74 protein-coding genes, 5 tRNA genes and 1 pseudogene are annotated in these 91,710 nt (G+C 64.8%); 53 read left to right on the forward strand and 27 right to left on the reverse strand.

Annotation, left to right across the window (positions count from 1 at the left end; translation table 11 throughout):
- Positions 1–235: 235 nt before the first annotated feature.
- The 3 genes and pseudogenes from EVC45_RS25890 to EVC45_RS25900 form a co-directional block, all read right to left on the reverse strand.
- Complete coding sequence (locus EVC45_RS25890; protein WP_129961081.1) at positions 236–1,420, reverse strand: porin; 1,185 nt, start codon at positions 1,418–1,420, stop codon at positions 236–238.
- 110 nt (positions 1,421–1,530) lie between these two features.
- Positions 1,531–3,966: a glycoside hydrolase family 31 protein gene (locus EVC45_RS25895; protein ID WP_129961082.1), complete on the reverse strand. Its 2,436-nt coding sequence runs from the start codon at positions 3,964–3,966 to the stop codon at positions 1,531–1,533.
- A gap of 19 nt (positions 3,967–3,985) precedes the next feature.
- Positions 3,986–5,273, reverse strand: a pseudogene (locus tag EVC45_RS25900) (MFS transporter).
- A 463-nt stretch (positions 5,274–5,736) separates the two neighbouring features.
- On the opposite strand from EVC45_RS25900, the gene EVC45_RS25905 reads away from it, so the two are divergent.
- The 6 genes from EVC45_RS25905 (at position 5,737) to EVC45_RS25930 (ending at position 12,817) form a co-directional block, all read left to right on the forward strand.
- A complete protein-coding gene (locus EVC45_RS25905; RefSeq protein ID WP_129961083.1) occupies positions 5,737–6,084 on the forward strand; it encodes a hypothetical protein in 348 nt (115 codons plus the stop codon).
- A 193-nt stretch (positions 6,085–6,277) separates the two neighbouring features.
- The gene (locus EVC45_RS25910; protein ID WP_129961084.1) at positions 6,278–8,194 is read left to right on the forward strand and encodes an extracellular solute-binding protein; all 1,917 of its coding nucleotides are present in this window, start codon (positions 6,278–6,280) and stop codon (positions 8,192–8,194) included.
- Between the two features lie 49 nt (positions 8,195–8,243).
- Positions 8,244–9,281, forward strand: a complete 1,038-nt coding sequence (locus tag EVC45_RS25915) for a microcin C ABC transporter permease YejB (protein WP_129961085.1) — start codon at positions 8,244–8,246, stop codon at positions 9,279–9,281.
- Positions 9,281–10,387 carry an ABC transporter permease gene (locus EVC45_RS25920; RefSeq protein ID WP_129961086.1) on the forward strand — a complete coding sequence of 369 codons (1,107 nt, stop codon included), beginning with the start codon at positions 9,281–9,283 and terminating at the stop codon, positions 10,385–10,387. Before EVC45_RS25915 ends, EVC45_RS25920 begins: the two co-directional genes overlap by 1 nt.
- Positions 10,384–12,015 carry an ABC transporter ATP-binding protein gene (locus EVC45_RS25925; RefSeq protein ID WP_129961087.1) on the forward strand — a complete coding sequence of 544 codons (1,632 nt, stop codon included), beginning with the start codon at positions 10,384–10,386 and terminating at the stop codon, positions 12,013–12,015. The genes EVC45_RS25920 and EVC45_RS25925 overlap by 4 nt, the downstream gene beginning before the upstream one ends.
- Before the next feature lie 136 nt (positions 12,016–12,151).
- A complete protein-coding gene (locus EVC45_RS25930; protein WP_129961088.1) occupies positions 12,152–12,817 on the forward strand; it encodes a C40 family peptidase in 666 nt (221 codons plus the stop codon).
- Positions 12,818–12,933: 116 nt separating this feature from the next.
- Here the strand turns inward: EVC45_RS25930 and EVC45_RS25935 are convergent, their stop codons facing one another.
- Complete coding sequence (locus EVC45_RS25935; RefSeq protein ID WP_129961089.1) at positions 12,934–13,878, reverse strand: patatin-like phospholipase family protein; 945 nt, start codon at positions 13,876–13,878, stop codon at positions 12,934–12,936.
- A 486-nt stretch (positions 13,879–14,364) separates the two neighbouring features.
- On the opposite strand from EVC45_RS25935, the gene gltX reads away from it, so the two are divergent.
- The 7 genes from gltX to EVC45_RS25970 all read left to right on the forward strand — a co-directional run bounded on the left by gltX (position 14,365) and on the right by EVC45_RS25970 (position 17,308).
- Positions 14,365–15,774 (forward strand): glutamate--tRNA ligase, encoded by a 1,410-nt coding sequence (gene gltX, locus EVC45_RS25940; RefSeq protein ID WP_129961090.1) that lies wholly within the window; start codon positions 14,365–14,367, stop codon positions 15,772–15,774.
- Between the two features lie 119 nt (positions 15,775–15,893).
- Positions 15,894–15,969 (forward strand) — tRNA-Ala (locus EVC45_RS25945).
- Between the two features lie 187 nt (positions 15,970–16,156).
- Positions 16,157–16,232: transfer RNA gene (locus EVC45_RS25950), tRNA-Glu, on the forward strand.
- A 90-nt stretch (positions 16,233–16,322) separates the two neighbouring features.
- Positions 16,323–16,399: transfer RNA gene (locus EVC45_RS25955), tRNA-Asp, on the forward strand.
- Positions 16,400–16,460: 61 nt separating this feature from the next.
- Positions 16,461–16,536, forward strand: a tRNA-Glu gene (locus tag EVC45_RS25960).
- A gap of 80 nt (positions 16,537–16,616) precedes the next feature.
- Positions 16,617–16,693 (forward strand) — tRNA-Asp (locus tag EVC45_RS25965).
- A gap of 150 nt (positions 16,694–16,843) precedes the next feature.
- Complete coding sequence (locus tag EVC45_RS25970) at positions 16,844–17,308, forward strand: GNAT family N-acetyltransferase (protein WP_129961091.1); 465 nt, start codon at positions 16,844–16,846, stop codon at positions 17,306–17,308.
- Positions 17,309–17,363: 55 nt separating this feature from the next.
- Here EVC45_RS25970 and EVC45_RS25975 read toward each other — a convergent pair whose 3' ends face one another.
- Entirely contained in the window at positions 17,364–18,263 is a 900-nt protein-coding gene (locus tag EVC45_RS25975; RefSeq protein WP_129961092.1) for a helix-turn-helix domain-containing protein, read from the reverse strand.
- A gap of 181 nt (positions 18,264–18,444) precedes the next feature.
- On the opposite strand from EVC45_RS25975, the gene EVC45_RS25980 reads away from it, so the two are divergent.
- The gene (locus EVC45_RS25980) at positions 18,445–18,846 is read left to right on the forward strand and encodes a gamma-glutamylcyclotransferase (RefSeq protein ID WP_129961093.1); all 402 of its coding nucleotides are present in this window, start codon (positions 18,445–18,447) and stop codon (positions 18,844–18,846) included.
- Between the two features lie 132 nt (positions 18,847–18,978).
- Here the strand turns inward: EVC45_RS25980 and aceB are convergent, their stop codons facing one another.
- Positions 18,979–20,571 (reverse strand): malate synthase A, encoded by a 1,593-nt coding sequence (aceB, locus tag EVC45_RS25985; protein WP_129961094.1) that lies wholly within the window; start codon positions 20,569–20,571, stop codon positions 18,979–18,981.
- Between the two features lie 80 nt (positions 20,572–20,651).
- The gene (locus tag EVC45_RS25990) at positions 20,652–21,458 is read right to left on the reverse strand and encodes a haloacid dehalogenase type II (protein ID WP_129961095.1); all 807 of its coding nucleotides are present in this window, start codon (positions 21,456–21,458) and stop codon (positions 20,652–20,654) included.
- Between the two features lie 140 nt (positions 21,459–21,598).
- Here EVC45_RS25990 and EVC45_RS25995 point away from each other — a divergent pair, with 140 nt between their 5' ends.
- Entirely contained in the window at positions 21,599–22,501 is a 903-nt protein-coding gene (locus EVC45_RS25995; protein ID WP_129961096.1) for a LysR family transcriptional regulator, read from the forward strand.
- Between the two features lie 127 nt (positions 22,502–22,628).
- Positions 22,629–23,063: a universal stress protein gene (locus EVC45_RS26000; RefSeq protein ID WP_129961097.1), complete on the forward strand. Its 435-nt coding sequence runs from the start codon at positions 22,629–22,631 to the stop codon at positions 23,061–23,063.
- Positions 23,064–23,335: 272 nt separating this feature from the next.
- Here EVC45_RS26000 and aceA read toward each other — a convergent pair whose 3' ends face one another.
- From aceA to EVC45_RS26015, 3 genes are all read right to left on the reverse strand, one after another.
- Entirely contained in the window at positions 23,336–24,640 is a 1,305-nt protein-coding gene (aceA, locus tag EVC45_RS26005; RefSeq protein WP_129961144.1) for an isocitrate lyase, read from the reverse strand.
- A gap of 401 nt (positions 24,641–25,041) precedes the next feature.
- The gene (locus tag EVC45_RS26010) at positions 25,042–26,685 is read right to left on the reverse strand and encodes a DEAD/DEAH box helicase (RefSeq protein WP_129961098.1); all 1,644 of its coding nucleotides are present in this window, start codon (positions 26,683–26,685) and stop codon (positions 25,042–25,044) included.
- Positions 26,686–27,187: 502 nt separating this feature from the next.
- Complete coding sequence (locus tag EVC45_RS26015) at positions 27,188–27,457, reverse strand: acyl-CoA-binding protein (RefSeq protein ID WP_129961099.1); 270 nt, start codon at positions 27,455–27,457, stop codon at positions 27,188–27,190.
- A 165-nt stretch (positions 27,458–27,622) separates the two neighbouring features.
- On the opposite strand from EVC45_RS26015, the gene tsaB reads away from it, so the two are divergent.
- The 4 genes from tsaB to EVC45_RS26035 are packed head-to-tail and all read left to right on the forward strand — an operon-like array spanning position 27,623 to position 31,068.
- On the forward strand, positions 27,623–28,459 hold the full coding sequence (gene tsaB, locus EVC45_RS26020) for a tRNA (adenosine(37)-N6)-threonylcarbamoyltransferase complex dimerization subunit type 1 TsaB (protein ID WP_129961100.1): 837 nt from the start codon (positions 27,623–27,625) through the stop codon (positions 28,457–28,459).
- On the forward strand, positions 28,456–28,950 hold the full coding sequence (gene rimI / locus EVC45_RS26025) for a ribosomal protein S18-alanine N-acetyltransferase (protein WP_129961101.1): 495 nt from the start codon (positions 28,456–28,458) through the stop codon (positions 28,948–28,950). The genes tsaB and rimI overlap by 4 nt, the downstream gene beginning before the upstream one ends.
- Entirely contained in the window at positions 28,937–30,040 is a 1,104-nt protein-coding gene (locus tag EVC45_RS26030; RefSeq protein ID WP_129961102.1) for a uracil-DNA glycosylase family protein, read from the forward strand. Before rimI ends, EVC45_RS26030 begins: the two co-directional genes overlap by 14 nt.
- Positions 30,037–31,068, forward strand: a complete 1,032-nt coding sequence (locus EVC45_RS26035; protein WP_373683065.1) for a DUF1853 family protein — start codon at positions 30,037–30,039, stop codon at positions 31,066–31,068. Before EVC45_RS26030 ends, EVC45_RS26035 begins: the two co-directional genes overlap by 4 nt.
- 6 nt (positions 31,069–31,074) lie before the next feature.
- Here EVC45_RS26035 and thiD read toward each other — a convergent pair whose 3' ends face one another.
- Together thiD and lplT are read right to left on the reverse strand one after the other, a co-directional pair.
- Positions 31,075–31,881, reverse strand: a complete 807-nt coding sequence (gene thiD / locus EVC45_RS26040; protein WP_129961103.1) for a bifunctional hydroxymethylpyrimidine kinase/phosphomethylpyrimidine kinase — start codon at positions 31,879–31,881, stop codon at positions 31,075–31,077.
- 61 nt (positions 31,882–31,942) lie between these two features.
- A complete protein-coding gene (lplT, locus tag EVC45_RS26045; protein WP_129961104.1) occupies positions 31,943–33,250 on the reverse strand; it encodes a lysophospholipid transporter LplT in 1,308 nt (435 codons plus the stop codon).
- A gap of 218 nt (positions 33,251–33,468) precedes the next feature.
- Between lplT and alr the strand changes: the two genes are divergently transcribed.
- The 3 genes from alr to EVC45_RS26060 all read left to right on the forward strand — a co-directional run bounded on the left by alr (position 33,469) and on the right by EVC45_RS26060 (position 36,351).
- On the forward strand, positions 33,469–34,539 hold the full coding sequence (gene alr, locus EVC45_RS26050; RefSeq protein ID WP_129961105.1) for an alanine racemase: 1,071 nt from the start codon (positions 33,469–33,471) through the stop codon (positions 34,537–34,539).
- Positions 34,540–34,542: 3 nt separating this feature from the next.
- On the forward strand, positions 34,543–35,919 hold the full coding sequence (radA, locus tag EVC45_RS26055; protein WP_129961106.1) for a DNA repair protein RadA: 1,377 nt from the start codon (positions 34,543–34,545) through the stop codon (positions 35,917–35,919).
- 153 nt (positions 35,920–36,072) lie between these two features.
- Positions 36,073–36,351 carry a DUF2866 domain-containing protein gene (locus EVC45_RS26060; protein ID WP_129961107.1) on the forward strand — a complete coding sequence of 93 codons (279 nt, stop codon included), beginning with the start codon at positions 36,073–36,075 and terminating at the stop codon, positions 36,349–36,351.
- Between the two features lie 67 nt (positions 36,352–36,418).
- Here the strand turns inward: EVC45_RS26060 and EVC45_RS26065 are convergent, their stop codons facing one another.
- Entirely contained in the window at positions 36,419–37,474 is a 1,056-nt protein-coding gene (locus EVC45_RS26065; RefSeq protein ID WP_129961146.1) for a CaiB/BaiF CoA-transferase family protein, read from the reverse strand.
- 136 nt (positions 37,475–37,610) lie between these two features.
- Positions 37,611–39,566, reverse strand: a complete 1,956-nt coding sequence (locus EVC45_RS26070; RefSeq protein ID WP_129961108.1) for an ATP-binding cassette domain-containing protein — start codon at positions 39,564–39,566, stop codon at positions 37,611–37,613.
- A 177-nt stretch (positions 39,567–39,743) separates the two neighbouring features.
- Between EVC45_RS26070 and EVC45_RS26075 the strand changes: the two genes are divergently transcribed.
- Positions 39,744–40,223: a glutathione peroxidase gene (locus EVC45_RS26075; protein ID WP_129961109.1), complete on the forward strand. Its 480-nt coding sequence runs from the start codon at positions 39,744–39,746 to the stop codon at positions 40,221–40,223.
- 33 nt (positions 40,224–40,256) lie between these two features.
- Here the strand turns inward: EVC45_RS26075 and cls are convergent, their stop codons facing one another.
- The 7 genes from cls to EVC45_RS26110 all read right to left on the reverse strand — a co-directional run bounded on the left by cls (position 40,257) and on the right by EVC45_RS26110 (position 47,096).
- The gene (cls, locus tag EVC45_RS26080; protein WP_129961110.1) at positions 40,257–41,732 is read right to left on the reverse strand and encodes a cardiolipin synthase; all 1,476 of its coding nucleotides are present in this window, start codon (positions 41,730–41,732) and stop codon (positions 40,257–40,259) included.
- A gap of 371 nt (positions 41,733–42,103) precedes the next feature.
- Positions 42,104–42,988, reverse strand: a complete 885-nt coding sequence (prmB, locus tag EVC45_RS26085) for a 50S ribosomal protein L3 N(5)-glutamine methyltransferase (RefSeq protein WP_129961111.1) — start codon at positions 42,986–42,988, stop codon at positions 42,104–42,106.
- Between the two features lie 14 nt (positions 42,989–43,002).
- Positions 43,003–44,142: a succinyl-diaminopimelate desuccinylase gene (dapE, locus tag EVC45_RS26090; protein ID WP_129961112.1), complete on the reverse strand. Its 1,140-nt coding sequence runs from the start codon at positions 44,140–44,142 to the stop codon at positions 43,003–43,005.
- 125 nt (positions 44,143–44,267) lie between these two features.
- Positions 44,268–44,633 (reverse strand): ArsC family reductase, encoded by a 366-nt coding sequence (locus EVC45_RS26095; protein WP_018435509.1) that lies wholly within the window; start codon positions 44,631–44,633, stop codon positions 44,268–44,270.
- A complete protein-coding gene (gene dapD, locus EVC45_RS26100) occupies positions 44,633–45,460 on the reverse strand; it encodes a 2,3,4,5-tetrahydropyridine-2,6-dicarboxylate N-succinyltransferase (protein ID WP_129961113.1) in 828 nt (275 codons plus the stop codon). The genes EVC45_RS26095 and dapD overlap by 1 nt, the downstream gene beginning before the upstream one ends.
- Positions 45,461–45,522: 62 nt before the next feature.
- Complete coding sequence (gene dapC, locus EVC45_RS26105; RefSeq protein WP_129961114.1) at positions 45,523–46,755, reverse strand: succinyldiaminopimelate transaminase; 1,233 nt, start codon at positions 46,753–46,755, stop codon at positions 45,523–45,525.
- Positions 46,752–47,096 carry a hypothetical protein gene (locus tag EVC45_RS26110; protein ID WP_129961115.1) on the reverse strand — a complete coding sequence of 115 codons (345 nt, stop codon included), beginning with the start codon at positions 47,094–47,096 and terminating at the stop codon, positions 46,752–46,754. The genes dapC and EVC45_RS26110 overlap by 4 nt, the downstream gene beginning before the upstream one ends.
- Before the next feature lie 157 nt (positions 47,097–47,253).
- Between EVC45_RS26110 and EVC45_RS26115 the strand changes: the two genes are divergently transcribed.
- The 5 genes from EVC45_RS26115 (at position 47,254) to def (ending at position 56,210) form a co-directional block, all read left to right on the forward strand.
- Positions 47,254–48,291, forward strand: a complete 1,038-nt coding sequence (locus EVC45_RS26115; protein WP_129961116.1) for a DMT family transporter — start codon at positions 47,254–47,256, stop codon at positions 48,289–48,291.
- Between the two features lie 195 nt (positions 48,292–48,486).
- The gene (gene smc, locus EVC45_RS26120; protein ID WP_129961117.1) at positions 48,487–52,005 is read left to right on the forward strand and encodes a chromosome segregation protein SMC; all 3,519 of its coding nucleotides are present in this window, start codon (positions 48,487–48,489) and stop codon (positions 52,003–52,005) included.
- Positions 52,006–52,118: 113 nt separating this feature from the next.
- A complete protein-coding gene (locus EVC45_RS26125; protein WP_129961118.1) occupies positions 52,119–53,447 on the forward strand; it encodes a cell division protein ZipA C-terminal FtsZ-binding domain-containing protein in 1,329 nt (442 codons plus the stop codon).
- Between the two features lie 166 nt (positions 53,448–53,613).
- Positions 53,614–55,677, forward strand: coding sequence for an NAD-dependent DNA ligase LigA (gene ligA / locus EVC45_RS26130; RefSeq protein ID WP_129961119.1), 2,064 nt, complete (start codon positions 53,614–53,616; stop codon positions 55,675–55,677).
- Positions 55,677–56,210: a peptide deformylase gene (gene def / locus EVC45_RS26135; protein WP_129961120.1), complete on the forward strand. Its 534-nt coding sequence runs from the start codon at positions 55,677–55,679 to the stop codon at positions 56,208–56,210. The genes ligA and def overlap by 1 nt, the downstream gene beginning before the upstream one ends.
- 104 nt (positions 56,211–56,314) lie before the next feature.
- Here def and EVC45_RS26140 read toward each other — a convergent pair whose 3' ends face one another.
- Genes EVC45_RS26140 through map form a run of 3 tightly spaced genes read right to left on the reverse strand, consistent with a single transcriptional unit; the run spans position 56,315 to position 62,052 of the window.
- The gene (locus EVC45_RS26140; protein ID WP_129961121.1) at positions 56,315–58,534 is read right to left on the reverse strand and encodes a pseudouridine synthase; all 2,220 of its coding nucleotides are present in this window, start codon (positions 58,532–58,534) and stop codon (positions 56,315–56,317) included.
- A gap of 6 nt (positions 58,535–58,540) precedes the next feature.
- Positions 58,541–61,120: a [protein-PII] uridylyltransferase gene (locus tag EVC45_RS26145; protein ID WP_129961122.1), complete on the reverse strand. Its 2,580-nt coding sequence runs from the start codon at positions 61,118–61,120 to the stop codon at positions 58,541–58,543.
- A gap of 29 nt (positions 61,121–61,149) precedes the next feature.
- Positions 61,150–62,052 carry a type I methionyl aminopeptidase gene (gene map / locus EVC45_RS26150; protein ID WP_168991536.1) on the reverse strand — a complete coding sequence of 301 codons (903 nt, stop codon included), beginning with the start codon at positions 62,050–62,052 and terminating at the stop codon, positions 61,150–61,152.
- 472 nt (positions 62,053–62,524) lie between these two features.
- On the opposite strand from map, the gene rpsB reads away from it, so the two are divergent.
- The 16 genes from rpsB (at position 62,525) to EVC45_RS26230 (ending at position 78,798) form a co-directional block, all read left to right on the forward strand.
- Complete coding sequence (gene rpsB, locus EVC45_RS26155) at positions 62,525–63,277, forward strand: 30S ribosomal protein S2 (protein WP_008920792.1); 753 nt, start codon at positions 62,525–62,527, stop codon at positions 63,275–63,277.
- A gap of 218 nt (positions 63,278–63,495) precedes the next feature.
- Positions 63,496–64,377, forward strand: coding sequence for a translation elongation factor Ts (gene tsf, locus EVC45_RS26160; protein WP_013089704.1), 882 nt, complete (start codon positions 63,496–63,498; stop codon positions 64,375–64,377).
- Between the two features lie 222 nt (positions 64,378–64,599).
- Positions 64,600–65,313, forward strand: coding sequence for a UMP kinase (gene pyrH, locus EVC45_RS26165; RefSeq protein WP_013089703.1), 714 nt, complete (start codon positions 64,600–64,602; stop codon positions 65,311–65,313).
- 97 nt (positions 65,314–65,410) lie between these two features.
- The gene (gene frr / locus EVC45_RS26170) at positions 65,411–65,971 is read left to right on the forward strand and encodes a ribosome recycling factor (protein ID WP_013089702.1); all 561 of its coding nucleotides are present in this window, start codon (positions 65,411–65,413) and stop codon (positions 65,969–65,971) included.
- A 62-nt stretch (positions 65,972–66,033) separates the two neighbouring features.
- Positions 66,034–66,816, forward strand: coding sequence for a polyprenyl diphosphate synthase (gene uppS, locus EVC45_RS26175; protein WP_129961124.1), 783 nt, complete (start codon positions 66,034–66,036; stop codon positions 66,814–66,816).
- Positions 66,810–67,631, forward strand: coding sequence for a phosphatidate cytidylyltransferase (locus tag EVC45_RS26180; RefSeq protein WP_129961125.1), 822 nt, complete (start codon positions 66,810–66,812; stop codon positions 67,629–67,631). The genes uppS and EVC45_RS26180 overlap by 7 nt, the downstream gene beginning before the upstream one ends.
- A 10-nt stretch (positions 67,632–67,641) precedes the next feature.
- On the forward strand, positions 67,642–68,847 hold the full coding sequence (locus EVC45_RS26185; protein ID WP_129961126.1) for a 1-deoxy-D-xylulose-5-phosphate reductoisomerase: 1,206 nt from the start codon (positions 67,642–67,644) through the stop codon (positions 68,845–68,847).
- 7 nt (positions 68,848–68,854) lie between these two features.
- Entirely contained in the window at positions 68,855–70,249 is a 1,395-nt protein-coding gene (rseP, locus tag EVC45_RS26190; RefSeq protein WP_129961127.1) for an RIP metalloprotease RseP, read from the forward strand.
- 67 nt (positions 70,250–70,316) lie between these two features.
- Positions 70,317–72,629 carry an outer membrane protein assembly factor BamA gene (gene bamA / locus EVC45_RS26195; RefSeq protein WP_129961128.1) on the forward strand — a complete coding sequence of 771 codons (2,313 nt, stop codon included), beginning with the start codon at positions 70,317–70,319 and terminating at the stop codon, positions 72,627–72,629.
- Positions 72,630–72,702: 73 nt separating this feature from the next.
- Positions 72,703–73,224, forward strand: a complete 522-nt coding sequence (locus EVC45_RS26200) for an OmpH family outer membrane protein (protein WP_026225318.1) — start codon at positions 72,703–72,705, stop codon at positions 73,222–73,224.
- A 123-nt stretch (positions 73,225–73,347) separates the two neighbouring features.
- The gene (lpxD, locus tag EVC45_RS26205) at positions 73,348–74,460 is read left to right on the forward strand and encodes a UDP-3-O-(3-hydroxymyristoyl)glucosamine N-acyltransferase (protein ID WP_129961129.1); all 1,113 of its coding nucleotides are present in this window, start codon (positions 73,348–73,350) and stop codon (positions 74,458–74,460) included.
- Positions 74,461–74,645: 185 nt separating this feature from the next.
- Positions 74,646–75,110 (forward strand): 3-hydroxyacyl-ACP dehydratase FabZ, encoded by a 465-nt coding sequence (gene fabZ, locus EVC45_RS26210; RefSeq protein WP_129961130.1) that lies wholly within the window; start codon positions 74,646–74,648, stop codon positions 75,108–75,110.
- 97 nt (positions 75,111–75,207) lie between these two features.
- Positions 75,208–75,996, forward strand: coding sequence for an acyl-ACP--UDP-N-acetylglucosamine O-acyltransferase (gene lpxA, locus EVC45_RS26215; protein ID WP_129961131.1), 789 nt, complete (start codon positions 75,208–75,210; stop codon positions 75,994–75,996).
- 3 nt (positions 75,997–75,999) lie between these two features.
- On the forward strand, positions 76,000–77,169 hold the full coding sequence (lpxB, locus tag EVC45_RS26220) for a lipid-A-disaccharide synthase (protein ID WP_129961132.1): 1,170 nt from the start codon (positions 76,000–76,002) through the stop codon (positions 77,167–77,169).
- Positions 77,166–77,915: a ribonuclease HII gene (gene rnhB / locus EVC45_RS26225; RefSeq protein WP_129961133.1), complete on the forward strand. Its 750-nt coding sequence runs from the start codon at positions 77,166–77,168 to the stop codon at positions 77,913–77,915. The genes lpxB and rnhB overlap by 4 nt, the downstream gene beginning before the upstream one ends.
- 94 nt (positions 77,916–78,009) lie before the next feature.
- Complete coding sequence (locus tag EVC45_RS26230; RefSeq protein ID WP_129961134.1) at positions 78,010–78,798, forward strand: RNA methyltransferase; 789 nt, start codon at positions 78,010–78,012, stop codon at positions 78,796–78,798.
- 58 nt (positions 78,799–78,856) lie between these two features.
- Here EVC45_RS26230 and EVC45_RS26235 read toward each other — a convergent pair whose 3' ends face one another.
- Positions 78,857–79,672, reverse strand: coding sequence for a pyruvate, water dikinase regulatory protein (locus EVC45_RS26235; protein ID WP_013089690.1), 816 nt, complete (start codon positions 79,670–79,672; stop codon positions 78,857–78,859).
- 531 nt (positions 79,673–80,203) lie between these two features.
- Here EVC45_RS26235 and ppsA point away from each other — a divergent pair.
- From ppsA to EVC45_RS26250, 3 genes are all read left to right on the forward strand, one after another.
- Positions 80,204–82,606: a phosphoenolpyruvate synthase gene (ppsA, locus tag EVC45_RS26240; protein ID WP_129961135.1), complete on the forward strand. Its 2,403-nt coding sequence runs from the start codon at positions 80,204–80,206 to the stop codon at positions 82,604–82,606.
- 115 nt (positions 82,607–82,721) lie between these two features.
- Positions 82,722–83,177: an NfeD family protein gene (locus EVC45_RS26245; RefSeq protein ID WP_129961136.1), complete on the forward strand. Its 456-nt coding sequence runs from the start codon at positions 82,722–82,724 to the stop codon at positions 83,175–83,177.
- A 147-nt stretch (positions 83,178–83,324) separates the two neighbouring features.
- Complete coding sequence (locus tag EVC45_RS26250) at positions 83,325–84,272, forward strand: SPFH domain-containing protein (RefSeq protein ID WP_129961137.1); 948 nt, start codon at positions 83,325–83,327, stop codon at positions 84,270–84,272.
- Positions 84,273–84,407: 135 nt separating this feature from the next.
- Here the strand turns inward: EVC45_RS26250 and smpB are convergent, their stop codons facing one another.
- Positions 84,408–84,854: an SsrA-binding protein SmpB gene (gene smpB / locus EVC45_RS26255; RefSeq protein ID WP_013089686.1), complete on the reverse strand. Its 447-nt coding sequence runs from the start codon at positions 84,852–84,854 to the stop codon at positions 84,408–84,410.
- 100 nt (positions 84,855–84,954) lie between these two features.
- Between smpB and EVC45_RS26265 the strand changes: the two genes are divergently transcribed.
- Complete coding sequence (locus EVC45_RS26265; RefSeq protein WP_129961138.1) at positions 84,955–85,392, forward strand: type II toxin-antitoxin system RatA family toxin; 438 nt, start codon at positions 84,955–84,957, stop codon at positions 85,390–85,392.
- Complete coding sequence (locus EVC45_RS26270) at positions 85,389–85,721, forward strand: RnfH family protein (protein WP_129961139.1); 333 nt, start codon at positions 85,389–85,391, stop codon at positions 85,719–85,721. The genes EVC45_RS26265 and EVC45_RS26270 overlap by 4 nt, the downstream gene beginning before the upstream one ends.
- 69 nt (positions 85,722–85,790) lie before the next feature.
- Here the strand turns inward: EVC45_RS26270 and EVC45_RS26275 are convergent, their stop codons facing one another.
- On the reverse strand, positions 85,791–86,777 hold the full coding sequence (locus EVC45_RS26275; RefSeq protein WP_129961140.1) for a DMT family transporter: 987 nt from the start codon (positions 86,775–86,777) through the stop codon (positions 85,791–85,793).
- Positions 86,778–87,096: 319 nt separating this feature from the next.
- Here EVC45_RS26275 and guaB point away from each other — a divergent pair, with 319 nt between their 5' ends.
- The 3 genes from guaB to guaA all read left to right on the forward strand — a co-directional run bounded on the left by guaB (position 87,097) and on the right by guaA (position 91,106).
- Positions 87,097–88,557 carry an IMP dehydrogenase gene (guaB, locus tag EVC45_RS26280; protein WP_129961141.1) on the forward strand — a complete coding sequence of 487 codons (1,461 nt, stop codon included), beginning with the start codon at positions 87,097–87,099 and terminating at the stop codon, positions 88,555–88,557.
- Positions 88,558–88,563: 6 nt separating this feature from the next.
- Positions 88,564–89,307 (forward strand): hypothetical protein, encoded by a 744-nt coding sequence (locus tag EVC45_RS26285; protein WP_129961142.1) that lies wholly within the window; start codon positions 88,564–88,566, stop codon positions 89,305–89,307.
- 215 nt (positions 89,308–89,522) lie between these two features.
- Positions 89,523–91,106 (forward strand): glutamine-hydrolyzing GMP synthase, encoded by a 1,584-nt coding sequence (gene guaA, locus EVC45_RS26290; RefSeq protein WP_129961143.1) that lies wholly within the window; start codon positions 89,523–89,525, stop codon positions 91,104–91,106.
- The last annotated feature ends 604 nt before the right edge of the window (positions 91,107–91,710 follow it).

The raw sequence follows: 91,710 nt of genomic DNA on the forward strand, positions 1-91,710 counted from the left end.
CGAAGCCCGTCAGGAAAGGCTGATGAAGCTGGCCGCCTGAGCTGCAAAAGCTTGTCCAGACAACCGGAGCCGATACAGGCGACATTCACCATGTCATATCAGTAAACACGTGCCACGTCGGCGAAGCGGCAGCGGCCAATGCGCGGCCATCGGTCGGGGGCACGCCAGGTGCAGCGCGACGGGCAAAGACTCCGCCTGATTGAACCGGTCGTGCCGCCGACCAAAACCGCATCGCCTAGAACGCGTGCCGCAACCCCACCATGCCGACGAACTGCGACGGACCCGACGACGGCGTCGTGTTCTGCGAGTCGCCGACCACCGCAACCGCGTCGGCGATGGTCACGCCGCTGCCCGATGCGATCAGCGACTTGCCGCTTGCATGCTGATAGGCCTCGAGTGCGTACAGCGTGGTGCGCGTCGACAGGTTGTAGGTTTGTTCCAGCGAGATCTGGTGATAGTGGGCCGGATCGGTGATGCCGTTCGCCTGGCTCGCCTGCGTGAAGCTATAGCCGCCGCCGACGGTCACGCTCGGCGTGATCCGGTACGTCGCGATCGCGCCGTACGTGTTGAACACGGCCTTGTCGAAGAACAGCGAGCCGTGGCCCGGCGCGTACTGCACATTCGAGTAATTGAGGCCGAGCATCAGATCGTGCCACGTATAGCGGCCCGCTGCGGCGATCATCTGCGTGCTGCGCGCGCTCGCGTAGCCGTTATTGACCGGCGAGTTGATCGCGAAGCTGCCGAGGGCCGGGCTCGTCGCGATGTCCTTCAGCTTCACGTAGCCTGCCGCGAGCGAGATCGGCTGGAAGTCGTAGCGCAACGCCGCGCTGAACAGGCCACCGTTCGCGACGCTGCCGGGCACGCCGCCGAGACCGTACTGCGCGCTTGCCTGCAGACCCGCGATCGTCGGCGATAGATAGGTGATCGAATTATTGAAGCGCAGCGTCGTGTCGAGGGCGTCGAGATCGCCGGGGTGCGCGCCGGTCGCGCCGGTCAGCACGCCGGTCGGTCCGAGAGCGCCGACCATATTGAAGTAGGGCGTGTACTGGCGGCCGAGCGTGACGGTGCCGTAGTGGTCGTTCGCGAGGCCGACATAAGCCTGGCGGTTGAACAGGTAGCCGGCGGTGCTTTGAGCGCCGGTCAGCGAATTGAAGCCGCTTTCCAGCCGGAAGATCGCCTTCGTGCCGCCGCCGAGGTCTTCGGCGCCGAGGAAGCCGAACTTGCTCGCCTGCAAGTTGCCTTGGCTCATGTAGAAGTTCGAATGTCCCTTCTGGTTGCTTGAGTAGGCGAATGCGTTGTCGACGACGCCGTACAGCGTGACGCTGCTTTGCGCCGACGCGCTGATCGACCATGCGGCGCCCGCAAACGGCAGGCAGCAGAGGACGAACGCGCGGGTGCGCGCGCGCTGGTTTATTTTCATGATTGGGATGTCTCCAGACTGGATGGACGGCCTGATCCCTCAGGCCGGTGCGGTTTGTTGTTCAGTGCCTGGTAGTGCGAGTCAGTACTCTTTTGTCTTGATGCGGTGACTCAGTGCGGCAGCGCAATCGTCAGGCAGCGCCAGCCGTCCGCGATGTGATCGGCCGCGAGCGTGCCGTTCGTGCAGACGATCGCGCGTGCTTCATGCATCGGCACAAACACGCGCACTTGCGGCTGCGCATGATGCGTCCATCGCGGACGCTCGAGCGTCACGCGCAACGTATTCGCGTCGCCGGTCAGCGTGACGTTCCAGCGGCCCTGCTCGCCATTGCGCCAGGCCTCGGTCTCGCCGTCGTCCTCGATCGAGCCGCCTTGCGCGGTGCCCGCGCCGGCGTACGGCACCGCGAGGAATGCGCGTTCGTCGGCAGGACGGCCGAAATGCTGCTCGGCGATGTTGAGCGGAATCACGCTGCCTTCGCGCAGCAGGAACACCGGCCGCTCGAACGGTGCGGGCAGCGTGACGGTCTGGCCGCCTTCGAACGCTTCGCCGCTCCAGTACGACACCCAGCGCGAACCGGCCGGCAGGTACACGTCGCGCGTGCTCTGGCCCGGATCGACCACCGGCGCGACCAGCATCGACGCGCCGAGCATCATGTCGTCGCCATCGACGAGGCAGCGCGGATCGTGCGGAAACTCCGCGAACAGCGGCCGCAGCACCGGCTCGTACGCGCTGTGCGATTGCCACAGCAACTCGTACAGGTAGGGAATCAGGCGATAGCGCAGCTTGATCAGATCAGCCACGTGCCGCGTGACTTCGGGATGCATCCACGGCTCGTTGACGGTGCCGTCGTCGTTCCACGAGTGAATCGAAAAGCGCGGCAGGAAGATGCCGAACGCGACCCAGCGCGCGAACAGTTCCGGCTCCGGCGCGGGACCCGAGAAGCCGCCGATGTCGTGGCCGCTGTTCGACACGCCCGACATCGCGAGCCCGAGCCCCATCTTCAGATTGAAGCGCAGCGTTTCCCACGACGTGTAGTTGTCGCCCGACCACGTTTGCACGTATCGATGCATGCCGACGCCGCCCGAGCGCGACACGAGGAACGGGCGCTTGTCGGGCGCGTGCTCGCGCTGCGCGTCGTGCGACGCGCGCATCATCAGCTGCGTTTGCAGCACCTTCGCCTGGTGTGCCGGATACGGCTTGCCGAAGCCGCGTGCGATCGCATGCGGCGACCAGATCTCGAACTCGTTGTTGTCGTTCCAGGTGGATGCGATGCCGTACTGGAGCAACGCGTCTTTCACGCGAGCCTTCCACCAGTCGATCGTCGCGGGATTCGTGAAGTCGAGATATGCGCCGACTTCGTCCCAGAACTGCACCCATGCGGGCTCGCCATCGGGCGCTTCGATCAGCAGGCCAGCCTGGGCGACGTCGTCGAACGCCGGGTGGTCCTGCAGCAGACACGGCTTGATGTTCGCGCACAGACGCACGCCGTGATCGAGATAGCTCTGCACGAAGCCGCGGATGTCGGGAAACTTCTCGTGATTCCAGTTGAACACGTAACGCTTCGGCCCGATCGACGTATAGCCCGACGACAGATGGAACGAATCGCACAGCACGTCGTGCTCGCGGCAGCGCTCGATGAATTCGCCCATCTGCTGCTGCGCGTCCGGCGCGTCGGTGTAGCTCATCGTCGAGCCCGAGTAGCCGAGGCCCCACTTCGGCATCCACGCGGGACGTCCGGTGAGCCACGTAAAGCGGCGCACCGCGTCGAGCGGCGAGCCCGGCGACGCAATGAAGTAGTAGTCGAGATCGCCATGCTCTGCGATGAAATGCCGATAGTGACCGTGATAGTTGTCGAGCTCGCGACCCATGTCGAAACGGCAATCGGCGAGCGTGTCGTAGAACAGGCCGAAGCCCGTCGACGTCTGCGGCTGCCACGTCACGTAGAACGGAATGTGTTTGTAGAGCGGGTCCGTGGTGCGCGCGCTGTAGCCCATCGCGTCGATATTGCGCATCTCGTAGCTTTGCTGCGCGCGATCGAGCGAGCCGGCACGCTCGCCAAGGCCCACATACATTTCGTCGCGACGCCGCTCGACGTAGTGATAGACGCGCGAGTCCCACCAGCCGAAGTTGTACGCCTGGGTCTTGCGATCGCTCATCACGCGATGCCACGTGCCTTCGTGCAGGATGTCCCACGCGCAGGCGCCGCCTTCGAGCGCGACGCTCACGCGCACACGCGCGGTTTCGATCACGAGGTGGCCGGCCTGTTCGCTCACCGTGAACGGCGGCGGTGTGAAGCCGCTCAGGTCGCGGCGCTCGCGGCCTTCGAGCGGCACGTCGTCGGCGCCGGGCGCGATCGCCCACGTGCGCGGACCGTGCGTTTCGCCGTCCGGCAGCACGAGCACGCGGATGATGTCTTCGGCGAGCACGAACAGCTCGATGCGGCAATTCGATTGCGCGCTCAGTACGACCGGGTTGCCCGCGGCGTTGCCGGCGTTGGGAGCGAGCGCGAAGCGCGGCGGATGTTTGAGATTGATCTGTGAATGCATGATGAGTCTTCGAGGGAGGTCAGGCGGCAGTGTTGACGCTCAGGTCGGCGCGGCGCGCGCGGCCGTGGCGCGGCACACCGCGCATCAGGATGATCAGCAGCGTGGCGCCGATGATGTCGAACGCGCCGAGCGCACCGAACAGCGGCGTGTAGCCGATCGAATCGGCGAGCGCGCCGACCATCAGCGAGAAGCCGAGGCCGCCGATCCCATGCGGCCATGCCCGCGAAGCCCGCAACGGTGCCGACTTCGCCCGGATCGAAGACGTCGGCGGCGAGCGTGTTGACGAGCGCCGAGATCATCTGGTGCGCGAAGCCGCCGACGCAGAAGAGGGCGATGGCCTGGTACGGCGAGGCGACGAGACCGATCGACGCCGGTCCGAGCATCATCAGCGCGCCGAGCACGACGCCCGAGATGCGCGACCAGATCAGCGGCACGCGAAAATGCTTCATCAGGAACGGCGACAGATAGCCGCCGAACAGGCCGCCCAGGTCCGCGGCGAGAAACGGCAGCCACGCGAACATCGCGATCTGCTTCAGATCCATATGTCGCTGGGTGGCGAGATAAAGCGGAATCCAGAAGCTGAACGTTTGCCACGCGGGCTCGGCGAAAAAGCGCGCCTGCGCGATGGCCCAGAAGCGGCGCGTGCGCAGCACTTCACGCACGCTCGCGCGGCGCCCCGCCGGCGGTGCCTGACCTTCGACGATCGCGGTGCGCTCGGCGTCGCTCACGCGCTTGTGCTCGGCGGGCGAGCGGTACAGCACGAACCATGCGGCGGCCCAGAAGAAGCCGAGTGCGCCGGTCACCGCGAAGGCGCTCTGCCAGCCGTAGCGCAGCGACAGGAACACGACGAGCGGCGGCGCGAGCAGCGAGCCGAGCGACGTACCCGCATTGAAGTAGCCGACCGCAACGGACTTCTCACGATCGGGAAACCATTCTGCGACGACCTTCATGCCGGCCGGAATCGCGACCGCTTCGGACAGGCCCATGAAGCCGCGCAATGCCGCGAGCGAAAACCAGCTGCCCGCGAAACCGTGGAACACGCCGGTCAACGACCACAGGCACGCAAACAGCGCGAAGCCGAGGCGCAGCCCGCTCAGATCGATGATCAGGCCGCAGACCGGCTGCATCACCGTATAGCCGACCTGGAACGCGCCGACCACGTAGGAGTACTGCCGCGTGCTCATGTGCAGCAGCTTCATCAGCTCGGGCGCCATCACGCCGAGCGCGTTACGCGACAGATAGTTGACGATCGTCCCAACGCAAACGAGGGCGATGATCCACCAGCGCAATCCCTTGATCGTTTTCAACATCAGTCTCCATGGCGCATTGAGCGGTTGCCTTCTGAAGCAAAGCTCAGGAATGCGCGAATTCGAACATTTATTGATTTTCAATAGCAGTCATCCTACCACTTGGAAGCGACCTCGATATCCGGGAAAACCATAGTTGTTGGCGCATGTTTGCTTGATTTATCGGGATAATTTAATAATTTTTGCCAGAATGGGCGGAAGTGATCAGATGACTTGAGCGAAAAATATCGAACGTGCATGTTCTTTCGAACATTTGAATGTTCGTTTTCGGAAGATCGATGAGGCGGGGAAGCGTTGGCCGCGCGGGCGGCGTTTTTTCACGGCCGGCTGGCGGATGTAACCAGACGTTACGCCGCCGTCGGCGAGGCGATTTTCAGCATCAGTTATTACAAAGTTGAAATACGCGGCTTGCCGCCTTGCGCTATATTTCCGCCAACAAAACATGTTCGTACAAAGGTGATCAATGAAGTCCGCTCGTCTTGTTCCGCTAATGCTCGGGGTGTTGACGTTGGCTACATCGGGTGCCGCGATGGCCGCGGGGCTCAACATCGGGGTCAATATCGGCATTCCCGCGCCGGTCTACGTCGCACCGGCTCCGGTCTATGCGCCGCCGCCGCCGCCTCCGCCGCCCGTCATATATCAGCCGGCTCCCGTGTACTACGGCGGTCCGCAAATCGTGGTGGGCTGGCATGGCGACCGTTACTGGGACGGCCGTCGCTACTGGGCGCGTGACGACTGGTATCGCCACCATCCGCCGGGCCACGGCGACTATGCGCACGGTCATTACGACGAGCATCGCGGCTGGCATTGAGTCGGCGCCGCCTGAGCCTCGAAGCGCGCCGACCGGCCGCATCGACAACAGAACCGCCCTTCGAGGGCGGTTTTTGTTTTTACGCTGAAAACATTCGATAGCTGACGCATTTCGCCGCAGGCGCCCGCCGGATCGCGCAAGCTAATTGGGTAGAATCCCCGCATCGCCACTGCCAACTTCCCAGCACGACTCCATGACAACCGGCTCGCGACGGGTTCAAACGCCTGAGGGACTTCGGCACAGCGTGATCCACGGACCCTTGCGCGCCGCGTTCGCCGTCGCGCTGCTGTGCGCGAGCCTGTTCGTCGCACCGCACGCGCATGCCGCGCATGCGATCGCGCAATACGGTGAGCCGAAATATCCGGCCGGCTTCAAGCACTTCGATTACGTCAATCCCGATGCGCCGAAAGGCGGCACGCTCGTGCTCGCGAATCCGAGCCGTCTGACGAGCTTCGACAAGTTCAATCCGTTCACGCTGCGCGGCAACGCGGCGCCCGGCCTCGAGTTGATGTTCGAGAGCCTGACGATCGGCAGCAGCGACGAAGTCGCGTCGGCCTATGGGCTGCTCGCCGACGACATCGTCGTCGCGCGCGACGGCCTCTCGGTCACGTTCCACATCAATCCGCGCGCGCGCTTTTCGAACGGCGACCCGGTCACCGCCGACGACGTCAAGTTCTCGCTCGACACGCTGAAGAGCCCGCAAGCCGCGCCGCAGTTCGCATCGCTTTTCGGCGAGATCAAGGGTGCGGTCGTCGTCGATCCGGCCACGGTGCGTTTCGAGTTTCGCGAGCGCAATCGCGAGTTGCCGCTGCTCGCGGGCAGCATGCCGGTGTTCTCGCGCAAGTGGGGGATGAAGCCGGACGGCAGCCGCATTCCGTTCGATCAGCTTGCGTTCGAGAAGCCGATCGGCAGCGGGCCGTACCTGATCGACAGCTACGACAACGGCCGCACGATCACGTTCAAACGCGACCCGCACTACTGGGGCGCCGATCTGCCGGTGCGCGTCGGCATGAACAACTTCGATCGCATCGTCTACAAGCTGTATGCCGATCCCACCGCGCGCCTCGAAGCGTTCAAGGCCGGCGAATACGATGCGCTCGTCGAATACATCGCGCGCAACTGGGTGCGCCGCGACGTCGGCAAGAAGTTCGACAGCGGCGAGCTGATCAAGCGCGAGTTCCCACAGCACAACGGCACCGGCATGCAGGGCTTTTTCCTCAACACGCGCCGGCCGCTGTTCCAGGACGTGCGGGTGCGCAAGGCGCTCGATCTCGCACTCGACTTTCAATGGCTGAACCGTCAGCTCTTTTTCAGCCAGTACACGCGCATCGACAGCTATTTCGCCAACACCGAATGGCAGGCGAAGGGGCTGCCGTCGCCGGGCGAACTCGCGCTGCTCGAACCGTTTCGCGCGCAGCTCGACCCGGCGGTATTCGGGCCGCTGCCGAAGCAGCCCGATACCGATCCGCCCGGCTCGTTGCGTGCGAATCTGCTCGAGGCGCGCGATCTGTTGCAGCAGGCCGGCTGGACCTACCGCGACGGCGCGCTGCGCAACGCGAAGGGCGAGCCGTTCCAGTTCGAGATACTCGACGACTCGGGGTCGGCCTCATCGATGGAGCCGATCATCGCGACCTTCACGCGCAATCTGCAGAAGCTCGGCATCACGGCGAACTTCCGCACGGCCGACTTCGCGGTGTATCAGAAGCGGCTCGATGCCTTCGATTTCGACGTGACGACGCTGCGCATGCCCGACGTGCAGGTGCCCGGCGCCGAGCAGGTCACCCGCTTCGGCAGCAAGTCGGCCGATACGCCCGGCTCGGACAACGCGATCGGCCTGAAGTCGGCCGCCGTCGACGCGGTGCTGGACGCGCTCGTGCATGCGCAAACGCGTGAGCAACTGACCGACGCCGCACATGCGCTCGACCGTCTACTCACGCATGGCTACTATGTGGTACCGCAGTGGTACAGCGCCACGCATCGCGTCGCATTCAAGCGCGGGCTCGCGTGGCCGAAGACTTTGCCGCTGTACTATGGCGCGGAGGGCTGGATCACGTCGATGTGGTGGTACGAGGATCCGCAGGCGCGCACGCACACCGGCGCCGCCGACTGATCCGCAGACCTATCGTCTCAACCAACGCGTTCGCTCTGGAACACCGCCTATGTGGAGCTACATCCTCAAACGCCTGCTGCTGATGATCCCGACGCTGCTCGGCGTGCTGACGCTGACCTTCGTGGTGATCCAGTTCGTGCCGGGCGGTCCCGTCGAGCAGATGACGCACGAGTTGCGCAAGGGCGCGGAGGGCGCTTCGCCGTTCGGGCTGCGCTCGCATAGCGGCGTCGACGCGCAGCAGATCGCGCAACTCAAGCAGCTATACGGCTTCGACAAGCCGCCGCTCGAACGCTACGTGCTGATGCTCAAGCGCTTCGCGACCTTCGATCTCGGCCAGAGCTATTTCCGTCATCAGAGCGTGTGGTCGCTGATCGTGTCGAAGCTGCCGGTGTCGATCAGCATCGGGCTGTGGACGTTCTTTCTCACTTATCTGATATCGGTGCCACTCGGCATCGCGAAGGCGGTGCGCAACGGCTCGCACTTCGATCTCGCGACGAGCCTCGTCGTGCTGGTCGGCTACGCGATTCCCGGTTTCGTGCTCGGCGTGCTGCTGCTCGTGCTGTTCGGCGGCGGCACGTTCCTGCAGCTGTTTCCGCTGCGCAACCTCACTTCCGACAACTGGGACCAGCTGAGCCTCTTCGGCAAGATTCTTGACTATCTGTGGCATATCACGTTGCCGATCACCGCGTCGGTGGTGGGCAGCTTCGCGGTCGTCACGATGCTGACGAAAAACGCGTTCCTCGACGAAATCCGCAAGCAGTACGTGCTGACCGCGCGCGCCAAAGGTTTGTCCGAGCGGCGCGTACTGTGGAAGCACGTATTTCGCAATGCGCTCTTGCCGCTGATCGTCAATTTCCCGGGTGCGTTCATCGGCGCGTTCTTCACCGGCAGCCTGCTGATCGAAACGCTGTTCTCGCTCGACGGGCTCGGCTTGCTGTCGTACGAATCGGTGATGCGGCGCGACTATCCGGTCGTGCTCGGCACGCTGTACCTGTTCACGCTGATCGGCCTCGTCACGCGGCTGATCTCCGACCTTTGCTACGTGTGGGTCGATCCCCGCATCCAATTCGAACAACTGGAGCGCTGATGAATCGAGCCCGCCTTTCCGCCGATGCGGCGGCGCGCACCGAACCCGCGCGCGCACTGATGTCGCCGTCGCCGGCGCGTCGCGTGTGGCGGCGTTTTCGCCAGCAGCGGCTCGGCTACTGGAGCCTGATCATCTTCGTCGTCGCGTTCGCGGCAAGCCTCGTGGGGCCGCTGTGGTCGAACGACAAGCCGGTCGTCGTGCGCTACGACGGGCATCTGTATTTCCCGCTCGTCAAGACCTACGCCGAGACCACCTTCGGTGGCGACTTCCCGACGCCGACCGACTATCTCGATCCGTACATCCGTCACCGCTTCGATACGCCGGGCAACTTCGCGCTGTATCCGCCGAATCATTACTACTACGACACGCTCAATTACTTTTCGAAGGCGCCCAACCCGGCGCCGCCGTCGCGCGAGAACTGGCTCGGCACCGACGACCGCGGCCGCGATCTGTTCGCGCGGCTGCTGTACGGCTTCGGCGTGTCGGTCGCGTTCGGCCTCGTGCTGACCGTGATCAGCACGATCGTCGGTATCGTCGCGGGGGCGGTGCAGGGTTACTTCGGAGGTCGAACCGATATCGTCGGGCAGCGTCTGATCGAGATCTGGAACGCGATGCCGCAGCTGTATCTGCTGATCATCTTTTCGTCGATCTTCGAGCGCAGCTTCGCGCTGCTGATCGTGCTGCTGTCGCTGTTCAACTGGATCGGCCTGTCCGATTACGTGCGCGCCGAGTTCCTGCGCAATCGCCAGCAGGACTATGTGCGCGCCGCGCGCGCGATGGGTCTGTCGCACTGGCAGATCATGTGGCGCCACGTGTTGCCGAACAGCCTGACGCCGGTCATCACGTTCCTGCCGTTCAGCATGAGCAGCGCGATTCTCGCGCTGACGAGTCTCGACTTCCTCGGCCTCGGCGTGCCGCCGCCGACACCGAGCCTGGGCGAGCTGCTCGCGCAGGGCAAGGCGAATCTCGACGCGTGGTGGATCTCGATGTCGACCTTCGGCGTGCTGGTGGCGATGCTGCTGCTGTTGACCTTCATGGGCGACGCGCTGCGCAACGCGCTCGACACGCGCATCTCCGATGCCATGCACGCCGGAGGTGGTCAATGAGCGCGCTGCCGCAAAGCGATCCGCGCTCGACGGATACGCCGCTGCTCGAACTCGACCATCTGCGCGTCGCGTTCGGCGACACGCTGGCCGTCGACGACGTCACGCTCGCGATCGCGCGAGGTGAACGCGTCGCGCTGGTCGGCGAGTCGGGCTCGGGCAAGAGCGTGACCGCGCTGTCGGTGCTGCGCCTGCTGAACGACGCGCAGGTGAGCGGCGCGATCCGCTTCGATGGCGAAGACCTGCTCGCGAAGAGCGAGCGCGCGATGCGCGGCCTGCGCGGCTCGGACATCGCGATGATCTTCCAGGAGCCGATGACCGCGCTCAATCCTCTGTATACGATCGGCGACCAGATTGCCGAGACGATCGTCGTGCACGATGGCGTCAGCGCGAACGAGGCGGCGAAGCGCGCGGTCGCATTGCTTGCGCGCACCGGCATCGCCGAGCCGCAGAAGCGCGTGAACAGCTACCCGCATCAGCTGTCGGGCGGCCAGCGGCAGCGCGCGATGATCGCGATGGCGCTCGCCTGCCGGCCGCGCCTGTTGCTAGCCGACGAGCCGACCACCGCGCTCGACGTGACGATCCGCGCCCAGATCGTCGAGCTGCTGCTGGAACTGCAACGCGACGAAGCGCAAAAGCGTGGCATGGCCGTGCTGTTGATCACGCACGACCTGAACCTCGTGCGCCACTTCGCGCAGCGCGTCGCAGTGATGGAGCGGGGCGTGCTGGTCGAAACCGGCACGGTCGAGCAGGTGTTCGAGGCGCCGCGCCATCCCTATACGCAGCGGCTGCTCGCGAGCCGGCCGCAGCGGGAGGTCGTGCCCGTGCTGCCGATCTCGCCGGTGCTGCTCGAAGCGCGCGGCGTGTCGGTCGACTTCAAAACGAAGCTGCCGGGCCTGCGTGGCTGGGTGGGGTCGGGGCGGTTTCGCGCGGTCAACGACGCGAACGTGTCGGTGCGCCAGGGCGAGACGCTCGGGATCGTCGGCGAGTCGGGTTCGGGCAAGTCGACGCTCGCGATGGCACTGCTCGGTCTGCAGCGCACCGCGCACGGCGAGATCGAGTTTCAGGGCAGGGCGCTCGCGAGCTATCGCGGCGCCGAAAAGACCGCATTGCGCTCGAACATGCAGGTCGTCTTTCAGGATCCTTTTAGTTCGCTTTCGCCGCGACAGACGATCGAGCGGATCGTCGGCGAGGGGCTCGCGCTGCATCGGCCGCAGATGACCCCGCAGGCGCGGCGCGACAAGGTGCTCGCGGTGCTGCGCGAAGTCGGCATCGACCGTACGGCGCTGTATCGCTATCCGCACGAATTTTCGGGCGGCCAGCGGCAGCGCATCGCGATCGCGCGCGCGCTGGTGCTGGAGCCGCGCGTGCTGATCCTGGACGAACCGACCAGCGCGCTGGACGTCTCGATCCAGCAGCAGGTGCTCAAGCTGCTCACCGGCTTGCAGCACAAATACAATTTGGGCTTCGTGTTTATCAGCCACGACCTGGAAGTGATCGGCGCAATGGCGCACCGCGTGGTGGTAATGCAAAACGGATCGATCGTCGAGACGGGCGAAGTCGAGAAGATTTTTGCGGCGCCCGCGCATCCTTACACTCGAAAGCTGCTGAAAGCGGCGCTTGATCGTTGATTTTTCACCCTTCCCCAATTGAGTGCGTATGTCGATTGATTTTTCCTATTCCTTTTGACACGCAAATACTTACTGGCTAGTATCGAGCAAACTTTTTTTCGTAGACCCCTGATTTTTTGGCAAAAACTACCGACCAATGCAGCACAGAAACTTCACCCAGGCTTGCACGCGCGTCGTCGCCGGGATGTTCATTGGCGTCTTGATGGCAGCAGCTCCCGGCGCGTTCGCCGACGAAGTCAGCAGTTTTAATCAGAATGCCTCGTATCCGACCACCAACGGCTCGGATCCTCTCTCCCTCCTCACTCCGCAACCCAAGGCTGCCGACAGCAATAGCGGCGGCGCCAAATCATTCCTTTCCGGCATGGCCGGCAAAGCGGGCGACGTGGTGGTCGGCGCGCTGAACATGATCGGCGTTCGCTACCGTTGGGGTGGCAATACGCCCGATTCGGGGCTCGATTGCAGCGGTTTCGTGCGCTACGTGTTCCAGGACACGCTCGGTCTCGCGCTGCCGCGTCGTGCCGAGGAAATGAGCCGCATGGGCGAGAAGGTGCGCGTAAGCGACCTGAAGCCGGGCGATCTGGTGTTTTTCAATACGATGCGCCGCACGTTCTCGCACGTCGGCATCTATATCGGCGACAACAAGTTCGTGCACTCGCCGTCCACCGGCAGCACGATCCGGGTCGACGACATGGATGACGGCTACTGGGAAAAACGCTTCACGGGTGCGCGTCGGATCGAGACCTCGTATGAGGCGGACGATCTGCGCAAGCGCGTGACCGCGACGATCGGCGGAAATAACTGATTCGGCGCTGAGCCTGGCGACAAAAAAGCCTGCTTCGTTCGAAGCAGGCTTTTTGCATTCGGTGCGCGTTTTTTTGCTGGGGGGCGCACAGCCACCGTGCGCCACTCATACCGCTTTCAGGCTCCCATGCGCCGCGCGGCGAGCTTGCGCTGCAGCTCCGGCATCATCTTCGCGACCGCTTCTTCCCCGGCGAGAATTGCCGCGTTGCGCTGTGAGAAATCGCTGCCGCTCATTGCCGCGAGATTCGGCCGGATCACCACGTCGGCGTACTTGTCGAGTTCGTAGGCCTTGATCGTCTGGCCCATGATCGTGAAGGTCTGCATCAGCACATCGAACGAGCTTGCGGTGACGCCGGTCTCCGGTCGCTGCGAGATATCGACGGCGATCACGAAATCCGCGCCCATCTTGCGCGCGAACGACGCCGGTACCGGGCTTACGAGACCGCCATCGACATACTCGTGACCGCCGATCTTCACCGGCTCGAAAATCGACGGCACGCTGCACGACGCGCGCACCGCGATGCCGGTGTTGCCGCGCTGGAACAGGATCGGCTGGCCGGTTTGCAGATCGGTCGCGACCACGCCGAGCGGCCTCGCCATCTTCTCGATCGGGCGGTTGTTCAGCGTCGTGTTCAGGTAGTTCTGCAGCGCGACGCCCTGCAGGAAGCCGCGCGTACGAAACGGCATCGCCCAGTCGCTGATCGACGCTTCGTCCATGGAGAGCGCGAGCTTGTTCAGCGCGAAGCCGTTCATGCCCGACGCGTACAGCGCACCGACCACGGAGCCGGCGCTCGTGCCGACGACCAGATCGATCTGGATATTGCGCGCCTCGAGCGCCTTGATGACGCCGATGTGCGCAAAGCCGCGCGCGGCGCCGCCGCCGAGAGCGAGTGCGACACGCACCGGTTTCTGTTGCGCTTTCTCCGGCGTCGGAGCGGTCGGCGTCGCGGTGATCGGCGTGCCATCGAGTTTGCCGGCGGTCGTGGTGCAGGCGGCAAGCACCGCGGATGCAGCCGCCAGCGAAAAGCTGCGGCGGCTCAAACTGGGGGATGAGGGTTTCAACGAGTTCTCCAGCAACGGCGCGGGCGACGCAGGCGGCGTCGCGCGTACCGCGATCAGGCTGAGGTCAGACCAGGCGGATCACCGACGGCGATTCCGCGCGCTGTGGAGGTGTTCACTCCGTATTAGAGCGATGTGCATTAAGCCCCCATCGCAGCGCGCGCACATCTTAATGCAAACGATCGGTTCGCGCGGTCCGCTGTAATGAAACGTTGCAGAGGAAGTATTCGGAACTGGCGCCGTGTCCTTTCAAGGCGGGTTCGGCGAGCGCAGGTAGGGCAGGCGCTGGTGTCCCGACGCCGCTCGCGCAACCGTCTTACGCCGTTCTGACGAGGGCGGCATCCCGCGTGTGGACGGTATAATTCGACTCTTGCACTTATTTCCGTCGTGGCCGTGCGCGACATCGCGCTCAGCATGGGCACGCTTCGCTGCCGCGCTTCGCAATCATGTCCGCCTGAGCGCCGGCGCCCGTTTTCCGAGTAACCGCTAATGACCACCTCCGTTCGCACCCGTTTCGCACCGAGTCCCACTGGCTTCATCCACCTGGGCAACATCCGCTCCGCGCTGTATCCGTGGGCATTCGCGCGCAAGATGAAAGGGGCCTTCGTGCTGCGGGTCGAGGACACCGACCTCGAGCGTTCCACGAGCGAATCCGTCGACGCGATTCTCGAAGGCATGGCATGGCTCGGCCTCGATTACGACGAAGGCCCGTTCTACCAGATGCAGCGCATGGACCGCTACCGCGAAGTGCTGAAGCAGATGCAGGAGGCGGAGCTCGTCTACCCGTGCTACATGTCCACCGAAGAGCTCGACGCGCTGCGCGAGCGCCAGCGCGAAGCGGGCGAAAAACCGCGCTACGACGGCACCTGGCGCCCTGAGCCGGGCAAGGTGCTGCCGCAGCCGCCCGCGGGCGTGCAGCCCGTGATGCGTTTTCGCAATCCGCTGAGCGGCGTGGTCGCGTGGGACGACGCGGTGAAAGGCCGCATCGAAATCTCGAACGAGGAACTCGACGACCTCGTGATCGCCCGTCCTGACGGCACGCCGACGTATAACTTCTGCGTCGTCGTCGACGATCTCGACATGCGCATCACGCACGTGATCCGCGGCGACGATCACGTCAACAACACGCCGCGTCAGATCAACATTCTGCGCGCGCTTGGCGGCGAGCCGCCGGTGTATGCGCACCTGCCGACCGTTCTGAACGAGCAGGGCGAGAAGATGAGCAAGCGCCACGGCGCGATGAGCGTCATGGGTTATCGCGATGCGGGGTATCTGCCGGAAGCGGTCGTCAACTATCTGGCGCGCCTCGGCTGGTCGCATGGTGACGCGGAGATTTTTACGCGCGAGCAGTTCGTCGAGTGGTTCGATCTCGAGCATCTCGGCAAGTCGCCGGCGCAGTATGACCATGACAAGCTGAACTGGCTCAATGCTCACTACATCAAGGAAGCCGACAACGCACGCCTCGCCGAACTGGCAAAACCGTTCTTCGCGGAGCTCGGCATCGACGAAGCCACTCTCGCGCAAGGTCCGGATTTGACAGGAGTGGTGGGCCTGATGAAGGATCGTGCGTCGACCGTGAAGGAGATCGCGCAAAACGCCGCGATGTTCTATCGCTCGCCGGCACCCGATGCCGAATCGCTCGCACAGCACGTGACCGACGCGGTTCGTCCTGCACTCGCTGATCTGGCTGCGGCGTTGAAGACGGTGGAGTGGACCAAGGAGGCGATCGCCGCCGCGCTGAAGGCCACGCTTGGCGCGCACAAGCTGAAGATGCCGCTGCTCGCGATGCCGGTGCGTCTGCTGGTGGCGGGGACGACGCATACGCCGTCGATCGATAGCGTGCTGATGCTGTTCGGTCGCGAGGTCGTCGTTAGTCGTATTGAAAAAGCGCTCGTCTGATCCGCTGCCGGCGCGCATGAGAAGACTTGCATGCAGCCGGAAAAAATCGCATGTAATTGCTCAAAGGGTATTTACAAAGCGCAAATCGCCCTCTAGAATCTCGTTTCTCTGATGTGCGCGGGGGTATAGCTCAGCTGGGAGAGCGCTTGCATGGCATGCAAGAGGTCAGCGGTTCGATCCCGCTTACCTCCACCAACAGAGCAGAGAAGTTAAAGTAGTTAAGAAGTCTGAAGGTTGTAGAAAAAAGACTTCACAAATCGCAGAAATGTAGTTAAAATAGCGGTCTTCGCAGTTGACGAGAAAACAGCTTCGCGAATTAACTGAAAAGTTAGCGAGAGTTGATCAAGTCGAAAGCGAATTAAGACGGATCTGAAAAGATTTTGTCCCCTTCGTCTAGAGGCCTAGGACATCACCCTTTCACGGTGAGTACAGGGGTTCGAATCCCCTAGGGGACGCCAAACATCAGCGTCGCTTTAGTATTCGAGTAGTAGTAAAGCGGCGCAGCTTGCAGAGAACTAACCGACGCTCGCAAGCAAGGTGTAAAGACTGGAGTGGTAGTTCAGTCGGTTAGAATACCGGCCTGTCACGCCGGGGGTCGCGGGTTCGAGTCCCGTCCACTCCGCCAGACAAAGCCCGTTCACACATACCTGAACGGGCTTTTTCATTAAAGGTGTAAGCAGTACGTTGTCCCCTTCGTCTAGAGGCCTAGGACATCACCCTTTCACGGTGAGTACAGGGGTTCGAATCCCCTAGGGGACGCCAGAACATCGGCGTCGTTCGGTTGGAAGTTTGAACGGTGCAGCAGGCTGGGAGCATAGCTCGCAGGCTGCGATGCAAAATCCGGAGCGGTAGTTCAGTTGGTTAGAATACCGGCCTGTCACGCCGGGGGTCGCGGGTTCGAGCCCCGTCCGCTCCGCCAGATTTGAGAAAGCCCACTTCGCAAGAAGTGGGCTTTTTTTATTTCTACTGCCCATTGCCGGCCGCCACCCGGAAAGCTCGGGACAAACAGCCATTGCCAGCACGCGTGGCCTGTTTTAACGTTGATCCGACTCATCCTCGCGGTCCTGCCATGTTCGATCCCACCGAAGCCCCGTCACCGTTTCATCTGCGTACGGCCAGCATGGATGATTTCGAGTTTGCCGAGGCGCTGACCCGCAACAACATGGGCGGCTACTATCGCCGGCATCATCTGATGTGGCGCAGCGATCTGTTTCTTGGCAGCTGGCGCGAATCGGAGAATTTCATTCTCGAAGTGGATGGCGTGCCGATGGGCGTGCTGCGCATCACCGAGGAAGGTGATTCGCTGCATATTCGCGACGTGCAGATTGCCGAAGGATATCGGCGGCTCGGCGCCGGCACGTTTCTGCTCGACATCTCACATCAATGGGCGCGCGAGCGTGGGCTGCGCGAGTTGCAGTTGCGCGTATTCGTCGACAATCCGGCGGCGCGGCTCTATCAGCGCAAGGGCTACAAGCTCGCCGGCCCGCGGCTCGCGCAGCTAGGCGCGATCCGTCATCTGGCGCGGCGGGTTTGAGGCGGGCCGGCGCGGCCTCCATCGACCGCCAACGCGCACCGCCATGCATCGCCGTTCACCGCTCGGCAACGTCTGCCGAGCCAGCTCGATCCTGTGCCGTTTCATCATCCGCTTGCGCATCGTCATGCTCGCCGTTGCTCGCGCGATGCTCGGCACCTCGTTCGATAAACGCGCGTGGGCTCGCACCGAACGCGCGCCGGAACATCGCCGAGAACGCGCTCTGGCTCTGATAGCCCAATTCCTGCGCGACGTGCGACAACGGCCGTCCCTGGCTCAACAACGGAATGGCGCGCGCGAGAATCGCTTGCTGACGCCACTGCGAAAAACTCACTCCCAGCTCCTGGCGGAACAGCCGCGCGATCGTGCGCGTGCTCGCGCCCACCGTCGATGCCCATTGTTCGAGCGACTCGCCATGCATCGGGTCGGCGATCACGGCCTCGCACAGCGCCCGCAGGCGCTTTTCGCTGGGCATCGGCACGGACAGCGGCAACGGTTCGGAGCGCGTCAGTTCATCGAGCGCGAGCGCGCCGAGCAGTTGCTCGCGCGCGGCGGACAGACCCGGCGTATCGAGCGCGGCAATCACCTCGCGCAACAGGTTCGATACTTCGACGACGCGCGGCGTATCGAGCCCAGCCGGCACCGTACTCTCGGTGATGTACAGCGTGCGCAGGAACGCATCCTCGACGGCGACCACTTCGTGCGTCACATGCGGCGGCAACCAGATCGCGCGCGATGGCGGCACCATCCATGTCGTGCCCGTCGTCGCGACCCGCAGGACGCCGCGCGACGCATATGCAACCTGCGCCCACGCATGCGTATGACGCGCGATATGCCAGCCCGCCGGCATCGGCCGCGAGCGCACGCGGATCGGGTGCATGTCGTTCGGCGCGAACTCGGGCGGTATGTCGGCGAAACGCACGCGGCTCAACAGGTCGGAGTCGGCGGACGAGGTCATGGCAAGGTCGGTTCGGAGATCGGAGCCGGCGAAGGCGAGGCGCGATCGAGGCCAATCACCGTCGCGGGCTTCAAGCATTGTAGAGCGTCCCCAGTTGCTGTTGCCGACCGGCTGCCGTTGCATAATGTCCCGATGGCCCCGAGCCACCCACCTCACCTCTGACCACGGAGACTCAACGACGATGCAGACCGTCTTTGTCTATGGCACGCTGCGTGCCGGCGAAACGAACGATATCAGCGAAGCCGCCGCGCGCAACGACCTCCCCGCGCCGAGCCTGCTCGGCAGCGCCACCGTGCGCGGCCATCTGTTCGATTTTGGCAACTATCCGGGTCTCGTCGTCGACGAGGCGGGCGTCGACGTGATCGGCGACGTCTATGAAATCGACGATGAACTCGTCGCGGTGCTCGACGAAATCGAAGCCGTCTATCCGGGCGTCGAGGATCGTTTTCTGGCGCGCGAGGTGATGGTCAAAGTGGACGGCAACGTGGTGAATTGCCGCTTCTATCCGGTCGCGCCGAACGCGGTAAAGGGGCTGCCCGAAATCCGTTCAGGAGATTGGGTCGAACATCGGCGCACCCGCTGAGCCGGTCCGCGCAAGCGGGCAAAAAAAAACGGCGCGCCACGATCTTCGTGGCGCGCCGTCATTCAGGCTGATGCGCTCACCTGGCTCGAGCAGGCCCAAGGCCCAAGGCTCGAGCCAGCATCATCGACACCATCAAATCTCTTCGTAAAGCGGCAGCGTCAGAAAATCGGTGAACTGCTCCGCGGTCGACATCTGCTCGAAGATCTGCGCGGCGCGCTCATACGGCTGCGTATCTCCCCCCACCGACTGTTTGACCTTGTCGAGTTCCTCGCCCGCGAGCTCGCGCACCAGTTCGACCGTCACCTTGCGGCCGTCGTCGAGTTTGCCCTTCGGCGAGCGGATCCACTGCCACACCTGCGAGCGCGAAATCTCGGCGGTGGCCGCGTCTTCCATCAGGTTGTGAATCGGCACGCAGCCATTGCCCGCGAGCCACGAGCCCAGGTAGTGAATGCCGACGTTGATGTTGTTGCGCAAGCCTGCTTCGGTGATCGGCGTTTCCGGCCGGAAGTCGAGCAGGTCGGTCGCGGTCACGAGCACGTCGATGCGCTGCTTGCCGATCTGGTTCGGCCGGTCGCCGAGCACCTTGACGAACTCTTCCATCGCGACCGGCACCAGGCCCGGATGCGCGACCCAGCCGCCGTCGTAGCCGTCGCCCGCGTCGCGCGCCTTGTCGGAGCGCACGCCGGCCATCGCCTTGTCGTTCGCGGTCGCATCGTTCTTGATCGGAATCAGCGCGCTCATGCCGCCGATCGCCGGCGCGTTGCGGCGATGGCAGGTCTTCAGCAACAGCAGCGCATACGCGCGCATGAACGGCGCGGTCATCGTGATCTGCGAGCGATCGGCGAGGCAGAAGTCGCGGTCGCTCTTGAACTTCTTGATTGCGGAGAAGATGTAGTCCCAGCGGCCCGCGTTCAGGCCCGAGCTATGTTCGCGCAGTTCGTACAGGATCTCGTCCATTTCAAACGCGGCGACGATCGTTTCGATCAGCACCGTCGCGCGAATCGTGCCGCGCGGCACGCCGACCGCTTCCTGCGCCGCGACGAAGATATCGTTCCACAGGCGCGCTTCGAGATGGCTCTCCATCTTCGGCAGATAGAAGTACGGGCCCGAGCCGCGCGCGATCAGCTCCTTCGCGTTGTGCACCATGTACAGCGCGAAATCGAAGATGCCGCCCGACACGCGCTTGCCGTCGACCTTCACGTGCTTCTCGTCGAGATGCCAGCCGCGCGGACGCACGATCAGCGTCGCGGTCTTGTCGTTGAGGCGGTACGACTTGCCGTTCTGTTCGAGCGAGATCGTGCGGCGCACCGCGTCCTTCAGATTGATATGGCCGGTGATCTGGTTGTCCCAGCTCGGCGCGTTCGAATCCTCGAAGTCGCTCATGTAGGAGTCGGCGCCTGAATTGAGCGCATTGATGATCATCTTGCGCTCGACGGGACCGGTGATCTCGACGCGCCTGCACTGCAGATCCTGCGGCAGCGGAGCGATCTTCCAGTCGCCTTCGCGCACGCTCTTCGTGGCCGCGAGGAAGTCGGGTCGCTCGCCCACGTCGAGCCGCTTCGTGCGCTCGACGCGGGCCTGCAGCAACTGCTGACGGCGCGGCTCGAAAGAACGGTGCAAGGCCGCGACGAGTTCCAGCGCTTCGCGGGTGAGGATCGCTTCAAAGCCGGGCTTGATCTCACCGGTGATTTCCATGCCCTGAGGCAGCGACAGTGAATTAGCCATGTTTTCTCCTTGGTCGGTCAGATTGCAAAAATGCGAAGGTTGAAAAGGGTTGCGTGGATTGCCGAATGAAAGTGGCGCCGTCATTCGCGCGGGCTGGCGCGCTTGCGGTTGCCACTGCCATGAGTTTTCGTTTGACGGCTGCCGGCCGGGCGTGTCGACGTCGCGAGTGTCTGCAGAAAGCCCGGCAGGTCGTTCATGCCAGCGCCGGTGCCATGCGGCGTCACGCCGAGCTCTTCGACGGGCAGGTTCTGCCGGTTCAGCCAGAACGTCGTGAAGCCGAACCATGTCGCGCCCGCCACGTCCCAGCCGTTCGACGACACGAACACGATCTCGCGTGCGGCCACGCCGAACGCGTCGGGGCCGAGTGCGTACGCGGCGGGCGAGGGTTTGTAGGCGCGCACCGCGTCGACCGACAGCACGTGATCGAAGAGGGCGCTCATGCCGGCGCTCTTGACCGCGATGTCGAGCATTTGCGGATTGCCGTTCGACAGAATCGCGAGTCCGGCACGCGGGGCGGCTGCAGGCTCGCGCAACGCGCGCAGCACCGGCACCGCGTCGGGGAACGCGGACAGGCACGCGTATTCGTCCATCAGACGTTTTTCGGCCGTGCGGCCCAGCGTGAGCTGCAGTCGTTTCGCGGCGAAGCGTAGCGCGTCGAGCGTGATGTCCCAGAACGGGCGGTAGTGTTCGCCGGGGGCGTCGCTGCGCGCGGCGAGCGTGCGCAGTTGCGTGTATTCGATCTGCTTCTGGCGCCACAGCTGCGACAGCGCGTCGCCGTGGCCGGGGAACAGTTGCTCCGCGGCGGCGATCACCGAATGCACGTCGAACAACGTGCCGTAGGCGTCGAAAATCACTGCTCGCGGGAAAGGTGTCGTTGTGGCCGACATTGCCATGCGCTCCTGTCAGAGGTCGGGATCGATTGTATTGGTGACCTTAGGTGCTAAAAAATAGGCTAAAGATCACTTGATCTTTTACTTTCATATACCTAATCTCACACGCAACTTCACTTTTGCGGCGCGTATCGTTCATGGACCGTTTCAAACAGATCGAGACTTTCGCTACCGTCGCGACCAAAGGGAGCCTGTCCGCGGCGGCGCTCGCCGAGGGCGTCGCGCCCGCGATCATCGGCCGACGCATCGACGCGCTCGAGGAACGCCTCGGCGTCAAGCTGCTCGTGCGCACGACGCGCAAGATCACGCTGACCTTCGAAGGCTCGGCCTTTCTCGAAGACTGCCAGCGCATTCTTCACGACATGCAGAACGCCGAGGCGAGCGTGTCCGCGGGCGGGGTGAAGGCGAGCGGCCATCTGCGGCTGTCGGCGCCGGCCGGCTTCGGGCGCCGGCATGTGGCGCCACTCGTGCCGGCGTTTACGGTCGCGCATCCGGACGTGTCGATCACACTCGATCTGTCCGATCGTCTCGTCGACCTCGTCAACGAAGGTTTCGATTGCGCGGTGCGGCTCGGCGAATTGCCCGATTCGTCGCTGGTGTCGCTGAAGCTCGCGGAGAACCGGCGCGTGTGCGTCGCTTCGCCCGCGTATCTGAGCCGGCGCGGCGCGCCGCACAGCCTCGCCGATCTCGCGCGCCACAACTGCCTTGCGCTCGGCGCGAGCGCCAACCAGCAGCGCGGCTGGATGTTCCAGCACGACGGCAAGGTCGTGTCGATCAAGGTGTCCGGCACGATGGAATGCTCGGACGGCGCGGTGCTGCACGAATGGTGTCTGGCCGGACACGGGCTCGCGTGGCGATCGTGGTGGGAGATCGGCGCGGAGATTGCGACGGGCCGCCTCGTCACCGTGCTCGACGAATTCGCCGCGCCGCCGATCGGCATCCACGCGGTGTTCCCGCAGCGCCGTCATCTGCCGTTGCGGGTGAGGCTGTTTCTGGACTTTCTCAAGCATACGTACGGCGAACCCGGTTACTGGGACTGATGCGCCGATCTTCAGACAGACGCGATTACCTGCATTCATACGCATTACAATCGTTTCGAGCAGCCTGCACCCTGGGCTTTGTTGGACGCTGACGCCGTGCTTCGCACAGCCGGCGACGGAGGGCATGATGTTCACGCACATCCTGGTTCCGACCGATGGTTCAGACCTGTCACGCAAGGCCATAGCGGGTGCGATCGACCTCGCTCAGGCCGTGGGCGCCCGCGTTACCGCGTATGCATGTCTGCCGCAATATCCGTACTCGCCGTTTTCCGATGTCGCGGTCGAACCGCCCGGCGAGTTCCTGCAACGCAGCGAGCGCGAAGCGCGCGTGCATCTGCGCGAAGTCGAGCATGCGGCGCACCGCGTCGGCGTCAGTGTCGAGAGCCGCACGAGCGTGCATCCCGCGCCTTATCTCGGCATCATCGAAGCGGCCGAGCAGGGCGGCTGCGACGTGATCTTCATGGCCTCGCATGGGCGGCGCGGGCTCGGCAGCCTGCTGATCGGTAGTGAAACGCAGCGTGTGCTCACGCATACGAAGATTCCCGTGATCGTCTATCGCTGAAGCTTCGCGCACGCCCGGCCGCTTGCCGGCGCGCGGCGCCTTCGAAAAAAAACGCGCCGGCGGCACGCTGCCGGCGCGTTCAGCTTCGCCGCACGCTTGCCGCGTGCTGGCTTCTTTCAGACTCTCCGGCCGTCGGTATTCGCGCGCACGCTACTGCCAATCCCGGACGGCACGGCCCTCCCTGTGTCGGCGGCACTCTGGCGGTGCCGCTCGACGTTTGCCGATCGTTGCTGCGCTCAGGCCACGGGACTACATAACCCGGCTGGCCGGTCTCAGGCGACCTTCTTGTCGAAGAACTGCTCGTTTTCCGTCGAACCGTGCAGCGCGGTCGTCGATGCTTCGCGCTCGACCGTCTGCGTGACGGCGTCGAAGTAGCCGGTGCCGACTTCGCGCTGATGCTTGACCGCGGTGAAGCCCTTTTCGGCCGCCGCGAACTCGGCCTGCTGCATTTCGACGAACGCGGTCATCTGGTTGCGCGCATAGCCGTACGCGAGGTTGAACATCGAGTAGTTCAGCGCGTGGAAGCCGGCCAGCGTGATGAACTGGAACTTGTAGCCCATCGCGCCCAGTTCGCGCTGGAACTTCGCGATCGTCGCGTCGTCGAGGTTCTTCTTCCAGTTGAACGACGGCGAGCAGTTGTACGACAGCAGCTGGTCCGGGTACTCCTTGTGGATCGCGTCGGCGAATTTCTTCGCGAACTCGAGGTCCGGCTTGCCGGTTTCGCACCAGATCATGTCGGCGTACGGCGCATACGCGAGACCGCGCGAGATGGCTTGGTCGAGACCCGGCCTGGTGCGGTAGAAGCCTTCGACGGTGCGCTCGCCGGTCAGGAACGGCCGGTCGTTGTCGTCGATATCCGAGGTCACGAGGTCGGCGGCTTCCGCGTCGGTGCGGGCGAGCAGCACGGTCGGCGCGCCCGACACGTCGGCGGCCAGACGCGCGGCGGTCAGCTTCGCGACGGCTTCGCGGGTCGGCACGAGCACCTTGCCGCCCATGTGGCCGCACTTCTTGACCGAGGCGAGCTGGTCTTCGAAGTGCACGCCGGACGCGCCCGCTTCGATCATCGCCTTCATCAGTTCGAACGCGTTGAGCACGCCGCCGAAACCGGCTTCCGCGTCGGCCACGATCGGTGCGAAGTAATCGACGTAGCCTTCATCGCCCGGGTTCTTGCCCTCCGACCACTGGATCTGGTCGGCGCGTGTCAGTGTGTTGTTGATGCGCTTGACGACGAGCGGCACCGAGTTGGCCGGATACAGCGACTGGTCCGGGTACATTTCACCGGCCACATTCGCATCGCCCGCGACCTGCCAGCCCGACAGGTAGATTGCCTTCAGACCCGCCTTCACCTGCTGCATCGCCTGGTTGCCGGTCAGCGCGCCGAGCGAGTTGACGAACGGCTCGTTGTTCACGGCGGCCCACAGCTTTTCCGCGCCGCGCCTGGCGAGCGTGTGCTCGGGTTGCACCGAGCCGCGCAGACGCACCACGTCTTCGGCCGAGTAAGTGCGCTTGACACCCTTCCAACGCGGGTCCGTTTCCCATTGCTGCTTGAGTTGCTGCACTTGCTGTTCGCGCGTCATGGTCATGATGTGCTCCTTCGATGCCAGTTACGGAAGATGGGTGACTCTGTCTTCTCGAAGCGAGGGGCCCGGGAGGCGTTCTGGTTCGTGAAGTCTTATATAAGAGTCTAGGCAAATCGATGGACGCGCAATAGACGCCGCAAAGCGTTTTTCCAATATTTATTTTTCTATTAAATCAATAGGTTGAGTCCTACGTTTCGCAATAGGAAACGATATTTTCCCTGCTGCAATTGCCGTTCTTGTGCCTTGCAGCATCATTTTTTACGACACAAAAAAATTTGTCACATGGTGAAATTTGGGGCGCCGAAGCATAGGCGAAAAAAAACCGGCGCCTGAGCACCGGTTTTCTTCTGTTGTCACGGACGGCGGGAAACCGTCCGTTGCGTCAGGTGGGGTAGCGATTAGCTGCCGCGACGTGCCGTACGGGGACCGTCGTTGCGGCGCGCGCCGTAGCCGTCGCGCGAACCGTAACCGTCACGCGAACCACCGCCGAAGCCTTCGCGCGAACCATAGCCGTCACGCGAACCGCCGTGGCTTTCGCGCGAGCCGTAGCCATCACGCGAACCGCCGGCCGACTTGTTGCCCCAGCTGTTGCCGTTGCTATTGCCATTGCCGCTACCGCTGCGCGAGCCGCCGTAGCCGCCCGGCTTGCCCGAACCGCTGCCGAAGCGACGGCCGTTACCGCCGCCCGGGCGGCCGCGGCCGCCGAAGCCAGGACGGCCATTGCCCGAAGGCGGCGCCTTGCGCGGCTCGAAGCCTTCGACGACGTTGACCGGCAGCGGCGTGCGCACGAAGCGCTCGATGCGCTTCAGCGCGCCCTGTTCGGCGTGATGCACGAGGCTCACCGCGATACCCGAGCGGCCCGCGCGGCCGGTACGGCCGATGCGGTGCACGTAGTCTTCGGCGAACTTCGGCAGGTCGTAGTTGAACACGTGCGTGATGCCCGGGATGTCGATACCGCGAGCGGCGACGTCGGTTGCAACCAGCACGCGCACGCGACGCTCGCGCAGCGCGCGAATCGTGCGGTTACGCGCGCCTTGCGGCAGGTCGCCGTGCAGCGCGGCCGATTCGAAACCGGCGTCGGCCAGACGGCCCGCCAGCTGGTCGGCGTCCATCTTGGTTGCCGTGAAGACGATCGCCTGGTCGAGGCCGTCGGCACGCAGCAGATGGTCGAGCAGACGGTCCTTGTGATCGCGGTCGTCGACGTAGTGGACGGTTTGCGAGATGTTGGTGCGCTGCTCCATGCGCTGGACGATCTCGATACGCTCCGGATCCTTCAACAGACGGCCGGTCAGCGAACCGATCTTGCCGTCGAGCGTGGCCGAGAACAGCATGGTCTGACGCGAAGCCGGCGTTTCGGCGACGATCGTGTCGATGTCGTCGATGAAGCCCATGTCGAGCATGCGGTCGGCTTCGTCGAGCACGAGGATCTGCAGTTGCGACAGATCGATGCGGCCGCGCTCGAGGTGGTCGATCAGACGGCCCGGCGTCGCGACGAGGATTTCGGGGTTCTTCGCGAGCAGCATCAGCTGCTGGCCATAAGCGACGCCACCGAGAATGCTGACGGTGCGCAGGCGCTTCAGATGCTTGCCGTACGTCGCGGCGGCGGTCGTGACCTGCATCGCGAGTTCACGGGTCGGGGTCAGCACCAGCATGGTCGGACGCGCGACCGGCTGCGGACGGCGGCCGCGGCCACCGTCGGCCGGACGCGGTTCGCGCGGCTGGCTCGCCTGGGTTTTTTGCAGCTGCGCGAAACGCTCGATCGCGGGCAGCATGAAGGCTGCCGTCTTGCCCGAACCGGTCGGGCTCGAAACCAGCAGATCGCGGCCGGCGATACCAGCCGGCACCGCGCGTTGCTGCACCGGCGTCGGGTGCTCGTAGCCAGCGGCGGTCAGCGCGGAGACGACTTCCGCGGACAGGCCGAGCGACGCGAAGCTCGGCTTGGCGTCAGCTTGCGCGGCGGCTTCGGGAGCGGCGGGCGCAAGACCAAGTGCTTCGTCGGCGATGGCGTTCAACGGGCTGCTGGGGGTGTTGCTCAAAGTCATGTGAATCCTTGAAAACGATCCTGGGTGGTTCATCGGATGAAAACGTCAACGCCAATCGGCATACCCAAGTCGTCGGATTCAGCGAGCAATAAAGCAGCGAGCAAATCGAAAAACGGGGGCAACTCGCGACAATGAAGGCGAGTTTTTCGTTAGAAGCTGTATCGGATGCGACGTGCCAACATGGCGAGTCGCCAGCCTGGGACTTGAGCCCGTAGGGGGCTAGGCAGAAGGGGACAGGTTCTAAACTGGATTGGAGCAAACGCTATGAGACGCTGCGCCGCGAGGACCGCTGGAAAAAACGGGCAAAGCAGTGAAGCGCAGGCGGCATTATAGCGACATTTGCTGCACTGCGCCACCATTCGGGCAATTCCGACAGAAAAAAGTGCCGGAATGACGTAGGGAAGTGAGTGCGGAGGCTCGGAGCAGCGTGTCCGAAACCGCCGCGCAGCCGTCGAAGCGTTGCCGGACGGTCATTTCCGCAGATGATTGGCGCGCCCGAGGCTCAGGCCGCGGCGCCGCTCTTCAGCGATTCGACGAGTTCGACGTATTGCTGCTTCGCAGCGTCCTGCGCGGTGCCCTTGAGCGCCGCCCACGCATCGTACTTGTATCTGCCGACGACGTCCGTGAAGCCCGGCTTGTCGCCGTGCACGTCGCCTTCGCTCGCCTGCTTGAACAGCGCATAGAGACGCAGCAGCGTCAGATTGCCCGGACGCTCGGGCAGTTGCTTGACGTCTTGCTGGGCTTGCTCGAACTGGGAGTTGATGTCGGTCATGTCGTTTGGCCCGCGTGGCGGGATAGATGAGATCGGCCGAAAATCATAACAATTGCCCGCCGCCGCGGGGCCGAGGGCTTATTCCAAACGGTGGCGGCCGTGAAGCCGGACAGCGCGTCCGCGCAAACCACCATTCGCGCGCAGCGCGCCGATACAATACGGTCCATGACTCAAACAGTGCTCCTTGCTCTCGATACATCGACCGAATTCTGTTCGGCGGCGCTCGTGTCCGCGTCCGTCGATGCCAATGGTCAGCCCAGCGCCGAACCGCGCGTCTGGGTTCGTCACGAACAAACCGGCGCGGTGTCCAGTACCCGCCTGCTGCCGGCGATCCGCGAGCTGTTCGACGAAGCCGGCCTCACGCTGGCGGACTGCGACGCGATCGCGTTCGGCTCGGGTCCGGGTTCGTTCACCGGATTGCGGACGGCGACCGGCGTCGCCCAAGGCCTCGCGTTCGGCCTGAACCTGCCGGTCGTGCCGATCGGCACGCTGCTCGTGTGCGCGGAAAGCGCCCGCCTGCGCGATCCGTCGACGACGCGTGTGCTCGCCGCGCTCGACGCGCGCATGGACGAAATCTACTGGGCCGACTACGCGTGGGACGACGCTCAGCACGAATGGCGCACCGTGCAGACGGCATCGCTCGATGCACCCGGGCGGCTCGTGCTGCCCGACGTGCCGTTCACGCTCGCCGGCAATGCGGCCGCCGCGTTTGGTGAGCGCTTGCCGGCAGTCGCGGCCGCGCGCAGCGTCGATGGCGAAGCGTTGCCGCATGCGTTGCCGCTCGCGTACGCGGCGCTGCGCGCGTTTCATGCGGGCCGCACGGTGCCCGCCGATCAGGCCGCGCCAGAGTACGTGCGCGACAAGGTCGCGCAGACCACCGCCGAGCGCATGGCCGACAAAGCGGCGAAAACAGCCAGGGCGGCACATGCCGCCGAGCAGTCCGCGCAGCGCGCACCCGACGGTCCGTCCGGTCAGCCGTCCCACGACGAGGCGCGCCGATGAGCGGCGTGCTGCTCACGGACCGCTACATGTCGCCGATGACCGAAAGCGACCTGGACGAAGTCGCCGCGATCGAGAAGCTCGCGTATGAGTTTCCGTGGAGCCGCGGCAACTTCGGCGACTCGCTGCGCAATGGTTATTTCGGCATCTGTCTGCGGCACGTGACGGGCACGCTGATCGGCTATTGCGTGCTGATGCCGGTCGTCGATGAAATGCATCTGCTGAATCTGTGCGTCACGCCGCAAGCGCAAGGCGCGGGCGCGGGTCTCGCGCTGCTGCGCGAGGCGGTGCGCATTACGCACGCGGAGAAACTCGAGGGGCTGCTGCTCGAAGTGCGGCCGTCGAATCATCGGGCGATCCGGTTGTACGAGCGCTTCGGCTTCGCGTCGATCGGCCGGCGCAAAAATTATTATCCGGCGCGGCATCGCGCCCGCGAGGACGCGATCGTGATGCGTCTGTCGTTTGCCACGGAGGGCGCAGATGGCGCTGCATGAATCGGTGCTCGAGGAATTCGGACTCGCACCGTTGTGGGTGCGTCGCGGACTCGCGGCGCGGGAGGCGGAGGCCGGGCAGGGTGATGCCGTGGCGCTGCAAACACGCGGCGATCGAAGTGCGCCGTTGCGTGACGACGCGGCGCTAGCGGATCACGCAACGCAGCACTCTGGCGATCGCGCGGCGCTGAAGCAAGCGGACGAGCCGGTGAAATCGCCGCGGGAAGACGCAAACGACGAGCGTCGCGCGCAGCCTCTGCCGCAAACCTCGCGCGAACCGATGCGCGGGTCCGCAAACGTACAGCCACCGCAAGCGCAGCGTGAGTCCGCGCCGCGTTTTGACGAAACTGCGACTTGGCGCGAAACATCACAGACGCAACCCGACGTTTCAGCCCCGCCGACTTTCGACGCCCCACCGGACGACGACTTCGCGTGGTTCGACGACCCAACGGCCTCGGCTTCCGCACCCGCCGAAACGCGCCGCGCCGCGCCCGCACTGCCGGCTATCCACACACTCGACTGGGACGCGCTCGCCGAACGTGTCGCCGGATGCGAGGCGTGCCGGCTGTGCGAGACGCGCACGAACACGGTGTTCGGCGTCGGCGATCGCGAGGCCGACTGGATGCTGATCGGCGAGGCGCCCGGCGAGAACGAGGACCGTCAAGGCGAACCGTTCGTCGGCCAGGCCGGCAAGCTGCTCGACAACATGCTGCATTCGCTCGCGCTCGCGCGCGGCACCAACGTCTATATCGCGAACGTGATCAAGTGCCGGCCGCCCGGCAACCGCAATCCGCAGCCGGATGAAGTTGCGCGTTGCGAACCGTATCTGCAGCGCCAGGTGTCGCTCGTGAAGCCGAAGCTGATCGTCGCGCTCGGTCGTTTCGCCGCGCAAAGTCTGCTCAAGACCGAGGCGAGCATTTCGTCGCTGCGCGGCCGCGTGCATAGCTACGAGGGCGTGCCGGTGATCGTCACCTATCACCCGGCCTATCTGCTGCGTAGCCTGCCCGACAAGGCCAAGGCCTGGGCGGACCTGTGCCTCGCGCGCGAGACGTGGCTCGCCAACGGCGGTGCGCCGTCGAACGAATCAAAGTGACGATGCCCGAGGGACCGGCGCCACACTTGTCCGTCGCGTCCGTCAGCCGCGCGGGGCTACTCGATGCGTTGCTGGGTTGGCGCGACGATACTTCGGTCGAGGCGCTGCGCGATCCCGCCGTGCGCGATCTCGCGTGGCTGCTGCTGAGTCCCGATCTGTTGCGCCCCCAGCCTCCGACAGGCGCACTTGCGGATCCCTTCGACACACCGCAGGAATTGCAGGCCACGCTCACCTGGCTGCGCGCGCTCGACGCCACGCCGGAGCTTCTGCATCAGGACCTCGCGGCAACCCGTATCACGCGTCTCGGCCGCTATGCCGAACGCCTGCTGGGTTTTTTCCTTCGTCATGGGCCAGCGACGCAACTGATCGCAGCGGGTGTGCCGCTACGGCACGCCGGCCTCACGCTCGGCGAATGCGACTTTCTCGTGCGCACGCGCCAGGGCGCGCGACTGCATTGGGAACTCGCGGTGAAGTGCTATCTGCATGCGGGCGATGCGAACGGCGCAGAGGTACCACGTCTCGCCGATTATGTCGGCCCCAATCTGAAGGACCGCTTCGATCTGAAGCTCGCGCATCTGCTTGATCATCAGTTGCCGCTCAGTGCGCGTGAGGAGTTTGCATCGACCGGCTATGCGGGCGCATGGACGCCGCAGATGTTCGTCAAGGGATGGCTGTTTTACCGGCACGGCGAGACGCCTACCGATCCTGCCGAACTCGATCCCGCGCATGGTCGCGGCTGGTGGATCACGCGTCGCGACTGGCTGGCTTTCGCATGCGCGCATGCGCAAAAGTGGCGGGTGCTGCCGCGACTCGAATGGCTCGCGCCGCGATATCGAACGCGAGCCGACGCGGACGACACGAGCTACGTCGACGCCAACACGCTCGCCGCTCACACGTCACTTCAACACGGCCCGACGATGGTCGCGGCATTCATCGACGACAACGCGGGCCATCTGCGTGAACGCTCGCGCGGCTTTATCGTGCCCGACGACTGGCCCGAGCACGCGCGGCGTTACGCGCAGCAATAACGCCGCTCACCACCACCGATGAAAGTGATGCACCGGTCCCACGCCGTGGCCGACGTCGAGCCGCTCGCTCGCCTGCAGCGCACCGGTTAGATAAACCTTCGCATCGGCCACGGCGCTGGCGAGGTCGTCGCGCTGCGCAATCAATGCCGCAATCGCCGACGACAACGTGCAGCCCGTTCCATGCGTGTTCTTCACCGGCACGCGCGGACCGCCGAGACGCAGCGTGCCGCTTTCCTGCACGAGCCAGTCGGGGCTATCGGTCGCGCTCAGATGGCCGCCCTTCATCAGCACCGCACGCGCGCCGAGTGCGCGCAGCGCTTCGCCTTGCTCGACCATGCCGGCTTCGTCGGTGGCGGACTGCGTGCCGAGCAATGCGGCCGCTTCCGGCAGATTCGGCGTCAGCAGATCGGCGAGCGGCAGCAGTTCGTCGCGCACCACCGCGACCGCGTCGGGCAGCAATAGCGCGTGATTGCTCTTCGAGATCATCACCGTGTCGAGCACGATGTTTCTGGGCTGATGACGACGCAGCGCGTCCGCGACTGCGCGCGCGATCGGCGCATTCGCGAGCATGCCGATCTTCACCGCGTCGATGCGGATGTCGTCGAACACCGCGTCGAGTTGCGCGGTGATGAAGCCCGGGTCCGGCGCGTGAATCGCGGTGACGCCGCGGGTGTTCTGCGCGGTCAGCGCGGTGATCACACTCGCGCCGTAGGCGCCGAGCGCGGAGAAGGCCTTCAGGTCGGCCTGGATGCCGGCGCCGCCGCCGGAATCGGAACCGGCGATCGTCAGCACGTTGGGAATCGTTTGAGTCATGGTCGAGCGAGGAAGAAGGAGGGCGCGCTCGTGCGTGTCGCGGCCGGCACGCCGCAGCGGATCAGTGCTTGGCTTCGCCGATCAGCGCGACCGAATCGAACGCGCGCTGGTTCGCCTGGTGGCGCCGCATCACGAGCCACATCATCAGGCAGACGAAGGTGCCGAACAGCACGATCACCGCGGAGACCGGCACGTCGAGCCACACGAGCACCGCGTACAGGCACAGCATCACGAGCACGGACAGGTTCTCGTTGAAGTTCTGCACGGCGATCGAATGACCCGCCGACAGCAGCACGTGCCCGCGATGCTGCAGCAGCGCATTCATCGGCACGACGAAAAAGCCCGACAGGCCGCCCACGAACATCAGGAAGATATACGCGAAAATCAGATAGCCCGACACGTGCATGCGGCCGAAATAAACGCCCCAATGCGGGGGAAACAGATCGCGCGTATAGAACGCCATCAGCATCACGGAGATACCCATCATGATGCCGACCGGCAATACCGACAGCGACTTCTTCAACGGTACGCGCGAGGCCGCGAAAATCGCACCGCCCGCGACGCCGACCGCGACCACCGCCTGCAGGATCGCCGCCTCGGACAACGACATGCCCAGCGACACCTCGGCCCACTTCAGCACGATGAATTGCAGCGTCGCGCCCGCACCCCAGAACAGCGTCGTCACGGCAAGTGAAATCTGTCCGAGCTTGTCACGCCACAGCACGAGAAAACAGTCGGCAAAATCGGTGATCAGGCGGATCGGCCCATGCTCCTGGCGCGGATAGCGCGCACCGGTGTCGGGAATGCGCAGATTGAACAGCGCGGCGATCACGTAGATGCCCATGATCACGAGCATCGCGGCTTCCGCAGGCGTGTTCACGGTGGGGAGGTGCCATTTGAGAATCGGCGCGGCGATATGCGGGCTGATCAGCGCGCCGCCGAGCACGGTGCCGAGAATGATCGAGCCGACCGTGGTGCCTTCGATCCAGCCGTTCGCGGCGACGAGCCGGTCAGGCGGCAACAGTTCGGTGAGAATGCCGTATTTGGCGGGCGAGTAGGCAGCCGCACCGAAGCCGACGATGCCGTACGCAATCAGCGGATGCGCGCCGACCAGCATCGTCACGCAGCCGACCACCTTGATCGTATTGGTGATGAACATCACGCGTCCTTTCGGACGGGAGTCGGCGAAGGCGCCCACGAAGGCGGCAAGAACGACGTACGACAGCACAAAAAACAGCTTGAGCAGCGGCGTCATCCAGTTCGGAGCGTGAAGATCTTTCAGCAGTGCGATAGCAGCGATCAGAAGCGCATTGTCGGCCAGCGACGAAAAAAACTGCGCGGCCATGATGGTGTAAAAACCTTTTTTCATCTGATGCGATGCTGTCCTCGCTGCGGTCTGTCCGCCCCGGCCGTTTGTTATGCGTCCGGGCTTATGCCGATCGAAATGGGTTGTGCGCACGGCTTTATATCATGAAAATAGCTGGATTCGGACTAGCAGAATCCTTGATCGCACCGCCCAGCGGGCCGCCGAGCGCTGAAAACGCCCTGTAAGCCGCTGATTCGCAAGTGTCTTTACGAAAATATCCCATGCCGCGCCCCCTTTCCGCCACGATTCATACCGCCGCTCTCGCCAATAACCTCGCTGTTGCGCGGCGCTATGCGCCGAAATCGAAAATCTGGGCCGTCGTCAAGGCTAATGCTTACGGGCATGGCCTCGCGCGCGTATTTCCCGGCTTGCGCGCCACCGACGGCTTTGGATTGCTGGACCTCGAAGAAGCGGTGAAGTTGCGTGAATTGGGCTGGGCGGGCCCGATTCTTCTTCTGGAAGGCTTTTTCCGGCCGACCGATATCGACGTGATCGACCGCTACAGTTTGACCACGGCGCTGCATTCGGACGAGCAGCTGCGCATGCTCGAAATGGCGCGTCTGTCGAAACCGGTCAATATTCAGTTGAAGATGAACACCGGCATGAACCGGCTCGGCTACACGGTCGAAAAATTCCGTGCCGCATGGGAGCGTGCGCGCGCCTGCCAGGGCGTCGGCCAGATCACGTTGATGACGCATTTTTCCGATGCCGATGCCGAGCGCGGCATCGCGCATCAGATGGAGGCGTTCGAACGCGGCGCGCAGGGCATCGCCGGTGCGCGCAGTCTGTCGAATTCGGCTGCGACGCTGTGGCATCCGCAAGCGCATTTCGACTGGGTGCGCCCGGGCATCATGCTGTATGGCGCGTCGCCGTCGGGCGTGACGGCCGCGATCGACGGCACGGGCCTGCAGCCCGCGATGACGCTCGCGTCGGAACTGATCGCCGTACAAACGATCAGCGAAGGCAGCTCGGTCGGCTACGGTTCGACGTTCACCGCGCGTGCGCCGATGCGCATCGGCGTGGTCGCGTGCGGTTACGCGGACGGCTATCCGCGCGTCGCGCCGGAAGGCACGCCGGTGATCGTTGATGGCGTGCGCACGCGCATCGTCGGACGCGTGTCGATGGACATGCTGACCGTCGACCTGACGCCGGTGCCGACCGCCAACGTCGGCTCGCGCGTGGAACTGTGGGGCAACGCACTGCCCATCGACGACGTCGCGCAGGCCTGCGGCACGATCGGCTACGAGCTGATGTGCGCGGTCGCGCCGCGTGTGCCGGTTCGGGCGGAGTAACGCGTGGCGAAAGCGAAGACGTTGTACATCTGCGGGGAATGCGGCGGACAGTCGCCGAAGTGGTCCGGTCAATGCCCGTCCTGTCAGGCGTGGAACACGCTGGTCGAATCGGTCGCCGAGGCGCCGTCCACGCACCGTTTCCAGTCGCTCGCGAAGAGCACGCCGGTGCGGCGCCTCGCCGACATCGACGCGTCGGACGTACCGCGCTTTTCGACCGGCGTCAGCGATTTCGACCGCGTGCTCGGCGGCGGCCTCGTGCCGGGCGGCGTGGTGCTGATCGGCGGCGATCCGGGCATCGGTAAGTCGACGCTGCTGTTGCAATCGCTCGCGGAAATCGCCGCGGACAAACGCGCGCTCTATATCAGCGGTGAAGAATCGGGCGCGCAGATCGCGTTGCGTGCGCAACGGCTGGCGCTGCTCGAACCCGGCTCGAAGGCGAGCGAGTTGCAATTGCTCGCGGAAATCCAGCTCGAAAAAATTCAGGCGACGATCGCCGAGCAACGGCCCGACGTCGCCGTGATCGATTCGATCCAGACCGTCTATTCGGATGCTTTGACGTCGGCGCCGGGCTCGGTCGCGCAGGTGCGCGAGTGCGCGGCGCAATTGACGCGCATCGCCAAGCAGTCGGGCACGACGATTATCATGGTCGGGCACGTCACGAAAGAGGGCGCGCTCGCGGGTCCGCGCGTGCTCGAACATATCGTCGATACGGTGCTCTATTTCGAGGGCGATACTCACTCGTCGTACCGACTCGTGCGCGCGATCAAGAATCGCTTCGGCGCGGTCAACGAACTCGGTGTGTTCGCGATGACCGAGCGCGGCTTGCGCGGCGTCGCGAATCCCTCGGCATTGTTTTTATCGCAGCATGAGCAGTCGGTGCCGGGTTCGTGCGTGCTGGTCACGCAGGAGGGCACGCGACCGCTGCTCGTCGAAGTGCAGGCGCTCGTCGATGCGGCCAACGCGCCGAATCCGCGCCGCCTCGCGGTCGGCCTCGAACAGAACCGGCTCGCGATGCTGCTCGCGGTGCTGCATCGGCATGCGGGCATCGCCTGTTTCGATCAGGACGTGTTCCTGAACGCGGTGGGCGGCGTGAAGATCTCCGAGCCCGCCGCCGACCTCTCGGTACTGCTCGCGATTCATTCGTCGATGCGCAACAAGCCGCTGCCGAAGGGACTCGTCGTGTTCGGCGAAGTGGGTCTTGCCGGCGAGATCCGGCCGTCGCCACGCGGCCAGGAACGACTGAAGGAAGCGGCCAAGCTCGGCTTTTCGGTCGCGGTGATTCCGAAGGCCAATGCGCCGAAACAGCCGATCGAAGGCTTACAGGTCATTGCGGTCGAACGCATCGAGCAGGCCATCGACCGCGTCCGTACGCTCGAATAGACGGGGCCTGGGACCGCTCGCCAGTACTTTGTACGCTTGCGGTCCCGTAATGCGCGGTAAATATCTCCATATTGGCTGTAACCTGGCCGCCATGCCTTTTTCCTAAGCTGTATCGATATGCATCCCTTCTGATGCCCGAAAAAGGATCGCGCCTTGAAACAGTCACACGAAACCGCTGCCGACCATCACATCCAGGTGCGCGGCTGCCGGGTCTCCGCACCGATTCATCAGCCGTGGGGCGGCGCTTGCCGGATCGTCGAATGGATCGACACCGCGGGGCAGATCTCGCGGCGGGTGGTGGCAGAAGACGTGACGGCCGCCGAAGTGCGTGCCACGATCAGCCGTCATGTGGAAGGCCGCAAACACCTGCTGTACGACGACGAGAAGTCGCCGCGCCAAACGCTGCCGAGGCAGACCGCGACCCGCCGTTGACGGCGGTGAGCTTCGATCACCGGGCCTTGATCTTCAACGCACCCCCGCCGCGGTTGCGCCGCGCGCGTTAGGCCCCGTCGTCGTCTGATCCGGCGGCGCTCGCGGCCACCGCCGCATACGCTTGCGGATTGAACAGCGGATGCCGCACCGCCTCAGCGGGCGTCAGCACCGGCGACACGCAGCAATCGAGCGATTCCAGCAGTTCCACCCATTCGCCGAGCGTGCGCGTCGCGATCACATTGGCAACTTCCTGAATGAGCGCCAGCGCATCGGGACCGCCGATCGCCTGCCCCAGGCTCCAGTGACGCGTCGCCCATTCGGGCCGATCGAGCGCCATGCACAGCGTTTCCCAGAACTTCAATTCGAGCGCGCCGACCGCGAGCCAGCGCTCGTCGCTCGTGCGATACAGGTTGTAGCACGGCACGCCGCCGTTCAACAGACCATCGCCCGCGGCGGGTGCCGCCCCTTCGTTGAGCACGGACACTTGCGCGACGAAGTTGTGCGCATAGCTCGTGTGCGTCATCGATACATCGACGAAGCGGCCCGCGCCGCCACGCCCGACGTGCCAGAGCGCGGCGAGAATCTGCGTGACCGCGCTTAATGCGCCACCGAGCAGATCGGCGATCTGGAAGTTGGGCAGGATCGGCGTACCGTCGCGGCTCGCCAGTTGATCGAGCACACCCGCATAGCCGATGTAGTTCAGGTCGTGACCGGCATGGTCCGCGAACGGACCGCTCGCGCCATATCCGCTGATCGCGCAATAGACGAGCCGCGGATTGGCCGCGCTGAGCGTCCCATAGCCGAGGCCGAGCCGCTCCATCACGCCGGGCCGAAAGCTCTCGATCAGCACGTCGGCTTCGGCCGCGAGCGCGCGCAGCACGTGGCGTCCCGCTTCGGATTTGAGGTCGAGGCGGGTCTCGCGCTTGCCGCGATTGACCATCCGGTAGAACGCGCCGGGCCGGCCCGCGACACGGTCGCTCGACGACTGCATCATCGTGCGCGTCGGATCGCCCGCGCCGGGCGCTTCGATCTTCAGCACGTCGGCGCCGAGCTCGGCGAGGCGCAGCGCGGCTACCGGACCCGGCAGCAGGCGCGTGAGGTCGAGCACGCGCAGTCCCTGCAATGGCGGGGGGATCTCCGTGGCCGGTGCAGCCGCGGATTCTGGAGCCGATTCCGAGGCCGATGAGCCGAACGACGAGTTCGCAAATGACAAAGCCAAGCTCCCGTGGATGCCGGCGCGGCCCGGGTGTTGCGTGCCGCTAGCCGATCTGTTCGAGTTCCTCGTGCGTCTCGAGCCATTCGGCTTCGAGCGTGTCGAGGCGCGCGTTCACGTCTGCCTGACGGCGGATCGCCTCCGTCAGTTTGCTCTTCTGCTCCGGCTCGTAACTCGCGGGATCGACGACGAATGCATCGAGCGTCGCTTTCTCCGCGTTGAGCGCGTCCATTTCCTTTTCGATCTTCGCGATGCGGCTTTGCAGCGGCTTTTTCAGATGCGCGAGCTTCTGCCGTGTTTCCGCTTCGAGGCGGCGCTGTTCCTTGCGATTGACGTTGCCGTCGCCATTGGCCGCGCCGTTCGATGCTGCGTCTGATGTACCGGAAGCATTCCCCTTCAGCGCCGCGCGCTGCTCGGCCGCATGCTGCAGCAGCCAGTCGCGATAGTCGTCGAGATCGCCGTCGAACTCCTGCAGACGGTGCTTGGCGACCAGCATGAACTGATCGGTCGTCGCGCGCAGCAGATGCCGGTCGTGCGACACCAGGATCAGCGTGCCTTCGAATTGCGCGAGCGCCATCGTCAGCGCGTGGCGCGTTTCGAGGTCGAGGTGATTGGTCGGCTCGTCGAGCAGCAGCAGATTCGGCTTCTGCCAGATGATCAGCGCGAGCGCGAGGCGGGCTTTCTCGCCGCCCGAGAATGGCGCGATCTTCGCGGTCGCCATGTCGCCGGAAAAGTTGAAGCTGCCGAGGAAGTCGCGCAGTTCCTGCTCGCGCGTATCGGGCGCAAGGCGTGCGAGGTGCTGCAACGGGGTGTCGTCGGGGCGCAGCGTTTCGAGCTGATGCTGCGCGAAATAGCCGATGCGCAGCCCCTTGCCTTCACGCACGTGGCCGCTCAACGGTTCGAGCGTGCCCGCGAGCGTCTTGATCAGTGTCGACTTGCCCTGGCCGTTCGCGCCGAGCAGGCCGATGCGCTGACCGTTCTGGATCGACAGCATCACGCGCTCGACGATCGGAATCTCGCTGCCGTCTTCCGCGTGGTAGCCGCAGCGCACGTCTTCCATCACCATCATCGGATTCGGCGCGGAGTCGGGGGTACGGAACTCGAACGTGAACGGCGACGCGATATGCGCAGGGGCGATCAGCTCCATCTTCTCGAGCGCCTTCACCCGGCTTTGCGCCTGACGCGCCTTGGTGGCCTGCGCCTTGAAGCGGTTGATGTAGCTCTGCAGATGCGCGACGGTGCGCTGCTGCTTTTCGTACGCGCTCTGTTGCAGCGCAATCTGCTGCGCGCGCAGCACTTCGAATTGAGAGTAGTTGCCGCCGTAACGTTTGATCTGCTGATTCTCGAGATGCAGCGTGACGTTGCAGACGGAATCGAGAAATTCGCGGTCGTGCGAAATGACGATCAGCGTGCCCGCATAGCGATTCAGCCAGTCTTCAAGCCAGACGATCGCGTCGAGGTCGAGGTGGTTGGTCGGTTCGTCGAGCAGCAGCAGGTCGGAGCGGCACATCAGCGCCTGCGCGAGATTCAGCCGCATGCGCCAGCCGCCCGAGAAGCTGCTGACCGGTTCGCGGGTCTGGTCGAGCGTAAAGCCGAGGCCGAGCAGCAACGCTTCGGCGCGCGCCGGCGCGGTGTAGCCGTCGGCGTCGGCGAACGCGGCGTGCGCTTCGGCTTCGGCCGCGCCGTCGTGCGCCGCGGAGGCGGCCGCGATGCGCGCTTCGATGTCGCGCAGCGCGGCGTCGCCGTCGAGCGTGTAGGCGAGCGCGGTTTTGCCGACGGCGGGCGTTTCCTGCGCGACGTGGGCGATGCGCCAGGTCGGCGGGATCGAGAAATCGCCCCCGTCCGCGTGCAACTCGCCGAGCAGCACGGCGAACAGCGTCGACTTGCCCGCGCCGTTCGCCCCGATGAGGCCGGCTTTTTCACCGGGGTTCAACGTGAACGTGGTGTTGTCGAAAAGCGGCTTGGTGCCGCGCGCGAGGCTGAACTGATTGAAGCGGATCACGACGTGGCCGGCTGAAGAAAACCGCTATTTTAGACTGCCCGGCGCGTTGCCGGGCGCGCGGCGCCGATTGCCCCGCTTGTGCCCGCTTGTCACTTCGCGCGCAGCCGCCATCGGCCATCCGGCCGACTGTATCGGCAGCGCTTTTGGCATAGACTGACGGCTTTCACGGGAGGGCACATGACATCGATCTATTCGTTTTCGGCGCGCACGCTCGGCGGCGAGGAAGCGAGTCTCACGAAGTACCAAGGCAAGGTGATGCTGATCGTCAATACCGCGAGCGAATGCGGGTTCACACCGCAATACGCGGGCTTGCAGAAGCTGTATGACGCGTACGCGGCGCGCGGGCTCGCGGTGCTCGGTTTTCCGTGCAACCAGTTCGGCAAGCAGGAGCCGGGCGACGCCGCGCAGATCGGCAGCTTCTGCGAGAAGAACTATGGTGTGACGTTTCCGATGTTCGACAAGATCGACGTGAACGGCCCGAACGCGCACCCGCTGTTCCGCTATCTGACCATCGAGGCGCCGGGGCTGCTCGGCCTCGAGAAGATCAAGTGGAATTTCACGAAGTTTCTGATCGGCCGCGACGGCAACGTCGTCAAGCGCTATGCGCCGCTGACCAAACCCGAGGCGATCACCGCGGATATCGAAGCGCTGCTGTAGCAGGGGCGAGCGCGTGCCACGCGCGAGGCACGCCTACAGGATCGGCGAAAAAAGCCGCGCGACGTGCATCAGCATGCGTCGCAGCGCGTTCGACTTGCGGTACTCGTCGCGGTCGATTTCGCGCGACTCGGCGAAGTCGTCGAGCAGCATCGTTTCGACTTCGAGCGCAAAGCCGCGGTCGACGGTCAGTACCATGATCTCGAAGTTCAGGCGAAACGAGCGGTTGTCGAGATTGGCGCTGCCGATCGCGGCCGCGCTGCTGTCGATCAGCACGACCTTCTGATGCAGGAAACCCGGCTGATAGCGGAAGATGCGAATGCCCGCGCGCAGCGAGTCGTACGCATACAGCTTCGATGCCGCGAACACCACGCGATGATCGCGCCGGCTCGGAATCAGGATGCGCACGTCGACGCCGCGCAGCGCCGCGAGCCGCAGTGCGGCGAACACCGCTTCGTCGGGTACGAGGTAGGGCGTCGTGATCCAGATGCGTTCGCGCGCCGCGTTGATCGCTTCGACGAAAAACAGCGAGCAGGTCTCCTGTTTATCGGCCGGGCCGCTCGGCAGCACGAGGCAGTGCATGTTGTTGGCGGCGCGTTCAACGGTGGGTGTATCCGCGGGTTGGCCAGCTGAATCGGCGGGCGGCACTTCGAAGTCGGGCAGCTGCTGCGTGGCCCAGTACCAGTCTTCGATAAACACGAACTGGATGCTCGCGACCGCCGGGCCGCGCACCTCGATGTGCGTATCCCGCCACGGCGACAGCGGCGGCTTCGCGCCCAGATATTCGACGCCGACATTATGACCGCCAACGAACGCGCGCTCGCCGTCGACCGACACGATCTTGCGGTGATTGCGGAAGTTCAGTTGCAGACGGTTGACGAAGCGGCGGTTCGTCGCGAACGGATGCATGTCGATGCCGGCCGCGCGCAGCGCCGCGACGTAGCGGTGCGGCAGATCGAAGCTGCCGATACTGTCGTACAGGAAGTACACGCGCACGCCTTGTTGCGCCTTCGCGATCAGCGCATCTTTCAGCATGTCGCCGAGCGCGTCGTCGCGCACGATGAAGAACTGCACGATCACATAGCGGCGCGCGTTCTGGATCGCGTCGAAGATCGCCTCGAACGTCGCCGTGCCGTTAACCAGCGTGCGCACGGTATTGCCGGGCAGGAACGGCATGCCGCCCAGGCGCGTCAGCGACTGCACGAGCCGCGAGCCGAGTTGCTGCGTCGGCACCCCGGCCGACGACGCCTGCGTGTCCCACACCTGCGGATGCGCGCGCGTGCGTAGCAGCTCGTTCTCGACGCGACGCGCGTCCGCATAGCCGGCGAATTTGCTGCGGCCGAGGAACAGGTACGGTACGAGCGTCAGATAAGGCATCGCGACCAGCGACACGGCCCATGCAATCGCGCCTTGCGAGGTGCGGGTATGAAGAATCGCGTGAGCGGCCGCGATGATGCCGAGAATATGGGCAAGGAGGACCAGCGGGCCGACGTGAAGCAGGTCGAATGTCATAAGCTCGCGAACGGTTGGCGAAGCGCCGTGTTCAGGAAACGGAGGCGGGCACAGGCTCGCTTCGTGGTCTGCGGCGAACGCGTCGGGCTACGGCTTCAGGCTGCGGCTGCGGACATCACCTTGCGCCGTAGCGGCGATGGTTCGCAACCCTGCCCGAGAACCGCGCTTGAAACCATGGTTTGACGCTGCGCTATGTAAAGCGCCAAAAGCAATCGTGCTTAGAATGCGCGCTAAAAAATAGCGCAAAAACTCGTACTAATAAACTCTGTGTCGGACCGCGCGCGGCGTGCGCGTCACTTGCGAGATCCGCTGCGAGCGGCGGCAAGCCGGCGCCGCGCACGCCGCGCGCTCAAACGGAAAGCACGCCGGACTCAGACCGGCAGGTCGCTGGCCTGGATCAGGAACACGTTGTCGTCGCCGGCGCTGGTCGACAGCCACACGAGGTCGAGACCGCCGAACGCCGCCTCGACGTGCTCGCGTTCGTTGCCGATCTCGATGACGAGCACGCCGCTTTCGGTCAGCCAGTTGCGCGCGTCGGCGATGATCCGGCGCACGATGTCCATGCCGTCCGCGCCACCCGCCAGCGCCATCTCCGGCTCGTGCTTGTATTCGGGCGGCAGTTCCTGCATCGACGTGGCGTTCACGTACGGCGGATTGCTGATAATCACGTCGTAGCGGCGCTCGGCGAGCGGCGCGTACAGATCGCCTTCGAACAGCGCGATGCGGTCGTCGAGGTGGTAGTCCAGCACGTTGCGCGTCGCGACTTCGAGCGCGGGCGCGGAAAGATCGACCGCGTCCACGTCCGCGTTCTGGAACGCGTGCGCGGCGAGGATCGCGAGGCACCCGGAGCCGGTGCACAGTTCGAGCACCGCGCCGACCTGCTCGGGGTCCTCGACGTACGGCTGCAGGCCGTCCTGCAGCAGCTCGCCGATGAACGAGCGCGGCACGATCACGCGCTCGTCGACGTAAAAGCGATAGCCGTGCATCCACGCTTCGTGCGTGATGTACGCGGCCGGCACGCGTTCGGCGGCGCGTCGCTCGATCACGTTCAGCACCGCCTCGATTTCGGCCGTGGTCAGGCGCGCGTCGAGAAACGGCTCGAGCAGGTCGAGCGGCAGATGCAGCGTGTGCAGGATCAGATAGGCGGCTTCGTCGTAGGCATTGGCCGAGCCGTGGCCGAACGACAGTTTGGCCTCGCTGAAACGCGACACTGCATAACGCAGCAGGTCGCGGACGGTGCAGAAAGGAAGCGTCATCGCAAGGTTCCTGGTTACGCGATCAGTTGTTCGAGCACGCGGCGATACACGTTTTTCAGCGGCTCGATATGGGCGACTTCGATATGTTCGTCGATCTTGTGGATGCTCGCGTTCAGCGGGCCGAACTCGATCACCTGCTTGCAGATGCGCGCGATGAAGCGGCCGTCCGAGGTGCCGCCGGTGGTCGACAGCTCGGTGTCCACACCGGTCTCGTCCTTGATCGCCTGCGTGAGCGCGCTCGACAGTTCGCCGCGCGGGGTGAGAAACGGCAGGCCGCTCACGGTCCACTGCAGGTCGTATTCGAGGCCGTGTTTGTCGAGAATCGCGTGCACGCGCTGTTGCAGGCCTTCGACGGTGCTCGCGGTCGAGAAGCGGAAATTGAACATCACGTCCGCATGGCCGGGGATCACGTTGGTCGCGCCGGTGCCGCTGTGGAGGTTCGACACTTGCCAGGTGGTCGGCGGGAAGTATTCGTTGCCGTCGTCCCAGCGCTCGGCGACGAGTTCCGCGAGCGCCGGCGCGAGCAGGTGCACCGGATTCTTCGCCAGATGCGGGTAAGCGATATGGCCTTGCACGCCCTTGACGATCAGCTTGCCCGACATCGAGCCGCGCCGGCCGTTCTTGACCATGTCGCCGAAACGCTCGCTCGAGGTCGGTTCGCCGACGATGCAGTAGTCCATGCGCTCGCCGCGCTGTTGCAGCGCTTCGACGACCTTGACGGTGCCGTCGGTGGCGGGGCCTTCCTCGTCGCTCGTGATCAGGAACGCGATCGAGCCGCGGTGCTTCGGGTTGGCCGCGACGAACTCCTCGCTCGCGACGACGAAGCCGGCGATCGACGCCTTCATGTCCGCCGCGCCGCGGCCGTACAGCTTGCCGTCGCGATGGGTCGGCTCGAACGGCGCCGAGCGCCACTGTTCGAGCGGGCCGGTCGGCACCACGTCGGTGTGGCCGGCGAACGCGAGCAGCTTGCCTTGCGCGCCGTCGACGCCGCGCTTGACGGCCCACAGGTTGGTCACGCCGTTGGATTCGATCGTCTCGTGCTCGAAGCCGAGCGCGGCCAGGCGCTCGATCAGCAGACGCTGGCAATGCTGGTCGTCGGGCGTGACGGACGCGCGCGCGATCAGTTGTTCGGTAAGGGCGAGGGTGCCGGACATGGATTCAGTACAAGCCACTTTGAAATGAAAAAATGCCGGCTCGCGGTGAGCCACCGCAGCCGGCAACAGCCTTTGAACGACGCGGCGCGAGGCCGCGCGCTTTGCTACCTTGGGCTCGGTCAAACTCAGGCGAACAGCGCCGCGTACTCATCCGCGGAAAAGCCGAGCGACTTCACGCGCCCGTTGACGACCAGCACCGGCCGCTTGATCACCGACGGCTTGTGGATCATCAGCGCGATCGCGCCCGGCTGCGTTTCCGCGGCCGCCTTCATGTCGTCGGACAGCGCGCGCCACGTCGTGCCGCGGCGGTTCAAGAGCGCGTCGAGCTTGACGTCCTTGAGCCAGTCCTGCACGAGCGGCTCGGTCACGCCGGCCTTCTTGAAGTCGTGAAACTCGAACTCGACGCCGTGCTCTTCAAGCCACACACGGGCCTTCTTCACGGTGTCGCAGTTCGGAATGCCGTAGACGACGGTTTTGGTGCCGCGCGCCATCAGTCGCCTCGCAGCAACTCGTTCAGGCCGACCTTCGCACGCGTCTTCGCGTCGACCTTCTTGACGATGACCGCGCAGTACAGGCTGTGCGAGCCGTCCTTCGACGGCAGGTTGCCCGCCACCACGACCGAGCCTGCCGGAATGCGGCCGTACGTGACTTCGCCGGTTTCGCGGTCGTAAATCTTGGTGCTCTGGCCGAGGTACACGCCCATCGAGATCACCGAGTTTTCCTCGACGATCACGCCTTCGACGACTTCCGAGCGCGCGCCGATGAAGCAGTTGTCTTCGATGATGACCGGGTTCGCCTGCAGCGGCTCCAGCACGCCGCCGATACCGACGCCGCCCGACAGGTGCACGTTCTTGCCGATCTGCGCGCACGAACCGACGGTGGCCCACGTGTCGACCATCGTGCCTTCGTCGACGTAGGCGCCGATGTTGGTGTACGACGGCATCAGCACGACGTTCTTCGCGATGAACGAGCCGCGGCGCGCGATCGCGGGCGGCACCACGCGGAAGCCGCCGGCGGCGAAGTCTTCAGCGGTGTAGTTGGCGAACTTCGACGGCACCTTGTCGTAGAACTGGCTGTAGCCGCCGGCCGGCATCGGCGCGTTGTCTTCCAGACGGAACGACAGCAGCACGGCCTTCTTCAGCCACTGGTTGACGACCCAGTCGCCATCCTTCTTTTCGGCGACGCGCAGCGCGCCCTTGTCGAGTTGCTCGATCGCGTGGGCGACGGCTTCGCGCACTTCGGCCGGCGCGGCCTTCGGCGACAGCTCGGCGCGGTTGTCCCAGGCGGTATCGATGATGCTCTGAAGTTGTTGCGACATATGCGTGATTTTCTGAAGGGTTGAAGTCTGAAGAAGGGGATGCCGGGTGGTTCAGGCGAGGCTTAGGCTGCCCTCGGTTTGCCACCGAGCGAGCGGCAGAATTCGACGATCCGCTGCGCGCCTTGCGTGCATTCGTCGACGTCGGCGACGAGCGCGAGGCGCACGAAATTGCGGCCGGGGTTCACGCCGTGCGCGGTGCGCGCGAGGAACGAGCCCGGCAGAACCGTCACATTATAGTCGGCGTAGAGGCGCTGGGCGAACTCGGTGTCCGTGAGTCCGGCGCGCTCGACGTTGGCCCACAGGTAGAACGCGGCGTCGGGCAGGCGCACGTCGAGCACGTCGGCGAGCATCGGCGTGACGGTCGTGAATTTCTGCAGGTACTTCGCGCGGTTCTCGCGCACGTGCGTCTCGTCGCTCCACGCGACCACGCTCGCGCTCTGGAACACGGTGGAAAGCGCCGTGCCGTGATACGTGCGGTACAGCAGGAACGCCTTGAGAATCGCGGCGTCGCCGGCGACGAAGCCCGAGCGCATGCCCGGCACGTTCGAGCGCTTCGACAGGCTCGACAGCATCACGAGGCGCTCGAAGCCGCGCCCGAGCTTGTGCGCCGCCTCGAGACCGCCGAGCGGCGGCTTCGACTCGTCGAAATAGATTTCCGAGTAGCACTCGTCCGACGCGATCACGAAGCCGTAGCGGTCCGATAGCGCGAACAGCTCGCGCCAGTCGTCGAGCGTGAGCACGGCGCCGGTCGGGTTGCCCGGCGAGCACACGTACAGCAGTTGCGTGCGGGCCCAGACGTCGGCGGGCACCGCCGAGTAGTCGCACGCGAAGTTGCGCGCCGGGTCGCTGTTGACGAAGTACGGCTGGGCACCGCCGAGCAGCGCCGCGCCTTCGTAGATTTGGTAGAACGGGTTCGGACAGAGTACGATCGCAGGCTCGTTGTCAGCATCGCGGCGCGGGTTCAGCACCGTTTGCGCGAGCGCGAACAGCGCCTCACGCGAGCCCGCCACCGGCAGCACTTCGGTCAGCGGATCGAGCGGCGGCAGGTTGTAGCGTTGCGTAACCCATTTCGCGATCGACTCGCGCAGCGGCGCCGAGCCGAGCGTGGCCGGATACGCGGCGAGGCCGCCGAGCGAATCGATCACCGCGTCGCGGATCAGCGGCGGGGTAGGATGTTTCGGCTCGCCGATGCCGAAGCTGATATGCGCGAGGCCGGCCGGCGGCGTAACGTCCTTGAAAAGCAGGCGCAGCTTTTCGAACGGATAGGGCTGAAGGGAGTCGAGTAGCGGATTCACGGACGAAATGGCCTGATCGGAATGGACGCGAATGAAAGGCGGGACAACCGGGCACGCGCGCCGGCGGGCGGCGGTGCATCAAACATGAATGAATCGGCATCCCTGCGCGCGATGAACTGGCCGGCGACGAGCCGGCCGCCAGCGGCGGCGAACGGACGATTATAGCGTGGCGCGCTTGAGGCGCGGCGGCCCGCGGACAATACCGGAGCTTGACGCGCGGCGCCGGCGCAACCCGCGAGGCGGAGCACATGTGCGTAGTAGCGGGAACGGCGCGATCCCTCCACGGGGCGCGCAAAAAGAATACGCAGGAGCAGCAATGAACGCAGCAGTTCAGGAGACAAGCGTCCTCGCCGGTGCGAACGCGGCCGACGGCATCACGAGGCAGGCGGCCATCGGGGCGGGCGACGGATTGGCCGCGACAACCGCCCACGAAACGCACGGCCAACATGGCCGGGTCCTCGCGCGAACCACCCACGACGCCCCTCGGAGCCCAGCCCCATGACCAACTGGCTTCGCAACGGCTGGCCGACGCTCGCGATCATGCTGGGCGCATCGGTCTGGGGGATGGTCTGGTATCCGCTGCGCATGCTCGCGGCACTCGGCGTGACCGGCACGGCTGCGAGCGCGCTCACGAGCGGCACCGGCTGCCTGTTCGTGCTGGTCGTGCGGCATCGCGCGCTGAAGACCGTGCGGTGGCACTGGCTGCTGCCGGCGCTCGCGCTCGCCGCGGGCGTCACCAATCTCGGCTTCGTGTGGGGCGCGATCCACGGTCAGGTGATGCGCGTGCTGCTGCTGTTCTATCTGACGCCCGCGTGGACCGCGCTGTTCGCGCATTTCATCCTGCACGAGCGGCTCACCTGGTCGGGCGCGGCGCTGGCCGCGCTGTCGCTCGCGGGCGCGATGACGATGCTGTGGTCGCCGCAGTTGGGCATACCGGTGCCCGGCAATCCGGCCGAGTGGGCCGGTCTCGCCGGCGGCATGGGCTTCGCGATGAGCAATGTGCTGATTCTGAAGACGAGCCGCGTGCTGCCTGACATGAAGCCCGAAATGCGCACCGGCGTGATCTTCGGCGGCGCGGCGCTGTTCGGTGCGCTCGCGTCGCTGTTCGAGCCGATGCCCGCGCCGCCCGTCGGCGCGCACCTGGGTACCGCGGCGCTGCTGGTGCTGGGTCTCGGTCTGCTGCTCGCGTCCAACAACATGCTGGTGCAGTACGGGCTGTCGCGGGTGCCGGCCAATCGCGCGTCGATCATCATGCTGTTCGAGCTCGTCGTGACGGCGTTGTCGGCGTGGCTGTTCGCCGGCGAAGTACCCGGGCCGCGTGAATGGGCCGGCGGCGCGTGCATCGTACTTGCATCGGCATTGTCGAGCTGGGTGCATCGCACGAAGACGGCGCCGCCCGATCCCGCCATCGGCGAGACGGACCCGCCCGGCGAGCACGACGGCGACGACGGCGAACAAGGCAGCGGACACGGCCGCGACGGCGACGGTGACGACCACCGAAAGGGCGGTAAGAATCGTCCACGCGCGATGGTATGATTCCCCCTCATTAGCCGGCGCGTGCGCACCTGCGGGTGCGTCAGATGTGCACGAGGTGTGCATGAGCGCATGCAGCCGGCGACCAAAATGCGAAGGCTCGCGAGGTTGCGTGGGGCCGTCCCGCCGAGGCGGAGAACGACCGGCGCAACCTCGCGAGCCACCTATCACACTCTCTTTTCAAACAGCGAAATCGCCGTGCGGCTCACCTCGATCAAACTCGCTGGCTTCAAATCCTTCGTCGATCCCACGCATTTCCAGGTCCCAGGCCAGTTAGTCGGCGTGGTCGGACCGAACGGGTGCGGCAAATCCAACATCATCGACGCGGTGCGCTGGGTGCTCGGCGAATCGCGCGCCTCTGAATTGCGCGGCGAGTCGATGCAGGACGTGATCTTCAACGGCTCGACCGCCCGCAAGCCCGGCAGCCGCGCCAGTGTCGAACTCGTGTTCGACAACGCGGACGGCCGCGCCGCCGGTCAGTGGGGGCAGTATGCGGAGATCGCCGTGAAGCGCGTGCTGACGCGCGACGGCACCTCGAGCTACTACATCAACAATCTGCCGGCGCGGCGCCGCGACATCCAGGACATCTTCCTCGGCACCGGCCTCGGCCCGCGCGCGTACGCGATCATCGGGCAGGGCATGATCGCGCGGCTGATCGAGGCGAAGCCCGAAGAGCTGCGCGTGTTCCTCGAAGAAGCCGCCGGCGTGTCGAAGTACAAGGAGCGCCGGCGCGAGACCGAGAACCGTTTGCACGACACGCGCGAGAACCTGACGCGCGTCGAGGACATCGTCCGCGAGCTCGGCGCGAATCTCGAGAAGCTGGAGGGGCAGGCGGTCGTCGCGACACGCTATCGCGAGCTGCAAGGCGACGGCGAGGAAAAGCAGCGTCTGTTGTGGCTGCTGCGCAAGAACGAGGCGGCCGGCGAGCAGCAGCGCCAGCAACGCGCGATCGAGCAGGCGCAGATCGACCTCGAGGCGCAAACCGCGAAGCTGCGCGAAGTCGAGTTGGAACTCGAAACGCTGCGCGTCGCGCATTACTCGGCGAGCGACGCGATGCAGGGCGCGCAGGGCGCGCTGTACGAAGCGAACGCGGAAGTGAGCCGGCTGGAAGCCGAGATCCGCTTCATCGTCGAATCGCGCAACCGCGTGCAGGCGCAGATCGCCGCGCTCACGGCGCAGCGTGAGCAGTGGCAGTCGCAGGCCGACAAGGCGCAGGACGATATCGCCGACGCCGAAGAGCAACTGGCCGTCGCCGAGGAAAAAGCCGTGCTCGCCGAAGAGGACGCCGCCGCGAAGCACGACGCGCTGCCCGCGCTCGAAGCGCGCTGGCGCGACGCCCAGGCCGAGCTGAACACCGAGCGCGGCGGTATCGCGCAGACCGAGCAGGCGCTCAAGCTCGAAGCTGCGCATCAGCGCAATGCCGATCAGCAGTTGCAGCAGCTGCAGCAACGCCACGAGCGGCTGAAATCGGAGGAAGGCGGCCTCGACGCGCCCGACGAAGCACAGCTCGAAGAGTTGCGCATGCAGCTCGCCGAGCACGAAGAAATCCTTCACGACGCGCAGGGACGCCTCGCCGACGCGCAGGAAACACTGCCGCGGCTCGACGGCGAACGCCGCGCCGCGCAGGAGCGCGTGCAGGCCGAAAGCGCGCAGATCCATCAGCTCGACGCGCGCCTCGCCGCGCTCAAGCAGTTGCAGGAAAACGTGCAGACCGAAGGCAAGATCCAGCCGTGGCTCGACAAGCACGAGCTCGGCAGCCTGCCGCGTCTGTGGAAGAAGCTGCATGTCGAGGCCGGTTGGGAAACCGCGCTCGAAGCGGTGCTGCGCGAGCGGCTCGCCGCGCTGGAAGTGTCGAATCTCGATTGGGTCAAGGCGTTCGCCACCGACGCGCCACCGGCCAAGCTCGCGTTCTACGCGCCGCCGGCGGCCGGTCAGCCGGCTCCGGCGGCGGGCGCGCTGCGCTCGCTGCTGTCGCTCGTGCGCATCGAGGACGCGGGCATCCGCGCGGTGCTGAACGACTGGCTCGGCCTCGCGTTCGTCGCCGACGATCTGCAGCAGGCGCTGTCGATGCGCGCGCAGTTGCCCGAGGGCGGCGCGTTCGTCGTGAAGGCGGGGCACGTGGTCACGCGCGTCGGCGTGCAGCTGTACGCGGCCGATTCCGAGCAGGCGGGCATGCTCGCGCGTCAGCAGGAAATCGAAAACCTCGGCCGCCAGGTACGCGCGCAGGCCTTGCTCGCCGACGAGGCGAAGGCCGCCGCGATCCGCGCCGAAGCCGCGCATACGCAAGCCGCGCAGGCGCTCGCCGAGATGCGCCAGCAGGCCGAACGCGCGACGCAGCGGGTGCACGCGTTGCAGATGGACGTGCTCAAGCTCACCCAGGCGCACGAGCGCTACACGCAGCGCAGCACGCAGATTCGCGAGGAACTCGAAGAGATCGCCGCGCAGATCGACGAGCAGCGTGCGCTGCGCGCGGAATCGGAGGCGAACTTCGAGCGTCACGACGGCGAGCTCGCCGAGCTGCAGGCGCGCTTCGAAGACCACCAGCTCGCGTTCGAAGCGCTCGACGAAGAACTGACGAGCGCCCGCGGTGAAGTGCGCGATCTGGACCGCGCCGCCACCGACGCGCGCTTCGCCGCGCGCAACATGGCGAATCGGATCGACGAGTTGAAGCGCAGCATCCAGGTCGCGCACGAGCAGAGCGAGCGCGTCGCCGGCGCACTCGAAGACGCGCGCGCCGAGCTCGAAACGATCAACGAGCAGACCGCGCACACCGGTCTGCAGGACGCGCTCGACATCCGCGCGGTCAAGGAAGAGGCGCTGCGCGCCGCGCGCGTCGAACTCGACGACCTGACCGCGAAGCTGCGCGCGGCCGACGAAACGCGCCTCACCGCCGAGCGCGCGCTGCAGCCGCTGCGCGACCGCATCAACGAGTTGCAGCTGAAGGAGCAGGCCGCGCGCATCAACGGCGAGCAGTTCGTCGAGCAGCTGGCCGCGGCCGGGGTCGATGAAACCGAGCTGCAAGCCAAGCTGACGCCGGACATGAAGCCGTCGTACCTGCAGGGCGAAGTCACGCGCATCAACAACGCGATCATCGCGCTCGGGCCGGTCAACATGGCCGCGCTCGACGAGCTGAAGGCCGCGACCGAGCGCAAGAGCTTCCTCGATTCGCAGTCGGCCGACCTGACGAGCGCGATCGAAACGCTCGAAGACGCGATCCGCAAGATCGACGGCGAAACGCGCACGCTGTTGCAAAGCACGTTCGACGAAGTGAACCGTCATTTCGGCGAGCTGTTCCCGCGTCTGTTCGGTGGCGGCCAGGCGAAGCTGATCATGACCGGCGACGAAATTCTCGACGCCGGCGTGCAGGTGATGGCGCAGCCGCCGGGCAAGAAGAATTCGACGATTCACCTGCTGTCGGGCGGCGAGAAGGCGCTGACCGCGACCGCGCTGGTGTTCGCGATGTTCCAGCTGAATCCGGCGCCGTTCTGTCTGCTCGACGAAGTGGACGCGCCGCTCGACGACGCCAACACCGAGCGCTTCGCGAATCTGGTACGGGCGATGTCGGACAAAACGCAGTTCCTGTTCATCTCGCACAACAAGATCGCGATGGAAATGGCACAGCAACTGATCGGCGTGACGATGCAGGAGCAGGGCGTCTCGCGGATCGTCGCGGTCGACATGGAAACGGCGGCGGGTTTCGCCCAGAATATCGTTTGAGTTAACGCCTTCGCGGGCATCCGCATCCAGCGCAGCGGCTTCGATGAGTGCCGCGCGGTACGTGGAGCGGATCAGAGGCCCGCGCGGATAAAAGAATTGCTGATGGAGCATGCATGGACGAGTTGACACTCGGTTTGATCGGCGCGGGTGCCGTGGTGGTCGGGGGCGTGGTCGTGTACAACGCGTGGCAGGGCGCGAAGGTGCGCCGCAAGATGCCGCGGCCGATGCCGGCCGACACCGCCGAGAGCTTTGCGCGGGACGAGCATGAGGAGCAGAGCCCGTTCATCGAGCCGGCCCGGCCGACCACGCGGCGCGAGCCGAGCGTGAGCGCCGAGGCGGCCGCGGACCCGACCGCCGCGCGCGTCGAGCCGACCTTCGGCGCGGGCGCCGCCATGGGTGCCGCGCCGCTCGATACACCGGCCGATATCCAGGCCGAGATGACGTCGCCGAACGGCTATCCGCCGGCAGATGCCGACACCGTCGGCGCAGGCGAGCATGCAGCAGCGCCGGGCGCGAACGCAGAGCGCTCCGCGGCCGAAGCGCCCGCGGCCCAGCCGGCGTCCGCCGAGCACGAGCGCGTCGAACCCATCTTGCCGGCCGCCACGACGATTTCGTCGGCGCCGCCCGCGATCGTCGATCGGCGCATCGACTGTATCGTGCCGATCCGGCTGAACGGCCCCGTGGCCGGCGACAAGGTGCTGCCGCTCGCGCAGCGCCTGCGTCGCGCGGGCAGCAAGCCGGTGCATATCGAAGGCAAGCCCGAAGGCGGCGGCGCATGGGAGCTGCTGCAGAACGGCACCCGCTACGAAGAACTGCGCGCGGCCGCGCAGCTCGCGAACCGCAGCGGCGCACTCAACGAGCTCGAATTTTCCGAGTTTGTGACCGGCGTGCAGCAGTTCGCCGACGCGCTCGACGCGGCGCCGGAATTCCCCGACATGCTCGAAACCGTCGCGATGGCGCGCGAGCTCGACGGCTTCGCCGCGCAGTGCGACGCGCAGTTGTCGATCAACGTGCTGTCGGACGGCGCGCCGTGGTCGGCCAACTACGTGCAGGCGGTCGCGTCGCAGGACGGGCTGCTGCTGTCGCGCGACGGTACGCGCTTCGTCAAGCTCGACTCGCGGCAAAGCCCGGTGTTCATGCTGCAGTTCGGCGACACCAACTTCCTGCGCGACGACCTCACGTACAAGGGCGGCGAGATGATCACGCTGGTGCTCGACGTGCCGGTCGCCGACGAAGACATCCTGCCGTTTCGTCTGATGTGCGATTACGCGAAGTCGCTGGCCGAGCGCATCGGCGGACGCGTGGTTGACGACGGTCGCCGGCCGCTGCCGGAAAGCGCGCTGCTCGCGATCGAAAAACAGTTGATGACGCTGTACGCGAAGCTCGAACAGGCGGGTATTCCGGCGGGTTCGCCGGCGACGCGACGCCTGTTTAGCCAGTAAGCGTTTTTCAGCGCTCTACGTGTTTTGACGACGGCCGCACGATGTGCGGCCGTCGTCGTTTCCGGCTTGTATTGCGGCGTGGGGCGCCCCGATTCAGCGATGTAAAGGGGCACGCTTCCTGCGATAATCCGATGTCCGACTTTCACCTCGAGAAGCCTCCGACAGCATGGCCCGATCCTCCGTCTCTCCTTCTGCAACCAGCGCTCCGGCCGAGCGGGCCGCGTGGCTGCGCGCGGAACTCGAACGCGCGAACTACGCGTACTACGTGCTCGACCAACCGGACCTGCCGGATGCCGAGTACGACAAGCTGTTCAAGGAACTGGAGCGCATCGAGGCCGAGCATCCGGAGCTGATCGTGCCGGACTCGCCGACGCAGCGCGTCGGCGGCGAGGCCTCGAGCGGTTTCGAGCAGGTCGTGCACGATCAGCCGATGCTGTCGCTGAACAACGGTTTCGCCGATGAGGACATCGTCGCGTTCGACAAGCGCATCGGCGACGCGCTCGGCAAGAATGCGAACGAGCCGCCGGTGCCGGTCGACTACGCGGCCGAACTGAAATTCGACGGTCTCGCGATCTCGCTGCGTTACGTCGACGGCGTGTTCGTGCAGGCGTCCACGCGCGGCGACGGCACGACCGGCGAGAACGTCACCGAAAACGTCCGCACCATCCGCTCGATTCCGCTGAAGCTGAAGGGCAAGCGCGTGCCGCACATGCTCGACGTGCGCGGCGAAGTGCTGATGTTCAAGCGCGATTTCGAGCGCCTGAACGAACGTCAGCGCGCCGCCGAGCAGCGCGAATTCGCGAACCCGCGCAACGCGGCGGCGGGTAGTTTGCGGCAGCTCGATTCGAAGATCACTGCGCAGCGGCCGCTGTCGTTCTTCGCGTATGGCATCGGCGTGCTCGAAGGCATCGAGATGCCGGCCACGCACAGCGAACTGCTCGACTGGTACAAGGAGATGGGCTTGCCGGTCAATGGCGAGCGCGCGGTCGTGCAGGGTGCCGAAGGCCTGCTCGGCTTCTTCCACGCGGTCGGCGAAAAGCGTGAGGGGCTGCCGTACGACATCGACGGCGTGGTCTACAAGGTCAACCGGCTCGACGAGCAGGAGAGGCTCGGCTTCGTGTCGCGCGCACCGCGCTTCGCGCTCGCGCATAAATTCCCCGCGCAGGAAGCGCTGACGAAGCTCGTCGCGATCGACGTGCAGGTCGGCCGCACCGGCGCGATCACGCCGGTCGCGCGGCTGGAGCCGGTGTTCGTCGGCGGCGCGACGGTCACGAATGCGACCTTGCACAACGAAGATGAGGTGCGCCGCAAGGACATCCGCATCGGCGACACGGTGATCGTGCGGCGCGCCGGCGACGTGATTCCCGAGGTGGTCAGCGCGCTGCTCGACCGTCGTCCGGCCGATGCGCGTGAGTTCGTGATGCCGACGCAATGCCCGGTGTGCGGCTCGGCGATCGAGCGGCTGCCCGACGAGGCGATCGCGCGCTGCACCGGTGGCCTGTTCTGTCCGGCGCAGCGCAAGCAGGCGCTGTGGCACTTCGCACAGCGGCGCGCGCTCGATATCGACGGCCTCGGCGAGAAGATCATCGATCAACTGGTCGAACAGAATCTCGTGCGCACGCCGGCCGATCTGTTCAACCTCGGCTTTGCGACGCTCGCGGAGCTCGACCGCTTTGCCGAGAAGTCCGCGCAAAACCTGCTCGACTCGCTCGAAAAAGCCAAGCATACGACGCTTGCGCGCTTCATCTATGCGCTGGGGATTCGCCATGTCGGCGAATCGACCGCGAAGGATCTCGCCAAGCACTTCGGCTCGCTCGATCCGATCATGGATGCGTCGCTGGAAGAACTGCTCGAAGTCAACGACGTGGGGCCGGTCGTCGCCGAATCGATTCACCAGTTCTTTGCCGAAGACCACAACCGCACGGTGATCGAACAGCTGCGCGCGCCGGGCCGGGTCACGTGGTCCGAGGGTCCGCCCGCGCCGAAGGCGCCGCAGGGCGTGCTGGCCGGTCAGACGGTCGTGCTGACCGGCACGCTGCCGAACCTGTCGCGCGAGGACGCGAAGGAAATGCTCGAGGCGGCCGGCGCGAAGGTGGCGGGGTCGGTATCGAAGAAAACCAGTTACGTGGTGGCGGGCGCCGACGCGGGCAGCAAACTCGCGAAGGCCGAGGAACTCGGCATCCCCGTACTCGACGAAGATGGTATGCGCAACCTCCTGGAGGGGCACTGATGATTCACGACATTCTGAAGATGGGCGATCCGCGTCTGCTGCGAATCGCGGAGCCCGTCGACCGCTTCGACACGCCCGAGCTGCACCGCCTCGTGGAAGACATGTTCGAGACCATGCACGCGGCGAACGGCGCGGGTCTTGCCGCGCCGCAGATCGGCGTCGATCTGCAGGTGGTGATCTTCGGCTTCGGTTCGAACGAGCGCTATCCGGACGCGCCGCCGGTGCCGGAAACGGTGCTGATCAACCCCACCGTCACGCCGGTGTCGCAGGATATGGAGGAGAGCTGGGAGGGCTGCCTGTCGGTGCCGGGGCTGCGCGGCGTGGTGAGCCGGTTTTCGATGATCCGCTATCACGGCTTCGATCAATTCGGCAATCCGATCGATCGGGTCGCCGAGGGCTTTCACGCGCGGGTCGTGCAGCACGAATGCGATCATCTGATCGGCAAGCTGTATCCGATGCGGATTACCGATTTCTCGAAGTTCGGCTTTACCGAGGTGCTGTTTCCCGATCTCGATCCGAATAGCGACGACTAAACGTGGCTGCCGCCAATAAAAAACCCACGCCTTAGGTGCGTGGGTTTTTTGTTGCCCCGAAGGATGCGCCTGCTTACAGCAAGCAGGCGCGCGGCGGACCGACCTCAGAACGACTCGTCTTCCGACAGATAGCGCCACTGTCCCGGCGGCAGCGCGCCGAGCATCACCTGGCCCATGCGCACGCGCTTCAGGCCCACCACTTCGAGACCGACCAGTTCGCACATGCGGCGAATCTGACGCTTCTTGCCTTCGCGCAGCACGAAACGCAACTGCTCGCCGTTCTGCCAACTGACCTCGGCGGGCTTCAGCGCGACCTCGTCGAGCGACAGGCCGTGGCGCAGCAGCGCGAGTTTTTCGGCCGGGAAATGGCTTTCGACGTCGACGGTGTGCTCACCGTAGGCGACCCGCACCAGATACTCCTTGTCCACGTCCGAGTGACCGCCGATCAGTTGCTTCGCGATGCGGCCGTCCTGCGTCAGCACGAGCAGGCCCGTCGAATCGATGTCGAGACGACCGGCCGGCGCGAGCTGGCGCAGATGCGACACCGAGAAACGGATGCCCGAGCGGTCGCCCTCCCAGCGATTCTCAGGCGTGACGAGCGTGATGGCCGGCTGGTAGCCGTCTTCCGCCTGGCCCGACACGAGGCCGACCGGCTTGTGCACGATCACTGTCACCTGGCTCGACTGGAAGGCTTCGGCGGCCGGGTCGATGTCGATGCGCTGATCCGGGAACACCTTGGTGCCGAGCGTATCGACGCGCTCGCCGTCGACCATCACCCAGCCTTTCTCGATCCATTCGTCGGCCTCGCGGCGCGAGCACAGGCCAAGCTTGGACATCAGCTTGGACAGACGCAGCATGCCCGGCGCGTCTTCGCGATCGCGGCGGGGCGGGTGTGCAGTGTCGACGGTGGTGTCGACGGATTGGGCCGGTGCGGATGCCGAGGTGCGCGGCTTGGCGGCGCGGGCAGGGCGCTCGTCGTCGAAACTGCGCGCAGGGCGCTCGCGACGTTCGCTGCGTTCAGCGCCGCGTGCGGAGTGTTCGCCGGACTCGCGGCGGGAGGACGTCCAGTCGCCGCGCTCGCCGCGGTCCTCACGCGTTGTGCGGGGTGCACGCTCGGTACGTTCGCCAAAGCCGCCCTTTACCGGCTTCGCGAAGCTGCGCTCGCCGCGCTCGCTACCGAAGCGCGGGCGGTCGCCGGCATCGCGCTCGCGGCGCACCGGACGGTCGCCACGCGCGCCGCTTTCCGAAGAGCCTGCGCCTGCGCGCGGACCGCTGAACGGACGGCGTTCGCCGTCGTCGCGGCGCGGTGCGCGCTCGCCGCGCTCCGCATTGCCCTCGAAACGACGCGGTGCGCGTTCTGCACGGTCGCCGAATTCGCGTCGCGGTGCGCGTTCGCCACGTTCAGCGTTGCCTTCGAAGCGACGTGGTGCGCGTTCTGCACGGTCGCCGAATTCGCGTCGCGGTGCACGTTCGCCACGCTCAGCGTTGCCTTCGAAGCGACGTGGTGCGCGTTCAGTACGACGGTCGCCGACTTCACGTCGCGGTGCACGTTCGCCACGCTCAGCGCTGCCTTCGAAGCGACGCGGCGCGCGTTCAGCACGGTCGCTGAATTCGCGTCGCGGTGCACGTTCGCCACGCTCAGCATTGCCTTCGAAGCGACGGGGTGCGCGTTCAGCGCGCTCACCGAATTCACGCCGCGGTGCACGTTCGCCACGCTCGGCGCTGCCTTCGAAGCGACGCGGCGCGCGTTCAGCGCGCTCGCCGACTTCACGTCGCGGTGCACGTTCGCCACGTTCAGCGCTGCCTTCGAAGCGACGCGGCGCGCGTTCAGCGCGCTCACCGACTTCACGTCGCGGTGCGCGTTCGCCACGCTCAGCGCTGCCTTCGAAGCGACGCGGCGCGCGTTCCGCCCGCTCACCGAATTCACGCCGGGGTGCACGTTCGCCACGCTCAGTGCTGCCTTCGAAGCGACGCGGCGCGCGTTCAGCCCGCTCGCCGAATTCGCGTCGCGGTGCACGTTCGCCACGCTCGGCGCTGCCCTCGAAGCGACGCGGTGCGCCCGTGGCAGCCGCGCCCCGTTCGCGCGCGGCCGACCCTTCGGCACGCGGCGTGCGCGCACCGGCGCCCGCCGGCTTCGCACCGACCGGCCGCTTCGCGCCGCCACCCGCCGATGCCGCGCCTCCACGCTTCGCGCCGGCTTCGGCCTCAAAGGGCTTCGGCCGCGCTGGACGGGTCGGCTTTCGCGCCGACGCACTGCCGGAGCGGACAGGGGCGCGTTCGGACGAGGTCGGCCGCGGATGTTTCGCTGTTAATTTGATTCGCATGAAATCTCACACTGCGATCGCGCGCAGCAGTTCGGTCTCGACCTGAATTTGCAGGCGGTTGTCCGACAGGCTGTGTCCTTCGAGCAGGAACACGTCCTCGACGCGTTCGCCGAGCGTGTTGATCCGCGCCGACGCGACGCCGACCCGGTGCTCGGCCAGCACGCGCGCGATCGAATAAAGAAGGCCCGGCCGGTCGTTCGCCGACACGGACAGGATGTAGTATTGGCCGCGCTCGTCGGCCCGCAGGTCGACGCGCGGCGTAATCGGAAAGGTGCGCGACAGCCGCGACAGCCGGCCCTTCGACGGTCCCGGCAGCAAGGTGCCGTGGCCCGCGAGCCGCGCGGTCAGCTCCTGCTCGACCAGATTGGCGATGTCGCGATAGTGCACGTCCTCTTCGGTGTGCGCGACGAGGAAGTTGTCGAGCGCATAGCCGTGGCGCGTCGTGCTGACGCGCGCATCGAGCACCGACAGACCGTTGCGGTCGAAATACGCGCAGATGCCCGCGAACAGATCGGGCTGGTCCTTCACGTAGACGAGCACCTGCAGCGCCTCGCCGATCGGCGACGGCCGCGCCCGCACGAGCGGCGTCGGGGTTTCGACGTGGCGGTACAGCACGCGCGTCTGCCACGCGATGTCCGCCGCGTCGTGGCGCAGGAAATAGCCGACGTCGAGCTTGTCCCACAGCGCCCGTTGCGCGCCTTCCGGCACGGTTTCGAGACGCAGCAGCGCGAGCGCCTCTTCCTTGCGCGACTTCAGCTCCGAATGCTCGTCCGGCTGTGCACCGCCCAGCACGGCGAGCGTGGTGCGGTAGAGATCTTCGAGCAGCTTGCCTTTCCACGTGTTCCAGACCTTCGGGCTGGTGCCGCGGATGTCGGCGACGGTCAGCAGATAGAGCGCGGTCAGGCGGCGCTCGGTACCGACCAGCTCGGCGAAGCGCTTGATCACTTCAGGGTCGCTCGTGTCCTGCTTTTGCGCGACCTGGCTCATCGTCAGATGCTGCTGCACGAGCCACACGACCAGCTCGCCATCCTCGCCCTCGATGCCGTGCTGCCGACAGAAGCGCCGCGCGTCGGCCATGCCGAGCGTGGAGTGATCGCCGCCGCGGCCCTTCGCGATGTCATGAAACAGCGCGGCCGCGTACAGCACCCACGGCCGGTCGAAGTTGGCGATCAACTGGCTGCAGAACGGGTATTCGTGCGCATGCTCGGCGATCGCGAAGCGGCGCAGATTGCGCAGCACCATCAGGATGTGCTGATCGACCGTGTACACGTGATACAGATCGTGCTGCATCTGCCCGACGATGCGCCGGAAATTCAGCAGATAACGCCCGAGCACGCTGGTCTGGTTCATCAGCCGGAACGCATGCGTGATGCCGGCCGGCTGCTTCAGGATTGCCATGAAGAGCCGGCGGTTTTCCGGATCGCGCCGCCAATGCTGGTCCATCACGTCGCGGGCGTTGTAGATCGCGCGCAGCGTGCGCGCCGACAGGCCCTTCACGCCGGGGGTGCGCTCGTACAGCAGGAACGCTTCGAGGATCGCGTTCGGTTCGCGCTGGAACACGTCGTCGGACGCGATTTCGAGCATGCCCTGCTTTTCGACGAAGCGATCCGACAGCACGCGCGTGATGCCGCTCGTGCTCGGAAAGAGCTGCGCCTCGATGTTCTGGATCAGGATCGTCGCGAGCTGCGTGACCGCTTTCGCGGCCCAGTAGTAGCGGCGCATCAGCTGCTCGCTCGCGCGCTTGGTCGCGGTCGGCTTGAAGCCGAAGCTCTCCGCGACCGGCGTCTGCAGGTCGAACACCAGGATGTCCTGACGGCGCCCGGCGATCACGTGCAGCCGCGCACGCAGCGACTTGAGGAAGCCTTCGTTGTGACGCAGCTCGCGCGCCTCGCGCTCGGTGATGAGGCCGCGCGCTTCGAGTTCGCGCCAGCTGCTGCCGAACTCGGCCGCCTGCGTGATCCACAGGATCAGCTGCAGGTCGCGCAGCCCGCCCGGGCTTTCCTTGATGTTCGGTTCGAGCGCGTACGGCGTGTCCTGAAACTTCGCGTGACGCTGGCGCATTTCCAGCACCTTCGCCTGGAAAAACGCCTTCGGGTCGAGCGCCGCGCGGTAGCGCTGCGCGAAATCGTCGAACAGCGCGGTGCTGCCGGTGATACGGCGTGCTTCCAGCAGCGAGGTACGCACCGTGACGTCGTTGGCCGCTTCTTCCAGGCATTGCGACACGCTGCGCACGCTGCTGCCGAGTTCCAGCCCGAGATCCCACGCGAGGCTGATAAAGCGCTCGATGCGCGCCTCGAGATGCTCGAGCCGCGCGTCGGGCAACAGCACCAGGATGTCGATATCGGAGTGCGGCGCGAGTTCGCCGCGCCCATAGCCGCCGACCGCGACGAGCGCGAGGTCGTCGGGCAGCTCGCAGGTGTCCCAGGCGGCGCGCAACGAATGGTCCGTCGCGCGCGCGAGGGCAGCCATCAATACGTCGACGTTGGTGGCCGTTCGAAAGCGTTCCAGCAATTGGGCTTTGGCCACTTTATAGTCCGCCTTGAGCGACGAGGCATGGGAGGGGGCGACGGCTGGAACGCTACTCATTGGCAGGCGGGCGGTGAGGTCGGAGTCGGTCAGGCGGTGGCCGCAACCACGGACGGACGCGCGGGCGTACCGGCCGATACGGTCAGCACGTCGTAGCCTGTCTCCGTGACGAGCACCGTGTGCTCCCACTGCGCGGACAGGCTGCGGTCCTTGGTTTTGACGGTCCACTGGTCGGGCATCGTGCGGATGTCGCGGCGGCCGGCGTTGATCATCGGCTCGATCGTGAAGATCATGCCGGTCTGCAATTCGAGCCCGGTGCCGGGGCGGCCATAGTGCAGGATCTGCGGATCTTCGTGGAATACGGTGCCGATGCCGTGGCCGCAATATTCGCGCACCACGCTGTAGCCGAGGCCTTCGGCGTGCTTCTGGATCGCATAGCCGATGTCGCCGAGATGCGCGCCGGGGCGCACCTGATCGATGCCGAGCCACATGCATTCAAAGGTGGCCTGCACGAGGCGCTTCGCCATGATCGACCCTTCGCCGACGATGAACATGCGGCTCGTGTCGCCGAAGTAGCCTTCCTTGATGACGGTGACGTCGATGTTGAGTGCGTCGCCGTTTTTCAGGGCCTTGTCGCCCGGGATGCCGTGGCAGATCACGTCGTTGACGGAAATGCAGGTTGCCTTCGGATAGGGCGGGTAGCCCGGCGGCTGGTAATTCAGCGGCGCGGGGACCGTGCCCTGGTCTTTCAGCATGTATTCGTGGCACAGACGGTCGAGCTCGCCCGTGGTGACGCCAGCCTTGACGAACGGCGTGATGTAGTCGAGCACTTCGCTCGCGAGCCGGCAGGCGACGCGCATCTTCGCGATATCGTCCTGGTTTTTGATGGTGATAGCCATGGTTTCCTCGGAAGCCTTGCTGGATAAGGCTTGCTGGGTGTTGCGGTGGCCTGGCGGAGGGCGTCTTGCCGGCACGAAATGCCGGTTGATCATTCACGATCCCTCGCGCGAGGCGGAATCGAGCCATTTTACAGCAGTGGGGGCCGGGTCGTTGCGCCGGATCGGGCGGCAATGTGCCAAAAGCGACCAGAATCGGTTAGTTGGCGGCCCAACGGACGCGAGGCAGGGCTTTGGGCCTGGCTGCCCGGTCCCATGCGCAGGACCATCGCCCGGTGGTCGGGCCGGTTGAGTCGGTTACGAGTCGCGTGCTATACTCTTGGGCTAAGTCGGTCTTGGTCTGCTTTTATTCGCGCATTCGCCAATTCGTTGCAAATTCGCGCATGGCAGTTCGGCGGAACGGCTTCTCGCGGCACTCCGGTTGCTGGCGTCGCGAGTTGGAGAAAGTAGTGTCAGGCAACCAATTCGCAAGCCGGCGCACCCAGGGTGTCACCGCGTTCCAGCCGAAATAGAGGCGGCGCGGTCGATACGGCAGCCGGCTTAAGACCCAACCCTCGTGGAGAATTTTATGGCAGTTACGATGCGTCAAATGCTGGAAGCAGGTGTCCACTTCGGTCACCAGACCCGGTTCTGGAACCCGAAGATGGCCCCCTTCATTTTCGGTCATCGCAACAAGATTCACATCATCAACCTCGAAAAGACGCTGCCGATGTACAACGACGCGCTGAAGTACGCGCGTCAGCTGGCATCGAACCGCGGCACGATCCTGTTCGTCGGTACGAAGCGTCAATCGCGCGACACGATCGCCCAGGAAGCGCAACGCGCTGGTATGCCGTTCGTCAACGCGCGCTGGCTCGGCGGCATGCTGACCAACTTCAAGACGCTGAAGGTTTCGATCAAGCGCCTGAAGGACATGGAGGCAGCGCTGGAAGCCGGTGAAACCGAGCGCATGAGCAAGAAGGAAGCGCTGCTGTTCGAACGCGAAATGGCCAAGCTGCAGAAGTCGATCGGCGGCGTCAAGGACATGGGCGGCATTCCGGACGCGATCTTCGTGGTTGACGTCGGCTACCACAAGATTGCCGTGACCGAAGCGAACAAGCTCGGTATTCCGGTCATCGCCGTGGTCGATACGAACCACTCGCCGGAAGGTGTGGACTATGTGATCCCGGGTAACGACGACGCCAGCAAGGCAGTCGCTCTGTACGCGGCAGGCGTGGCCGACGCGATCCTCGAAGGCCGTGCGAACGCGGTCAACGAAGTGGTCCAGGCTGCACGTGGCGGCGACAGCGACGAGTTCGTCGAGGTCAACCCGGAAGCGTAAGGCTGCCCAGGGTCCGACATAAAAGGGGGCTTTCTACAGGCCCCCTTTTTTTAAGTCGCGACGCCTGTAGCGGGTGTTGTAATAGGCATCTGGCAGAGTGCTCGAGACGACGCGGCGCGCGTCGCTCGCAAAAAATACGCGAAAACGCTGAAACGAATTCCTGCCGCCGGCATCGAAGTGCGGGCGGCGTGTGACAGACAGAACCCAAGGAGCAAATGATGGCGGCAATTACCGCAAGCATGGTTGCAGAACTGCGCGCGAAGACCGACGCGCCGATGATGGAATGCAAGAAGGCGCTGACGGAGGCCGACGGCGATCTGGCGCGCGCTGAAGAACTGCTGCGCGTGAAGCTCGGCAACAAGGCCAGCAAGGCGGCATCGCGCGTGACGGCTGAAGGCGTCGTCGCATCGTTCATCAACGGCAACGCTGGTTCGCTCGTCGAGCTGAACTGCGAAACCGACTTCGTCTCGAAGAACGACGACTTCCTCGCGTTCTCGAAAAAGATCGCCGAGCTCGTCGCCACGCAGAACCCGGCTGACGTCGCCGCGCTGTCGGCTCTACCGCTCGACGGCCAGACCGTCGACGCAGTGCGCCTCGCGCTGGTCGGCAAGATCGGTGAAAACCTGTCGATCCGCCGTTTCGTGCGCTTCGACACCGCGAACAAGCTGGCGGCGTACCTGCACGGCACGCGCATCGGCGTGCTGGTCGAGTACACCGGCGCGGACGAGCAGGTCGGCAAGGACGTGGCAATGCACATCGCCGCGATGAAGCCGGTTTCGCTGTCGTCGGACGACGTGCCGGCAGATCTGATCGCCAAGGAGCGCAGCATCGCTGAACAGAAGGCTGCCGAATCGGGCAAGCCGGCTGAAATCGTCGCGAAGATGGTCGACGGCAGCGTGCAGAAGTATCTGAAGGAAGTGTCGCTGCTGAACCAGACGTTCGTTAAGAACGACAAGCAGACGATCGAGCAGATGCTGAAGGCGGCCAGCTCGAGCGTGCAGAAGTTCGCACTGTTCGTGGTCGGCGAAGGCATCGAGAAGAAGCAGGACGACTTCGCTGCGGAAGTGGCCGCTCAGGTCGCTGCTGCAAAGCAACAATAAGCGTTACCTAAGCTTCACAGCCGTACCGTTTGGACCCGCGGCGAGGCAAGACCTCGCCGCGGTCGGCAGCACCGCAAGGCCGCGCACGGGTTGACCCTCGCCGCGCGGCCGCCGCTGGCGAACTCGAGGGTTCGCCAATTTGGCGGCGCTTGCCCGAATCAGCATTTCACCCCTACATTAGTCCCTTGTTGTTGCCCTGTTCTGCGCGATCTGGATACCCCTATGCCCACTGCCTATAAACGCGTCCTGCTCAAACTCTCCGGTGAAGCTCTGATGGGCGACGATGCCTTTGGCATCAATCGCGCGACCATCGAACGAATGGTGGCGGACGTGGCCGAAGTGGTCCGTCTCGGAACGCAGCTGGCCGTGGTGATCGGCGGCGGCAATATTTTCCGCGGCGTCGCGGGCGGCGCGGCGGGTATGGACCGTGCGACGGCCGACTACATGGGTATGCTCGCCACGATGATGAACGCGCTGGCGCTGCAGGACGCGATGCGCCACGCCGGCATCGAGGCGCGCGTGCAATCGGCTTTGCGCATGGACCAGGTCGTCGAGCCGTACATCCGGCCGCGCGCGATCCGCCAGCTCGAGGAAGGCAAGGTCGTGATCTTCGCGGCCGGCACCGGCAACCCGTTCTTCACGACTGATACCGCGGCTGCATTGCGCGGCTCGGAAATCGGCGCGGAAGTGGTGCTGAAGGCGACCAAGGTTGACGGCGTCTATTCGGCCGATCCGAAGAAGGACTCGAGCGCGACCCGTTACACCACGATCAGCTTCGACGAGGCAATCGGCCGCAATCTGCAGGTGATGGACGCGACGGCTTTTGCGCTGTGCCGCGACCAGAAGCTGCCGATCCGCGTGTTTTCGATCGTCAAACCCGGTGCGCTCAAGCGCATCGTGCTAGGTGAGGACGAGGGCACCCTCGTCCACGTGTAAACTTCGTTTACATTACGTGGGCTTTGACGCGAGCCCGGGCCGCCGCATCGCGGGTGCCGGGCGGCTCGCACCGTTTTGAAGGTTCGGAGGTTTAAAAATGTCTGTGGCTGATATCAGGAAGGGCGCTGAACAGAAGATGCAGCGCTCCATCGACGCGTTCAAGAACGACCTGTCGAAGATCCGCACGGGCCGTGCGCACACGGGCCTGCTCGATCATATCCAGTGCGACTATTACGGCTCGCCGGTGCCGATTTCGCAGGTCGCGAACCTGACGCTGATCGACGCGCGCACGATCGGCGTGCAGCCGTGGGAAAAGAAGATGGTCCAGGTCGTCGAAAAGGCGATCCGCGAGTCGGACCTCGGTCTGAACCCGGCCACGCACGGCGACGTGATCCGAGTGCCGATGCCCGCGCTGACCGAAGAGCGCCGCCGCGAGCTGACCAAGGTCGTGCGTAGCGAAGCCGAAACGGCCAAGGTGGCCGTGCGCAATCTGCGCCGCGACGCCAACGAGCAACTGAAGAAGCTCGTCAAGGACAAGGAAATCTCGGAAGACGACGAACGTCGAGCCGGCGACGACGTCCAGAAGCTGACGGACAAGTTCGTCGCTGAAATCGACAAGCTCGTCACGACGAAAGAAGCCGAGATCATGACGGTCTGACGCCGTTCGGCTCAGCACCTTCTGATTTCCACTTCTTTACTGGCATTACTGTCCCGACGGCCATGACCTATACCAGCTCAACCGTGCGCGTGCCTGAAGTCGCCGCGGTGCCGCGACATATCGCGATCATCATGGATGGCAACGGCCGTTGGGCCACCCAGCGGCGTCTGCCGCGCGTGGCGGGCCATACGCGCGGCGTCGACGCGGTGCGGGCGGCCGTCGAGGCGTGCGCGCGGCAGGGCGTCGAATATCTGACGCTGTTCGCGTTCAGCTCGGAGAACTGGCGCCGTCCGAACGAGGAGGTGTCGTTCCTGATGCGCCTGTTCGTCACCGCGCTCGAGCGCGAGATCGGCAAGCTGCACGCGAACGGTATCCGTTTGCGCGTGGTCGGCGATCTCGAGCGTTTCGACGACAAGATCCGCGACCTGATCAAGCGCGCGGAAACCAAGACCGCTCGCAATACCCGTCTTACGCTGACCATCGCCGCGAACTACGGCGGCCGCTGGGACATCATGCAGGCCACCCGCAAGCTCGTCGAGCAGGCGGCGGCGACCGGCAAGCCGGTCGAGGTCAGCGAGGACGCGTTCGCCGAGCATCTGTCGATGGCTTACGCGCCCGAACCCGACCTGTTCATCCGCACCGGCGGCGAGCGTCGCGTCAGCAACTTCCTGCTGTGGCAACTCGCCTACACCGAGTTCTATTTCACCGACACGTTCTGGCCGGATTTCGACGCCGACGCGCTCGGTCACGCCATCGCTTCGTACGCCGAGCGGGAACGCCGCTTCGGCCGCACCAGTGCTCAGCTCGAGCCGCAATCGCAGAACGTCGATTCGCTTCCATGCTAAAGACCCGTGTCATCACGGCGATCGTGCTACTGGCAGTGTTCCTGCCTGTCACGCTGTTCGCGCCTGTCGGCGCGTTCGGCGCGCTGATCGCTTTCGTCGTTGTGTTCGCCGCGTGGGAATGGGCGCGCCTGCTGAAGCTCGGCGGCGCGGGGCCGGTGCTGTACGCGCTCGTCGCGGCGCTCGGGCTCGTCGCCAGCACGCGCGTGGGGGTCGGCACCGAGCATGCGCGGCCATTCTTCCAGGCAGCGGCGATTTTCTGGGTGATCGCGGGCCCGTTCGTGCTGCTACGCAAGCCCGTGCTCGCGCAGGGCGCGTGGCGCGCCTTTCTTTTTGTTGCCGGGATCGTCGGTTTCATCGCGTGCTGGCATGCTCTCGTCGCCGCGCGCATGCAAGGCGTGCCGTTCGTGCTGTCGCTGCTGCTATTGGTATGGCTCGCCGATATCGGCGCATACTTCTCGGGGAAAGCATTTGGCAAGCACAAGCTGGCACCCGCCATCAGTCCGGGTAAAACCTGGGAGGGCGCGATCGGCGGCTGGCTGCTGGTCATGATCGTCGCGGCGGCGGCGGTCTTTTTGCACGCGTTCGAGCCGACCCTGTATTCTGCGCTGCTGGCGCAACTGGGCGCGCTGCGCACGGTGCTCGCGCTGACCCTGCTGGTGGTTTTCAGCGTGGTCGGTGATCTGTTCGAATCGATGATGAAACGCCAGGCCGGCGTCAAAGACTCGAGCGGCCTGTTGCCGGGGCACGGCGGCGTGCTCGATCGCATCGACGCGTTGCTGCCGGTGCTGCCGCTCGCCATGCTGCTGCTCGGCTAGAGAAAGAGATATGCAAAAACGTCTGACATTGCTCGGTTCCACGGGCTCGATTGGAGACAGTACGCTCGACGTGGTCGCGCGCCATCCCGAGCGTTTTTCGATTTATGCGCTGAGCGCGCATCGCAACGGCGACAAGCTCGTCGAGCAATGCCTGCGCTTTGCGCCCGAAGTCGCGGTGGTCGGCGACGCCGACACGGCCGCGAAGGTCGCCGCGAAGCTGCGCGACGCGGGTAGCAAGACCGAGGTCACGTACGGGCCGCAGGCGCTCGTCGACGTCGCGAAGAGCGAAGGTTGCGACACGGTGGTCGCGGCGATCGTCGGCGCGGCCGGTCTCGCGCCGAGCCTTGCCGCGGCGCGCTCCGGCAAGCGCATCCTGCTCGCGAACAAGGAAGCGCTGGTGATGTCCGGCGCGATCTTCATGGACGCGGTGCGCGACAACGGCGCGGTGCTGCTTCCGGTCGACAGCGAACACAACGCGATCTTCCAATGCCTGCCGCGCGAAGCATCGCTGCATGGCGGCGTCGCCAAGATCATCCTGACCGCCTCGGGCGGCCCGTTCCGCACACGCGAACCGGCCACGCTCGTCGACGTGACGCCTGACGAAGCCTGCAAGCATCCGAACTGGGTGATGGGCCGCAAGATCTCGGTCGACTCGGCCACGATGATGAACAAGGGCCTCGAGGTGATCGAGGCGCATTGGCTGTTCAACCTGCCCGGCGAGCGCATCGACGTGCTGATTCATCCGCAGAGCGTGATCCATTCGCTGGTGTCGTACGCGGACGGCTCGGTGCTCGCGCAGCTCGGCAACCCCGACATGCGCACGCCGATCGCGCACGCACTCGCGTTTCCGGATCGCGTCGACTCCGGCGTCGCACAGCTCGATCTCGCGGAGATTGCGTCGCTGTCGTTCGAAAAACCCGATTACGCGCGCTTCCCGTGCCTCGCGCTCGCCATGAAGGCGCTTGCCGAAGGCGGCGTCGCGAGCGCGGCGCTGAACGCGGCAAACGAGATCGCGGTGGAGGCGTTCCTCGCGCGGCGCATCGGCTTCATGGCGATCGCCCAGGTGGTCGACTCGGTGCTGAACGCGTTGCCGAACCGCAGCGCGCATGCGCTCGACGACGTCATCGAAGCGGACGCCGCCGCGCGTCGCGCCGCGACCGAATTCATCGCGCGTCTGCCCGACGGCGCCCGTCGTACGGAACGCGCCGTCCAGTGAGGCGCTTATGAATCTGCTGATCGAACTGCTCGCTTTCGCGGTTGCGATTGGCGTACTCGTGGTGGTCCACGAGTACGGGCACTACAGCGTCGCGCGTCTATGCGGCGTGAAGGTGCTGCGCTTTTCGATCGGCTTCGGCAAGCCGCTCGTTCAGTGGGTCAGTCCGAAGACGGGCACCGAGTGGACGATTGCCGCGCTGCCGCTCGGCGGCTACGTGAAAATGCTCGACGAGCGCGAGGCCGGCCCCGGCTCGATTCCCGACGCGGATCTGCCGCATGCGTTCAATCGCCAGTCGGTGTGGCGACGCTTCGCGATCGTCGCGGCCGGTCCGGTCGCGAATTTCCTGCTTGCGATCGTGCTGTTCGCGCTCGTCTTCGCGACGGGCGTCACAGAACCGGCGGCCGTCATCGCGACGCCCGCGCCGAACACGCCGGCCGCGCTGGCGGGTTTCGAGGGCGGCGAGACGATCGTCGGTGTGCGCACCGGCCATAGCGACGAGACCGAGCCGGTGCGATCGTGGTCGGATCTGCGCTGGAAGCTGCTCGGCGCCGCGTTCGATCAGCAGCGCATCGTGCTCAGTGCAAAAGACGCGCACGGCACCTCCGATTTTCCGATGGACCTGCGCGGCCTCGGCGAGAAAGACGTCGACGACGATCTGATGTCGCACCTAGGCTTCGAACCGGGTGGCGGCAAGCTGACGGTGGCGGGCGTGCAGGCGGGCAGCGCCGCGCAGAAGGCGGGCCTCGTCGCGGGCGACCGGCTGCGTGCGATCAACGGCGCGCCGACCGATAACGCCGCGGCCTTCATCGCCTACGTAAAATCGCACGCCGGCGTGCCGGTCACGCTGCGGGTAGAGCGCGGCGGCCAGGGCGGGCACGCGGCGGGCACGCTCGAAGAGATCACGATCGTGCCGCAACTGCAGCGCGATGCGGCGAGCGGGCAGCAGATCGGCCGCATCGGCGCGGAGCTGGCGACCCAGGTGCCGTCGATCGACGTGCGCTATGGGCCGGTCGAAAGCCTGCGCCTCGGCGCGCGCCGCACGTGGGACCTCGCGGTGTACTCGGTGCGGATGTTCGGACGCATGATCGTCGGCGAGGCATCGCTGAAGAACCTGTCCGGTCCGGTGACGATCGCCGACTACGCGGGAAAGAGCGCACGTCTGGGTCCTGCTGCGTTTCTGTCGTTCCTGGCCCTTGTCAGCATTAGCCTCGGCGTGCTGAACCTGCTACCAATTCCGGTATTGGACGGGGGGCATCTGTTATATTACTTGGTTGAAGCTGTGACCGGTAAAGTTGTCTCCGATCGCTGGCAACTCGTTTTTCAGAGGGCGGGCCTTGCCTGCATCGTCGCGTTGTCGGCGATTGCGCTGTTCAACGATCTGGCTCGTTTAATCCATTTTTAAAGTGTCCGGCGGCGTTCTCGAGGGCGGCCGCCAGGCCTGATGCAGCTATACACACTGGGGAAGCACGTTGTTCAAACCTCATCGCTTAGGTCCAAAGACGGTTATAGCCGCGGCGTTCGCCGCGCATGGGCTGGTTGCTCACGCAACGACGCCCTTCGTGGTGCAAGACATTCGCATTGAGGGATTGCAACGCGTCGAACCGGGTACCGTGTTCGCGTACCTGCCCATCAAGCAAGGCGATACCTTCTCCGACGACAAGGCGTCCGAAGCGATTCGCGCGCTGTACGCGACGGGCTTCTTCAACGACGTCAAGATCGCGACCGAAGGCAACGTGGTGATCGTGCAGGTGCAGGAACGTCCGGCCATTGGCACGATCGACTTCGCCGGCATCCACGAGTTCGAGAAAGACAACCTGATCAAGGCGCTGCGCGCGGTCGGGCTTTCGCAAGGCCGCTACTACGACAAGGCGCTCGTCGACAAGGCCGAGCAGGAACTGAAGCGTCAATATCTGACGCGCGGCTTCTACGCGGCCGAAGTCACTACCACGATCACGCCGATCGACCGCAACCGCGTCGGCATCCTGTTCTCGGTGGCCGAAGGTCCGAGCGCGAAGATCCGCCAGATCAACTTCATCGGCAACAACACGTTCAGCACCGGCACGCTGCGTGACGAAATGCAGCTGTCCACGCCGAACTGGTTCTCGTGGTACACGAAGAACGACCTGTACGCGAAAGACAAGCTCACCGGCGACCTCGAGAACGTCCGCTCGTACTACCTGAACCGCGGCTACCTCGAGTTCAGCATCGAATCGACCCAGGTGTCGATTTCGCCGGACAAGAAGGACATGTACCTGACGGTCACGCTGCATGAAGGCCAGCCGTACACGATTTCGAATATCCGCCTCGCCGGCAATCTGCTCGACCGTGAAGCGGAGCTCAAGAAGCTGATCAAGATCAAGCCGGGCGACCGCTTCTCGGCCGAAAAGCTGCAGGCCACCACGAAGGCGATCGTCGACAAGCTCGGCGAGTACGGTTACGCATTCGCGACCGTCAACGCGCAGCCGCAGATCGACCAGAACAACCACACGGTCGATCTGACGCTGCAGGTCGACCCGAGCCGCCGCGTGTACGTGCGCCGCATCAACGTGGTCGGCAACACGCGCACGCGCGACGAAGTGGTGCGCCGTGAAATGCGCCAGCTCGAAAGCTCGTGGTTCGATTCGAACCGCCTCGCGCTGTCGAAAGACCGTATCAACCGTCTCGGCTACTTCACCGACGTCGACGTGACCACCATTCCCGTGGAAGGCACGCCCGACCAGGTCGACATCGACGTGAAGGTCGCCGAAAAGCCGACCGGCGCGATCACGCTCGGCGCGGGCTTCTCGTCGACGGACAAGGTGGTGCTGTCGGCGGGTATCTCGCAGGACAACGTGTTCGGCTCCGGCACGAGCCTGTCGGTCAACGTGAACACCGCGAAGACGTACCGTACGCTGACGGTTACCCAGGTCGACCCGTACTTCACGGTGGACGGCATCAAGCGGATCACCGACGTCTACTACCGCACGTACCAGCCGCTGTACTACTCGACGGATTCGAGCTTCAAGATCGTCACGTTGGGCGGCGATCTGAAGTTCGGCATCCCGTTCTCCGAAGTCGATACCGTGTACTTCGGCGTCGGCTTCGAGCAGAACCAGCTCGACATCGACTCGAACACGCCGGCCTCGTACGTACAGTACGTACAGGACTTTGGTCGCGTATCGAACAACGTGCCGCTCACGGTGGGTTGGTCGCGCGACGCGCGTGACAGCGCACTGGTACCGAGCCGTGGCTACTTCGCGCAGGCGAACGCCGAGTACGGCACGCCGGTCGGCGGCACGCAGTACTACAAGGCCGACATCAACGCGCAGTACTATTACTCGTTCGCGCGCGGCTTTGTGCTGGGCTTCAACTTCCAGGGTGGCTACGGTAATGGCCTGGCTGGCAAGCCTTACCCGATTTTCAAGAACTACTTCGCCGGTGGTATCGGTTCGGTGCGTGGCTACGAGCCGAGCTCGCTGGGTCCGCGTGATGCGAAAACAGGTGACCCAATCGGCGGTTCGAAGCTGCTGGTCGGAAATATCGAGTTGACGTTCCCGCTGCCGGGCACTGGCTATGATCGGACCTTGCGCGTGTTCACGTTCCTGGACGCTGGTAACGTGTGGGCCGACGCCAGTGCGGGCGCTACGTCCATCGGCTCGAACGGCCTGCGTTACGGCTACGGTGTCGGTCTCGCGTGGATCTCGCCGATCGGCCCGCTCAAGTTGAGCCTTGGCTTCCCGCTCGTCAAGCACACTGGCGACCAGTATCAGAAGTTCCAGTTCCAGATCGGGACGGCGTTCTGATCGGGCGGTGGGCGCTCCCGGCGGCTGGCTGCGGCGGCGGGTGCGGCCAAACTACAGTATCGAGAGGATGACTTTGCTAACCGGTATGTTTTCGAAACGTGTAGCGTGCGCACTGGCGCTGGCAATGACCCTCGGGGTCGGGATGGCGCACGCGCAGGAGGCGAGGATCGCCGCGGTGAATTCCGACCGCATCCTGCGCGAATCGGCGGCGGCGAAAGCCGCGCAGCTGAAGCTCGAGGCCGAATTCGCAAAGCGCGACAAGGATCTTGCCGACATGGCGCAAAAGCTCAAGTCGATGTCCGATGCGCTCGACAAGAATGGCGCGACAATGTCGGCGACCGATCGCGCGCAGAAGCAGCGCGACCTGTCCCAGCTCGACTCGGATTTCCAGCGCAAGCAGCGTGAGTTCCGCGAAGACCTGAACCAGCGCCGCAACGAAGAGCTCGCGGCGGTGCTCGATCGCGCGAACAAGGTCATCAAGCAGATCGCCGAAACCCAGCACTACGATCTGATCGTGCAGGAAGCGGTGTACGTGAGCCCGCGCATCGATATCACCGACCAGGTGCTGAAGGCGCTGGCCGCGTCGGGCAACTAAGGGCGACTGCGGGCGACGCACGGTCGCCCCGCGCGCGTCGGCGCGCGCCCTCGCAATGATTTGAATGGGTCCAGAGTAAGCACTAAAGTGCCAACTCTGGTCGACATTGGAGACAGGAAAGGCATGGCATTTACGCTCGAGGACATCGTCCAGCGGTTCGGCGGTGAGGTAGTCGGTAACGGGTCGCAGCGCGTCAGCAGTCTCGCGCCGCTCGACCAGGCAGGCCCGGACCAGTTGGCGTTCCTCGCCAATCCGAAGTATCTGTCGCAGGTCGACACGACCCGCGCCGGCGCGGTGCTGATCAATGCCGGCGACCTCGCGAAGCTCGCCTCGCGCGAAGGTCGAAACTTCATCGTCACGCCAAATCCCTACGCTTACTTTGCGCGCATCGCGCAGACCTTCATCGACCTCGCCGCGCCGAAGGCGGTTCCCGGCGTGCATCCGAGTGCAACCATCGATCCTTCCGCGCAGGTCGCCGCGAGCGCGGTGATCGGTCCGCGTGTCAGCGTGGAAGCGGGCGCGGTGATCGGCGAGCATGCGCGGCTCGACGCCAACGTCGTGATCGGCCGCGGCACGCATGTCGGCGCGAACGCGCATCTGTATCCGAACGTGACCGTGTACCACGGCTGCAAGCTCGGCGAGCGCGTGATCGTGCACGCCGGCGCGGTGATCGGCTCTGACGGTTTCGGCTTCGCGCCCGACTTCGTCGGCGAGGGCGACGCGCGCACCGGCAGCTGGGTGAAAATTCCGCAGGTCGGCGGCGTGTCGATCGCGAACGACGTCGAAATCGGCGCGAACACCACGATCGACCGCGGCGCGATGGCCGACACGATCATCGAGGAGTGCGTGAAGATCGACAACCTCGTGCAGATCGGCCATAACTGCAAGGTCGGCGCGTACACGGTCATCGCGGGCTGCGCGGGTATCGCGGGCAGCACGACGATCGGCCGTCATTGCATGATCGGCGGCGCGGTCGGCATCGCCGGACACGTGACGCTCGCCGATCACGTGATCGTCACCGCGAAGTCGGGCGTGTCGAAGTCGCTGCTGAAGCCCGGCATGTACACGAGTGCGTTCCCGGCCGTGAACCACGCGGACTGGAACAAAAGCGCCGCGCTGCTGCGCAACATCGACAAGCTGCGCGATCGCATCAAGGCGCTGGAGAACGCCACCGCCGCCAAGACCGGCAATGCCTCTGACGGCGCCGCAGGTCAACCCGCAGGCAACAAGATCTAACAGTTATCACGGCGGCCCATCGGCACCGCGTAAAATAGCGGTCGAGCATCAGGAAGCAAAGCCGGTGGCCGTGACCGGGTGGCACGGCCACCGGTCGTGAGAGGCGCCGGTCGCGCGCGTTATCAACCCACCTGCACCAGCATCCGCAGTCATCATCGCGCAGTCAATGCGTGAGCAGAAACACCATGAGCACCGAAAAAATCAATCTCGACATTCATAAGATTCTCACGCTGCTGCCGCATCGTTATCCGATTCTGCTGGTCGACCGGGTGCTCGAACTCGAACCGCACAAGAGCATCAAAGCGTTGAAGAACGTGTCGATCAATGAGCCGTATTTCCAGGGACATTTCCCGACGCGGCCGGTGATGCCAGGCGTGCTGATCCTCGAAGCGCTCGCGCAGACCGCGGCGCTGCTGACGTTCTCGGAAGAGCCGAGCGATCCGTCGAACACGCTGTACCTGTTCGTCGGCATCGACAACGCGCGCTTCAAGCGCGTGGTGGAGCCGGGCGATCAGCTGATGCTGCACTGCACGTTCGAGCGTCACATGCGCGGCATCTGGAAATTCAAGGCACGCGCCGAAGTGGATGGCGTCGTCGCGGCGGAAGCCGATCTGATGTGCGCGGTTCGTCACACGGACAAAGACGCGTAAAGCCGGCGTCCGGGCAGGTCGCGGCGCGTCACGGCACGCGCGCAGCCCCGGCGTCAAGGCCATCCAGACAACGCAACAGAATCAGAAGCGAGGACGCATGAGCAGGATCCATCCCACCGCGATCATCGAAGCGGGCGCGCAGCTCGACGAATCCGTCGAAGTCGGCCCCTATGCGGTGATCGGCGCACACGTGACGATCGGTGCGCGCAGCACGGTCGGCTCGCACAGCGTGATCGAAGGCTATACCACGATCGGCGAAGACAACCGCATCGGCCATTACGCGTCGGTCGGCGGCCGTCCGCAGGACATGAAGTACCGGGACGAGCCGACGAAGCTCGTGATCGGCAACCGCAACACGATCCGCGAGTTCACGACGATCCACACCGGCACGGTGCAGGACGCGGGCGTCACCACGCTCGGCGACGACAACTGGATCATGGCCTACGTGCACATCGGTCACGACTGCCACGTCGGCAGCAACGTGATCCTGTCGAGCAACGCGCAGATGGCCGGTCACGTGACGATCGGCGACCACGCGATCATCGGTGGCATGTCGGGCGTGCATCAGTTCGTGCGCATCGGCGCGCATGCGATGCTCGGCGGCGCGTCGGCGCTCGTGCAGGACGTGCCGCCCTACGTCATCGCCGCGGGCAACAAGGCCGAGCCGCATGGCATCAACGTCGAAGGGCTGCGCCGCCGCGGCTTCTCGGCCGATGCGATCTCGGTGCTGCGTACTGCGTATCGCGTGCTGTACAAGAACGGCCTGTCGCTCGAAGAAGCGAAGGTGCAATTGAAGGAACTCGGTTCGGCCGGCGGCGACGGCGACGCGCCCGTGCAGACGCTGCTCGCGTTCGTCGAAGCGTCGCAGCGCGGCATCATCCGCTAACCGATGACGTTGCAACCCAGTCCGCTGCGCGTCGCGATGGTGGCCGGCGAGCCGTCCGGCGACCTGCTCGCCGCGTCGCTGCTCGACGGTCTCGCCGGCCGGTTGCCGGCCGCCACGCAGTACTACGGCATCGGTGGTCCGCGCATGATCTCTGCGGGCTTCGACGCCCACTGGCCGATGGAAAAGCTGACGGTGCGCGGCTATGTCGAAGCACTGCGGCACATCCCCGAAATTCTCGGTATCCGCAACGAGCTGAAGCGTCAGCTGCTCGCCGAGCCGCCGTCGGTGTTCGTCGGCGTCGACGCGCCCGATTTCAATTTCGGGCTCGAGCACGCGCTGCGCGACGCCGGCATTCCGACCGTGCACTTCGTGTGCCCGTCCATCTGGGCGTGGCGCGGCGGTCGCATCAAGAAGATCGCGAAGGCGGTCGACCACATGCTGTGCGTGTTCCCGTTCGAAACCGCGCTGCTCGAAAAGGCGGGTGTCGCGGCGTCGTACGTCGGGCATCCGCTGGCCGACCAGATCCCGCTCGAACCCGACACCCTCGGCGCGCGCCGCGCGCTCGGCCTCACGGAAACCGGGCCGGTGATCGCGGTGCTGCCGGGCAGTCGGCGCTCCGAGATCGATCTGATCGCCCCGACCTTCTTCGCGGCGATGGAGATGATGCAGCATCAGGAGCCCAGCGTGCGCTTCGTGATGCCAGCGGCGACGCCCGCGTTGCGCGCGCTGCTGCAGCCGCTCGTCGACTCGCATCCAGGCCTCGCGCTGACCATCACCGAAGGCCAGTCGCAACTCGCGATGACCGCCGCCGACGCGATTCTCGTGAAGAGCGGCACCGTCACGCTCGAAGCCGCGCTGCTGAAAAAGCCGATGGTGATTTCATACAAGGTGCCCTGGCTGACCGGCCAGATCATGCGCCGCCAGGGCTATCTGCCGTACGTCGGCCTGCCGAACATCCTGGCCGGACGCTTCGTGGTGCCGGAGATCCTGCAGCACTTCGCGACGCCGCAGGCGCTCGCCGAGGCGACGCTGAAACAGTTGCGCGACGAGGCGAACCGGCGCACGCTGAAGGAAATCTTCACGGAGATGCATCACGTGCTGAAGCAGAACACCGCACAGCGCGCCGCCGAAGTCGTGGCGAGCGTCGTCGAGCAGCGGGCGGGGCGGCCATGACCGCCGCGCGCGCGCCTCGCCGCAAGACCGCGGCCGCGGTTCGGGTGGTGGCGCAAGCCGGCCTGAACTTCGAGAGCGCCGAAGACATCGTCTGTGGCGTCGACGAAGCAGGGCGCGGACCGCTGGCCGGTCCGGTCGTCGCGGCGGCGGTGATCTTCGATCCTGCCAAACCGATGATCCGCGGCCTCGACGATTCGAAGGTGCTCACCGCACTCAAGCGCGAAGCGCTGTACGACAAGATCGTCGAGCGCGCGCTCGCCTACTGCATCGCATCGGCGACGGTCGAAGAAATCGATTCGCTGAACATCCTGCACGCCACCATGCTGGCGATGAAGCGCGCGGTCGAGGGTTTGTCGGTCGTGCCGACGCTCGTGAAAGTCGACGGCAACCGTTGCCCGACGCTCAGCGTCCGTAGCGAGGCGGTGATCGGCGGCGACGCGCTCGTGAAGAGCATTTCGGCGGCGTCGATTCTCGCGAAGGTTACGCGCGACCGCATGCTGGTCGAACTGCACCAGGCCTATCCGATGTACGGCTTCGACGCGCACGCGGGTTACGGCACGCCGCAGCATCTTGCGGCGCTGCGCGAGCATGGGCCGTGCGAGCATCATCGGCGCTCGTTCGCGCCGGTGCGCGAAGCGCATCTGCGATTCGGCACAGGTGTGCCGGTGCCGGCGGCGGACGCCGTCATCGTAGCCGACGCGCTGCTCTTCGACGGCGATGCGTTCGGCGAAACCGGCCTCGCGTGACCGACCTCATCAGCATGGCTCGAGCGCGGTGCGCGCTTGAGTCGCGTTGATTCGCCACTGATTCCTTTTCCATTCCTCACCGCCTTCGCTGCCTGTGAAAGCCATCACCTCGCGGGACAATCCGCTCTACAAGCGCCTGAAGGCACTGGCCGGCTCGACGCATCAACAGCGCCGCAGCGGCCATGCGCTGCTCGAGGGTTTCCATCTCGCGAGCGCGTATCTCGACGTCGCCGGTCAGCCGGAGCTATGCGTCGTCACCGACGGCGCGCTGCGTCACGACGAAGCGCAGGCGATCGTGTCACGCATCGACGGGCATCGGCTCGTGACGCTGCCCGATGCGTTGTTCGGGCAGTTGTCGAATGTCGTGCATGGGGTCGGGATTCTGCTGCTCGTCGAGAAGCTCGATGCGCCGCTGCCCGAGCGCGTCGAGCAAAACTGTCTCGTACTCGACGGCGTGCAGGACGCGGGCAACGTCGGCTCGATTCTGCGCAGCGCGGCGGCCGCGGGCATCGAGCATGTATTCTGCGCGCCGGGCACCGCGTACGCGTGGTCGTCGAAGGTGCTGCGCTCGGGGATGGGCGCGCATTTCCTGTTGCAGATTCATGAAGACGTCGAAGCGGACGGGCTGATCGAGCGCCTCGCGGTGCCGGTCGTGATCACCGACTCGCACGGCGCCGAAGCGATCTACGATTGCGACCTGAGCAGGCCGCTCGCGTGGGTGTTCGGCAACGAAGGGGCGGGCGTGTCGCAGGTGTGGCGCGACGCCGTGTCGTTGCGCGTGACGATTCCGCAGCCCGGCGGCATGGAGTCGCTGAACGTGGCGGCTGCGGCGGCGGTCTGCGTGTTCGAGCAGTGCCGGCAGCAGCGCGGGCGCAACAAGTAGACGTGGGTGGCGTTGCGCGGGCTCGGGTCCGGCAGCGCAACGCCTGCCCGGCTGTGTCTCAATACGACGGCCGATCCAGCTTGATCTCCTGCAGGATCGTCGTCGCGATCTCCTCGATCGACTTGTGCGTCGACGACAGCCACTTGATCCCCTCGCGCCGCATCATCGCTTCCGCTTCGTTGATCTCATAGCGGCAGTTTTCCAGCGCCGCGTATTTGCTGCCTGGGCGCCGCTCGTTGCGGATCTCCGACAGCCGCTGCGGATCGATCGACAACCCGAACATCTTCTGCCGATGCTCGAGCAGCGGCGTCGGCAGCTTGCCGCGTTCGAAGTCTTCGGGGATCAGCGGATAGTTCGCCGCTTTCACACCGTACTGCATCGCCAGATAGAGGCTCGTCGGCGTCTTGCCGCTGCGCGACACGCCGACGAGGATCACGTCGGCGTCCGCGAGATTGCGGTTCGATTGACCGTCGTCGTGCGCGAGCGAGAAATTGATCGCCTCGATCCGGTTCTTGTACTCCTCGGTGTCCGCGTTCTGGTGGCCACGGCCCATCGCGTGGCTCGACTTCAGCTCCAGCTCCTGTTCGAGCGGCTCGACGAAGGTCTGGAACATGTCGAGCACGAGCGCGTTCGAATCCTTCACGATCTGGTTCGACGAGCTATCGACGAGCGTGGTGAATACGATCGGACGACGGCCGTCCTGCACGACCGCTTCGTTGATCTTTTCGAGCGTCGCGTAGGCTTTCTCGGTCGAGTCGACGAATGGCACGCGAACCAGGCGGAATTTCTGGTCGAACTGGGAGAGGATCGAATGCGCGAAGGTTTCGGCAGTAATCCCGGTACCGTCTGAGACGATGAATACGGTGGGCGGCATTAGTGGGGCTTTGAACGTGAAGGCAAATGAGCCGAAAAAACGCGAGCGCTAAAACGCGCTCGAATCAAACCGCGCGGCGGCGGACGAGCTCCGGCGGTTGTCCGGAGACGGCGTCGTCGATGCGGCGTGCCGTGGGCGCGGCCCTTGCGCCCGGGCGGCCGGCCTCGCAACAGCCCGCTGGCTGGATCGGGCCGCGGATTCGAGGCGCAATTCTCGACCGACTGCCACATTTGGAGAGTCGGCACGGTAGAATAGCGGCAACCTGTTGGATAAGCAATTGCGGGCGATTGGCCGCTTATTTGCCGCGAACGGTCGGTCAACGCCCCGTCATCTGACGTCAATGTGCGCCGAACGTAAGAGATCGAGCGGTAACTGCGTTCATCGGCGTTCTTCGCCGCCGTTTCGGTCTGCGTTGACGGCGATTGCTTATCTAACAGGTTTTGCAAGACACGGGGTCGAGCTTCCAATGGGCTCTCCCGTGTTCAAGCCCACTTGCACAGCCGTGAATTTCTTTCACACTTAGGGGCTTGTATGACTAACGCAGTTACCGTCGCAAAGGACAAGGCGTATGTAGTTCCGTTCGAGCAGTTGCGGATGACCGACGTGGAAATCGTCGGCGGCAAGAACGCGTCGCTGGGCGAGATGATCAGCCAGCTCGCGCAAGCCGGCGTGCGCGTGCCGACCGGCTTCGCGACCACCGCGCTCGCGTTCCGTGACTTCCTGCAGCACAACAACCTGACCGAACGCATCGCCAAACGTCTCGAGACGCTCGACGTCGACGACGTGAAGGCGCTCGCCGAAGCGGGCAAGGAGATCCGTCAATGGATCGTCGACGCGCCGCTGCAGCCGCAGCTCGAGGCTGACATTCGCGCGGGTTTCGACACGCTGCAAAAGAGCTCGCCCGAAGAGCTGTCGTTTGCCGTGCGTTCGTCGGCGACCGCCGAAGACTTGCCCGATGCATCGTTCGCCGGTCAGCAGGAAAGCTACCTGAACGTGGTCGGCATCGAGGACGTGCTCGATCGCATGAAGCACGTGTTCGCGTCGTTGTACAACGACCGCGCCATCTCCTATCGCGTCCACAAGGGCTTCACGCATGCTGAAGTCGCGTTGTCGGCGGGCGTGCAGCGCATGGTGCGCTCGGACGTCGGCGCCGCGGGCGTGATGTTCACGCTGGACACCGAATCGGGCTTCAAGGACGCGGTCTTCATCACGTCGAGCTATGGCCTCGGCGAGACCGTCGTGCAGGGCGCGGTGAATCCGGACGAGTTCTACGTCTTCAAGACCACGCTCGCGCAGGGCAAGTACCCGATCATTCGCCGCTCGATCGGCTCGAAGCTGATCAAGATGGAATTCACGAAGCCGGGCGAGCCGGGCCGCGTGAAGACCGTCGACGTCGCGCACGAGCAGCGCAACCGCTTCTCGATCACCGACGAAGACGTGATCGAACTCGCGAAGTACGCGGTCATCATCGAGAAGCACTACCAGCGTCCGATGGACATCGAGTGGGGCAAGGACGGCCGCGACGGCAAGATCTTCATCCTGCAGGCACGTCCGGAAACGGTGAAGAGCCAGGGCCACGGCAAGGCCGAGCAGCGCTTCAAGCTGAAGGGCCAGTCGAATGTGATCGCCACCGGCCGCGCGATCGGCCAGAAGATCGGCGCGGGTCCGGTGCGCGTGATTCACGATCCGTCGGAAATGGACCGCGTGCAGCCGGGCGACGTGCTCGTCGCAGACATGACCGATCCGAACTGGGAGCCGGTCATGAAGCGTGCGTCGGCGATCGTCACGAACCGCGGCGGGCGCACCTGCCACGCTGCGATCATCGCGCGTGAGCTGGGCGTGCCGGCCGTGGTCGGCTGCGGCGACGCGACCGACGTGCTGAAGGACGGCGCGCTCGTCACCGTGTCGTGCGCGGAAGGCGACGAAGGCAAGATCTACGACGGCCTGCTCGAAACCGAAGTGACCGAAGTGCAGCGCGGCGAACTGCCGGCCATTCCGGTGAAGATCATGATGAACGTCGGTAACCCGCAGCTCGCGTTCGACTTCTCGCAACTGCCGAACGCAGGGGTGGGCCTCGCGCGTCTCGAGTTCATCATCAACAACAACATCGGCGTGCACCCGAAGGCGATTCTCGAGTACCCGAACGTCGATCCGGACCTGAAGAAGGCGGTCGAAAGCGTCGCGCGCGGTCACGCGTCGCCCCGCGCGTTCTACGTCGACAAGCTGACCGAAGGCATCGCGACGATCGCGGCGGCGTTCTATCCGAAGCCCGTCATCGTGCGTATGTCGGACTTCAAGTCGAACGAGTACAAGAAGCTGATCGGCGGTTCGCGCTACGAGCCGGACGAAGAAAATCCGATGCTCGGCTTCCGCGGCGCATCGCGCTATATCGCGGAAGACTTCGCCGAGGCATTCCAGATGGAATGCGTCGCGCTGAAGAAGGTGCGTGAAGAGATGGGCCTCGACAACGTCGAGATCATGGTGCCGTTCGTGCGTACGCTGAAGCAGGCGGAGCGCGTGGTCGGGCTGCTCGCGAAGTTCGGCCTGAAGCGTGGCGAGAAGGGCCTGCGCCTGATCATGATGTGCGAAGTGCCGTCGAACGCGATCCTCGCCGAAGAGTTCCTGCAGTTCTTCGACGGTTTCTCGATCGGCTCGAACGACCTGACGCAGCTCACGCTCGGCCTCGACCGCGACTCGGGCATGGAATTGCTCGCTGTCGATTTCGACGAGCGCGATCCGGCGGTCAAGTTCATGTTGAAGCGCGCGATCGAAACCTGTCTGCGTCTGGACAAGTACGTCGGTATCTGCGGCCAGGGGCCGTCGGATCATCCGGACTTCGCGCAATGGCTGACGGACGAAGGCATCAAGTCGATCTCGCTGAACCCCGACACGATCATCGAGACGTGGCAGCAACTGGCGAAGTCGAGGCAGTAACTCGCGAGGCGCCGCCTGCCGCTGCGCAGGCGGCATTCACCACGCGTTAAAAGCATGTGCTTCATGCTATAAACACCCCGGTAGATCCGGGGTGTTTTGCTTTCTGGAGGTCGACGTGGCGCCTGGTGGACTGTTCTGGTGGATCGGGGCGGGTGTGCTTGTCGTGCTGGAGCTGATGAGCGGCACCTTCTATCTGTTGATGGTCGCGTTCGGCTTCGTCGCGGCCGCGCTTGCGCGCATTGCCGGCGCCGGGACCGACCTGCAGTTCGTGGTGGCGGCGCTGGTCGCGCTCGCGGCGGTCGTGATACTCCGACGCTCGCGCTTTGGCCGCCGCAAGCGCGAGCAGGCGTCGCGCAATCCGGACGTCAATCTGGATATCGGGCAGACGCTGAACGTGCCGACCTGGCAGGGGCGCAAAGCACGCGCGAACTATCGTGGCGCGGCGTGGGACGTCGAGCTGGCCGTGGGCGAACCCGAAGACGCGCAGGTCTACGAGATCAGGGAATTGCGCGGCAGTTGTCTCGTCGTCGTTGCGAGCCGGCAGCCGAAGGCCCGCGCGAGCACGACCTGACGACCCGAGCGTGAGCGTTGGGTGCGGTGTCCGCCACACGCGCCCATCGATATCCCTTCCCAAAGCGAAGCGCCAGAGCCTAAGCTGAACACGCAGGCCCGACCAACCTGCGCACAACAATTCGAATCAGAATCGGAGGGTAGCGATATGGATTCAACCATCGTCGGGGCAGTGCTGCTGATCGTCGTGATCGTGCTCGCGGCGCAGACCATCAAGATCGTGCCGCAGCAGCATGCGTGGGTGCTCGAGCGCCTCGGCCGTTATCACGCGACACTGACGCCGGGCCTAAGCTTCGCGTTTCCGTTCGTCGACCGGGTCGCGTACAAGCATGTTCTGAAGGAGATCCCTCTCGAGGTGCCGAGCCAGGTCTGTATCACGCGCGACAATACGCAGCTGCAGGTAGACGGTGTGCTGTATTTCCAGGTCACCGATCCGATGAAAGCATCGTACGGATCGAGCAACTTCGTGTTCGCGATCACGCAGCTGTCGCAGACCACGTTGCGCTCGGTCATCGGCAAGCTGGAGCTCGACCGGACCTTCGAGGAGCGCGATTTCATCAATCACAGCATCGTCTCCGCGCTCGACGAAGCGGCCTCGAACTGGGGCGTAAAAGTGCTGCGCTATGAGATCAAGGACCTGACGCCGCCGAAGGAAATCCTTCACGCGATGCAGGCGCAGATCACCGCCGAGCGCGAGAAGCGCGCGCTGATCGCGGCATCGGAAGGGCGCAAGCAGGAGCAGATCAATATCGCATCCGGCGGCCGCGAGGCGGCAATCCAGAAGTCCGAGGGCGAGCGTCAGGCGGCGATCAACCAGGCGCAGGGGCAGGCCGCGGCGATTCTGGCGGTGGCCGAGGCGAACGCGCAGGCGATCCAGAAGATCGCCGCGGCGATCCAGCTGAACGGCGGCATGGACGCGGTGAATCTGAAGGTGGCAGAACAGTACGTGAACGCGTTCTCGAACCTCGCGAAGCAGGGCACGACACTGATCGTGCCGGGCGACATGTCGAACATGAGTTCGATGATCGCCTCGGCCCTGACGATCGTGAACAGGAGCAGGACGGGAGCGGAGGCGCCGCGAACCGACGCGCGCTGAAGAACCGAACAATGAGCGCGCAATGAACGCGCCAGAAACGAGTGACGCAAAAGCAAATGGCCCGCACATCGATGTGCGGGCCATTTTTTCATCCGGAAACGAATCGCGCTCAGGAATCGCGCTTAGAAATCGCGCTTACGTCGGCGAGCGCATCAGGCGTGCCTTTTCGCGCTCCCAATCGCGCTTCTTCTCGGTCTCGCGCTTGTCGTGCATCTTCTTGCCCTTCGCGAGGCCGATCTCGCATTTGACGCGACCGTTCTTGTAGTGAAAATTCAGCGGCACGAGCGTGTAGCCGCGCTGCTCGACCTTGCCGATCAGCTTGCTGATTTCCTCGCTGTGCAGCAGCAGCTTGCGCGTGCGTACCGGATCGGGATGAATGTGCGTCGACGCTTCGGGCAGCGGGCTGATGTGCGTGCCGATCAGGAACAGCTCGCCGTTGCGGATCACCACGTAGCCTTCCTTGATCTGGCCGCGGCCCGCGCGCAACGCCTTGACCTCCCATCCTTCGAGCACGAGGCCTGCCTCATAGCGTTCCTCGACCGAGTAGTCGTAGAAGGCTTTTCTGTTGTCGATGATGCTCATGAATGGAAAGTGCCCAACTCGTTTAAAATCACGATTTTAGCAAAGCGGGGCAAGGAAAGCCCGCGGCGCTCGTCCACCCTTGCCACGCGCTGTTCAATTTATGGCAGATGTCCAGAAAACCGTGTTGATTCGCCATTCGGCGGAGCAGATGTTCGACCTCGTCACCGACGTCGACGATTATCCCAACTTCCTGCCATGGTGCGGGGGCATCGAAATTCGCCACCGGGACGACACCAGCATGGAGGCGAGGATCGATATCAACTTCAAGGGCATCAAGCAGCATTTCGCGACGCGCAACTCGATGGAGCGCCCGACGCGCATCGACATGGAATTCGCCGACGGCCCGTTTCGCAAGTTCACCGGGTTCTGGGTCTTCACACCGCTGCGCGCCGACGCGTGCAAGATCGAATTCGCGCTGCACTACGAGTTCACCAGCATCCTGCTCGAGAAGATCATCGGGCCGGTGTTCAATCACATCGCCAATACTTTCGTCGAATCTTTCGTGAAGCGCGCCAATCAGCGCTATGGTCAGCCATGAGCGTTCGGCTATCGGTTGAGGTCTGCTATGCGCTCGCCGGCGAGCAGGCGTTGATTGCGCTCGAGTTGCCCGCGGGCGCGACGCTGCAACAGGCGATCGACGCAAGCGGGATCCTGCAGCGTTTTCCATCGATCGATCTGAACGCGCAGAAGGTGGGCGTGTTCGGCAAGCTCAAGCCGCTCGATACGGTGCTCGCCGATCATGATCGCGTCGAGATTTACCGGCCTCTATTGGTGGATCCGAAGGTGTCGCGCCAACGCCGCGTCGAAAAGACGCGCAAGGCGGGGTCGATCGAGGGGCGGCGCTGGTTGAACAAGGATTCGCGCTAGGCGGCGAAGCTTGCGGCGGCGGCTTGCGCTCCGCCCGCCGCCCGGCTTGCATCGTCACCGCACATCACATCATGGCGCCGACGTCTGCGCCTTGTCTTCCATACTCTCGATGCGTGCGGCACCCGACGCTTCGTCGTCCGAATGCCGGCGCACCGACCACCAGACCCCCGCGACCAGCAGCAGGATCGCCGCGAATTCGAGCGGGCGCGGCAGGCGCTCGTCGTAGATGAACGCGTAAAGCAGCGCGAACAGCGTCTCGAACACGATCATCTGGCCGGACAGCGTCAGCGGCAGCCGTTTCGACGCGGCATTCCACAGGCCGTTGCCGAGCCACGACGCGCCGATCGCGAGCACCAGATTGAGTAGCCAGAACGTGTGCCACCGTGCATCGGCCAGTTCGCCCTGGGGGCCGCCCGCGGGCAGCAGCGCGACCACGAGCCACAACGCGCCGCCGAGCGCGCCGGTCACGACGCCCCACAGCACCGACCACTCGTTGCCGCTGAAATGCGTCTGACGCTGCAGGTAGCGGGCGTTTTCGACCGCGAACCAGGTCCAGCAAAGCAGCGCGCCCACCGCGCAGGCCACGCCGAGCAGCCGCGTCGCGATGCTCACCGGCGCCGCGCCGGCCACCGTAAACACGTCGATATTGATGCAGACGATGCCCGCCATCACGGTCGCGAGTGGCCATGCGAGGCGCGCGAGGGGCACCGCGCCGTGATCGCGCCGGCCAACCAGCGTGACCGTGACCGGCAGCACGCCGACGATCAGCGAGGCCGGGGCGATGCCGATCAGGTGCACGGCGGCCGTCAGCAGCAGGTAATAGACGATGTTGCCGGCTAGCGCGAGCTTGACGAGGGCGATCAGATCTTCGCGGCTCAGCCGTTTGGCGAGCGAACGCGCGATCGGCAGCGCCGCGGCGAGCGACACGACGCCGTACATCGAGTAGCGGCCCGCGACGAGCAGGAGCGGGGAGAAATCGGGCAGCACCCGCGGCACCAGAAACACCATGCCCCACAAGGCTCCGGCCATGACCCCATATACGACACCGCGCTGCATCGACTGCCCCTGCTGAATAAACTGGAATGGCCGGCAGAATAGCGGTTTTGCGGACGGAGCGTCTTGTTCGATCCTGCATTCGGCTGGGTTCCGGCGTCGCTCGACCCAGGGGTTCGCCGGTGGATCTCCGCCCGCCGACCCCCGTGTTTGCCTGCGAACGCGCAAACGAAACCCGATCGAACCCGACGCGAAAGGCCAAGTGAAATCGGCCCGTGCCGGACCGGTAAAAAATCGTCCGAAATTCGCTAAGCTGCTGTTCGCGCAGTGAAAACCGGGGTGGTATCGCGTATAATTCGCTTTTGCGCCTATAGGATTTGCCATGCGTCTGATCCAAACAGCACTCACGTTCGATGACGTGCTCCTCGTCCCGGCCTTCTCCGATGTTCTGCCGCGCGACACCAGCCTCAAGACCCGGCTGACCCGCAACATCTCCCTCAACATGCCGCTCGTGTCCGCCGCGATGGACACGGTCACCGAAGCACGTCTGGCGATCGCCATGGCGCAAATGGGCGGCGTCGGCATCATCCACAAGAACCTCACGCCGGCCGAGCAGGCGGCTGAAGTCGCGAAGGTCAAGCGTTTCGAGTCGGGCGTGGTGCGCGATCCGATCACCGTGCCGCCGCAAATGAAAGTGCGCGACGTGATCGCGCTGTCGCGCCAGCATGGCATTTCGGGCTTCCCGGTCGTCGAGGGCGCGCAGCTCGTCGGTATCGTGACGAACCGCGACCTGCGCTTCGAAGAGCGTCTGGACGAGCCGGTGCGCAACATCATGACGCCGCGCGAGCGCCTCGTCACCGTCAAGGAAGGCACGCCGCTCGCCGAGGCGAAGGCGCTGATGCACAGCCACCGCCTCGAGCGCGTGCTGGTCGTCAACGACGCGTTCGAACTGCGCGGCCTGATGACCGTCAAGGACATCACCAAGCAGACCGAGCACCCGGACGCGTGCAAGGACGAGCACGGCAAGCTGCGCGCAGGCGCGGCGGTCGGCGTCGGCGCGGACAACGAAGAGCGTGTCGAGCTGCTCGTGCAGGCGGGCGTCGACGTGATCGTCGTCGATACCGCGCATGGCCACAGCAAGGGCGTGCTCGAGCGCGTCAAGTGGGTCAAGCAGAACTTCCCGCACGTCGAGGTGATCGGCGGCAACATCGCCACGGCAGCAGCTGCCAAGGCGCTCGTCGAATACGGCGCGGACGGCGTCAAGGTCGGTATCGGCCCGGGCTCGATCTGCACGACCCGTATCGTCGCAGGCGTCGGCGTGCCGCAGGTCACGGCGATCTCCAACGTGTCCGAAGCGCTGAGCGGCACGGGCGTGCCGGTCATCGCCGACGGCGGCGTGCGCTTCTCGGGCGACGTCAGCAAGGCGCTCGCGGCCGGTGCCAGCGCGGTCATGATGGGCAGCATGTTCGCCGGCACCGAAGAGTCGCCGGGTGAAGTGTTCCTGTACCAGGGCCGCCAGTACAAGTCGTACCGCGGCATGGGCTCGGTCGGCGCAATGAAGGACGGCGCGGCGGACCGCTACTTCCAGGACAACTCGGCGAACATCGACAAGCTGGTGCCGGAAGGCATCGAAGGCCGCGTCGCTTACAAGGGTTCGGTCAACGCGATCCTGTTCCAGCTGATCGGCGGCGTGCGTGCGAGCATGGGCTATTGCGGCTGCCGCACCATCGCCGAGATGAACGCGAAGGCCGAGTTCGTGCAGATCACCGGCGCGGGCCTGCGCGAGTCGCATGTGCATGACGTGCAAATCACCAAGGAAGCGCCCAACTACCACGTGGACTAAACGCCCATGAAGCCACTGCTGCGCGTTGTACTGATCCTCGATGCGTTGTTGCTGCTGGCGTTCGGCCTGCTGTTCGTGCTGACGCCGTGGACCTCGCTGTACGACGCGTTGCAACTGGTGCCAACGGAGCCGAAGCTGGTCGGCCAGGCGTTCGGCGTCGCGCTGATCGGGCTCGCGTGGCTCGCGGTGCATGCGTCGTTCGACGGGGCGCTGACCTCGAAGGTCGCGAACGTCGTCGGTCATGTGCACTGGTTGATCGGCGTGCTGATGCTGGTCTGGCTGCTGGGGCTGCATACGCCTTCGCTGACCGGTTTCGGGCAGATGGTGGCGGTGCTCGCCGGTGTCGTACTGGTGGTGATCGGGCTCGGCGGCGTGCGACTGTCGGGAGCGGTGCGGCGGCGCGAGAAGGGGGGCGTGGTCAAGTCCTCGTCGAGCAAGACCGACAGCCGGGCTGACAAGCGTGCCGCGAAAGAAGCCGAAAAGGATGCCGCACGGCAGCGTGAACTCGAACGCGACAACGCGCGCGAGCCACGTGTCACTGCGGGCTTTCCGGTCTATCACGCCGAGCCGGTGCCAGAGCCCGTCGTGCCGGTCACACGGCCGGTCAATCCGGCTGCCGCGGCTGCCGTTGCACCTGCCGCGCCGCTTCATCCTGCCGCAAGCGAGCCCAGTCTCAACGAGTCCGAACGCGCCGCGCGCGACACCAGCAACGACGTGCCCGGCGCACCGCGCCCGCCGTTTCATGGTTGACGCGCCGCGCGCCAGACCGTTTGCCGAAGCCGCCCGGTTTCGTTCGCGTGCAGCGCGGGCGGCAAGCTTCACGGTTGGCCGCACCCTTGTGCTTCATCGTAATGTTGGCTGTCCGCGCCGCGCCGAGACCGTCGCCGCGTGGACCGCTTTGAATTCGACGCCGCGCCTCGTGCGCGGCATTCCGTATCCGCTCACTTCTGATTCCGTCCGCTGCCATGCATGACAAGATCCTGATTCTCGACTTCGGTTCACAAGTCACCCAACTGATTGCACGTCGCGTTCGCGAAGCCAACGTGTATTCGGAAATTCATCCGTACGACGTCGACGCGTCGTTCATCCGCGACTTCGCGCCGACGGGCGTGATTCTGTCGGGCGGCCCGAGCTCGGTCACCGAGGAAGATACGCCGCGCGTGCCGCAAGCCGTGTTCGAACTCGGCGTGCCGGTGCTCGGCATCTGCTACGGCATGCAGGCGATGGCGCAACAGCTCGGCGGCAAGGTCGACATCGGTCATCTGCGCGAATTCGGCTACGCCGAAGTGCGCGCGCGCAACCATACGAGCCTGCTCGAAGGCATCAGCGACTTCACCACGTCCGAAGGCCACGGCATGCTGAAGGTGTGGATGAGCCATGGCGACAAGGTGCTGGAAATGCCGCCGGGTTTCGCGCTGATGGCATCGACGGAATCGTGCCCGATCGCCGCGATGGCCGACGAACAGCGCCGCTTCTACGGCCTGCAATGGCATCCGGAAGTCACCCACACGGTGCAGGGCCGCGCGATGCTCGAGCGCTTCGTGCTGCAGATCTGCGGCGCGAAGGCCGATTGGGAAATGGGCCACTACATCGACGAAGCCGTCGCGAAGATTCGCGAGCAGGTCGGTAACGAGCACGTCATTCTGGGGTTGTCGGGCGGCGTGGATTCGTCGGTGGCGGCGGCGCTGCTGCATCGCGCGATCGGCGACCAGCTGACCTGCGTGTTCGTCGATCATGGCCTGCTGCGTCTGAACGAAGCCGAGCAGGTGATGGCGCTGTTCGCCGATCACCTCGGCGTGAAGGTGGTTCATGTCGACGCTAGCGAAGCCTTCCTCGGCAAGCTCGCCGGCGTGACCGATCCGGAAGCAAAGCGCAAGATCATCGGCGCGGAGTTCGTCGAAGTGTTCCAGGCCGAAGCCGGCAAATTGACGGACGCGAAGTGGCTGGCGCAAGGCACGATCTATCCGGACGTGATCGAATCGGCGGGCAAGGGCAAGAAGGCCGCGCAAACCATTAAGAGTCATCACAACGTCGGTGGTTTGCCGGAGACGCTGAACCTGAAGCTGCTCGAACCGCTGCGCGAGCTGTTCAAGGACGAAGTGCGCGAACTGGGCGTGAAGCTCGGTCTGCCGCACTCGATGGTGTATCGCCATCCATTCCCGGGTCCCGGTTTGGGCGTGCGGATTCTCGGCGAAGTGAAGCGCGATTTCGCGGACCTGCTGCGCCGCGCGGACGCGATTTTCATCGAGACGCTGCGCACTACGATCGACAAGGAAACCGGCAAGTCGTGGTACGACCTGACGAGCCAGGCGTTCGCGGTGTTCCTGCCGGTGAAGAGCGTCGGCGTGATGGGCGATGGCCGTACTTACGAGTACGTCGTCGCGTTGCGCGCGGTGCAGACGCTCGACTTCATGACCGCGCATTGGGCGCATCTGCCGCACGCGCTGCTTGGGCATGTGTCTAACCGGATCATCAACGAAGTGCGCGGGATCAACCGGGTCGTGTATGACATCTCGGGGAAGCCGCCTGCGACGATCGAGTGGGAATGATTTGACGTTAGTCGCCTGCTATCGGCGAGTATCGGAAAACCCGGCAAAAGCCGCGCTGAGCGCGGCTTTTGCTCGTTTTGAGGTTCGCCATCTATCGGCTGCGGCCGCCCATTTCTGACGGTGTCTTTTGACGGTATTTCGAAAAAGCAATTCGTCAACAAATCCGCATACCGTCAGATCCGCAAGTGCAAGCTGACGGTATTTTTTCGCTGAAATCCTGACTGGGTGGGCGTTGCACGGGTTTAGTCGACGGTATGGAGTCTGACGGTATACGCAAAGGTAAAAGTAGCGCTTGTGCCTGTGCTGACCGATACGAAGCTCGGGAACCTAAAGGCGCATGGTAGGCTGTACAAGGTCGTCGACCGGGACGGCCTGTTCGCTCTTGTCAATCGAGGCGGGGCCGTTACGTTCAGGTTCGACCACCGTCTTAACGGTCGGTGAGAAACACACACGAACGGTCAGTCGCTACGGGGATAATGGCATCACATTGCCCGAAGCACGCGAGCAGCGTATTGAGGCAAAGAAAGTGTATCGGCTCCGGTTGTCTGGACAAGCTTTTGCAGCTCAGGCGGCCAGCTTCATCAGCCTTTCCTGACGGGCTTCG

This window comes from Paraburkholderia sp. UYCP14C, from assembly GCF_004197395.1.
Taxonomy (GTDB): Bacteria; Pseudomonadota; Gammaproteobacteria; order Burkholderiales; family Burkholderiaceae; genus Paraburkholderia.

Excerpts from the sequence above, each read along its gene's own strand:
- EVC45_RS25980 (WP_129961093.1), top strand. The coding sequence starts at position 18,445 with ATGCAGACCGTCTTTGTCTATGGCACGCTGCGTGCCGGCGAAACGAAC.
- EVC45_RS25915 (WP_129961085.1), top strand. The coding sequence starts at position 8,244 with ATGTGGAGCTACATCCTCAAACGCCTGCTGCTGATGATCCCGACGCTG.
- dapD (WP_129961113.1), bottom strand. The coding sequence starts at position 45,460 with ATGTCGCAACAACTTCAGAGCATCATCGATACCGCCTGGGACAACCGC.
- ligA (WP_129961119.1), top strand. The coding sequence starts at position 53,614 with ATGGCCCGATCCTCCGTCTCTCCTTCTGCAACCAGCGCTCCGGCCGAG.
- EVC45_RS26075 (WP_129961109.1), top strand. The coding sequence starts at position 39,744 with ATGACATCGATCTATTCGTTTTCGGCGCGCACGCTCGGCGGCGAGGAA.
- EVC45_RS26030 (WP_129961102.1), top strand. The coding sequence starts at position 28,937 with ATGGCGCTGCATGAATCGGTGCTCGAGGAATTCGGACTCGCACCGTTG.
- rseP (WP_129961127.1), top strand. The coding sequence starts at position 68,855 with ATGAATCTGCTGATCGAACTGCTCGCTTTCGCGGTTGCGATTGGCGTA.
- EVC45_RS26140 (WP_129961121.1), bottom strand. The coding sequence starts at position 58,534 with ATGCGAATCAAATTAACAGCGAAACATCCGCGGCCGACCTCGTCCGAA.
- tsf (WP_013089704.1), top strand. The coding sequence starts at position 63,496 with ATGGCGGCAATTACCGCAAGCATGGTTGCAGAACTGCGCGCGAAGACC.
- EVC45_RS26185 (WP_129961126.1), top strand. The coding sequence starts at position 67,642 with ATGCAAAAACGTCTGACATTGCTCGGTTCCACGGGCTCGATTGGAGAC.
- EVC45_RS25890 (WP_129961081.1), bottom strand. The coding sequence starts at position 1,420 with ATGAAAATAAACCAGCGCGCGCGCACCCGCGCGTTCGTCCTCTGCTGC.
- EVC45_RS25990 (WP_129961095.1), bottom strand. The coding sequence starts at position 21,458 with ATGTCGGCCACAACGACACCTTTCCCGCGAGCAGTGATTTTCGACGCC.
- dapE (WP_129961112.1), bottom strand. The coding sequence starts at position 44,142 with ATGTCCGGCACCCTCGCCCTTACCGAACAACTGATCGCGCGCGCGTCC.
- fabZ (WP_129961130.1), top strand. The coding sequence starts at position 74,646 with ATGAGCACCGAAAAAATCAATCTCGACATTCATAAGATTCTCACGCTG.
- lpxB (WP_129961132.1), top strand. The coding sequence starts at position 76,000 with ATGACGTTGCAACCCAGTCCGCTGCGCGTCGCGATGGTGGCCGGCGAG.
- EVC45_RS25905 (WP_129961083.1), top strand. The coding sequence starts at position 5,737 with ATGAAGTCCGCTCGTCTTGTTCCGCTAATGCTCGGGGTGTTGACGTTG.
- alr (WP_129961105.1), top strand. The coding sequence starts at position 33,469 with ATGCCGCGCCCCCTTTCCGCCACGATTCATACCGCCGCTCTCGCCAAT.
- thiD (WP_129961103.1), bottom strand. The coding sequence starts at position 31,881 with ATGACTCAAACGATTCCCAACGTGCTGACGATCGCCGGTTCCGATTCC.
- EVC45_RS26145 (WP_129961122.1), bottom strand. The coding sequence starts at position 61,120 with ATGAGTAGCGTTCCAGCCGTCGCCCCCTCCCATGCCTCGTCGCTCAAG.
- EVC45_RS26235 (WP_013089690.1), bottom strand. The coding sequence starts at position 79,672 with ATGCCGCCCACCGTATTCATCGTCTCAGACGGTACCGGGATTACTGCC.
- EVC45_RS26010 (WP_129961098.1), bottom strand. The coding sequence starts at position 26,685 with ATGACTTTGAGCAACACCCCCAGCAGCCCGTTGAACGCCATCGCCGAC.
- EVC45_RS26115 (WP_129961116.1), top strand. The coding sequence starts at position 47,254 with ATGACCAACTGGCTTCGCAACGGCTGGCCGACGCTCGCGATCATGCTG.
- frr (WP_013089702.1), top strand. The coding sequence starts at position 65,411 with ATGTCTGTGGCTGATATCAGGAAGGGCGCTGAACAGAAGATGCAGCGC.
- EVC45_RS26285 (WP_129961142.1), top strand. The coding sequence starts at position 88,564 with ATGAAGCCACTGCTGCGCGTTGTACTGATCCTCGATGCGTTGTTGCTG.
- lpxA (WP_129961131.1), top strand. The coding sequence starts at position 75,208 with ATGAGCAGGATCCATCCCACCGCGATCATCGAAGCGGGCGCGCAGCTC.
- gltX (WP_129961090.1), top strand. The coding sequence starts at position 14,365 with ATGACCACCTCCGTTCGCACCCGTTTCGCACCGAGTCCCACTGGCTTC.
- smpB (WP_013089686.1), bottom strand. The coding sequence starts at position 84,854 with ATGAGCATCATCGACAACAGAAAAGCCTTCTACGACTACTCGGTCGAG.
- EVC45_RS26265 (WP_129961138.1), top strand. The coding sequence starts at position 84,955 with ATGGCAGATGTCCAGAAAACCGTGTTGATTCGCCATTCGGCGGAGCAG.
- EVC45_RS26270 (WP_129961139.1), top strand. The coding sequence starts at position 85,389 with ATGAGCGTTCGGCTATCGGTTGAGGTCTGCTATGCGCTCGCCGGCGAG.
- rnhB (WP_129961133.1), top strand. The coding sequence starts at position 77,166 with ATGACCGCCGCGCGCGCGCCTCGCCGCAAGACCGCGGCCGCGGTTCGG.
- EVC45_RS25970 (WP_129961091.1), top strand. The coding sequence starts at position 16,844 with ATGTTCGATCCCACCGAAGCCCCGTCACCGTTTCATCTGCGTACGGCC.
- EVC45_RS25925 (WP_129961087.1), top strand. The coding sequence starts at position 10,384 with ATGAGCGCGCTGCCGCAAAGCGATCCGCGCTCGACGGATACGCCGCTG.
- EVC45_RS26015 (WP_129961099.1), bottom strand. The coding sequence starts at position 27,457 with ATGACCGACATCAACTCCCAGTTCGAGCAAGCCCAGCAAGACGTCAAG.
- EVC45_RS26095 (WP_018435509.1), bottom strand. The coding sequence starts at position 44,633 with ATGGCGCGCGGCACCAAAACCGTCGTCTACGGCATTCCGAACTGCGAC.
- EVC45_RS26000 (WP_129961097.1), top strand. The coding sequence starts at position 22,629 with ATGTTCACGCACATCCTGGTTCCGACCGATGGTTCAGACCTGTCACGC.
- EVC45_RS25920 (WP_129961086.1), top strand. The coding sequence starts at position 9,281 with ATGAATCGAGCCCGCCTTTCCGCCGATGCGGCGGCGCGCACCGAACCC.
- lpxD (WP_129961129.1), top strand. The coding sequence starts at position 73,348 with ATGGCATTTACGCTCGAGGACATCGTCCAGCGGTTCGGCGGTGAGGTA.
- prmB (WP_129961111.1), bottom strand. The coding sequence starts at position 42,988 with ATGACGCTTCCTTTCTGCACCGTCCGCGACCTGCTGCGTTATGCAGTG.
- EVC45_RS25930 (WP_129961088.1), top strand. The coding sequence starts at position 12,152 with ATGCAGCACAGAAACTTCACCCAGGCTTGCACGCGCGTCGTCGCCGGG.
- tsaB (WP_129961100.1), top strand. The coding sequence starts at position 27,623 with ATGACTCAAACAGTGCTCCTTGCTCTCGATACATCGACCGAATTCTGT.
- EVC45_RS26275 (WP_129961140.1), bottom strand. The coding sequence starts at position 86,777 with ATGCAGCGCGGTGTCGTATATGGGGTCATGGCCGGAGCCTTGTGGGGC.
- lplT (WP_129961104.1), bottom strand. The coding sequence starts at position 33,250 with ATGAAAAAAGGTTTTTACACCATCATGGCCGCGCAGTTTTTTTCGTCG.
- uppS (WP_129961124.1), top strand. The coding sequence starts at position 66,034 with ATGACCTATACCAGCTCAACCGTGCGCGTGCCTGAAGTCGCCGCGGTG.
- EVC45_RS25995 (WP_129961096.1), top strand. The coding sequence starts at position 21,599 with ATGGACCGTTTCAAACAGATCGAGACTTTCGCTACCGTCGCGACCAAA.
- map (WP_168991536.1), bottom strand. The coding sequence starts at position 62,052 with ATGATCAACCGGCATTTCGTGCCGGCAAGACGCCCTCCGCCAGGCCAC.
- ppsA (WP_129961135.1), top strand. The coding sequence starts at position 80,204 with ATGACTAACGCAGTTACCGTCGCAAAGGACAAGGCGTATGTAGTTCCG.
- EVC45_RS25910 (WP_129961084.1), top strand. The coding sequence starts at position 6,278 with ATGACAACCGGCTCGCGACGGGTTCAAACGCCTGAGGGACTTCGGCAC.
- guaB (WP_129961141.1), top strand. The coding sequence starts at position 87,097 with ATGCGTCTGATCCAAACAGCACTCACGTTCGATGACGTGCTCCTCGTC.
- pyrH (WP_013089703.1), top strand. The coding sequence starts at position 64,600 with ATGCCCACTGCCTATAAACGCGTCCTGCTCAAACTCTCCGGTGAAGCT.
- EVC45_RS26180 (WP_129961125.1), top strand. The coding sequence starts at position 66,810 with ATGCTAAAGACCCGTGTCATCACGGCGATCGTGCTACTGGCAGTGTTC.
- def (WP_129961120.1), top strand. The coding sequence starts at position 55,677 with ATGATTCACGACATTCTGAAGATGGGCGATCCGCGTCTGCTGCGAATC.
- EVC45_RS26125 (WP_129961118.1), top strand. The coding sequence starts at position 52,119 with ATGGACGAGTTGACACTCGGTTTGATCGGCGCGGGTGCCGTGGTGGTC.
- rimI (WP_129961101.1), top strand. The coding sequence starts at position 28,456 with ATGAGCGGCGTGCTGCTCACGGACCGCTACATGTCGCCGATGACCGAA.
- aceA (WP_129961144.1), bottom strand. The coding sequence starts at position 24,640 with ATGACGCGCGAACAGCAAGTGCAGCAACTCAAGCAGCAATGGGAAACG.
- EVC45_RS25895 (WP_129961082.1), bottom strand. The coding sequence starts at position 3,966 with ATGCATTCACAGATCAATCTCAAACATCCGCCGCGCTTCGCGCTCGCT.
- guaA (WP_129961143.1), top strand. The coding sequence starts at position 89,523 with ATGCATGACAAGATCCTGATTCTCGACTTCGGTTCACAAGTCACCCAA.
- EVC45_RS26250 (WP_129961137.1), top strand. The coding sequence starts at position 83,325 with ATGGATTCAACCATCGTCGGGGCAGTGCTGCTGATCGTCGTGATCGTG.
- EVC45_RS25975 (WP_129961092.1), bottom strand. The coding sequence starts at position 18,263 with ATGACCTCGTCCGCCGACTCCGACCTGTTGAGCCGCGTGCGTTTCGCC.
- aceB (WP_129961094.1), bottom strand. The coding sequence starts at position 20,571 with ATGGCTAATTCACTGTCGCTGCCTCAGGGCATGGAAATCACCGGTGAG.
- rpsB (WP_008920792.1), top strand. The coding sequence starts at position 62,525 with ATGGCAGTTACGATGCGTCAAATGCTGGAAGCAGGTGTCCACTTCGGT.
- cls (WP_129961110.1), bottom strand. The coding sequence starts at position 41,732 with ATGACATTCGACCTGCTTCACGTCGGCCCGCTGGTCCTCCTTGCCCAT.